Genomic DNA, 114,009 nt, shown 5'->3' with positions numbered 1-114,009 from the left:
GTGGCGCCCGCCGAGGTGGGGCTGCACCGGGAGTTCACGGCGACCAGGCCGGGCGAGCACACCGTCAGGGCCTCCGCCCTGCCCGTACCGGGCAAGGAGCTCGACGACCTGCTGTTCGAACTCACCGGCAAGCGGGACAAGCTCGTGGTGGGCGCGGACTCGACCGCGCGGCTCGGCACGAACCTGAGCCCGCGCAACCTGACGGACGGCGACCTGACCACGGCGTGGGTCTCCGGCGACCGGCCCGTGCTCCGGCTGTCCTGGCCGGAGAAGACCTCCGTCGGCGAGATCGTCCTCGTCGCGTCCGGCGGTCTGGCGAGCCGGCCGGAGCAGATCCGGATCGGCTCTCCCGACGGGGCCGCGACCGCCTCGGTCGACGAGAACGGGGTCGCGCGGTTCTCCCCCGTCAAAACCGACCGGATGGACGTCACGATCTCCCGCGTCGCGCCGCTGACCCTGCACAACCCGGTGGCGGACGCGCAGTTGCAGCTTCCGGTGGGCCTGAGCGAGCTGCACGTCCCGGCGCTGGAGAAGTACCGCGCGCCGCAGCCCGACCCGGCGAAGCGGTTCGCGCTGCCGTGCGGGAAGGGCCCGGTCCTCTCGGTCGACGGCCGGTTCCTGGAGACCCGGGCCGAGGGCCGGGTGCGGGACCTGACGGAACGCCGTCCGATCGCCGTGTCCCTGTGCGCCGACGGCGGGCGGGTCTCCCTGGACCGCGGCACCCGCACCGTCGAGGCCGGGGACACCGGCCCCCTCGCGATCACCCGCGTCGACCTGACGGCAGGTGAGCCGCCGGCCGCCTCCGTCGCCGCCCCGAGGACCGTGGAGGCCGTGTCGGGCGACGGCGACCGGCACGTCCTGCGGGTGGGCGCCGGCGAGGCCTCGTACCTCCAGCTCCACGAGAACCACAACGCGGGCTGGAGGGCCGAGTTCGACGGGCGGGAACTGCGGCCGCTGCGCCTCGACGGCTGGCAGCAGGCCTGGCTCGTCCCCGCCGGAGAGGGCGGCTCGGTGACGCTGGTGTACGAACCCTCCCGCCTGTACGACACGGGGCTGGCCGTCGCCGGAGTGCTGCTCGTGGTGCTCGCCGGGCTCGCGCTCATCGGCCGGCGGCGGCGCTCCGCACCGGCGGAGGACGAGGCGGAGACGGAGCCGCCCGGCCCCGGCCTGCTGCTCGGCACGGTCGTGCTGACCCTGGTGGGCGTGGTGGTCGCGGGACCGCTCGCGGTGGTCGTGCCCGTCCTCGCCGTGGTCGCCCGGCTGCGTCCGGCCCTGCTCGGCCCCCTCGCCCTCGCGGCGATGACCGGGGCCGGGATCGTCGCCCTGACGGGCAGTGGCGAACCGACCGCCCTGGGCCGGGGGGCGTACGGATCCGCCGCCCAGGTCCTCGCCCTGGTCGCCCTGTTCGCGGCGCTCGTCACCGTACGCGGCGAACACTCGCCCCGGACCGGCGTCCACCGCGTCGGGACGACGCCCCGGCCGCCGTCCGGCGAGCGGGAGACGTCCGGACCGGCGGGCCGGGACGCCGGCGGGCCGTGGCCGCCCGACCGGCCGGGACGTCCCCGGGAAGGGGGACGCTGATGGCCGCCGGACAGCGGGCGGAGGTCTTCGGACCGGCCCAGGACCGCGAGCCGCCGCGCGTACCGTTCCCGGTCGCGGACGAGATCGCCCGGCACTGCGCCGACGCGCGCGAGCCGAACACCGTGCACATCGAGATCCACCTGCCGGGCCGGATCCGGCCGGACCGCCTGCGCGAGGCGTTCGGCCGGGCCCTGTTCCGGCACCCCCGGGCGCTGATGCGGGAGCGGCGGCGCGGACCGCTCGCACGTCACTACGAGTGGGAGCTGACCGACCGTCCCCACGGCGACGTGGTGCTCTTCCCGCCGTGCGCGCCCGGGGCCCTCGCCCGGGCCCGGGAGCGGGCCCTCGCCGTGGCCCCGTCGCTGCTCGCCGCGCCGCCGCTGCGCCTCGAAGTGGTCGAGGAGCCGGGGACCGACGGCTGCGTCCTGGTCCTCGCCGTGCACCACACGGCGCTCGACGGGCCGGCCTGTCTGCGGATCGTCGCGACCGCCGCGGAGATCTACGGCGGTCGCGCCGCCCCGCCGGTCGCCGCGCCGGCCCGCCCGCGGGCCGGGGGCCCCGCCCCGCGGCCGGCGGGTTCGCGGGCGGCGGTGGCGCGGGTCGCGCCGGGAAGCCCCGGGGACACGCCGGGGAACGCGATGCTGGTCACCGAACTGCCGGTGCCCCGGCGCGCCCCGGGCGCCCCGCACACCGTCAACGACCAGCTCATGGCCGCCACGGCGCTGACGGTCGCCGACTGGAACCGCCGGCGGGGAGCGCCCGAGCGGCCGCTGCGCATCACCATGCCCGTCGACGACCGGACCCGGGGGCCGGCGATGCCGATCGGCAACGGCACCCGGCTGGTGGAGGTCGGCTTCGCGCCCTCCGAGCTGGAGCCCGGAGCGGACGTCGGCGCCCTGCTGCGGATCACGGCCGGACGCACCCGCGCCCTCAAGGCGCTCGCCCGGCCGCCACTGGGGCGCGGGGCCGCGCTGCTCACCTCGCCGGTCCTCCCGGTCGCCGCCCGGGCGGCCCTGACGCGGGGCGTGCGGCGGCTCGCGGCCCCGTGGATCTCGACGACGCTGCTCAGCAACCTCGGCCGGATCCCCTACCCGCTCGACTTCGGCGACGCGGGCCGGGCCGGGGCGGTCTGGGTGTCGGCCCCGGCCGCGATGCCGCGCGGCCTGACGTTCACCACGGCGTCGACGGGCGGCCGGCTCCACCTGGTGCTGCGCTGGTCCCGGACGCTCCTGGGCGACGAGGACGGCCGCCTGCTGGGCCGGATGTTCGCCGACCGGCTCGCGACGACCGATGCGGAGGCCCTGTGAGCGGCCCGAACGAGGTGACGTCCGGCGGGAGGGCACGCGCAGGCGGGACGGACGGCGAAAAACCGCCCGGCGGTGGGGCGTTCGACGGAGCGGCGGCGCGGGCCGGCGGGCCGGCGGGGCTGCGGGACTTCTACGAGGACCCCGCCGTCCCCGTGGCCTCCGGCGACGCCCGGAGCCGGCAGCAGGCCCGTCTGCTGGCCGCCGCGCTCGACCGGCCCGGCGCGCTCGTCCTCGACGTCGGCTGCGGCGACGGCACCGCGGCGGCCGTCGCGGGGCCGATCCTCGCCGGGCACCGGATCGTGGGAGTCGACTGGTCCCACGACGCGCTGCGCCGCGCCGGACCGCGGATGTCCCACGTCGTGCGCGGCGAAGTGGACGGCGGCGGGCTGCCGTTCGCCGACGGGTGCGCGGACGCCGTGCTGTTCAGCGAGGTCGTCGAGCACCTCGTCGACCCCGACCGGGCCATGGACGAGCTGCGGCGCGTCCTGCGCCCGGGCGGCCATCTGATGCTCTCCACCCCCAACCTCGCGGCCTGGTACAACCGCGCGCTGCTGCTGGCCGGCCGGCAGCCGGTGTTCTCGGAGGTGAGCCTCCGGGGCATCCACGGACGGCCCGGCACGGAAGTGGTGGGCCATCTGCGCCTGTTCACGGCACGGGCGCTCCGCTCGTTCCTGCGGTCGTCCGGCTTCGAGGACGTGCGCGTCTCCGCCGCGCCGTTCCACGGCGTGCCGCGCGGACTGCGGCTGATCGACCGCGCCGCGTGCGCGGTGCCCTCGGCGGCGTCCATCCTCCTCGCGCACGCCCGGCGCAGGTAGCGCCCGTGTGGTGGGGTGTGGGCGCGGCGCTGGTCGCCAACGTCCTCTACAGCGTCGGCTTCGTCCTGGAGAAGCGGGCGCTGGGCGCGCTGCCCGCGCTCTCCGCCGGGCGGCCGGTGCGGGTGGTCGTCACGCTGGCGACCAGCCCGTTGTGGCTGGCCGGTTCACTGGCCCTCGCCGCCGGCTTCGCCGCCCAGCTGGTCGTCTACCGGACGCTGCCGATCGCCGCGGCGCAGGGCATCTTCGTGTCCGGCCTCGTCCTGCTCCTGCTCCTGTCGTCCGCCGTCCTCGGCGAGCGGCCCACGGGCCGGGAGCGCCACGCGCTCGGCGCGGTGCTCGTGGCGCTCCTCATGGTCGTGGCGTCGGTGCGCGAGGAGGGCGAGGTCGTGGGCGCGGAGGCGCCGTGGGGCCTGGTCCTCCTGGTGTCCGTGCCGACGCTCGTCACGGGAGTGGCGCTCTACGCGCAGGTCGAGCGGCGGGCGCGGCGGCGCCACCGGGTGCCGACCACCGGCATCGGGTACGGCGTGGCCGTGGGGCTGCTGTACGGCGTCAGCTCGCTCGCCGTCAAAGGGGCGGCGGGCCGGCTCACGGGCGACGGGGCGGGCGGGGTGGCGCGCGCCCTGCTCGGCTCGCCCTACCCGTATCTGCTGCTGTTCACCGCCGGTGCCGGGCTCGTCATGTCGCAGACCGCGCTCCAGCGGTGCCGCGCGTCCCTGATCGTGCCCGTCTGCACGACGGTGACGGCCCTGTTCACGGCGGTGGTGGGGACGCCGGTCTTCGGGGAGCGCCTCCCGGACGACCCGCTGCCGCTGTTCCTCCGCGTGGCGGGAACGGCGCTGGCCCTGTCGGTGCTGCTCGCCATGCCCCGCCACGACCCCCCGCCCCCGGCCGGCGACACGGCCGTACCACCGCGTGCGGCGGACCGCCGGACCCGGTCCTTCATCCCGGCGAACGACGAGGATTCCCATGGACACCGACGAGACCCTGCTGCGCATCCTGGCCTGCCCCCTCGACAAGGGCCCGCTCACCCTGCCCGCCGGCCGGGACGCGCTCTATAACCCCCGGCTGCGCCTGCGCTACCCGATCGTGGACGGCATTCCGCAGCTCCTCCCGTCCTCCGGCCTCCGCGTCTCCGCCGAGGAGCACGAGCGGTACGCGGGTCCGGCGGAGGCCTGAACGACGCCGGGAGGGCACGGTGGTCCACCGTGCCCTCCCGGTCCACGAGGCCCTCCCCCCGGCTCAGCCGCGCGGTTCGTCCGGAGCGTCGGCGGTGTCTCCGGCGGCGGGGACGGGCGGAGCCGTCGGCCGGAGCTTCAGCCAGACGAGGAAGAAGAGCCCGAGGGCGAGCATGCCCAGGCCCGTCCAGAGGTTGATGTTGACGCCGACGGCCTTCTTCAGGTCGGCGTCGTCGGCGGTGACGCCCGCGAGGGTCACGATCACGCCGTAGAGGGTGAACAGGCCGCCGATGATGCGCCGGATGTCGAAGAGCCGGGCGGCCGTGGCGGACTTCCGCTCCAGCTCGGAGACTTCGTGGTGCAGTTCGGACATGGTGGGTGCCTCCGGGCGTTCAGAAGGAGTACGGCAGGTAGCAGAGGGCGGCCAGGACGACGGCCCCCCAGCCGAGGAGGGCGGGGCGCCGGTACCAGGCGTCGTCGCCGTCGGAGGGCGCCTCGTCCATGCCGGGCGACCTCGTCCCGTACACGAGCCCGGCCAGTTCGGCCTCCGGCTTGGGGGCGGTGAAGAGCGTGACGACGACCATCACCACCGCGCCGGCGACGAAGCCGACGATGGCCGAGACGAAGTTGGCGCCCTGGTCGGTGGGGATGCCGATGACGCCCTGCTTGTAGATGACGAAGTAGTTGACCATCGCGGCCGCCGTGCCCGCGATCAGGCCCCAGAAGCCGGACTTGACCGAGGCGCGCTTCCAGAACATGCCGATGATGAAGACGACGAACATCGGCACGTTGAAGAAGGAGAACAGGGTCTGGAGGTACCCCATGATGTTGGAGAAGCTGGCGGCGAGGAACGCGGTGCCGATGGAGGCGAGGACGCCGAGGGCGGTGACCAGGCGTCCGAAGCGCAGGTAGTAGCCGTCCTCGCGGTCCTTCACCACGTACTTGGCCCAGATGTCGGCGGTGAAGACGGTGTTGAACGACGACACGTTCGCGGCCATGCCGGCCATGAAGGCGGCGAGCAGGCCGGTGACGGCGATGCCGAGCACGCCGTTGGGCAGCAGCTCCTGCATGAGCAGCGGGATGGCGTCGTTGTAGGTGAGGCCGGAGCCGTGCGTGCCGATCTTCGGCACCAGGACGGCGGCGACCAGGCCGGGGATCATCACCACGAAGACGATGAAGATCTTGGGGAACGCGGCGATGAGCGGGGTGCGCCTGGCCGCCGACAGGTTCTTGGCGGACAGGGCGCGCTGGACCTCGGCGAAGTTGGTGGTCCAGTAGCCGAAGGAGAGGACGAAGCCGAGGCCGAGGACGATGGTCAGCCAGTTGGCGCCGAGCGGGTTGGCGTCGCCGATGCCGGTGCCGCCCCAGGCGGACAGGAAGTCGGCGCCGTGCTCCTTCTCCAGGGAGGAGGTCAGGCCGTCCCAGCCGCCGACCCGCTTGAGGCCGAGGATCGTGAGCGGTATGAGCGCGGCGAGGATCACGAAGAACTGCAGGACCTCGTTGTAGATCGCCGAGGAGAGGCCGCCGACGGTGATGTACGCCAGGACGAAGAACCCGGCGACGACGATGGAGACCCACTGCGGCCAGCCGAGGAGCGCCTCCACGACGATCGACAGGGCGTAGAGGTTGACGCCCGCGATGAGGATGGCGGCGAAGGCGAAGAGGACCGAGCTCAGCAGGTGCGCGGGCCGGTCGAAGCGCTGGAGCAGGAACTCGGGGACCGAGCGGACCTTGGAGCCGTAGTAGAAGGGCATCATCACCAGGCCGAGGAAGACCATGGCGGGGATGGCGCCGATCCAGTACCAGTGGACGACGGCCACGCCGTACTGGGCTCCGGTCGCCGCCATGCCGAGGATCTCGGTGGCTCCCAGGTTGGCGGCGACGAACGCGAGCCCGGTGACCCAGGCCGGGAGCGACCGGCCCGAGAGGAAGAAGTCGAGGCTGGTTCTCACACTCGCCCGGGCGGCGAAGCCGATGCCCAGGACCACGACGAAGTAGATCGCCAGGATCGAGTAGTCGAGCCAGTTGGTGGGGAGCCGCAGCTCCGCGGCCAGGTGCATGGGGTACTCACTTCGTCGCCCGAAAGGAACAGGCGCGAACCTACGCACGAAACGACAAGAAGTGAACAGTGCCTTTGATTATTTTTGATTGATCGTGATCGAACGTGGTGGAAATTTCCGACAAAAGGTTAGGCAGGGGACGGCTGAGCCGAGGGCGGGCACGGCCGCGGCGCGCAGGGCGCCGCGGCCGCCGTGGAGCGTCCCTGCTGGACCGTCGTGGAGGCGTACTGGTCGCAGAGGACGGGGGCCGCGGCGGCGGGCGGCGCGGCCGTCACGAGCGAGCCGAGGAGCGTCGCGAGGAGCGCGAACACGGCTGCCCACAGGGGTGTGCGGCGGCCGGTGCGGGACGGTGCCTGGGGTGGCATGCGGGTCACCTTTCGAAGGAGGTTCGGAGGGGTTTCGGGGGTCAGAGGCGCTGGAGGACCCAGAGCTGGGGCTGGAGGCCGTTGCAGGTCCACTGCCGGACGTCCGCGCCGGGCAGTCGCGAACCCCGGGCCACGTCGAGGCACTGGCCGCTCGCCCGGGAGACGAGGCGGTAGGCTCCGCGCCCGGCGTTGACCAGGCGCCAGTCCTGGGCGGACTGGGCGTTGCAGTACCACTGGCGGACGTTCGCGCCGGGGACGGTGGAGCCGTTCTCCAGGTCGAGGCAGTGGCCGCTGTTGCGGCCGGTGAGCGTGGAGTGGCCGCCGCCCCGGGCGCGCAGCGTCCAGGCCTGCGGGCCGAGGCCGTTGCAGGTCCGCTGCCGGACGTCGGCGCCCGCCTCGCGGCCGTCCGCGGCCACGTCGAGGCAGTGGCCGCTGTTGGCGTTGACCAGGCGGTACGCGGCGCCGTCGGCCACCCCGGCCGCGTCGCCGGTCCCGACGGCGGAGCCGGTGGCGGCGTACGGCCGGCAGTCCGGGCCCGACCAGTCGGTCGCGATCTCCAGGAACCGGCTGCCGTCGGCCGACGGGACGAGGGGCGAGCTGTAGTTCCGGCAGTGGTCGACCCCGGGGGCGTCGACCCGGACCGGCGCCTCGATCTCGTACCAGGGACCGGTGCCGTTCTCGGTGTTGGCGAGGACGGTGCGGCCGCTGTCGGCGGCGGGGCCGCCGTCGCGGTTCAGCAGGCGCTGGGCGACGAGGAGGAAGCGTCCGTGGGGGGCACCGTCGGGCGAGGGGGCCCAGGCGAGGGTGGGCGCGGCGCGGAGGTAGCGGCCGTCCACCGTCTCGGGGCGGCCGCCGAGGGCGCGCGGGTCGCCCCAGTTCCAGCCGTCGGCCGAGGAGCGCAGGTACACCGCGCACTGATACGGGCCGCCGGGGCCGCAGATCTCGTACGACATGAGGAAGGAGCCGCCCGGCAGCCGGCACACCACGGGCATGCCGGGACGGTCCTCGAACCGGACGGAGGCGATGGTGGAGCGGTGGTCGCGCCAGGTCACGCCGTCGTAGCTGCGGGCGGCGGCGAGCTTCTGGCTGTGCGCGGGGTCGGTCTCGTCGGCGTAGTGGCAGACGAGGGCGCCGTCGGCGGCGACCGAGAACTCCGGCTCCCACAGGCCGCCGGTGGTGCCGGCGACCGCGCAGGAGGAGAGGTACGACCAGCTGCGGCCGGTGTCGTTGCTGCGCCAGATCCGCAGCGCCATGCGGCGGTCGGCCTCGCCCTGTCCGGCGGAGGAGGCCCAGAGCAGCGCGCCCGGCGGCAACGCGACCACCTGCCGCGGGAGTTCGAAGAGGGTGGCGCAGCACAGGCCCTGCCCGCCGGTGGACTCGGGGTCGGCGATCCGGCCGACCTGGCGGAAACTCGCGCCGTTGTCGGTGCTCTCGTGGACGAGGCCGACGCCGTTGCCGCCTTCGAAGGAGACGACGCTCGCGAGGATCCGCCCGTTGGCGGAGCCGGAGGCGGCGAGGCGGACGGCCCGGGGGTAGAGCCCGGTGCCGGAGCCGAGCGGGGTGCCGGTCGCGGCGGCGGCGAGGGGGTGCGCGGCGGGTGCGGGTCCTTCGGCCGGGCTCACGCTTCCGGCCCGGGCGGGGCCGCCGGTGAGCAGTGCGAGCGCGAGGACGAGCGCGAGGGCGAGGGGGGCGGGTATGTGGGGCGGCCGGGACAAGAGGTCTTCCTTTCCGGGCGTCCGGAAACGGGGTGGCGGGGGCGGGGCGGCGGGGACGGGGAAGGGACCCGGGCGGGGCCGCCGGTGTGGGGGGCGCGGCCCCGGCCCGGGCGGGGGTGGTGCGGTCAGCCGCCATAGACGCGGAACTCGTACAGCGAGATGCCGTACGGGGTGGCGCGGCTCTGGCCCAGGACGCGGACGTAGCGACCGGTGCCGTTCACGGTGAGGGTGTCGGTGCCCCCGTCACCGGTCGTGGTGGCGTACAGGTCGGTCCAGGTGGAGAAGTCGGGGCTGTTCGACACCTGGACGCGGTAGCCCTTGGCGTACGCCGCCTCCCAGTCGAGGACGACGCGGCTGACGGTGCGGCTCGCGCCGAGGTCGACGTTGATCCACTGGTTGTCCTGGAAGGCGCTTCCCCAGCGGGTGGTGGCGTTGCCGTCGACCGCCCGGTCGGGGTTGTTGCCCGCCTCGGTGGAGGACGCCCAGGCGTTCTTCCCCTGGGACAGCAGGGTGCCGCCGCTGGTGTCGTCCGCCGTGGAGAGCTGGAGCGGGGCGGAGGCGGCGGAGGTGTTGCCCGCCGCGTCGCGCGCCCGGACGGTGTAGGTGTGGGCGGTGGACGGGGTCAGGCCGGTGTCGGTGTACCCGGTGCCGGTGACGGAGGCGACCTGGGTGCCGTCGCGGAACACCAGGTAGGCGCTGACGCCGGTGTTGTCGGTGGAGGCGTCCCAGGCGAGGGTGACGCTCGTGGTGGTCCGTCCGGTGCCGCGCGGGTTGCCCGGCACGGACGGCGGGGTGGTGTCGGCGCCGCCGCCCGCCTGGGTGGTGACGGACAGGGCGGTGGAGGCGGCAGAGACGTTGCCGGCCGCGTCGCGGGCGCGCACGGTGTAGGCGTAGGCGGTGTTCGCCGTCAGGCCCGTGTCCGTGTACGAGGTCGTGGCCGAGGTCCCGACCCTGGTGGTGCCCCGGTAGACGTCGTACCCGGTCACGCCCACGTTGTCGGTCGAGGGCGTCCAGGACAGGCTCACGCTCGTGGACGTCTTCGCCGGTGCGGTGAGGGTGGCGGGGGCGGTCGGGGCCTGGGTGTCGCCGCCCGGGTCGCCGCCGCCGTACAGGTCGGCGAGGCTGATGCCGGTGGTACTGCCGGCGCCGCCGAGCCTCACCTGGTGGTCGAGGCCGACGAACTTGCCGCCGCTCTGCCACAGCGCGGGCTTGAGCAGGGCGTACTTGGCCTCGTCCCAGGTGGCCCAGTCGTTGAGCAGCAGACCGCCGGTGTCACCGGAGTTGGGGTTGAGGCACCAGAACGTCTGGTGGATCCGGTTCTCCGCGATGAGGTCGCGCAGGGCGGTCATCCACTTCTGGTTGGGGCCGTTGTCGAGGAAGCCGCCCCACTCGCCGATGAGCAGCGGAGCGGTGTTCTCCTTGTGCAGGTAGAGCCAGTTGGGGTCCCAGACGTCGCGCTCCAGGGTGGTGCGGTTCCAGTCGCCCTGGAACCAGGGCTGCTGGAAGACGAGCGGCCCGTAGTCGTGCGGGGAGTAGACGAGCTGGGAGTTGCCCGCGCCGAGGTTCACCGGGTGGTCGCGGACGCCGCGCAGGTTTCCGCCCCACCAGTTGAAGTGGTAGTCGGCCTCGGCCTGGGAGGACCAGGACTTGCCCGCCCGGGGATAGATCTCGATGCCCTCGCACAGCACCAGGACCTTGGGGTTGACGGCCAGGATGCGCTTGCCGGCCGTCTCGCAGGCGTACTTGAAGTTGTCCTGGTCGGTGGAGCCGTCCCACTTGGCGCGCGGGCTCTCGTTCTGCTTGCCGTGCGGTTCGTTCTTGACGTCCATCGCGACGATGGTGTCGTTGTCCTTGTAGCGGGCCGTCACCCACTCCCAGGCGGAGTAGAACTGCTCGCTCGTGATCGTGCCCTTCCACCACACCGGGTGGATGTGGCCGGAGTTGTCGGCCTCGGCGCTGTGCACGTCGAGCAGGACCTTGATGCCGTACCGCTCGCACAGGGCGAGCCAGTGGTCGAAGACCTGGAGGGTGGTGAGGTCCTTCAGCTCCGGGTTGGCGTAGGTGTTGACGCCGCTGGGGACGGCGGCCCGGCCGTTCTTCCACTCCAGGAGGAGCTGGGTGGAGACGGGCACGCGGACGATGTTGATGCCGCGGTCGGCCATGGACTTGGTGAGGGTGGTGATGTTCCCGGACCACAGGCCGTGGAAGACCCGCTCGGTGGCGTTGAAGCCGAACCAGTTGGTGCCGGTCAGCCAGACCTTGTCGCCGTTCTCGTCGACGATCTGGTTGCCCCGGGTGTGCAGCCAGTCCTTGGCGGGGACGGCCGCGGGTGCCGCGGCGGCGGTGGGGGGAGGTACGGGGGACGGCGGTCCGGCGGCGTGGGCCGCGAGCCCGCCGGAGGCGACGGCCGCGGCCATCACGCTCGCCACGGCCACGGCGCGGATCGCGGCGCCGCGGCGTCTGCTGAACAGGTTCACGCGTGTTCCCTTTCGTACGGCGGTCGGCGGGTGCGGGAGCGGATTCGTTCGGAAGTGGGGGGAGATGGGAGCGCTCCCATACCGTGACGGTTACATGCCAACGAGGGGTGTGGGAAGCGGCGTGCACGGATGCGCGGCTTTTCGACGTTCCTACCGGCAGGAAACGGGGGCGATTTCGCGCCACACCGGAGTGCGCGCCGAGGACGTACGGTCCGGGAGCCCGTCACCGCATCCACGGACCGGTCCGGGGGCGAAGTGAGGGGCGGACGGACGAGCACGGAGAAGGTGGGCCCATGAACGACGTACCGGCCGGTCCGAAGGAGTCCGTGTGGGACTACCCGCGGCCCCCGGCCCTGGTGGACGACGGCCGCCGGGTGACGGTCACGGTGGGTTCCGAGGTGGTGGCGGACACCCGCGCGGGCCTGAGGGTCCTGGAGACGAGCCACCCCCCGGTCTTCTACCTGCCCCGGGAGGACGTGCGCACGGAGTTCCTCCGGCCGGGGGCGGGCCGGAGCCACTGCGAGTGGAAGGGCGCGGCGTCGTACTGGGACGTCATCGTCGGGGAGGACGTGGTCCCCCGGGCCGCCTGGAGCTACGAGCGGCCCCTCGATCCGTACGAGGCCCTGCGCGGACACCTGGCCTTCTACCCGTCCCTGGTCCGCTGCGCGGTCGACGGCGAGGTGGTGACTGCCCAGGAGGGCGACTTCTACGGCGGCTGGATCACGCACGAGATCGAGGGGCCCTTCAAGGGCGGGCCGGGCACCTGGGGCTGGTGAGGGGCGCGGGGGCCGGGCGGGAAGCGGCCGGGCGCGACCGCCACGACACGGCCCCGCCGCGGCGGAGGTCCGGCGGCGACGCCCCCTTCCGACCGCCCGCCGCCCCGTACCGTACGGGCCCGCTCAGGCGGGCGGCGCGGTGCTGCCCCTGACCACGAGCCGGGTCGCGAGTTCCAGGCGGAGGTTCTCGACGTGTTCGCCGTCGATGATCCGGAGCAGGGTGTTCGCCGCCATCGCCGCCATGTCGAACAGCGGCTGGCGCACGGTGGTGAGCGCCGGGTGCGTCCAGCGGGCGACGGGCAGGTCGTCGAAGCCGACGACGCTCACGCCCTCGGGGATCCGGCGCCCCCGGGACCGCAGTTCCTCGAAGGCGCCGAGCGCCTGGAGGTCGCTGGCGGCGAAGATCGCCGTGGGCGGCTCCTCCCCCGCCGCCGCCAGGGCGTCGAGCAGCCGGGCCGTCTCGCGCCGTCCCGAGGCGTCGTTGAAGTCTCCGTGCGGGACGAAGCCCGCCGGTACGGGGAGTTCGGCCCGTTCCATGGTGGCCCGGTAGCCGTCGGCGCGGGCCCGGATGCACAACAGCTGCCGGGGCCCGGCCGGATGGGCGATGCGGGTGTGGCCGAGTTCGATGAGGTGCTCGGTGGCGCCGACGGTGGGGACGAGGGCGTCGTCCCAGGTGAGGTGGAGGTAGTGCCGGAGCGTGGTGTTGTAGTAGTGCAGCAGGCCCGCCGTCCTGAGCGGCGAGTCGGGGCGGGCGTCGAGGCGGGCGGAGAAGTCGAAGCCGGTGGCCTGTCGACGGCGGGCCAGGAGGCTCTGCCCGTGGGTGGAGCCGGGGGACTGGCCCCCGTACAGGCGCAGTCCGCCGTGGACGGGCTCGATCCACTCGGGGTCGGGGTGGCGGCGGAGGGTGGACCACGGGGGCACCGGGCGGACCTCGGCGCCGGGGCCGACGGTCGACAGCGGCAGCGGGGCGGGGGCGGGCCCGGACACGGGGGCGGGTACGACGGTGCGGGGCAGCGCGTCGCCGCCCGGCAGCGGAGGCTCGCCCGCGAGGCGCAGCCAGCCGTCGGCGGTCCGCTCGACGCGCTGGAGGGCGGTCTCGCGGCCGAGGACGCACGCGCCGCGCGGGGTGAGGGGGCGGGCGGTCAGATGGGCGAGGTACCAGTAGCCGCCGGGCGTCTTGACGAGGCTGCCGTGGCCCGCCTTCTGCAGCGGTGCATCGGGGTGGTGCCGGGAGGTGAGGAGGGGGCCGGCGGGATCGGCCTCGCACGGTCCGGTGAGTGCGCGGGCGCGGGCGACGGTGACGGCGTGGTTCCAGGAGGTGCCGCCCTCGGCGGTGAGCAGGTAGTACCAGCCGTCGCGGCGGTAGAGGTGCGGGCCCTGGGTGTGGGTGAGTTCGGTGCCGGTGAAGACGCGGTGGACGGGGCCGGTGGCGGCGCCCCGCGCGCGGTCCCACTCCTGGAGCAGGATGCCGGCGAAGGGGTGCCGGCCGGGCCGGTGATCCCACTCCATCCACAGGGCCCAGCTCCGGCCGTCGCCGTCGGGTCCGTCGTCGTGGAAGAGGGAGGGGTCGAAGCCGTGCGACGGGAAGGGGACCGGGGCGGGCCAGGGCCCGGCGAGGTCGGGGGCCGTGGTCACCCGGTTGCGGACGTCCTTGAAGGCGCCGGCGAGGCCGGTGACGTCGCTGTAGACGAGGTGGAAGGGGACGTCGGCGTACGAGAGGCAGGGCGACCACACGCCGCCGGAGTCCGGCCGGCCCGCCAGGTCGAGCAGGCGCGGCTCCTGGAGCAGGCCGCCGAGGGCCACCAGTGCACGAGGTCGCGGGAGTGGTGCACGGCGACGCCGGGGAGCCACTCGAAGGTGGAGGTGGCGATGTAGTAGTCGTCGCCGATGCGCAGGATCGACGGGTCGGGGTGGAAGCCGGGCAGGACGGGGTTGACGAGGGCGGGCCCGGGAGGGGCCCCGTCCCGCCCGCCGGAGGACGGCTGCGGCGCGGGGTCCGTGCGGTCCCGGCCGGGTGGTGCGGTGGGCGCGACGGTCACGGTTCTCCTGCTTTCGGGGAGTCGGAAGCGGTCGGCCTCGGGCCTTCGGGGTGCCGGAGCCGGCTGGCCCCCGGGCATTCGAAGTGCCGGGGCCGGTCAGCCCTTGACGGCGCCGGCCATCACGCCGGAGGCGATCCGGCGGGCGAGGACGGTGAAGGCGACCAGGACGGGGAGGGCCGAGACGACGACGGCGAGCATCAGGGTGTAGTCCGTGTAGTAGCCGGCGGCGATCTGGACGGTGCCGTTCTCCGGGGGAGCGCGATCAGCGGCCAGAAGCAGTCGTTCCAGGCGAACATGAAGGTGAACATGCCGAGCACGGTGGCCGTGGTGCGGAGGCCGGGGACGACGACGTGCCAGTAGGTGCGCGGGAGGCCCGCACCGTCCACCCGGGCCGCTTCAGCGAGTTCGTCGGGGACGTTCTCCTCGACGGCCTGGCGCATCCAGAAGACGTCGACGGCCGAGACCAGGGCGGGCACGATGAGCGCGGAGAGCTTCCCGTACATGCCGATGCCGGTGACCGGGATGTAGAGCGGGCAGACGAGCAAGGCGTCGCGGCCCCGGAAGCGGAGTTCGGCGAAGGCGAAGCCGGCGAGCGAGGACAGCAGGACGTTGGAGACGGCGGACGCGTGGCCGGCGTCGTTGTTGATGAAGCCGCACTCGTAGAGCATCAGGGTCGGCGTCTGGAACTGGTGCTCGGCGCCGCCCTCGGCGTTGCCCTGCTGGTCGAAGAGGAACGGCTCGGCGAAGAGCTGGAGTCCGCCGATGGTCGAGATGACGACGTGAAGCGGCTCTTCTCCCTCATGAACTACCAGGGCCCGATCCCCGACCTGCCCGGCCGGCACGACCTGCGGGGAGTGATCCGCTCGGTCGTCCGCGTCAACCTCGACTTCCGCTACGGCTGGGACGGGATCGACGACGGCGGCTTCGACTTCCCGCCGGACACCACGTGGTTCGTCGACGGCCGGCTCTCCCGGTACGGGGTGGCGAAGGCGTCCTTCTGCCAGGGCCTCACCGCGAACGGCTTCACCGCGCGCTGCCGCTGAGGGCCTGGAAGGGTGGCCGGCCGGAGCCGGCGGGCGGCCCGGGACCGATCCGCTTCCCGCCCCGCATCTCATGTCCGCACACGTGACAGGTCACGGCGGGATCCTCGCACGCACCGCAGGGGACCGTGGCACCGTACGACGCCACGGTCCCCTGCGGTGCGTACCGACCGGCCCCGGGGCCGTGGCCGACCCGGCGCCGCGACGGACAGGCCCTAGACCGCGTACGAGCGCACGAGACGGGCGAGTTGCCGGCCTGTCGCCCTCAAGGGTTCCTCGCTGCGGTCGACCTGGGCCGTGACCTCGGCGCCCTCCAGGGCGCAGACGACGGTGACCGCCAGCTCCCGGGCGTCCTGGGCGGGAAATCCGCAGCGCAGCAGCTTGTCGTGGACCAGCTGCTCCCAGCTCCGCAGCGCGTCGGCGCACGCCCGCTGGATCTCCGAGCCGGTCCCGAGCGTCTCCAGGGCCGCCGCCGTGACCGGGCAGCCCTCGATCCAGTCCGACTCGCTCAGCTCGTGGGCGAGTTGCCGGGCGCAGGCCTCCACCGCCTCCGCCGGGTCCTCCTCGCCGTCCAGCGCCTCCCGCAGGAGCGTCCCGAACTCCTCGGCGCCGTGCTCGATCGCGGCCACCCCGACGGCCTCCTTGCCGCCCGGGAAGAAGTGGTAGACGGAGCCGAGGGTGGCCTGCGCCTCCTGGGCGATCTGCTTGATTCCCGTACCGACGTAGCCCTGCCGCTGCAGGAGGCGTGCTGCTGCGACGACGATCCGGTCCCGCGTGTTGGTCTGCATGCGGGCAGCGTACCGGCCCACTGGATAGATCGTTCGTTCTAGTGCTGTGGTACGTTCTCGCCACGCTCTGGATAGAGCGATCGTTCTAGCGAAGGATGGAGATCTACCATGAGCGACACCAAGCAGTCGGTGACCGTCATCGGCCTCGGCCCCATGGGGCGGGCCATGGCCGGCGCCTTCCTCGACCACGGATACGAGGTCACCGTCTGGAACCGCACCGTGTCGCGCGCGGACGCCCTGGTCGCACGGGGGGCGGTGCTCGCGCCGACCGTGGAGGAGGCCCTCGCCTCCCACGAGTTGGTGGTCCTCAGCCTCACGGACCACGACGCCGTGTACGCCGTGCTCGGACCCGCCGAGGCCGCGCTGACCGGCCGGAGCCTGGTGAACCTCGGTTCGGACACACCGGAGAAGGCCCGGGCCATGGCCCGCTGGGCGGCCGAGCGGGGTGCCGTCCAGCTGACCGGCGGCGTCACCGTGCCGCCCTCCGGGATCGGCCGGGCCGAATCGTCGGTCTTCTACAGCGGCCCTCGTCAGGTCTTCGACCGGCACCGGCCCGCCCTCGAAGTCATCACCGGGCGGACCGACCACCTGGGAGAGGACCCGGGGCTCGCCGCGCTCATGTACCAGATCGGCATGGTCATGTTCTGGCCCGCCATGCTGGGCTACTGGCAGGCCGTGGCCCTCGCCGGGGCCAACGGCCTGAAGGCGGCGGACATCCTGCCGCACGCCGTGGAGACCGCCAACTCGCTGCCCGACTTCTTCTCCTTCTACGCCGAGCGCATCGACGCCGGCCGGCACACCGGCGACGTGGACCGCCTGGCCATGGGGATGGCCAGCGCCGAGCACGTCCTGCACACCAGCGCGGACGCGGAGGTCAGCACCACGCTCCCGGCCGCGGTCGTCGAACTCTTCCGACGCGGCATGGACACCGGCCGTGCCGCGGACAGCTTCTCCGCCCTGGTGGAGCTGATGGCGAAACCGTAGGGGCCGCGGCCTCCCGGACGGCCACGTCGGTACGATCGACCCGCCTCGCGACCGCGAGGACCGCCACGCCCGAGGAGAGACCACGGCTGTGGGACCTCGTCGTGGCGGCCGTGCCGTCGTACCGGGCCTATCAGGAGGCGACCGGCCGCGAGATCCCGGTGGTGGTCGTCGACCGCACGCACTGACCCTCCGCGGCGGCCTCCGGCCGGGCCGAACGGCCCGGGGCGCGCCGCCGCTCCCGCGAAACCCGGTGGCCGCCGGGCCGGAGCGCCTGTCAGGCTCCGACCCGTGGAGATACTCGACGTACTGACCGGCATGGCGAGGACGGGCCGGCTGGGCCCGGTGTCCGGCGGAGCCGCCTGGAGCGACGTGACCGCGGCACTCGGCGAGCCCAGGGACATGGGAACGACGGGCGCGGACGGCGAGCGGCCCGTGGGGCTCAGGCCGTCTGCGGTCCCATCAGCCGGACGAGGAGGTCGTCGAGGCTGACCAGTCCGGTGAGGGTCCCCTCGTCGTCGCGCACGACGGCGAGGGAGGAGCGGCGGCGGCGCAGTTGTTCGACTGCCTCGGAGACCGTGGTGCCGGTGGTCAGTTCGGGTACGGGGCGGGCGAGGTCGCGGGCGGTGAGGGCCCGGCCGCGGGTGCGGGCGACCAGGGCGTCGCGGGCGTGGACCGAGCCGAGGAACCGGTCGCCGTCGCGGACCAGGAGGCGCGAGCGGCCCGCCTCGGAGGCCCGGGCCAGGAGGGCGTCCAGGTCGGCGCCGGCCGGGACCGTGACGATGTCGGCGGTCGGGGTCTGCAGGCGCGCCACCGGTGTCTGGGGCTCGACGAGGGAGCGGGTGATGAGCTGGGAGTCGGTCTTGTTGATCAGTCCCAGCCGCTCGGACTCCACGACGAGGTGGGTGAGCTGTTCGCGGTTGTGGACGGCGGTCAGCTCGTCGCGGGGCTGGACGCGGCACAGGCGCACGAGCGCGTTGCTGACCTTGTTGAGGAGCCAGATCAGCGGGCGCACGGTCTTGACCAGGGCCCTGAAGGGCGGGGTGAGGAGTATGGCCGAGCGCTCGGGGTGGGCGATGGCCCAGGACTTGGGGGCCATCTCCCCGACGACCATGTGGAGGAAGACCACGACGATCATGGCGACGGCGAAGGAGATCCCGTAGCTGAGGGTCGCGGGCAGGCCCAGCCCGACCAGCAGCGGGTCGAGTTCGTGGGAGACGGCCGGCTTGGAGATCGCGCCGAGGCCGAGGGTGCACAGGGTGATGCCGAGCTGGGCGCCGGCGAGCATCAGGGACAGTTCGCGCATGCCGGCGAGCGCCGCCCCGGCCCCGCGCTGCCCCTCGGCGACGGCCTTCTCGATGCGGTGGCGCTTGGCCGCGACGAGGGCGAACTCGGCGGCGACGAAGAATCCGCTGCCGATCAGCAGCAGGACGGTGACGAGAAGTGCCATGGGGAAGCTCATGCCCGGGCCTCCTCGGCCTGCTCGGTGCGGACCCTCTCGATGCGGACGTGCTCGGGGACGTGGCGGTCGAGGCTGAGGACCTCGATCCGCACGTCGTCCACGGTGAGCCGGTCCCCGATGGTCGGGAAGCGGCCGAGGCGGTCGATGATCAGGCCGGCCACGGTGTCGTAGTCGTCCTCCTCGGGCAGGGCGATGCCGGTGGCCTGCTCGATCTCGTCGAGGCGCCGGCCCGCGTCCACCCGCCAGCCCTCGCCGTCCGGAGCGGCCACGGCGACGATCCTGTCGTTCTCGTCGGCGATGTCGCCGATGAGTTCCTCGGCGATGTCCTCGTAGGTGACGACGCCGGCGACGCCGCCGTGCTCGTCGAGGACGACGGCGAACTCGTCGTCGCGCTCGCGCATCTGCGCCACCGCCCTCGGCAGCGGCAGCGTGTCGGGCAGCAGGAGCGGGCGGCGGGCGGCCTCGCCCGCGGTGGTGGTGCCGAAGGTGGTGCTGGGCAGGCGCATCAGCTCGTTCACGCCCAGGACGCCGGTGATGTCGTCGGGGTGGTCGCCGAGGACCGGGTAGTTGGAGTGGCCGTGCCGGGCGATCAGCTCCACGGCTTCGTCGAGGGTGGCGTCCTTGCGTACGAAGACGGCGTCGGCGCGCGGCACCATGACCTCGGCCATGGTGCGCTCGGAGAACTCCAGGGCGTGGTCGAGCAGCTCGGCGGTGGCGGGCGGCAGCTCGCCCTGTTCGTGGGACTCGCCGATCAGATGGCTCAGCTCCTCCAGTGTCGCGCCGTGGTGCAGCTCCTCGACCGGCTCGATGCCGACCTTGCGCAGCAGCTTGTTGGCGGCGCCGTCGAAGACGTGGACGACCGGGCCCACGATCCTCAGGTAGAGGAGGGTGGAGGGAGCCAGCGACTTGGCCAGCCGCTCGGGCACCGCCAGCGCCAGGTTCTTCGGCGCGAGTTCGCCCAGGACCATCTGCAGGACGGTGGCCAGGACGAAGGCGAGGACGACGGAGATCGCGGAGACCGCGCCACCGGACAGGCCCGTGCCCTCCAGGAGGGGCCTGAGGAGCGCGGAGACGGACGGTTCGGCGAGGAAGCCGACGACCAGGCCGGTGACGGTGATGCCGAGCTGCGCGCCGGAGAGCATGAACGAGAGGCGTTCGAGGACCTTCAGCGCGCGGGCCGCCCGCTTGTCCCCGGCTTCGGCCTCCCGGGCGAGCGCGAGGCGGTCGGCGGCGACGTAGGCGAACTCCTGGGCGACGAAGTAGCCGGTGCCGACGGTCAGCACGAGGACGGCCGACAGGCCGAGAGCGGCGTTCATCGGCCACCGCCCCCGGGCGCGTGGGGGCGGGTCGTTCTGGCGGACAAGGAGGTGCTCCTTCTGGGGAGGGTGGTCGGAACCCGAGTATCCGCGGGTACGTGAGGAGGGCGCGGGATCACACGGCGACGGGACGGCGGGTACCGGGAGGCTCACCCATCGCGGGTCGCTCACTCCTTCTCGTTCCGGAGGGGAAATGATCGCGGAAGCACGCGGATCTTCTACATCACTGTAAAGGAAAGGCAAACGGCCATCGAGGACCAGGGGCGGGTCACCCGGTCGGGCAACCGGCGTGTCGGGAACGCCGGGCCGGATTCCTGACGCAGGGAAGGAGAGCGCCTCCGGCGAGGCGCCCCTCCCTGTTCTTCTGCTCTCCGACCGCGACCCGCGCCCTGCGACTCGCGAGCGAAGCACGGAGCCGCACCCGTGCGCGCAGGCGGTCGAACGCCGATAATTTCGCCATGCCGCGCACACACGAGGCACACCCTCTCGATCCCGCCCCGCCCCGGCCCGACCCGGCCCGACCCGGCCCGATCCGGCCCGATCCGCAAGAACCCTGTCCAGAGACTCGCCCGTCCACCTCACCAGGAGGTACCCATGAGGATGCTGATCAACGTCCCGGAGACCGTCGTCGCCGACGCGTTGCGCGGGATGGCCGCCGCGCATCCCGAGCTGACCGTGGACGTGGAGCGGCGGGTCGTGGTGCGGCGGGACGCGCCCGTGGCGGGGAAGGTGGCGCTGGTGTCCGGCGGCGGGTCCGGGCACGAGCCGTTGCACGGCGGGTTCGTGGGGCCCGGCATGCTCGCCGCCGCATGCCCCGGTGAGGTCTTCACGTCCCCGGTCCCGGATCAGATGGTGCGGGCCGCCGCCGCGGTCGACAGTGGTGCCGGGGTGCTGTTCGTCGTCAAGAACTACACCGGGGACGTGCTGAACTTCGAGATGGCGGCAGAGCTGGCCGAGGACGAGGGGATCCAGGTCGCCAAGGTGCTCGTGAACGACGACGTGGCGGTGAGGGACAGCCTCCACACGGCGGGGCGGCGCGGTACCGGGGCCACGCTGTTCGTGGAGAAGATCGCCGGGGCCGCCGCCGAGGAGGGGGCCCCGCTGGAGCGCGTGGAGTCGATCGCCCGCCGGGTGAACGAGCGGTCCCGCTCCTTCGGGGTGGCCCTGAGCGCCTGCGCCACCCCCGCCAAGGGCGGCCCCACCTTCGACCTCCCGGACGGGGAGCTGGAGTTGGGCGTCGGCATCCACGGCGAGCCGGGCCGCGAGCGGCGGGCCATGATGACCTCGCGGGAGATCGCGGACTTCACCGTCGACGCCGTCCTGGAGGACCTGCGCCCGTCCGGTCCGGTCCTCGCCCTGGTGAACGGGATGGGCGCGACCCCGCTCCTGGAGCTGTACGGCTTCAACGCCGAGGTGCAGCGGGTGCTCACCGAGCGCGGGGTGCCGGTGGCCCGGACGCTGGTGGGGAACTACGTGACCTCGCTCGACATGGCGGGCTGCTCGGTGACCCTGTGCGAGGCGGACGAGGAGCTGCTGCGCCTGTGGGACGCGCCCGTACGGACCCCCGCCCTGCGCTGGGGACTGTGAGGCGGAGGGTGGAGCGACGGACGACGGCACGGGAGTGGGAGACGGCATGACGGAGACCTACGGCGCGGAGTTCCTGACGCGCTGGCTGGCGGCGGTGGCCGGGAGCGTCGGCCGCGAGGCGGACCGGCTCACCGAGCTGGACTCGGCGATCGGCGACGCCGACCACGGCGCCAATCTGAAGCGGGGGTTCGCCGCCGTGGCCGAGACCCTGGCGAAGGAGCCGCCCGGGACGCCCGGCGCGGTCCTCACCACCGCCGGACGGCAGCTGATCTCCACGGTGGGCGGCGCGTCCGGACCGCTGTACGGGACGCTCCTCCGGCGCGCGGGGAAGGCCCTCGGCGACGACGGGCGGGTCGGCCGGGAGCGGCTCGCGGAGGCGCTCGGCGCCGGTGTGGAGGCCGTGTCGCAGCTGGGCGGGGCCCAGGTGGGCGACAAGACGATGCTGGACGCGCTCGTACCGGCCGTGGAGGCGCTGCGGGAGTCGTTCGCGGCGGCCCGCGCCGCCGCCGACGAGGGCGCCGTCGCGACCGTGCCCCTGCGGGCGCGCAAGGGCAGGGCGAGTTATCTGGGCGAGCGGTCGATCGGGCACCAGGACCCGGGGGCGGCCTCGTCGGCCCTGCTGTTCGCGGCGCTCGCCGAGACGGCGGCCGCGGAAGAGGCCGTGGAAGGGGAGGAGGCATGAGCCCGTCGGAAGCGGACGGCGCGGCGCCCGTCGGCGTGGTGCTCGTCTCGCACAGCGCGTCGGTCGCCTCGGCGGTGGCCGAGCTGGCCCTGGGGCTCGCGGGCGGCGAGGGGCCGCCCCTGGTGCTCCCGGCGGGCGGGACCCCGGACGGCGGTCTGGGGACGAGCTCCGAGCTGATCGGCGCGGCGGCGAGGGCCGTCGACCGGGGTGCCGGAGTGGCGCTCCTGGCCGACCTGGGCAGCGCCGTGCTCACCGTGAAGGCGATGCTGGCCGAGGGTGACGAGCTGCCCGGGGGCTCCCGCCTGGTGGACGCGCCCTTCGTCGAGGGCGCGGTCGCCGCGGTGGTGACGGCGAGCGCGGGCGGGGACCTCGACGCGGTGGTGGCCGCGGCCTCGGAGGCGTACTCCTACCGGAAGGCGTGAGCCCCGGCGGGGATGCGGGCCCGGGGGCCAAGGGTCCCGGGGCCCTAAGATCCAGGGATCCTAAGATCCCGGGGCCCTAAGATCCCAGGGGCCCGCGCTCCCGCCCGGGTGCCTCCGCCCCTCCCCCGCCCTGCCACCGCACATCTGTTACCGAGTAGTAGACATCACGCCCCGATTCTTCTGCAACTAGTTGCAGAACCCGCAGGGGTCCCCTACAACAGGGGGTGACGATCCTGCGCGAGGAGGCGCCCTCATGACCCCGTACCCGCATCTGCTGAGCCCGCTCGACCTCGGGTTCACCACCCTGCCCAACCGGGTGATCATGGGCTCGATGCACGTCGGTCTGGAGGAGGCCGAGCACGGGTTCGAGCGCATGGCCGCCTTCTACGCCGAGCGCGCCCGCGGCGGCGTGGGCCTGATCGTCACCGGTGGCATCGCGCCCAACGAGGCCGGCCGGCCCTGGGACGGCGGGGCCAAGCTCACCACCGCCGAGGAGGTCGCCGAGCACCGGCTCATCACCGACGCCGTGCACCGGGAGGGCGGCCGGATCGCGATGCAGATCCTGCACTTCGGCCGGTACGCGTACCACCCCGCCCTGGTCGCGCCCAGCGCCCTCAAGGCCCCCATCAGTCCCTTCCCGCCGAACGAGCTGACCGACGCCGAGGTCGAGCAGACCGTCGAGGACTACGTCCGCTGCGCCGAGCTCGCCCGGGAGGCCGGGTACGACGGCGTCGAGGTGATGGGCTCCGAGGGCTACCTCGTCAACGAGTTCATCGCCGCCGCGACCAACCGGCGCACCGACCGCTGGGGCGGCTCGTACGAGAACCGCGTCCGCTTCCCGCTGGAGATCGTCCGCCGGATCCGCGAGCGGGTCGGCGAGGACTTCATCCTCGTCTACCGCCTCTCGATGCTGGACCTCGTCCCCGGCGGCTCCACCCTGGAGGAGGTCGTCCGGCTGGCCAAGGAGATCGAGGCCGCCGGCGCCACCATCATCAACACCGGCATCGGCTGGCACGAGGCGCGCATCCCCACCATCGCCACCTCCGTGCCGCGCGGCGCCTACACCTGGGTGACGAAGAGGCTGATGGGCGAGGTCTCCGTCCCGCTCGTCACCAGCAACCGCATCAACACCCCCGAGGTCGCCGAGGAGATCCTCGCCGACGGGCGCGCCGACCTGGTCTCCCTGGCCCGCCCGTTCCTGGCCGACCCGGACTTCGTCGCCAAGGCCACGGCCGGCCGTGCCGACACCATCAACACCTGCATCGGCTGCAACCAGGCCTGCCTGGACCACACCTTCAGCCTGAAGATCACCTCCTGCCTGGTCAACCCGCGCGCCTGCCACGAGACCGAGCTCGTCCTCTCCCCCACCCGCCGCGCCAAGCGGATCGCGGTGGTCGGCGCGGGCCCGGCCGGGCTCGCCTGCGCGGTGTCGGCGGCCGAACGCGGCCACGCCGTCACCCTCTTCGACGCCGCCGCCGAGATCGGCGGCCAGCTCAACGTCGCCAAGCGGGTGCCGGGCAAGGACGAGTTCGACGAGACGCTGCGCTACTTCCGCGTCCAGCTCGACGAGCGCGGTGTCGAGGTGCGCCTGAACACCCCGGTCGCGGCGTCCGACCTGGACGGCTACGACGAGGTCGTGGTCGCCACCGGCGTCTCCCCGCGCACCCCCGCCATCGAGGGCGTGGACCACCCGAGCGTCGTCAGCTACCTGGACGTGCTGCGGGACGGCGCGCCGGTCGGCGAGCGGGTCGCGGTCATCGGCGCCGGCGGCATCGGCTTCGACGTCGCGGAGTTCCTCACGGACGGCGGGGAGGGCGCGAGCCGGGACCCCGAGACGTACTTCCGCCAGTGGGGCGTGGACACCTCGTACGAGAACCGGGGCGGGCTGCGGACGCCCGAGCGGAACGCTCCCCCGCGCCAGGTGCACCTGCTCCAGCGCAAGGAGAGCAAGGTCGGCGCGGGGCTGGGCAAGACGACCGGGTGGATCCACCGCACCGAGCTCAAGCACCGCGGCGTGGCCATGGTGGCGGGCGTGACGTACGACCGGATCGACGACGAGGGCCTGCACGTCACGATCGGCGGCGAGGCGCGGCTGCTCCCGGTCGACACGGTCGTGCTCTGCGCGGGCCAGGAGCCACGGCGGGACCTGTACGAGGAGCTGGTGGCCGCAGGCCGCACCGCGCACCTCATCGGCGGCGCGGACGTCGCAGCCGAGCTGGACGCCAAGCGGGCCGTCGACCAGGGCACCCGGCTCGCCGCCGCCCTGTGACCGCCGCGCGGTGACCACCCCCGCCGCGCCCGTCGCGACCGTCGTGACCGCCCCGGTCACGGCGGTCGCGGCGGACCCCCGAACCTAGGATGCGAGCATGTCCCTCCCGCACGCGATCCTCACCGCGCTGCTCGAGAAGCCGTCCTCCGGCCTCGAACTGACGCGCCGCTTCGACAAGTCGATCGGATACTTCTGGTCGGCCACGCACCAGCAGATCTACCGCGAGCTGGGAAGGCTGGAGCAGGCGGGGCACATCCGCGCCCTGCCCGCCCCGGTGCCCGTCCGGGGGCAGCGGAAGGAGTACGAGGTGCTGCCCGCGGGCCGCGCCGAGCTGGGCGACTGGGTCGCCAGGCCCGAGGACCCCAAGCCGATGCGGTCGTCCCTGCTGCTGCGGATGCGGGCGGCCGCGATGGTCGGCGCGACCGGGCTCAGGGCCGAGCTGGAGCGCCACCTCGCCCTGCACCGGGAGCAGTTGGAGGAGTACCTCGCGATCGAGGTCAAGGACTTCCCGGACGAGCGGCGGAGCGCCGAGCCGGACCGGCTGCGCCATCTCGTCCTACACGGCGGGATCGATCTGGAGCGCTTCTGGGTGGAATGGCTGACCGACGCCCTTACGGAACTGGATCGGGAGGGGTAGCCCCGGCGGTCGGGGGCCGGTGCCGGGCGATACTGGGGGCTGCCGGTTCCACGACACGAAAGGGCTGGTATGGCCGACGACTTGGGGCACCGTACGACACGTCACGCGGTGGTCATCGGGGGAAGTCTCGCCGGGCTGCTCGCCGCGCGGGTCCTCGCCGAGCACGCGGAGAGGGTGACGGTCGTCGAGCGCGACCGCCTCCCCGGGGAGCCGGAGGCGAGGCCCGGCGTCCCGCAGGGCCGGCACCTCCACGTCCTCGTCGAGGGCGGACAGCGGGCGCTCGACGAACTGCTCCCCGGCTTCATGGACGAGCTGCGGGGACTCGGCGCGCCGAGGGTGGGCATGCCCGAGGACATGGTCCAGTGGCAGGACGGCAGGTGGTACCGCCGCACGTCCGCCGCCGTGCACTTCTACTCCGGCCCCCGCCCCCAGCTGGAGTGGCTGGTGCGGCGGCGGGTGCTCGCCGATCCGCGGATCGAACTGGTCGAGGGCGTCGAGACCGTGGGCCTGGCCGGCGACTCCTCGCGCGTGCGGGGCGTACGGCTGCGGGAGCGCGGCGCGGGGGCCGGCGGGGAGACCCGTACCCTGGCGGCCGATCTCGTGGTGGACGCCTCCGGGCGGTCCACGAAGGCCGCGGACTGGCTGACCGGCATCGGCGCGGAGGCGCCGCACGAGGAGACCCTCGACACGGGTCTGGCGTACGCCACCCGGGTCTACGGGTCCCCGGCTGGCGGCCCGGACACGGACGCCCTCGGCTACTACGTCGTGCCGAACCCCTCACAGCCGTACGGCGGTGTGGTGCTGCCGCTCGGCGACGGGCGGCACCTGGTCACCCTCTCGGGGCTGCGCGGCGACGAACCGCCCACCGAGGAGGGCGCGTTCGAGGAGTACGCCAAGCGGCTGCCGCACCCGGTGATCAGCGACTGGCTGGCCCGGACGGAGCCGGAGTCACCGGTGTACGGCTTCCGGCAGACCGCCAACGTCCGGCGCCGGTACGACCGTCCGGGGCGCCGCCCGGCGGGCTTCCTCGCCACCGGTGACGCGCTGTGCGCCTTCAACCCGATCTACGGGCAGGGGATGGCGGTCGCCGCGCTCGACGCGGTCGCGCTGCGCCGGGCGCTCGCGGACTCCGGGCGGACGCCGACGACCCGGGTGGTGCAGCGGGCGCTCCTGGACGCCTCGCGGCAGGCCTGGGACATCTCGGCGGGGTCCGACCGGAAGATGCCCGGCGCGACCGGTGACGCGGTGCGCTCCGGGACGCTGGACCGGGCGGTCGGCTGGTACCTGGACCGGGTGCTCGGCCGGGTCTCGGGCGACCCGGTGGTGGGGACGCCGTTCCGCGCGGCGATCGCCCTGACCGGTCCGCTGACGGCCCTGTTCGCCCCGTCGGTGGCCCGGGCGGTGCTCTTCGGGCCGCCCTTCGAGACGCCCGCCGAACCGCCGCTGCGGCGCGACGCGTAGGCCTTCCCGGTGAGGCCCCCGGGTGCCCGGGCCGACGGCGGCCGCCGTCCGGTTCAGGCGACGGGGGCCGCCGCGATCATGCCGGCGGCGATGGCCGCGCCGAGCGCCGCGTAGTCGTCGGCGTTCTGGTGGGCGTAGGCGAGGGCGAAGTCGGCGACGGCGCGGTCGAAGACGTCCGAGCCGCCGAGGTAGGCGGCGATGGCGACGCGGTCCCCGGAGCGGGCGTGGGCGCGGGCCAGGGCCCGGCCGCAGAGCCGCGCGTAGTCCCGCAGGGTGGCCGGGGACATGGTCTCCACCTCGGCCGAGCCCTTCATGTCGCGCAGTTGGCGCCAGTAGAAGTGGCGCTGTTCGGGGCCGGTCATCCAGCCGAGGAAGATGTCGCCGGCGGCCTGGACGATCCGCTGGCCGCAGACGACCCGCTGTCCCTGGTGGGGGTAGGCGGTCGGTGCCAGGTACTCCTCCAGGACGGAGTGGCCGGCCTCCTTGATCTGGAGGATGAGCGGGTCGCCCTCGTCGCGGCCTTCGAGGAGGAGGACGAAGCAGCGGGTGCCGACGCTGCCGACCCCGACGACCTTGCGGGCGGCGTCGAGGAAGCGGTAGCGGTCGAGGAGGAGCCGCCGTTCCTCGGCGAGGGAGCTGCGGTAGTCGCTGAAGACCTTGCCGAGGGTGATCCGGTCGATGTCCGTGGTGCGTTCGAGGAGCGGCGGGTCTTCGACGAGGTGCCGGTGCCCGGTCGCGTCCGCCTCGGTGAGCTTGGCGAACGCCTGGAGACTGGTGCGCCGGCGGGCGCGGGCGAGCCGGTTCTCCAGGCGGGCGCGGTCGCTGCGGTGGACCAGGGCCAGGAGGTCGTCGGCGGCGATCCGCTCGTACCAGACGTCGAGTTCCCCGAGGCCGGCGAGGCGGCGCATGGACGTGCGGTACGACTCGACGGCGACGAGGGCGGCGCGGCGGGCCTTGGGCCGGGTGCCGCCGTTCTGGAGGGCGGCGACGGTGATGCTCGCGGCGAGCCGCTTCACGTCCCATTCGAAGGGCCCGGGGAGGGTCTCGTCGAAGTCGTTCACGTCGAAGAGGAGCGTCCGTTCGGGTGAGGCGTAGACGCCGAAGTTGAGGAGGTGGGCGTCGCCGCAGAGCTGGACGGTGAGTCCGGTGTCGGGCTGGGCGCCGAGGTCGGCGGCCATGACGGCGGCGGCGCCGCGCAGGAACGCGAAGGGGGAGGCCACCATCCTGCCGTACCGGAGGGGGACGAGGTCGGGCAGCCGGTCCTGGGCCTGGCGCTCCAGGACGCCCAGCGGATCGGGGCGCTGGGAGCTGGGTATCCAGCGGCCGTGGGAGGATCGGGAGACGTGCTTGCGGGCCTCCCTGCCCCGTGCGGCGCGCTCCGACGACGTCGTCATCCGGCCTCACCCGCCTCCTCCGCCGGGGCGGACTCGCCCCCGTCACCTGGAACCTCATTACAAGGCGCAACGCGCGTTTCGGCCACTCTTTCCGCCGGGACTGGCAAAATGGTTTAGACCAATGATAGGAATTGATCACCCATACGGCCCATGCGGTCACGCTGAGCAAAGAGAGGGTTGATCATGGCCGAGCCCGATTCCGGGGCGGCGGCGGAAGTGCCGCTCTACCTCCGGGTCGCCGCCGCCCTGCGTGAGGATCTCGCCCAGCGGCGCATCTCCCCCGGCAGCCGGCTCCCTTCGGAGCGTTCGCTGTCCCAGCGATACCACGTCAACCGGCAGACCGTGCGGAGCGCGCTCCAGCTCCTGCGCGACGAGGGGCTCGTCGTCACCGACCGGCGCGGCACCTTCGCCGCGGGGCCGGGGGCGGAGGCCGGTGCCGAGGAGCCCGGACCCGCCCCGAGGGTCCACCGGCCGAGCTTTCCCGGCGGGCCCCGCGCGGCGGGAACGCTGGTGCGGGCCTCGCTCGCCTGGGAGCCGGCGCCCGTCCCGCTCGCCCCGCGCCTCCTGCTCGCCCCCGGCGAACCGACGCTCGTCCACCGGCACGCGGTGCTCGATCCGCGGGGAGCGGCGCTCCAGCGGGCGGTGTCGTGGTTCTCCCGGCCGGCGCTCGCCGAGATCCCCCAGCTGGCCCGCTACCGGCGGGGCCGGGACCACCGGCAGCAGCCCGATCTGCGGCTCCTCTACCACTGGATGCACCAGGCGGGGCTGCGGGTCGTCCACCGGGAGTCGGTGGGCGTCCCCGCCGACCCCGGGACGGCGGCCGGCGGCACGGCCCGACTGCTGGTCCACCGGGTGGTCAGCGACCAGCACGGGCGCGCCCTGGAGATCACCGACATCGATGTCGCGGCCCGCTCGGCCGCCTGGACCTACGAGTTCAGCGCCTGAGGACGCGGACACGGGGACGCCCGGGCGGCGACGGGCCGGCCCGGGCGTTCCCGTGCGAAGCTTTCCGTACGAGACCCCGGTGCCCGGCCGGCGGATCGGGGCGGGGCCCCGGGACCTGTCCGGCGGATCGGGATCCGGTGGGTCCTAGACGATCCCCTCCGCGATGTCCGCCTCCTCGCGGGCCGTGCCGTACGCGGTCGGCGTGCCGTACGAGCGGCGGGCGACGTACCACCAGACGCTGGCCAGGACGAGGACGACGGCGAGGGCGATGACGGCGTAGTTCATGGTGTCGACCGTCACCGGCGACTTCTGCGGCAGGCAGAAGAGGACGGTCACCAGGGCCACCCAGACGACGGCGGTCCAGCCGATCGGCCTGCTCCAGCGGCCCAGGCTCCACGGGCCGGGGGTGAACCGCTTCCCGGCGCGCAGCCGCAGGTAGATCGGGATGGCGTAGGCGGGCGTGATGCCGATGACGTTGATGGCGGTCACCGCGCCGTAGGCGGTGGCCGAGTACAGCGAGGGCACGGCGATGAGCGCGGCCACGCCGACCGAGAGCCAGACGGCCGGGACGGGGGTCTGGGTGCGGGTGCTGACCTTGCGCCAGAGCGCCGAGCCGGGAAGGGCGTTGTCCCGGCTGAAGGCGAAGACCATCCGGCTCGCCGCGGCCACCTCGGCGTTGCCGCAGAAGAGCTGGGCGACGATCACGATGAGCAGCAGGGCGGTGGCCCCGCCGGTGCCGAGCGCGTCCAGGAGGATCTGGGCGGGCGGGACGCCGGTGGCGCTGTTCTGCGTGGCGGCGTAGTCCTGGATCGCGAAGGTCAGTCCGGCGAGCAGGGCGAAGCCGGCGATCCAGGAGACCCAGATGGCCCGCACGATGCCCTTGGCGGCGGCGACGGAGGCGTTCGAGGTCTCCTCGGAGAGGTGGGCCGAGGCGTCGTAGCCGCTGAAGGTGTACTGGGCCAGGAGTAGGCCGATCGCGGCGACGTAGAAGGGGTTGGCCCAGCCGGTGTCGTTGACGAACTCGGTGAAGACGAACTCGGCGGACTGGTGGCGGTCCGGGACGATCGCGAGGGCGCCGACGATGACGGCGACACCGGCCAGGTGCCACCAGACGCTGACGGAGTTCAGGACGCTGACCAGGCGGACGCCGAAGAGGTTCAGGACGGCGTGGAGCAGCAGGATGGCCAGGAAGATGAGGAAGGTCGAGCCGGCCGTGGGCTGGAAGCCCCACTGGAGGTTGAGGAAGGCCCCGGTGAAGAGGGCGGCGCCGTAGTCGATTCCGGCGATGGCGCCGAGCAGGCCGAGGAGGTTCAGCCAGCCGGTGTACCAGCCCCAGCGGCGTCCGCCGAGCCGGTCGGCCATGTAGTAGAGGGCGCCGGAGGTGGGGTAGGCGCTGGTGACCTCGGCGAGGGCGAGGCCGACGCAGAGGACGAAGAGGCCGACGCCCGCCCAGCCCCACAGCATGACGGCGGGGCCGCCGGTCCCCAGGCCGAAGCCGTAGAGGGTCATGCAGCCGGAGAGGACCGAGATGACCGAGAAGCTGATCGCGAAGTTGCCGAAGCCGCCCATGCGGCGGGCGAGGACGGGCTGGTAGCCGAGCTCTCTCAGCCGCTCCTCCTCGTCCTGGACGGGCGGTGGCTTGCGTATCGCGTCGGTCGGGGCGTCGGTGCGGGCCATGGTTCCTCCGGGGACGGAAAACGGGTACGGGGGTGAGCGGAAGGGCGGGCGCGGGCCGGGGCGTCAGTCGCCGAGACAGCGGGCGCGGGCCCGCAGGAAGAACTCCTCGGCGAGGACGCGGTCGTCCGGGCGGGCGGTCCGGTCGGCCCACGGCAGCGTCGTGTAGTACGGCCCGAGCGCCTCGAAGACCCGGGTGGCGTCGGTGAAGCGGAGGGCGCCGAAGAGGGCGTGCGCCAGGTGGTTGAGGTCGAGCAGGGAGGCCTCGTCGACGGCGCAGAAGAAGAACCAGGTATCCAGGGCCCGCTGGGCGTCGCGCACGGCGTCCTCGGCGACCCAGTGCAGGTCGAGGGCGCGCTCGTGGCCGCGCTCGCGCCGGTAGCGCTCGACGCGCACGTAGAGCGGAAGGGCGTGCAGGGCGGAGCCGACGGGCGCGGAGGAGGCGGCCCAGTGGGAGTAGTTGACGGCTTCGGAGAGCGGTCCGGAGCGCCGGGCGTAGACGAACTGGAGCATGCGGTGGTGCGCCTCGCGGTTGTACGGGTGGCGCTTCTCCGACTCGGCGAGCAGGCCCCAGGGGCCGGGCGGCAGCATGGGGGCGGGCGGGGCGACCCGGTGCTCGGCCAGGTGCTGGGGGCCGTCGAGGGCGGCGAGGGCGAGCAGTCCGATCCAGGGCACCGGATCGGCGGGCGAGCGGTCGACCGCCTCGTGGCAGGCGGCCCTGGCCTCCTGCCACAGCTGCCCGGCGCGGGCGTGGCCGGAGCGGTGGGCGCGTACGGCCCGCTCGACGGCGACGCGGCTGTGCATCACGGCCGCGGCGGGGCTCCCGGGCTCCTCGTCGCGCCAGGTGCGGACGACGTCGGTGCCGGCGGCGACGGCAGCGAGGACCTGGGTGCGCCGGGTCCAGGCACCCCAGTCGGAGGTCTCTTCGAGCAGTCGGGCCATGGCCACCCAGCGGCCGGTGCGTAAGTCCTGGAGTGCCTGGCGCAGGGCGTGGTCGTGGCCCGCCGGGTGGTAGACGGGCCGGAAGCCTTGGCCGGCCATCAGGGGGCGGGGCGTGGTGTGGGCGGCATGGTTCCTCGGTGGATGGGGAGGGGTGGTCAGCCCCGTGGACGGTGTCCCGGCCGTTGATCGGCGATCACTATAGAGCGCTCTGGACCAGCCCGGTCCACTTTCTTTCTCCACGGCAACTATTAAGACAACGACTGAATTTGACTTACTGTCAGGTAGGGCGGTGGACCTGACGGGGTCGCCCGGCGGCGCTTGACGGAGCCCTCCGGCGGCGGCACCCTGACCCTTTTCGGTGAGCGGACGATCACCGAACGGGACTATTGACAGGAGCGGCAGGATGACGGGCGGCCCGGTACTCGCCGTCGATCAGGGCACGTCGGGCACGAAGGCCCTCGTCCTGTGTCCGGAACGCGGTGTCCTCGGCAGCGGCACGGCACCGGTCCGGCCCCGGTACCTGCCGGGCGGCCTGGTCGAGGTCGACCCGCGCGAGCTGTACGACTCCGTGGTCGCCGCGGGACGGGCGGCGCTCGCCGAGGCGGGCGCACCGGTCGTCGCCGTGGGCCTCGCCAACCAGGGCGAGACCGTGCTCGCCTGGGACCCCGCCACCGGCGCACCGCTCACCGACGCGCTCGTCTGGCAGGACCGCAGGGCCGCCGGGATCTGCGCGGAACTCGCGCCGCGCGCGGAGGAGCTGCGCCGTCTGACCGGCCTCCCGGTGGACCCCTACTTCGCCGCGCCGAAGATGGCCTGGATCCGCCGCCACGCCACCGGCGCGGGCGCCGTCACCACCAGTGACGCCTGGCTCGTCCACCGGCTCACCGGCGCCTTCGTCACCGACGCGGCGACCGCCGGGCGCACCGGGCTCCTCGACCTCGACACGGTCTCCTGGTCGCGGACCGCCCTCGACCTGTACGGACTCGGCGGCGAGCCGCTGCCCCGGGTGGTGGACTGCGACGCACCCGTGGGCACCACGACCGCCTTCGGCCCGCCGCTCCCCCTCACCGGCCTCCTGGTGGACCAGCAGGCGGCGCTGCTCGCGCAGAGCGCCGACGACCCGGCCGCCGCCAAGTGCACGTACGGCACGGGGGCCTTCCTGCTCGCGCAGACCGGTCCCGAGCCGCTGCGGGCCGCCTCGGGCCTGGTGGGCTGTGTCGCCTGGCGGCTCGGCGGCCGGGTCACCCACTGCCTGGACGGCCAGGTGTACACGGTGGCGTCGGCCGTCCGCTGGCTCACCGACCTCGGCGTGATCGCCGGGGCCGGCGACCTCGACGCGGTCGGCGGCGCCGTCCCGGACAGCGGCGGCGTCACGTTCGTCCCCGCGTTCGCGGGGCTCGCCGCGCCCTGGTGGCGGGGGGACGTGCGCGGCTCGCTCACCGGCCTCGGCCTGGACACGGGCCCCGGGCAGCTGGTCCGGGCCCTGTGCGAGGGCATCGCCGCCCAGGTCGTGGAGCTCGCCTCGGCCGCGGCGGCGGACCGGGGCACGCCGCTGACCTCGCTGCGCGCCGACGGCGGCCTGACCCGGAGCGCGCTCCTCATGCAGACCCAGGCGGACCTGCTGCAACGGCCCGTCGAGGTCTCCGCCCTGCCCGACGCCACGGCCCTCGGGGCCGGCGCGGTCGCCCGCCTGGGCCGCTACCCGGGGCTCGCGCTCCGGGAGGCGGTACCGGAGTGGAAGCCGTCGGCGGTGTACGAGCCCCGGATCTCCGCCGCCGAGGCGGAGGAGCGCCTCGCGCGGTTCCGTACGGAGGTGGCGGCGCTGCTGGAACGGCCGGGGGCGGCGGAAGGCGACGGAGCCGGGACCGGATGAGGGGCGCGACGGAGGCGGTGACCCCCGGGGAGGTCACCCGGTCGGGCCCCCTTCCCTCCGGCGGGGACGCCGTTCCCTCCGGCGGGGACGCCGTGTACGACGTCGTGGTCGTCGGAGCCGGGGTCGTCGGGGCCGCGATCGCCCGCGCGCTCGCCCGCCACCCGCTGCGGGTCGCCCTCGTGGAGGCCGCGAACGACGTGGGCGACGGCACGTCCAAGGCCAACACGGCCATCCTGCACACCGGTTTCGACGCCGTGCCCGGCACCCTGGAGGCGCGGCTCGTCCGCGAGGGACACCGGCTGTTCACCGCGTACGCGCGGGAGACCGGCATCCCCGTGGAACCGCTCGGCGCCCTGCTCGTCGCCCGGGACGAGCAGCAGCGCGCCGCGCTCCCCGGGCTCGCCGGGAAGGCCGGGCGCAACGGCCACCACGGCACCCGGATCGTCGACGCCGACGAACTGGCCGCACGTGAGCCCCACGTGAGTCCCGGCGCGCTCGCCGCGCTCGACGTGCCGGGCGAGTCGATCGTCTGTCCGTGGACGACCGTCCTCGCGTACGCCACGCAGGCCGTCCGCTCCGGGGCGGACCTGCACCTGAACTGCCGGGTGGAGGAGGTGCGTCCGGGCGATCCGCACCACCGGCTCGTCACCCGGCGCGGCACGCTCCGGACCCGTCACCTCGTCAACGCCTGCGGACTGCACGCCGACGCCTTCGACGCCCTGGTCGGACGCGAGGACTTCACCGTCACCCCGCGCCGGGGCCAGCTGCTCGTCTTCGACAAGTTCGCCCGCGACCTGGTCCGGCACATCCTGCTCCCCGTGCCCGGCCCGCTCGGCAAGGGCGTGCTCGTCTCCCCCACCGTGTACGGGAACGTCATGCTCGGGCCCACCGCCGAGGACCTCGACGACAAGACCGCGACCGGCACGACCGCCGAGGGGATCGCCGGCCTCCTCGAACAGGGCGGCCGGGTGCTCCCCGCGCTGCTCGACGAGGAGGTCACGGCCGTCTACGCGGGGCTGCGGGCCGCCACCGGCCGGGAGGACTACCGGATCGCCGCGCACCCCGCCCTGCGGTACGTGACGGCGGGCGGCATCCGCTCCACGGGGCTCAGCGCCTCCCTGGCGATCGCGGAGCACGTGCTCGGCCTGCTGGCCGACTGCGGACTCGACCCGGGACCGGAGCGGCCGCTCGCCCCGGTCCGCGTGCCGAACCTCGGCGAGGCCTTCCCCCGGCCGTACCGGGACGCCGGACTCATCGCCCGGGATCCCGACTTCGGGGCGATCGTCTGCCACTGCGAGCGGGTCACCCGGGGCGAGATCCGGGCCGCGCTCGCCTCGACGATCCCGCCGGGCGGCCTCGACGGGCTGCGGCGCAGGACCCGCGCCCGGGGCGGCCGCTGCCAGGGCACCTTCTGCGGCGCGGAGGTGCGGGCGCTGTTCGAGGGGGCGCGGTCATCGAGGAGGAAGGACGGAGGGGGCGGCCGGTGAACCGTACGGTCGACGTGCTCGTCGTGGGCGCGGGACCCGCCGGGCTCGCCGCCGCCGCCCGGCTCGCGGCGGCGGGCGCGGGCCGCGTCGAGGTCCTGGAGCGGGAACCGGCCGCGGGCGGGGTCCCGCGCCACTGCGCGCGCCCGGGGTTCGGGGCGGACGCGCGGGGACGGCCCCTGGACGGTCCCGGCTACGCGCGGCGCGCGGTGCGTGAGGCGGTGCGGGCCGGGGCCGTCGTCCGGACCGGCGTCTCGGCCACGGGCTGGGCCGGACCGCTCGCCCTGGACGTCACCTCGCCCGCCGGGCTCGAACGGATCGGGGCGCGCGCGGTGGTCCTCGCCACCGGGGCGCGCGAACGGCCCCGCAGCGCCCGGCTCGTTCCCGGGACACGGCCCGCCGGGGTGCTGACCACGGGCGAACTCCAGCGGACGGTGGCGCTGCTCGGGGCGCGACCGGAGCACGTGGGCCGACGGGCGGTGGTCGTCGGGGACGGTCCGGTGGCCCGGAACGCGGTGTGGACGCTGCGCTCGGCGGGCGTGGAGGTGGCGGCGGTCGTCACCGAACTGCCCGTTTCCACCACCGCGTTCGGTGCCGTGCCCGTGCTCACCGGCACGGTCGTGACGGAGCTGCTCGGGCGCGGCCGGCTGACGGGGGTCGCGGTCCGGGGGCGGGACGGCCGGGCGTCCGTCCTGCGGTGCGACACGGTGGTCCTCACCGGCGACTGGATCCCCGACCACGAACTCGCCCGCGCCCGCGGGCTGCCGCTCGCGCCGGGCACGCGGGGCCCGGTGACCGACGGCGCCCTCCGCACCGCCGCTCCCGGGGTCTTCGCGGCCGGCGGCCTCCTGCACGGCGGGGAACCGGCCCCGGCCGCCGCCGCCGAGGGCCGGGCGGCGGCCGACGCGGTGCTCGACCACCTCGGCGGCGCTCCCCGGACCGTGGGCACGGCTCCGGTCACGGCGGCGGGGCCGTTGCGGTGGGTGACGCCCGGTCTCCTGGGCGTGGAGGCCACGGCCCTGCTCGTACGGCCCGAGCGGCGTCTCGTACGGCCGGTCCTGACCGTCGCGCAGGACGGTGTGCGGCTGCGGCGGGAGCGGCTGCGCGGAACGCTGGTGCCGTGGCGTTCCGTACGGCTCGGGCCCGGCTGGACGCGCGGAGCGGACCCGGCGGGCGGACCCGTGACGGTCGAAGCGGAGGAGTAGGGAGGAGAGCGACGGGGGCGCGAGGCTCCGGCGGACACGCGCCGGGGCACACCGTCACGGGTGGTTCGGCGGGCTGCGCGGGCGGGGGCCTTCGGAGACACTGGGCCCCATGCCGGTCAAACGCAGCGCGGGTCTCCTGGTCTTCCGCCGGACGGCGGACGGTGGCGTCGAAGTCCTCATCGGCCATATGGGCGGGCCCCTCTGGAAGTCCCGCGAGGAGGGTGCCTGGTCGATCCCCAAGGGGGAGTACGGGCCCGACGAGGCGCCCGGCGCGGCGGCCCGCCGGGAGTTCCGGGAGGAGCTGGGCCTCGCCGCCCCCGAGGGCGACTGGATCGACCTCGGGGAGAGCCGGCAGCGCAACGGGAAGCTCGTCACCGTCTGGGCCGTCGAGGGCGACCTGGATCCGGAGCGGATCGTGCCGGGCACCTTCACCCTGGAGTGGCCGCCCCGCTCCGGCCGCCTGGAGGAGTTCCCGGAGATCGACCGGGTCGGCTGGTTCGCCCCGGAGGCGGCGGCTCCGCTGCTCGTCGTGGGGCAGCAGGCCTTCCTGGAACGGCTGGCCGCCCGGCTCGGCGGGCGGGGCTGAGCCGGATTGTCAGAGGCGTGCGAGAAGGTGGTGGGAGCCGAACTGTCGAGAGGGAGCCCGACATGACCACGATCACCGCCGACGAGCGCGCGGCGGCCCAGGCGTATCTGCGGCTGCTCGAATCCACCCGGGCCGTGCTGACGGATCCGCGCCTCGCCCCGTACGCGGGGGCGATGCTCACCCGTCCGATGGCGGAGGCCGACGAGGCGCTCCGCACGGCCGGCCTCGCCGGGAACGAGGACCGGCTGCTGCGCGTCGTCTCCTCGCTGCGGTCCTTCTCCCCGACGGCGTGGGGCCGGGCGGGCTGAGGCCCCCGCCGGGCGGTCAGCGGGTCAGGCGGACCGGGAGCGTCCGGACGCTGTTGCCGACGAAGCCGGCGTGGCGGGCCAGGCCGTCCTCCGGGACGACCGGGTCCAGGTCGGGGAAGCGGGTGAAGAGCGCCTCCAGGGCGGTCGTGGCCTCCAGGCGGGCGAGCGGGGCGCCCAGGCAGTAGTGGGGGCCGTGGCCGAGGGAGAGGTGTTTGACCGTCGGGGTGCGGGTGACGTCGAAGCGGTCGGCGTCCGGGCCGTGTGCCTTCGTGTCGCGGCCCGCCGCCGAGTACCCGGCCAGGACGGGGGTGCCCCGGGGGACGAGGGTGCCGTCGACGGTGAGGTCGCGGGTCGGGTAGCGGAACGGGAAGTAGCTGACCGGGCTGTCCCAGCGGAGGGTCTCCTCCACCACGTCCGCCCAGGTCGCGCGGCCCGCGAGGACCAGGGCGAGCTGGTCGCGGTGGGCGCAGAGCGCGCGGACCGCGTTGGTGATCAGGTTCAGGGTGGTCTCGTGGCCCGCGACGATCATCAGGAGCAGCGTGCCGATGAGTTCGGGCCCGCTGAGCCGGTCGCCGTCCTCGTCGTGGGCGGCGATGAGGGCGCTGGTGAGGTCGTCGCCGGGGGCGGCGGCCTTGGCGGTGACGACGGAGCCCAGGAGTTCGACGAGTTCCCGGTTGGCGGCGACGGCCCGCGCGGGCTCGGTGTCGGTGGCGACGACCAGGCTGGAAAGGCGGTGCAGCCGGTCCTGGTGGGCCGGGTCGACGCCGAAGAGTTCGCAGATGACGCCGAGCGGCAGCGGCAGCGCGTAGTGCCGGCGCAGGTCGGCGACACCGTCCCCGGCCGCGGCGGCCGCGGCGAGTCCGTCGAGGAGTCCGGCGGTGACCGCCTCGACGCGCGGGCGGAGCTCCTCGACCCGGCGGGCGGTGAAGGCGCTGCTGACCAGGGCGCGCAGCCGGCGGTGGTCGGCGCCGTCCGCGGTGGTCATGCCGGGCACGGTGGCGAAGGTGCGCAGCGGCCAGCCCTCGGGTATGCGGCCCTCGGCGAGGGCGGTGAAGTGCCGGGCGCCCTTGGCGACGTCGGGGTGGGAGAGGAACTCGCGCAGCGCGTCGTGGCCCAGTACCGCCATGCCCTCGACCTCGCCGGGCAGCACCACCGGGACCACGGCGCCCCCGGCGAGCAGTCGCGCGTTGTCCGCGTGCGGGCAGCCGCCCGCCGGGTCCATGCGGTACGGCGGGCGTCCGGAGCCGGTGGCGGGGGCATCGGGGTGCGGTGTGTTCACGTTCACGGAAGGGGCTCCTGTCTGCGGATGTCTGCGGAGACGGGCCGGTGCGGCACGCGAGCGGTCAGATCCTACGGCCAACCGTGCCGATTCCGCGGGGAGTTGTCCGGCGCGGCAGGGCGTCCGGCGAAGCGCACGGCCGGGTGGGGCGGCAGGCCGGGGCTCGGGGACCCCGTACGGAACGGCGGTGCTCCGGTACGGCGGTGAGGGGGCGTCACCCGTGGTCCCCGCGCGCCCGGACCACCCGGTCGGCTCACGACTCGCCGCCGTACGCCACACCCCCTCCCCCGGTCGGCGCACTTCGATCTGCGGGTTCGTCACCTCCTCCCTACGGTGGCCGAATGATCGTCACGTCAGCTGTCCGTCACGCTGCCGCCGGTTCCGCGGCCCTGCTGTTCGTGCTGCCCGTTCCGGCGGCCGTCGCCTCCCCCGCCCCCACGGTCTCGTCCGTCTCCTCCATCCCGTCCGCTCCTTCCGTCTTCCGGGCCTCCGCCGTCGGGGAGCCGACCCCGCCGGTGCGCCGCTACGTCGACCCGGCCCGGCTCGACCAGCGGGGCGTGCAGGTGCAGCCGCTGGCGGGCGCGCCCCGGCTGCCCTCGGCCTCCGCCCTGTCGTGGGTGGTCGCGGACGCGTCCACGGGCGAGGTGCTCGCCGCGCGGGACGCGCACCGGAAGCTGCCGCCGGCCAGCACGCTCAAGGCGCTGTTCGCCCTCACCGCGCTCCCCCACCACGACCCCTCCGATCAGCACACCGTGGCCGATTCCGAGCTGACCGGCATCGGCGCGGGCAGCAGCCTGGTCGGGATCAAGGAGGGGTACACGTACAAGGTCTCGGACCTGTGGAACGGCGTCTTCCTCAGTTCCGGGAACGACGCGGTGCACGTGCTCGCCGCGATGAACGGCGGCTGGGACTCGATGGCCCGGAAGATGCAGGAGAAGGCCCGCTCGCTGGGCGCGAACGACACCCACGTGGTCTCCCCGGACGGCTACGACGCCCCGGGGCAGGTGTCCTCCGCGTACGACCTGGCGGTCTTCGGGCGGGCCGGGCTCCAGGATCCCGCGTTCACCCGCTACTGCTCGACGCGGTATGCGGACTTCCCGGCGGGCTCGTGGTCGTACGGGATCGCCAACACCAACCGGCTCCTGACCGGGGAGAACGGGGTGGACCGCTATCCCGGGCTCATCGGCATCAAGAACGGCTACACGAGCAACGCGGGCAACACGCTGGTCTCCGCGGCCAAGCGGGGCGACCGGACGCTCGTCGTGTCGGTGATGAACCCGCAGGAGGGCGGCGGGTTCGCCGTGTACGAGGAGGCGCGGTCGCTGCTCGACTGGGGCTTCGAGGCGGCGGGGAGCGTCCAGCCGGTGGGTTCGCTGCTGCCGGAGCGCCCGAAGGCCGAGGCGGACGCCCGGGCCGTGGCGGCGGCCCGGGACGGACGGGGCGGTGCCGGGCCGGAGACGGCGCCCCGGGCGGGAACCGCGTCCGCCGAGGCCTCCGGGACGAAGGACGCGCGGCCGGAGGAGACGGGGACGAAGGGCGTGGGAACGAAGGAAGCGGGGACGAAGGACGCCCCCGTGGAGGGCACCCCGGCGCGGAGCGCTCCGGCGTCGGGCTCCTCCGCGCAGGAGGCCCCGGTACGGGGCGCTTCGGCGGAGGACGGCCCCGCGCAGGGCGCACCGGCGAAGGACGGCCGGGCCGGGGACGCCCCCGACGAGGCCTCGGCGGCCTCGGACGCGTCGGCCGGTCTCCCGCTGGGCCTGATCGGCGCGGCCTGCGCGGCGGCGCTCGCCCTGTGGCTGTGGCGGCGCCGGGCGGGCGCCGGCGGCTCCGCGCGGGGGTGAGGGGCGGACGCGCGGCGCCGCCGGGACGCCGGGCCGTACGCCCCGGCCCGGTCGGCGCCGCGCCCCGCACCCCGGTCAGGCGCCGACGTACTCCGCGAGGTGCTCCCCCGTGAGGGTGGAACGGGCGGCGACCAGGTCGGCGGGCGTGCCCTCGAAGACGATCAGGCCGCCGTCGTGGCCGGCGCCGGGACCGAGGTCGATGATCCAGTCGGCGTGCGCCATGACCGCCTGGTGGTGCTCCACGACGATGACGGACTTGCCGGAGTCCACGAGCCGGTCGAGCAGGCCGAGGAGCTGCTCGACGTCGGCGAGGTGGAGGCCGGTGGTCGGCTCGTCGAGGACGTAGATCCCGCCCTTCTCGCCCATGTGGGTGGCCAGCTTCAGCCGCTGCCGCTCGCCGCCGGAGAGCGTGGTGAGCGGCTGGCCGAGGGTCAGGTAGCCGAGGCCGACGTCGGTGAGCCGGGCCAGGATCCGCTGCGCGGCCGGGGTGGCGGCCTCGCCGGAGCCGAAGAACTCCTCGGCCTCGGTCACGGACATCGCGAGGACCTCGCTGATGTCCCGGCCGCCGAGCAGGTATTCGAGCACGGAGGCCTGGAACCGCTTGCCCTCGCAGTCCTCGCAGGTGGAGGAGGTGCCGGCCATCATGCCGAGGTCGGTGTAGATGACGCCGGCGCCGTTGCAGGTGGGGCAGGCGCCCTCGGAGTTGGCGCTGAAGAGGGCCGGCTTGACGCCGTTGGCCTTGGCGAAGGCCTTGCGGATCGGGTCGAGCAGACCGGTGTACGTGGCGGGGTTGCTGCGCCGGGAGCCGCGGATCGGGCTCTGGTCGACGGAGATCACGTCCTCTCCGGCGGGGAGCGAGCCGTGGACGAGGGAGCTCTTGCCGGAGCCCGCGACGCCGGTGACGACGGTGAGGACCCCGAGGGGGACGTCGACGTCGACGTCGCGCAGGTTGTGCGCGGACGCGCCGCGGATCTCCAGGGCTCCGGTGGGCTCGCGCACCGCGTCCTTGAGGGAGGCGCGGTCGTCGAGGTGGCGGCCGGTGACGGTGCCGGAGGCGCGCAGGCCCTCGACGGTGCCCTCGAAGCAGACGGTGCCGCCGGCCGTGCCGGCGCCGGGGCCGAGGTCCACGACGTGGTCGGCGATCGCGATCGCCTCCGGCTTGTGCTCGACGACGAGGACCGTGTTGCCCTTGTCGCGGAGCTGGATCAGGAGGTCGTTCATCCGCCGGATGTCGTGGGGGTGCAGGCCGACGGTGGGCTCGTCGAAGACGTAGGTGACGTCGGTGAGCGAGGAGCCGAGGTGGCGGATCATCTTGACGCGCTGCGCCTCGCCGCCCGAGAGGGTGCCCGCGGGGCGGTCGAGGGAGAGGTAGCCGAGGCCGATCTCCACGAACGAGTCGAGGGTGAGCTGGAGCGCGGTGAGCAGCGGGGCCACCGAGGGCTCGTCGAGGCCGCGGACCCAGGCGGCCAGGTCGCTGATCTGCATCGCGCAGGCGTCGGCGATGCTGATCTTCCCGATCTTCGAGGCGCGGGCGCCCTCGGCGAGCCGGGTGCCGTCGCACTCGGGGCAGGTGGTGAAGGTGACGGCCCGCTCCACGAACGCCCGGATGTGGGGCTGCATGCCCTCCTTGTCCTTGGCCAGGAAGGACTTCTGGATGCGGGGGACCAGACCTTCGTAGGTCATGTTGATGCCCGCGATCTTCATCCGGGTCGGCTCGTGGTGGAGGAAGGCGTCCAGTTCCCTCTTCGTGTACGAGCGGATCGGCTTGGCCGGGTCGACGAGGCCGGACTCGGTGTAGAGGCGGTAGTTCCAGCCGCCGGTGGTGTAGCCGGGGATGGTGAGCGCGCCCTCGTCGAGGGACTTGGAGTCGTCGTAGAGCTGGGTGAGGTCGATGTCGGAGACCGTGCCCCGGCCCTCGCAGCGCGTACACATGCCGCCGGTGCGCTCGAAGGTCGCCTTGACGGCCTTCTTGGCGCCCTTCTCGACGGTGATCGCGCCGCTCGCCCGCACGGAGGGGACGTTGAAGGAGTACGCGCCCGGCGGGCCGATGTGGGGCTTGCCGAGCCGGCTGAAGAGGATGCGGAGCATCGCGTTGGCGTCGGTGGCGGTGCCGACGGTGGAGCGCGGGTCGGCGCCGAGGCGCTGCTGGTCGACGATGATCGCGGTGGTGAGGCCTTCGAGGACGTCGACCTCGGGCCGGGCGAGGGTCGGCATGAAGCCCTGGACGAAGGAGCTGTAGGTCTCGTTGATCAGCCGCTGGGACTCGGCGGCGACCGTGTCGAAGACGAGGGAGCTCTTGCCCGAGCCCGAGACGCCGGTGAAGACCGTGAGGCGGCGCTTCGGGATCTCGATGCTGACGTCCTTGAGGTTGTTCTCGCGCGCGCCGTGCACACGGATCAGGTCGTGCCGGTCGGCGGCGTGCGGCACGGACGTCTGCTCGTCCGACCTGGTGGCCTTGCTCATCGTGTCTCCAGCTGTCGCGCGGGGCCGAAAGGGTGGTCCATCGCGTCCGGCCCGCCCTCGGCGGGTGTCGCGATGCCCATGACCGTCACGCTAACGGCGGCACGGTGGTGACGCTTCTCTATTCCTGATCTCTTCCGGCGGTGTGCGAGGGATCAGGCGCCGGGCAGGCCCTCAAGGGTCGGCCGGGCCGGGGCGCGGTTCCCGGTCACGTACCGCTCGGCGGCGCGGGCCGCCGCGCGGGCGCTGCGCTCCCCCATCAGGACGCAGAGGGTGTACGCCGTGTCCTCGAAGCGCCGGCGGGCCGACAGGTCGCACGGCCGGGCGAGCACGGTCCGCTCCTGGGCGCGGTAGTGCCGGAGCAACCGGTCGACCGTGTTCCTGTCGGGCAGCAGCATGGCGTCCTCCTGTTCCTGCGTCGCTCCATACTGGCGGCCGTCGGGCACGCCCGCGACCCGCGCGGACACGGTGCGTGACGGAGGAGGAGGGCGCGGGGGTGCCGGGGTCCGGGGAATGTGCTCCCCGGACCCGTTCCCGGGCCGTCAGCGCGGGGCGGCCGACCAGTCGACGATGCGGATCCCCGCGCCCGCCGCCTCGCGGCCCCGGCAGTGGGAGCGGTGACGGCGCAGGACCGCGTCGATGTCGAGGTGGCGGGCGAACTCGGGTCGTGCGGCGAGGCGTTGGGCGTAGGCCCAGAGGGCCGGGTGGGCGGCGACCCGGTCCATGGCGGCGGCGTCCAGGTGCCAGCGGTGGACGGTGTCGAGCTGCACGAGGGCGACCCAGACGTGGATGTCGGCGAGGGTCGGCGCGTCGCCGAGGACGTACGGGTGGTGGGCGAGGCGTTGCTCCAGGGAGCCGAGCGCGGCGAAGAGGACGCCGAGGGGCTCGTGGTGGGCGGCCTCGTCGTCGAGTCCGAGTTCGCCGGCCCGCTGGGCGGCCCGGTTAACGCTCCGCTCGCACAGCTCGGCCACGGCGTCGATCTCGGCGCGGTGCTCCTCGGGCAGCAGGTCGGGGCCGTCGCCGCGGAAGCGCAGGGCGAGGTCCCGGAGGATGTCGGGGACGTGGGTGGTGACGATCCGGCCGGTCCAGCCGTCGCTGAGGACGGGCGCGGAGGCGGGGCCGTCGTAGAGGTGGGCGCTGGCCTCGTACAGCGGGCGGAGGGCCGCGTACCCGCCGTCGGGAGCGTCGGGGGTGTCGGGCAGGACCGTGAGCGGGAGGGTGTCGTCGAGTCCGAGCAGGCCGTGGGCGAGGGCGATGCTCAGACAGTCGGGACTGGACGGTGCGACGTGGAGGCGGTAGCGGTGCGGCACGGCGTAGTGGCCGCTGCGCACGTCGCGGCCGATGCGGCCGCGGAAGGCGGGCACGGCGGAGGCGGGCAGCAGCGAGGACGGGACGACGGACATGCTTCTCCCTTGAGGGTGCTCGGTGCCGGGTCGGGGCGGCGCACGGCGGCAGCGGTCGACGGCACGACGACGACGGCCGAACGGGGCCCGGGACGGCGGAGGTACGTGCAGGAGGAGGCGGGCGGACCGCGGCGGAGGGGGCCCGGCGGGCGGAGGCGGCGCGGGCCCGTCCGGGAGGCGGCGGCGACTACGCGGCGCTGCAGACCCGCAGCAGATCGATGTGGCGGCGGGACGTCAAGGGCAGGGAGCGCGGGAGGGGCGCGGCGGATGCGGTGTCCCTCCGGCCGGTGCGTCCCATGGTTTCCTACCCGTTCGCTCGGTTTTCCCGTCCCTGAGTGTCCGGCCGGTCACGGGCCGCGTCAAGGGTGCGGTACGACCCGTCTCACGGCGCGGTACGCGCGTCCCACGACGAGCGGCGCGGCCGGTGGAACGGCGCGTCCCGCGGGCGGGCGGATCCGTCCCGACCGTACGGAATAATGCGCGCATGCGCATTTCAGCCAGGGCCGACTACGCGGTGCGTGCCGCCCTCCAGCTCGCCGCCGCCCGGGACGCGGGCCCGCTGAAGGCCGAGGCCATCGCGGAGGACCAGGGCATCTCGCACAAGTTCCTGGAGGGCATCCTCGGGGACATGCGCAAGGGCGGTCTGGTGCAGAGCCAGCGCGGCGGCAACGGCGGGTACTGGCTGGCCAGGCCCGCCGAGACGATCTCGGTCGCGGAGGTCATCCGCTGCGTGGACGGCCCGCTGGTCTCCGTGCGCGGGGAGCGGCCGCCGGAGCTGTCGTACACGGGCCCGGCCGAGTCGCTCCTGACGCTGTGGATCGCGCTGCGGGCGGGGGTCCGCGAGGTGCTCGGGGTCTCGCTCGCGGAGGTGGCGGCGGCGGAGCTGCCGGCCGGGATCGTCGCGCTCGCCGACGACCCGGAGGCCTGGACCAACCCCTGACCCGCCCCGGCACCGCCCCGTCCCGCCGGGCCAACCCGGCGCGACCCGCGCCCACTTGGCCGCATCTCACCGATCAAGACGAGCTTGTCCAGCCTGCGGACGCCCCTTGGGGAGCGGCGACCACCTCTGCCACTATCCCTACTATTCCAGTGGGGATACTAGGGATCATGTGAGGTGACGTGAGTACGCCGAGGAAATCGCCGAAGAGACCAGCTGTGCGCACCGCCTCCGCACCGGCCGGACGGGCCGTCGACCGGCCCGCCGACGACGAGATCTGGCCCCGCGTCACCCGGGAGCTCGCCGACGACCTCGCCGTGGACGCCCTGGCGAGGGACCGGGCCGGCAAGGCGCCCTTCGACGAGGTCGCCCGGCTCCAGGAGGCGGGCCTGCCCGCCCTCCTCACGGCGCCGGGCCCGTCCCGGCGGGGCGCCGACCTGCGGGCCGCGTGCGCGGTCGTACGGGAGATCTCCGCCGCCGACAGCTCCGTGGGCGAACTCCTCGCCCACCACTACGCGCTGTCCTGGAGCAGCCGCTTCTTCGGCCCGGCGCACGAGGCCCACGCCCTCCGCACCGCGTCCGCGCCGGAGGACCGGGACCCGGCGGCGGAGAGCCCGGACCCCACGACGGGGACGGACGCCGCCCACCGGCCGGACGCCGCACATCGCCGCCCGCTCGCCCTCGACGTGTGTACGGCCGAGGAGCGCTGGCTGCTCGCCGGAGGCGTCGAACCGCCGCGCACCGCGACCGGGCCCGGCCTCGCGCTCACCCCCGCTGAGGGCAGCGGCGGCGGCTGGATCCTGGACGGGCGCCGCGCCTTCGCGTCCGGCGTCACGGTGGCCGACCGGCTCGTCGTCGGTGCCCGCCCCGGCGGCACCGGCGACCTCCTGGTCGTCCTGGTGGACCCGGCGCATCCGGGGGTGTTCACCGACGCGGGCACGGACCGGGTCGGGCAGCGCCTGGCCGGCGCGGGCACCGTCACCTTCGACCACGTCCCCGTACCGCCCGAGCACGTCCTCGGCGTCCTCCCGCACGACGAGCACGCCGTCGCCCCGTTCACCACCCTCGCCCCGCTCGCCCTGCGGCTGCTCCTCACCCAGGTCGGACTCGGCGTCGCCGAGGGGGCGCTGGCCGAGGCCCGGGACATCAGCCGCGCCGACCAGGCCGGCCCGGCCCCGGCCGGCGGCGCGGGCGGCCCGGTGGCGGCGGACGGCGCCGCCCCGGTCGGGTCCGGGGACGACCCGTACCTCCTCCTCGCCTACGGGGAACTGGCGACCGCCGCGCACGCCGCCGCCGCGGTGGTGGAGCGGGCCACGGACGCCCTCTCCCGCGGCCTGCACACCGAGTGGTCGCTGACCCTGGAGGAGCGTGCCGACATCTCCGTCCTGGTCGCGGCGGCCGAGACCGTCACCGGCCGGGCGGCCGTCCACATCACCACCCGGATCCTCGAACTCGTCGACGGCACGGCGGGCGCCGACTCCCGGGGCGGCGGGCCGGGGTTCGACCGCTTCTGGCGCAACGCCCGGGCGCTCACCGCCCCGACGCGGGCGGACCACCGGCTCCGGGACATCGGGGACCACTACCTCAACGGCACCCACGCGCGGCTCACCCTGCTGGCCTGATCCGGACCGGTCCTGAGCCCCCGTCAGGCGTAAAACCGCATGTCGGGACGTACGGCCCTGCCGTCGGGCGGCCGTCGGGCCCAAGCTGGAGGGGAGAGGGTCCGCCGACCGGGCGGACCCGGCACCGCAACAGACGGAGGCAGCCCGATGAGTCGTGAGATCGTCGCAGGAGTGGACGGTTCCCCGGAGAGTCTCGCTGCGGCGGACTGGGCCGCCCGCGAGGCCCTGCACCGGGGCCTCCCGCTACGGCTCGCGCACGCCTGGCGCTGGGAGCCCCTCGATCTCCCCCTGGTCCAGGACCCCGAGGCCCAGGGGCGGGCCGCGCACGCGGTCCTGCGCGAGGCCGAGGCGGAGATCGCCCGCCGCCACCCGGACCTGGAGCTCTCGGCCGAGGTGCTGCCCGACACCCCGGTCGCCGCGCTGCTCGGCACCGAGGAGCGGGCCGAGATGCTCGTCATCGGCTCGCGCGGCCACGGCCCCGTCGCCGGGTTCCTGCTCGGCTCGTACGGGCAGCAGATCATCGCCGCCGCCACCCGCCCCGTGGTGGCCGTCCGGTCCCGGGACGGCGAAGGGGCCGAGCCGCCCGCCGGGGCCGTGCTCGTCGGCCAGCTCGGCGGCCCGGAGGACAGCGCCGCCGCACTCGGCTTCGCCTTCGCGACCGCCGCCGCGCGCGGGGCGGCCGTGCGGGCCGTGCGGGCGTGGAGCCTGCCGGCCCTCTACGCGTACAGCCCGGCCTCGATGCGGCTCGCCGACGAGGCCGGCGGGCTCGTCCCGTACGAGGAGAAGTCGCTGCGCGAGGCGCTCGCCCCCTGGCGGGAGAAGTACCCGGAGGTCCGGGTCGAGGAGCACGTCGAACTGGGCAGCGCGGGACAGGTGCTGCTCTCCCAGTCGGGGGCCGCGCAGCTCCTCGTGGTCGGGCGGCGAGCCAAGCGCGGGGCCGTCGGGCCGCGGATCGGCTCCGTGGCACACGCGGCACTCCATCTGGCGCCCTGTCCGGTGGCGGTCGTTCCGCAGGGCTGAAAGGCTTCGGGACGAGCTGACGCGCCGGGTTGACGAGGAGTGTCGGGACGGCCGGGGCCGGAAAGGGTTGTCACCGTTGCCCCGGCGGCTCTCCCCCGGGGCCGGCCGTCCGGCGACCCCGGCGAGAGAGCGGAGCACCATGCGGTACCACGTCCGTCCCCGACCCTCCGACCGGCCCGCGCGGGCGGGCGGCCGACCTCGCGGGAGAGGCGGAGCGCGGCGGCGCCCGGGTCTCCTCACGGCCGTCGCCGTCGCGGGGGCGGCGGCCGTCGCGCTCGCGGCGGCGGCGGGGACGTACCCGGCCCCGGCGGTGGCCATCGCCTCCCCCGCGCCCGTACGGGCCGAGCCGGAACCGGAGTTCCGGCCGGGACAGCTCCGCACGCGGGTGCGGGAGCAGCGTCCCGTCCTGAGCGCCGGGAGCGGGGCGGCGGGTGCCGGGAGGGCCGAGCGGTACGCCGGGGAGGTCGTCGCCCTCGTCAACGCCGAGCGCGCGGAGGCCGGTTGCCGGTCGCTCCGCTCCGAGAAGCGGTTGCGGGCGGCGGCCCGGGGACACGCCGACGACATGGCCGCCCGCGACTACTACGCGCACTCCGGTCCGGAGGGCCGGGACGGGGGCGACCGGATGACGAGCGCCGGCTACGCGTGGTCGACCTGGGGGGAGAACATCCACCGCGGGCCGAAGAGTCCGGCGCGGGCCGTGGCGGACTGGATGGAGAGCCCCGGCCACCGGGCGAACATCCTCAACTGCGCCTTCCAGGACATCGGCGTCGGCGTGAACCTGGGCTCCGGCGGCCCCTGGTGGGTGCAGAACTTCGGCGCCCGGCGCTGATCGGGCCGTCCGGTCGAGCGTCGTGACGTCCGGCCGGACGGCCGACCGTCCGGGCGGCTGTCATTCCCGCCCGGGCGCGGGCGCGGCCAGCTTCTGCACCCAGATCGTGCCCCGGGGCCCCGGCACCGACGCCACGCCGGTGTCCCGGTAGCGGCAGTCGAGCATGTTCTCCTCGTGCATCGAGCCGTCGCGCCAGTCTTCGACGACCTCCTCCGGGCCGGTCGCGCCCCTGGCGAGGTTCTCGGCCCAGGCGCTCCAGTCGTAGCCCTCGGCGCTGATCCGCGCGTCCGCGAAGTCGCCCTCCGGGCTGCTGTGCCCGTAGTAGCCCCGCGCGACCATGTCGCGGGCGTAGGCGCGGGCCGCCGCGACAAGCCGGGGATCGGTGCGCAGCGGGGCGCAACCCTCCTCCGCGCGCAGCCGGTTGACGAGACCGGTCACCCGCTCCCCGGAGGTGGGCGGCGGGGGGGGCGGGGTGGTGCGGCGGGGCGTCGGGGTGGTGGTCGTCGGTACGGGGACGGGGGCGGTGGTCGTCGGGGCCGGGGTCGGTGTCGGGGCCGGGGTCGGTGTCGGGGTCGTGGTGGTCGGGGCGGGTGTCGCCGGGGGCGCGGCGAGGGGCCGCTCGGGCCGTACGCGCGCCTCCGGCTCGGAGGGCACGAGGAGGGCGACGGCCCCGAGCACGGCGACGGCGGCGACCCCGGCGACGACCGTCCCGCGCCCGGGGGCCCACCGGCCGGCGGGCTCTCCGCCGCCACCGGGCCGTACGGCGGAACCGTCCACGGGCGCGGCGGTCCCTCCGTCCGGAGCGGTCCCGGGCGCGGCGGCCTCCCCGTCCGGGCCGTGTCCGGAGCCGGCGGGCTCCCCGTGCCCCGCGAGTTCCGTGTCCGGCCACCCGTCCGCCGTCGTCGCGGCGAGGCCGAGCGGGGGCACGAGTCCGATCCCGGCGAGCAGGCCCTCGACGGGGGCGAGGCCCCGGCGGCCCGTCACCCGGTGCGTACAGGCGTCGCAGGCGCGCAGGTGGCGGGCGATCCGCTTGCGCCAGAGCGGGGACGGCCGGCCGTCCCAGGGGCCGAGGATCTCCGTCAGCTCCGGGCACGGCGGCAGGGCGTCCAGGGCGCGGACCACCGCCCGGCCGGTCTCCAGGCGCTCCTTCATGCGCTGGACCCGCACGGCGGCGTGCTGCGGGGGGACGCCGAGGCCCTCGGCGAGTTCGGCGCGGGTCAGTTCGCCGGCGGCCTCCAGCCACCACAGGGAGAGGAGTTCGCGGTCGTCTCCGTCGAGCCAGCGGGTGGCGCGGGCGACGTCGCGGCGCTGCCCGGAGAGGCCGAGGCGGAGGACGGTGAGTTCGGTGAAGTCGCCGGTCGGGTCGGCGAGGTCCACGGCGTGGTCGAGGCCCGGTACGGGGGCCTGTCGGCGCTCGTGCCAGCGGCGGCGTATCCCGTTCATCGCTATGGCGACGATCCAGGACCGGAACCTGGCGGGGTCGCGGAGGCCCGGCAGGCCGTCGAGGGCGCGGACCATCGTCTCCTGGACGATGTCGTCCGTGTCGGCGTGGCCGTCGAGCGCGCGGCCGACGACGTTGTGGACGAGCGGCAGGTAGGCGCGGACCAGTTCGTCCCTGGCGCGGACGTCACCGGCCCTGGCCGCCTCCACCAGGGCGGTGGTGCGGCGCTCGTCGCTGTGCATGGGTCTGCTCCCTCGTCCCGGGTCCGTGTTCCCCGTCTTTCGGAGACCCGTGGGCGCGGGAGGGATAACACTTCTCGCGGTGACGGATGTGTGTCGTGTCCGGGTGCTCGTGGTGCTCGGGCACCGGTGGTGTCCGTCCGGGTGCGGACGGTGCTCGGGTGCCGGTGGTGCTCGGGGGGTTCGGTGCCCGGGCGGCCGGTCCTACACCAGGGGCCCGGGCAGTCTCGGGACCGTGGCCCCGTTTCCCTCCCGGACGGCCTCCACGACGGCGTCGTGGAGATCCCGGCTCTCCTCCTCCGTTGCGCAGGGGACGGGACTGCCCGACATGGTGAACCAGTCGGACGCGCCGCTGTACTGCACGGCCACACGTGCTTCGCGCTCGGTCCAGGTGGTGTGCACGGTCAGATCGCCCGTGACGGTCCCGGCCTCGTCGGTCAGCACCCCACCTCGCCCGGTGTAGACACCGGTGGTCGTCCAAGATGCCCAACTCATCCATCCAGGTTCACACCCGGATGCCGTATGCGCCACCGACGGGACCGCCCCGGCCGGAGGAGTTTCCGGCCGGGGCGGTACGGGGCCGCGCGCCGGATCAGGCGAGGGACGCGAGGGCCTCGTTGAGGGTGGCGGACGGACGCATCACGGCCGCGGCCTTGGCCGGGTCGGGCTGGTAGTAGCCGCCGATCTCGGCCGGGGAGCCCTGGACGGCGATCAGCTCGTCGACGATCTTCCCCTCGTCGGCCGCGAGCTTCTCGGCGAACGGGGCGAAGGCCTTGGCGAGCTCCGCGTCCTCGGTCTGGGCGGCCAGCTCCTGGGCCCAGTACAGGGCCAGGTAGAAGTGGCTGCCGCGGTTGTCGATGCCGCCGAGGCGACGGGTCGGCGACTTGTCCTCGTTGAGGAAGGTGCCGGTGGCGCGGTCGAGGGTGTCGGCGAGGACCTGGGCGCGGGTGTTGCCCGTGGTGGTCGCGAGGTGCTCGAAGGAGGCGGCCAGGGCGAAGAACTCGCCGAGGCTGTCCCAGCGGAGGTAGTTCTCCTTGACGAGCTGCTGGACGTGCTTCGGGGCGGAGCCGCCGGCGCCGGTCTCGAAGAGGCCGCCGCCCGCCATCAGCGGGACGACCGACAGCATCTTGGCGCTGGTGCCCAGCTCCAGGATGGGGAAGAGGTCGGTCAGGTAGTCGCGCAGGACGTTGCCGGTGACCGAGATGGTGTCCTCGCCGCGGCGGATGCGCTCCAGGGAGAACGCGGTCGCCTCGACCGGGGAAAGGATCTTGATCTCCAGGCCCTCGGTGTCGTGCTGCGGGAGGTACTCGTTGACCTTGGCGATCAGCTGGGCGTCGTGGGCGCGGTTCTCGTCGAGCCAGAAGACGGCCGGGGAGCCGGTGGCGCGGGCGCGGGTGACGGCGAGCTTGACCCAGTCCTGGATGGGCAGGTCCTTGGTCTGGCAGGCGCGGAAGATGTCGCCCTCGGCGACCTCCTGCTCCAGGACGGTGTCGCCCGCGGAGTTCACCAGGCGCACGGTGCCGGCCTGGGCGATCTCGAAGGTCTTGTCGTGGGAGCCGTACTCCTCGGCCTTCTGCGCCATGAGGCCGACGTTCGGTACGGAGCCCATGGTCGACGGGTCGAAGGCGCCGTGGGCGCGGCAGTCCTCGATGACGGCCTGGTAGACGCCGGAGTAGCTGTGGTCCGGCAGGACGGCGAGGGTGTCGGCCTCCTGGCCGTCCGGGCCCCACATGTGGCCGGAGGTGCGGATCATGGCCGGCATCGAGGCGTCGACGATGACGTCGGACGGCACGTGCAGGTTGGTGATGCCCTTGTCGGAGTCGACCATCGCGAGGGCGGGGCCCTCGGCGAGCTCGGCCTCGAAGGAGGCCTTGATCTCGGCGCCCAGGTGCGGGACGCCGTCCAGGCCGTTGAGGATCGAGCCGAGGCCGTCGTTCGGGGAGAGCCCGGCGGCGACGAGGGCCTCGCCGTACTTGGCGAAGGTGGCCGGGAAGAAGGCGCGCACGACGTGGCCGAAGACGATGGGGTCGGAGACCTTCATCATGGTGGCCTTGAGGTGCACGGAGAAGAGCACGCCCTCGGCCTTGGCGCGGGCGACCTGCTCGCTCAGGAAGGTGCGCAGGGCGGCGGCGCGCATGACGGCGGCGTCGACGACCTCGCCGGCGACGACCTTCAGCGGCTCGCGGAGCTCGCTGACGGTGCCGTCGGCGGCGGTGAACTCGAAGCGGAGGGTGTCGTCGGCGTCGATGACGACGGACTTCTCCGTGGAGGCGAAGTCGTTTTCGCCCATGGTGGCGACGTTGGTCCTGGACTCGGGGGTCCAGGCGCCCATGCGGTGCGGGTGGGCCTTGGCGTAGTTCTTCACCGAGGCCGGCGCGCGGCGGTCGGAGTTGCCCTCGCGCAGGACCGGGTTGACGGCCGAGCCCTTGATCTTGTCGTAGCGGGCGCGGATCTCGCGCTCCTCGTCGGTCTTCGGGTCGTCCGGGTAGGCCGGGAGGGCGTAGCCCTGGGCCTGGAGCTCGGCGACGGCCGCCTTGAGCTGCGGGATGGACGCCGAGACGTTCGGCAGCTTGATGATGTTGGCCCCGGGCGTCTTGGCCAGCTCGCCCAGCTCGGAGAGGGCGTCGGCGATGCGCTGGCCCTCCTCCAGGTACTCCGGGAAGACGGCGATGATGCGGCCCGCGAGGGAGATGTCCCGCGTCTCGACCGTGACTCCGGCCTGCGAGGCGTACGCCTGGACCACGGGCAGGAACGAGTACGTCGCCAGGGCAGGCGCCTCGTCGGTGTGGGTGTAGATGATGGTCGAGTCAGTCACCAGGGTGCTCCGCTCCACGTCTGCGTATGCGAGATTGCTCGACATCAAGATATCTCGTGATCGCGGTCCTCGGTAAAGGGCCCCACGAGCTCCTCGTCCTCCGGGGCCCCCTCGGCCTCGGCGAAGGGGCCGCCGAGCCGGTACGGGGGCGGGGGGCCGTCCACGTCGACGTGGCGGAGCAGGAGGAGCAGGACGATTCCGGCGGCGGCGGTCGCGCCGGCGGCGAGGGCCTGTCCGCAGCGGTGGGCGAGCCGGAGCTCGGCCGGATCGTAGGGGGCGGTGGCGGGCAGGGCGAGGGTGTCGCCGAGCAGCCAGATCCCGGCGGCGAGGCCGCCGGCCGCGACGAGGACGAGCGGGACGAGCACCAGGAGGGCCGCCGGGGCGGGCAGACGCCGGGGCGCGGGGCGCACTTCGCCCTTGCGGGCCCGGAGGGCGAGGACCCCGCAGAAGACGGCGAGGACGAGGAGGGCGGCGGCGATGACGTCGCCGGGCCGGTGCCGGCCGTCGGCCAGGGTGTGCGCGCCGACGGCGGCGGCCCAGAGGGTGGCGGCGCCGACGGCGGGGGCGCGCAGCCGGTGGGGGACGACGAGGGCCAGGCCGAGGGCGACGCCCAGGGCGAGGGCGGTCTGGGCGCTGGGGAAGCCGCTGGGCAGGAGGGCGGCGGCGCCGGTGGCGCGGGGGCGGGGCGCGTACAGCCGGAGCAGTCCGGTGAGGGCGAGGGCGGTGACGACTCCGCCGGCGGCGAGGCCGGTGAGGACGTACCGCCTGCCTATGAGGCCGACGGCGAGGAGGAGGACGCAGCCGAGGCCCAGGGAGAGGGTGGTGAGCCCGGCGAGGGAGGGGTGGTCGCGGAGCAGGGTGGCGGCGGCGGTGTCGGCGCGCCGGCCGGTCGTGGCGGCGTCGCCCCAGCGGCGGCCGGTCGCGGTGAGGACGAGCCCCGCGTAGACGACCGTGAGCAGGAGGACGGCCCCGAGGCAGCCGCGCCGGGCCCGGGTGCGGACGCGGGTGGTGAACGAGTCGGCGGCCTCGCCCGCGATGGCGGCGTACCACCAGGTGTCACCGGCCCTGAGCGGCCTCGGGGAGCCGCCGGTGCGGGGCCTGTCGTAGGAAGCCATGCCCCGATTCGAACCCACGCCCGGCCGCCCCGCCCGCTGGGCTCGTCCGAACGACACGCCGGGCGCCGGGGCGGGGGCGGGAACCGGGCGGGCGGTCCGCGCGTCTGCCCCGGAGACCGTACGCGCACTCCGGGGGGAGACGTCTCACATGTCGATGCCGCGCAGAATCGGAATCGGGCTGCTGGTCCTGATCGCGTTCGGGTTCCTGGCGCCGAACGGCTGGTACGTCCTGGGCGCGGTCGTGATCGCCCTGGTGATCGCGGGGTTCGTGGCCTTCGAGGCGATGAGCGAGTCGCACCGTTCGCACCGCCCCGACGGACGCCGGTTCCGGCCGGGCCGGGGCGGGGACGGCCGCTGGATCGTCCACGACGAGGACCGGGGCCCCCGCCCCTGACGGGCGGGAGGGGCCGTCTCAGCGCTCCCGGCGCGGGTGCCGGGAGCGGACCACGAGGACCAGGGCGCAGAGGAAGCCGGGGACGGCGAGGACGCCGATCCCGTTCCTCAGGGCGGGGTCGTCCGGGAACGCCGAGAGCGCCAGGACCGCGAGCGCGCCCGCCATCACCAGCTGGGCCCGGCCGAAGAGGCCGATCCGGTGGACGTGCCGGCGCTGTGTGGGAAGCAGCCATCTGGCGCGGAGGGCGGCCGTGCCGCCGGCGGCGAGCAGCAGGGCGAGGATCCCGGAGGGAAGCGCGAGGTACGCGAACTGCCAGGACACGGTCCACCCCCTGTGGTTCCGGCACCGTGCCGGGTCGGCGCGATCATGTCACAGGGGGTGCGGGGCCGGTCAGGAGGAGGCGCGGACCACCAGTTCGGTGGGGAGCAGCCGGCGGGGCTGGTCGTCGGGGGCGCTGGGCGAGGCGATCTCCTGGAGGAGCAGGCGGGCCATGGCGCGGCCCATCTCCTCGATGGGCTGGCGCACGCTGGTGAGCGGCGGGTCCATGTGCCGGGCGACGGCCGAGTCGTCGACGCCGACGAGGGCGACGTCCTCGGGTACCCGGCGGCCCGCCTCGCGCAGGACGGCCCGCGCGCCCGCCGCCATCACGTCGGAGGCGGCGAAGACGGCGTCCAGGTCGGGCCGCCGGTCCAGGAGTTCCCGCATGGCCCGGCGGCCGCCCTCCTCGGTGAAGTCGCCGTTCGCGACGAGGCTTTCGTCGGCCGCGAGCCCCGCCTCGGCGAGGCCCTCGCGGTAGCCGTCGAGGCGGCAGCGGGCCACGTACATGTCGAGGGGGCCGGTGACGGTGGCGACGGCGCGCCGGCCGCGCGCGGCGAGGTGGGCGACGGCGGTCCGGCCGGCGCCGGTGTTGTCGGAGTCGACGAAGGCGACGCTCTCGTCCCTGGAGCGGCGGCCGTTGAGGACGGCGGGCAGGCCGAGGGCGCGGACCTGGTCGGGCAGCGGGTCGTCCCCGTGCACGGAGACGAGGAGGACGCCGTCGACGCGCTGGGCGGCGAGGTACTGCTCGAAGCGCTGCCGCTCCTGTTCGCTGCGGATCAGGGTGAGGAGCAACTGCTTGTCGGCGTCGGCGAGTTCGGCGCTGACGCCGCGGATGATGTCGAGGAAGTACGGCTCGGCGAAGAGTCGCGCCTCGGTCTCGGGGACGACCAGGGCGACGGCGTCGGTGCGGCTGCCGGCGAGGGCGCGGGCGGCCCGGTTGGGGACGTAGCCGAGTTCGGCGACGGCCCGTTCGACGGCGGCCTTGGCCTGTTCGCTGACCTTCGGGGAGCCGTTGATGACCCGGGAGACCGTGCCGCGGCCGACTCCGGCCCGCGCGGCGACCTCCTCCAGGGTGGGCCTGCCGGTCTGCCGCCCGCTCACCGCCATGTGCCGCTCCTCCCCGTCGGGCCGCCGCCCCCACCTGCGTCGCCCGCGAACCTATCAGGCGCGGCGGGGCGCTCCCGGGGCGCGGCAAAGGGCCCCGGGCCCCCGCGCGGAGCCCGGGAGCGGTCCGGGCGCGACGTTCCGTACCCCTCCGGCAGCCCTCCGTATTGCCGCAGGTCAAACCGACCTTATGTGCATAAGACACTCTTTCGGCGTACCGTCATGGGGTTCCCCTTCCTCTTCGACGCCCCGGGAGAGCGCGTGCCCCGCTCCAGGACCGACCACGACCCGACGCCCCGCGAGGGGCGCCGTCCGCGTCTCCGGACGGCCGCGATCGCGACAGGTGTGGTCGCGGTGGCCGCCGGCGGCCTGTACGGTGCGGGCCTGCTCGCCACGGGGGACGACATATCCGCCGGCACCCGGGTCTCCGGCATCGACATCGGCGGCATGAGCCGCTCCCAGGCAGAGGCGAGACTCGCCGCCGAGGCCCCGGCCGAGTGGAAGGCGCCGATCCCCGTGCGGGTCGGCGACCTCGCGTCGGCCGTGGACCCGGCCGCCGCCGGGCTGAGCGTGGACGTGGCGAAGACCGCCGAGCTGGCGGCCGACCCCTCCCGCGACCCCGTCACCGTCGTCCGGCGCCTCTTCTCCGCCGGCGAGCGCGACATCCGGCCGGTCTTCGCGTACGACGAGGCCAAGGCGAAGGCCACCGTGGCCGACCTGGCGAAGCGGAACGACCGCGCGGTCCGCGAGGGCTCCGTCGCCTTCCGCGGCGGGAAGGCCGTCGCGACCCAGCCGGTCACGGGCCGGAAGCTGGACACCGACCGGTCCGTCGAGTCGCTCCGCTCGGCCTACCCGGCCGCCACGGGCGCGTCGCCGGTCGCCCTCCCCGTCGCCCTGACCGAGCCGAAGCTGCCCGCCGCCGAGGTGAACCGCTTCCTCGACACGTACGCGAAGCCCGCCCTCTCCGGCCCCGTGACGCTCACGGCGGGGAGCGAGCGCCTGCGGATCTCCCCGGCCACGCTGAGCGACCACCTCACCGTGAAGAACGACGACGGGCACCTCAGCGGGGTCCTCGACGCGGACGCGCTGCTGCGCGACCCGGACGTGGCGCGGCCGCTCGCCTCGCTGACGAACGCGCCGACGCAGTCGACCCTCGGCGTGCGGAACGGCAAGGTCGTCGTGGAGTCGGAGGGCCGGTCGGGCCACGAGGTGACCGCGAAGGCCCTCGGCGACGCCGTCCGCCCGCTGCTCGCGAAGACCGGCGACGCGGCCCGTACGGCCCCGGTGGCCACCAAGGTGACCAAGCCCGACCTGACCTCCGACTCGCTGGCCCGCCTCGGCATCACCGAGCAGATGTCGTCGTTCACGGTGAGCTTCCCCTCGGCCCCGTACCGGACGACGAACATCGGCCGGGCCGCCGAGCTGATCAACGGTTCGCTCGTGCAGCCCGGCGCGGTGTGGAGCTTCAACAGGACGGTCGGCGAGCGCACCCCGGACAACGGCTTCGTCGACGGCACGATGATCCTCGACGGCCAGTACCGGTCCGCGCCCGGCGGCGGCGTGTCCGCCATGGCCACCACCGTCTTCAACGCCATGTTCTTCGCCGGGGTGAAGCCCGTCGAGTACGGCGCCCACTCCTTCTACATCGAGCGCTACCCGGCCGGCCGCGAGGCGACCGTCGCCTGGGGCAGCCTGGACCTGAAGTTCCGCAACGACACGGGCAAGCCGATCTACATCAAGGCGAGCGCGACGGACTCCTCGGTGACGGTGAGCTTCCTCGGGACGAAGAAGTACGACTCGGTGGAGGCGGTCGCCGGTCCGCGCACCAACCTCACGCAGCCCGTGAAGCGCGAGGGCACGGGCAAGGCCTGTGTGCCGCAGCCGCCCCTGGAGGGCTTCGACATCTCGGTGGACCGGGTGTTCAAGAACGGCGGCGCCGAGGTCAAGCGGGAGACCTTCAAGACCCACTACACCCCGCGCGACGAGGTGACCTGCACGGTGGACGGCGGGGAGACCCCCGAGAAGGTCCCGGCGAAGACTCCGCAGGAGATCGCCGACGGGCGCTGACGCGCGCCTCCGGAAGGGTGTCTTCCCGTCCGGCCCGGGCATCACTTCGGAGCGCGGCCCGCAGGGGTCCGCCGGAAGCGCCCCGGGGCACCCCGGACGGGGCGCGCCCTTCCGGACGGACGCCCGATCCCCGACGGGCCGCCCGATCCGTCGGAGGCCCGCCTTGGCACAGCGCACCGACCCCTGCGAGCGGCTGCTCGGCGACGCCGTGCGCGCGGGCGTCGTCCCCGGCGCCGTCTGGGCCGCGGGCGACGCCCGCACCACCCTGTCGGCCGGAGCCGTCGGCGTCCTCGACCCGGCGGACCCCGCCGGGCCGACGCGCCCCGACACGCTCTTCGACGTCGCGAGCCTCACCAAGGTCCTCGCCGTCTGGGCCGTGACCGGCACCCTCGTCGACGCGGGCAAGCTCGACCCGTCCGCCCCGCTCGGCTCGTACTGGCCGGAGGCGGCCGGCCGGCCGCTCGCCGGGGCCACGGCCCACCACCTCCTCACCCACACGGCGGGCCTGCCGCTGCGCGCCAACCTGCGACACCTGTACGGCTCCGATCCGCAGGACGTGCGGGACGGGGTGCTGTCCGAGCCGCTGCGGCACCGGCCCGGGGAGGCCGTCGCGTACACCGACCGGGCGGCCCTGGTCCTCGGCTACCTCGCCGAGCACCTCACCGGGCTGCCCCTCCCCCGGCTCGCCGGGGAGCGGGTCTGGACGCCCCTCGGCATGACGGAGACCCGGTACGGACCGCTGCCCGCCGCCCTGAGGCAGCGGTGCGCGCCGACGGAGTACGACGAGGAGAGCGGCGTCCGGCTCAGGGGCACCGTCCACGACTTCTCGACCCGGCTCCTCGGCGGCGCCTGCGGCATCGCGGGCGTCTTCACCACCGCCGGCGACACCGGCCGCTTCCTGCGCCACCTCCTCGACCCGGCGCCCGGCACCTTCTCGGCAGGGTGGACCGCCGCCTCGCTGCGCGTGCGCACCGGCCGCCTCGACCCGCCGCGCGGGCTCTTCTGGCACCCGGCGCCGGGCACGGGCCCGGCGGACGACGTCTGGGCCCACTTCGGCTTCACCGGCACGGGTCTCTGGGTCTCGCCCGCGCGAGGCCGCTGGGCCGTCCTGCTGACCAACCGGCTCTGCCTCACCCGCGATCCCGGCCCGCTGGCCCGGGTCAGGGACGCCTTCCGGACCCTGGTCTTCCCCTGACGGGCCGCCCCTCCCCCGCCCGGCCCGCGGAACGGGACGGAGCCCCCGGGGCGCAAGGGGGCCGCAAGGGGCCCTCGTCACACCCGGGACCCCTTGATCGATCGAACGGGCCGGGGGTTACCATATGAGCGCCGCCTAGCTCGAAAGATAAACTTGTGACTGTCAATGACGACTCGTTCACCAGCTGGAAGAACCGCGAGGAGATCGCGGAGTCGATGATCCCGATCATCGGGAAGCTGCACCGGGAGCAGGACGTCACCGTCCTCCTCCACAGCCGCTCCCTGGTGAACAAGTCGGTGGTCAGCATCCTCAAGACCCACCGCTTCGCCCGGCAGATAGCCGGCGAGGAGCTGTCGGTCACCGAGACGCTCCCCTTCCTCCAGACGCTCACCACCCTCGACCTGGGCCCGTCCCAGATCGACATCGGCATGCTGGCCGCCGACTACAAGACCGACGACCGCGGTCTGTCGGTGGCGGAGTTCACCGCCGAGGCCGTCGCCGGCGCCACCGGTGAGAACAAGATCGAGCGCCGCGACGGACGCGACGTCGTCCTCTACGGCTTCGGCCGCATCGGCCGCCTCGTCGCCCGCCTCCTCATCGAGAAGGCCGGTTCGGGCAACGGCCTGCGGCTGCGCGCGATCGTCGTGCGCGGCGGTGGCGAGCAGGACCTCGTGAAGCGCGCCTCGCTGCTGCGCCGCGACTCCATCCACGGCCAGTTCCAGGGCACGATCACGGTCGACGAGGAGAACAGCTCCATCGTCGCCAACGGCAACACGATCAAGGTGATCTACGCCAACGACCCCTCCGAGGTCGACTACACGGCGTACGGCATCGAGAACGCCATCCTGATCGACAACACGGGCAAGTGGCGCGACCGCGCGGGCCTCTCCACGCACCTGCGCCCCGGCATCGACAAGGTCGTCCTGACCGCGCCCGGCAAGGGCGACGTGCCGAACATCGTGCACGGCGTCAACCACGACACGGTCAAGCCGGACGAGCGGATCCTGTCCTGCGCCTCCTGCACCACCAACGCGATCGTCCCGCCGCTGAAGGCGATGGACGACGAGTACGGCGTGCTGCGCGGCCACGTGGAGACCGTCCACTCGTTCACCAACGACCAGAACCTCCTGGACAACTACCACAAGGCCGACCGCCGCGGCCGTTCCGCGCCGCTCAACATGGTGATCACCGAGACCGGTGCCGCCTCGGCCGTCGCCAAGGCGCTGCCGGAGCTGAAGGCCCCGATCACCGGCAGCTCGATCCGCGTCCCCGTCCCGGACGTCTCGATCGCGATCCTGAGCCTGCGCCTGGGCCGCGAGACCACCCGTGACGAGGTCCTGGAGTACCTGCGCGACGTCTCGCTGCACTCGCCGCTGAAGCGCCAGATCGACTTCACCACGGCCCCCGACGCCGTCTCGATGGACTTCGTGGGCTCGCGCCACGCGTCGATCGTCGACGCCGGCGCGACCAAGGTCGACGGCGACAACGCGATCCTGTACCTGTGGTACGACAACGAGTTCGGCTACTCGTGCCAGGTCATCCGGGTCGTCCAGCACGTCTCCGGCGTGGAGTACCCGACCTTCCCGTCGCCGGCGGTCTGATCCCCGCGACGCCCGACGACGTGCCGCGCCCTTCCCCGGGGGCGCGGCGCGCCGCCGTTCCCGGGGCGGCGAACCGGACGGGCGGTCGCCGGCGTCCCTCCCGCCATGGAGACGTTCATGCACGGGACGCGCCAGCTGCTGCGCTTCGCGGTCCTGGAGGTGCGCTGCTGCGCCTTCGCCGTCGCGCTCGTCGGCGGGATCGCTGCCTCGACGCTGCTGCCGGAACTGCCGATCGCCCGCTACGACCTGCTCCTCCTGTACGGCATCGGGCTCACGCTCCTCGCGTGGCGGGTCGGCTGGGACACCGGCCGGGACGTCGCCGTGATCGCCGGCTGCCATGCCATCGGCCTGCTCTTCGAGCTGGTCAAAGTGCGGATGGGTTCGTGGAGCTACCCGGAGGAGGCGCTGACGAAGTTCGGCGGCGTCCCCCTGTACGGCGGGTTCCTGTACGCGGCCGTGGGCAGTTACGTGTGCCGGGCCTGGCACCTGTTCGACCTGCGGCTCACGGGCTACCGGCCCCGGGTCACGGCGGTCCTCGCCGGCGCCGTGTACGTGAACTTCTTCAGCCACCACTGGCTGCCCGACGCCCGCTGGGCGCTGGCCGCCCTGCTGCTCGTCGCCACGGCGGGCACCTGGGTGCGGTTCCGGGTCGGGGCCCGGGACCACCGGATGCCGCTGGCCCTGTCGTTCGTCCTGATCGGCTTCTTCCTGTGGGTGGCGGAGAACGCGGCCACGTACGTCGGAGCCTGGAGCTACCCGCACCAGCTCGGAGGCTGGCAGCCCGTGCCCCTCACCAAGTTCGGCGCGTGGGCGCTGCTCATCAGCGTCACCTTCGTCCTGGTGGCCGGCGGGGGCCGGGGCGGTGGCCGGGAGGACGGCCGGAGCGGCGGCAGGAGCGGGGGCCGGGACGGTGATCGGGGCGGTGGCCGGAAATTTGTTCTCGGCGGCTCCGGGTGAGAAATTCGTGGGTTTCCCGCACGGGCGCCGACGACGTGCTACAGTCGACGTCAGTTGCAGTTGTGGTTCCCAAATACTTACAAGTGCCTTCGACGATTCGACATCGTCAGGCACTTGATTTGTTTTCGGTGCAGTTTCCGGACGGGGCAATCATCACGGCGACTCCGGGATCCGCACAGTGCGGCTCCCAGGGCTACGCCCCGAAAAGGAGATATGACATGGCTACTGGCACCGTGAAGTGGTTCAACTCGGAAAAGGGCTTCGGCTTCATCGAGCAGGAGGGTGGCGGCCCGGACGTGTTCGCCCACTACTCCAACATCGCCACCTCCGGCTTCCGTGAGCTCCAGGAAGGCCAGAAGGTGACCTTCGACGTCACGCAGGGCCAGAAGGGCCCCCAGGCGGAGAACATCCTCCCCGCCTGACGTTGACACGTCCGACGCGGCCGGTGCCCTCACCCGTGTGGTGAGGGCACCGGCCCGTCGCGTTTTCCGGATTCCCCACGGGCCGGAGGCCGTTTCCCGCTCCCGTGGCGCGTCCGGATCCGCACGCATCACCCCTCATACGGCATCGCACGGCATTTCGGTACGTCGCGGCAATTCACGGGTCAACCGCCCGTCGTGAATTCCTCGGAACGCACCGTTTCCAGGAAGGTCACATGAACGACACGCCCCGTACGGACGACACGCGGAAGGCCGAATGCGCGCCGTCCCCGATACCGGCCACCGGCTTCGCCGAGCTCGGCCTGCCCGCCGAGGTGCTCCGGGTGCTCGGCCGTCTGGGCGTCGACGAGCCGTTCCCGATCCAGGCCGCCACCGTGCCCGACGCCCTCGCGGGCCGCGACGTCCTCGGACGCGGGCGGACCGGGTCCGGCAAGACGCTCGCCTTCGGCCTTCCGCTGCTCGTGCGGACCGCCGGACGCCGCGCCGAGACGCGCAGGCCGCTCGCCCTGGTCCTGGTGCCCACGCGGGAGCTGGCCCAGCAGGTCACCGACGCGCTCACCCCGTACGCCACCGCGCTGGGACTGCGCCTGGCGACCGTGGTCGGCGGCATGTCGATCGGCCGGCAGGCGGGCGCGCTGCGCGACGGGGCCGAGGTCCTGGTCGCGACGCCGGGCCGCCTCATGGACCTCGTGGAGCGCAAGGACTGCCGGCTCGACCGGGTGGCGGTCACCGTCCTCGACGAGGCCGACCAGATGGCCGACCTGGGCTTCATGCCGCAGGTCACCGAACTCCTCGACCAGGTGCGCGCCGAGGGCCAGCGGATGCTGTTCTCGGCCACGCTCGACCGGAACGTCGACCTGCTCGTCGAGCGCTACCTCACCGACCCGGTCGTGCACTCGGTCGACCCGTCGGCCGCCGCCGTCTCCACCATGGAGCACCACGTGCTCCATGTGCACGGTGCCGACAAGTTCGCCACCGCCACGGAGATCGCGGCCCGCGACGGGCGCGTGATCATGTTCCTGGACACCAAGCACGCCGTGGACCGCTTCACCAAGCACCTCCTCGGCAGTGGCGTACGGGCCGCGGCGCTGCACGGCGGCAAGTCCCAGCCGCTGCGGACCCGCACCCTGGACCGCTTCAGGAGCGGCGAGGTGCCGGTCCTGGTCGCCACCAACGTGGCGGCGCGCGGCATCCACGTCGACGCGCTCGACCTCGTCGTCAACGTCGACCCGCCGGCCGACGGCAAGGACTACCTGCACCGCGGCGGACGCACCGCGCGCGCCGGCGAGTCCGGCGTCGTCGTCACCCTGGTCACCCCCGAGGAGCGCCGGGACGTGGCACGCGTCATGGCGGACGCGGGCATCCGGCCCCAGGTCACCCGGGTCCGCTCCGGCGAGGCCGAGCTGTCCCTCATCACCGGCGCCCGGAAGCCCTCGGGCGTCCCGGTCGACGGCAGCGCCCCGACCCAGGAGGGCGCCAAGCGCGGCGGCGCGGCCTTCCGTGGCATCGGCACGGTCCCGGGCCGTCCGGGCCGCGCCAAGAACGAGTCCCGCCGCGCCGCCGAGGCCCGCAAGACGGCCGAGGCCCGGCGGGCGGCGAAGGTCCGCAGGGGCGGCTGACCGGCCCGGAGCGGGCGGGGGCCGTCGACCGTCACCAGGACGTCGGACGGCTTCGGGTCGCGGTGGATCAGTCCGGCGCCGTGCACGGACCCCAGGGCCACGGCCGGGCGGTGGGCGAGGGCGCGGACCAAAGTCCCGGGCGACGATGCGGTACGGGCCGAGGGCGACCGGGTCCTCGGGCATCAGCCGTTCCACGGAAGAAACCTCCGGGTCGTGACGTTCTTCCTCACCGACGGGGGTCCGCGGCGCCGACCGGTGCCGCTCCGGACGGACCCGGGGACCGTTCCCGGACCGTATCGGATCCGCCCCGCGACCGCGCTCACGAAGGACGTCCCATGAAGATCGGTATCATCGGCGCCGGCAACATCGGCGGCAACCTCACCCGTCGTCTCACGGCCCTCGGTCACACCGTGTCCGTGGCCAACTCCCGCGGCCCCGAGACGCTCACCGCGCTCGCCGAGGAGACCGGGGCCACCCCGGTCCCCGTCACCGAGGCCGCCGACGGCGCCGAACTGGTCGTCGTGACCATCCCCCTGAAGAACCTCCCCGACCTCCCCGACGACGTGCTCGCCGGCGCCGCCGAGGGCTTCGTCCTCGTCGACACCAACAACTACTACCCCCGGGAGCGCGACGGGCGGATCGCCGCCATCGAGGACGAGGGCCTGACCGAGAGCCGGTGGACGGAGCGGCAGTTGGGCCACCCGGTCGTCAAGGCGTTCAACGGCACCTACGCCCAGGACATCCTCGACCGTCCGCGTCCGGCCGGCGACCCCGAGCGGATCGCCCTGCCGATCGCCGGTGACGACGAGGCCGCCAAGGACACCGTCCGCGCCCTCGTCGACGAACTCGGCTTCGACACGGTCGACGCCGGCGGCATCGACGACTCCTGGCGGCAGCAGCCCGACACCCCGGTGTACGGGCTCCGCGCGGATGCCGACGCCGTGACGAAGGCCCTCGCCGAGGCCTCTCCCGAGCGTCCCGCCTCCTTCCGGGGCTGAGCGCACGGGCCCCGCCCGGCCCGGAGGACCGCGCGTCCCCGGGCCGGACCCCTCATGAACCCTCCGGGGCGAAGGACAGCATGCGGGCCTTGTGCCGGGCGTCGTCGCCGTCGACGTGGGACGGCGTGATGACGATGCGGCCGCGCGCGTGGGCCAGCTTTCCCGCGAGCATGCCGGACTCCGCGGAGCGGGCCGGCGCGGGGTGGCGCAGCACCTGCTCCTTCGTGTCCGCGCCGCCCGGTCCGAGCCGGATGACCCCGCCGGGGCGGCCCGACCGGGGCACCTCGTAGACGAGCGCCCGCGCGCCCTCCTCCGCGGCGATCGGGTGGAGGAGGTCTCCCTCGCCGGCCTTCACGCCCCAGAGGAGCTTCCCGGTGCCGAGGTCGTAGGCGCCGACCCGCTCGGTCCCGCCCAGGTACACGGCCCGCCGGTCGACCAGGGTGCCCGGGCAGTTCTGGACGCCCTCGCCCGCGTCCCCCGAGTCGGCGCAGTACTCGAAGCCCTTCTCCCTGGCGTCGATGGTGGTGCGGAGTGCTCCGCCGGGTCCGAGGGAGACGACCCGCCAGTTCTTGGCGCGTTCCTCGGCGTGGAGGGTGGTGAGGACGGCCGGGTCGGTGGAGAGCACCTTGCCGATCTGCCAGCCCTGCTGGGTCCGGTGGCGCCAGAGCACCTTGCCGGTGGACGGGTCGATCTCCCTGACCTGCCCGTACGTCTTGCTCCGGTCCACGCCGATCGCGCAGTCGGAGACGACCAGGAGCCGGGCGCCGCCCGCCACGTCGTCCGGATAGCACTTGCCGGGGTTCTCCACGGGGATGTCGTAGAGCTCGGCCCCGTCGGCCACGCGGTACGCGGTGGCCTTCAGGCTCCGGGCGATCGCGAGGACGCCGCCGCTGATGGCGGTGTGGACGATGATCGTGTCGTCCCCGGAGCCCGTCTCGGTCAGCTCCTTGTCCCAGCCGACCTTCCCCGTCCGCAGGTCGATCATCCGGAGCTGGTTGCAGCGGTTGCCGTTCTCGGCCTGGCTGCTCTTGTAGACCACGACGACCTTGCCGTCGGGGGTCGGGTGGACCGGCGTCTCGCAGACGGGGGCGGGCAGCGGCAGGCTCCACACCTCGGCGCCGTCGGAGAGGCGGTGGGCGACGACCTTCCGGTACACGGCCTGGACGACGGTGTCGCCGACGATCCACAGGTCGTGGAGCCAGACGGTCCGGCGGGGCAGGTCGGCGCGGTCGTCGACGATCCACCCCGTGGCGTCCCCCGGCGCCCGCCCGGCGTTGATCTCCTCGGTCGTGGGGATCCGCTCGGGCACGGGGGTGCGGACGGCGGGGGTACGGGGGGTGGCCGGCGTCCCGGAGGGGGTCGCCGTTCCCGTCGCCACCGGCGGCGCGTCCGCTCGGCCCTGCCGGTCGCTCCGGACCGCGTACGCCCCGACGCCCGCCAGGAGCAGGAGGGCGACGATCCCGGCGATCACCGGTCCCCCGCCGAGGCGCCGGCGGCGGGCGGGCGCCGGGGGCGGGGTCGGGGTGTACCCCTCCGGGGCGTACGGGTTGTCGGGAACCCTCTGCTGCGGCGGGCGTTGCCCGTACCAGGGCTGCGGCGGGCGTTGCCCGTACCAGGGCTGCGGCGGGCGCTCCATCGGTCCTTCCCCTTCTTCGTGTTCTTCGCGTTCTTCGCGTTCTTCGCGTGGCACGTTCTGCGCGCTGCGTGTTCTTCGCGCCGGCCCGGCTCGGTGCGCATCCGGCCCGAGACCGTCGAACAGCCGCTGGGACGCGGGGCGGACGCGCGAGGGGCGGACGGGCGCGCCTCGCGGACCGTTTCGGCCAGATCGGGCCCGGCGCGCGGCGCGGCGGCCCGGTGCCCCGACGGCCGCGGGGCGGCAGCCGACACTGCCGCCCCGCCCTGTGCGTCGTCACCCGGCACCTCCGCCCCCCGTCGATGCGTGGGTACCCGACACAACTCGGCCAACCCTGTCGCCCGGCGTTGCAAGGGCGATGAAATCCTGTTGAAGAAAGGCTCTTGGAGAACTGCGCGGGCACGGGGCGCACGGAGAACACGGGGACGGCGAAGTGGACGAGCGGGCAGCGGGGCCGGGCGGGGTCCCGGCCGGTGCGGGGGAACACCTGCGGATCGACCTGCTCGGGTCCGTCCGGGCCCGGCGCGGCGACAGACGGATCGCCCTCGGTCCGGTGCGCAGGCAGGCGGTCCTCGCCGCCCTGGTCCTGCGCGCGCCGGCCTTCGTGACGTACGAACGCCTCCTCGACGACGTCTGGGGCGCCGAGCCCCCCGGCACCGGCCACCGGGTCCTGCCGAGCTACGTCTACGCGCTGCGCAAGGCGCTCGACGAACCGGACGCCGGTCCCGGCGGGTCGGTGATCCTCGGCGGGCGCGGCGGCTACCGCTTCGTGCCCGAGGGGGCCGGGACCGATCTCGCCGAACTCGCCGAACGGACCGCCCACGCCCGGCGGTCGAAGGCCGCCGGCGACCTCGGGGCGGCGCTCGACCACGGCGGCCGGGCCCTGGAGCTGCTCCACGGCGAGCCCCTGCCGGGGCTGCCGGGGCCCCTCGCCGGGAGCGAGCGGCAGCGCCTCGCCCGGCAGCGGCGCGCGCTGCTCCAGGACCGGGCGGAGTGCCTCGTCCTGCTCGGGCGTCACGCGGAGGCCCTGGACGGCCTCATGGCGGCGCCGCCGGCCCCGCCGCACGACGAGCCGCTCGCCGCCCTGCGGATGCGCGCGCTGTACGGCAGCGGCCGGCAGGCCGAGGCGCTCGCCGTCTACGGGGAGACGCGGCGCCTGCTCCTCGACGAACTGGGCGTGGAGCCCGGCGAGGAGCTGCGCCGGGTGCACCAGGCCGTCCTGCGGCGGGACGACCGACTGCTGCTCGGCCGGGCGACGGCCGGTTCGGATGCCGGTGCCGGTACTGGTTCCGTCGCCGGCACCGATGCCGGACGCCGCCCCGCCGTCGAGGTCGTCTCCGGCGACGACGGCGGTGCCGAAAGCGCTTCCCGCCTCTCCGGCGGTGCCGACGTCGAGCACCACCTCGCCGACGGCCCCGCTCCCCCGGGCGTCCCCCGCCCCCGGCACGGCGAGCGCCCCGGGCAGCCGGACCGGACCGGCGGGTCCGACCGGACCCGCCGTCCCCGGCGGCACCGCAACGAACTCCCGGGCGACACCGCCTGTCTGATCGGGCGTGAGGCCGAACTCGCCCTGCTCACCGCGCCGGTGTCCCCGGGAGCGGTGTCCGTGGTGACCGTCGACGGCACGGCGGGGGTCGGCAAGACGGCCCTGGTGGTGCGGGCCGCCTGGGCGCTGGCCGACGCCCACCCCGACGGCTGTCTGTTCGTGGACCTGCACGCGCACGGCGCCGCCCACGAGACCGTCGACCCGCGGCGGGCCTTGCGCCGGCTGCTGCGCGCGGTCCGCGACCAGGGGCACGGGGTCCCCGACGCGCCGCACGGCGCCGGGGACGGGGACGACCCGGACGACCTGACGGAGTTGGTCACGGCCTGGCGGGCCGCCACGAGCGGGCTGAGACTGCTGCTCGTCGTGGACGACGCCCGCAGCGCCGAGCAGGTGCGTCCGCTGCTGCCCGCCGGGCCCGGGAGCCGGGTCCTCGTCGCGGGCCGGCAGCGGCTGCCCGGCCTGGACGCCGACGCGCGGCTCACCGTGGAGCCCCTGGACACAGGGGTCGCGGTCGGGCTGCTCCGCGAGCTCCTCGGCACGGACAGGGCGGACCGCGAGCCCGAGGCGGCCCGCGAACTCGCCCGCCGCTGCGGCGGACTGCCCCTGGCGCTGCGCATCGCGAGCGCCCGGCTGCAGAACCGCCCGTCGTGGACCCTGGCCTTCCTGGCCGGGCGGCTGTCCGACGACGCGCGCGGCCTCGGCGAGCTGCGGGCCGAGGACCGCAGCGTGGAGGCCGCCTTCCGGATGTCGTACGACCAGCTGGCGCCCGGACTGCGGCGCGGGTTCCGGGCGGTGGGCCTGGCCCCGACGGCGCGCTTCGACGACCTCGTGCTCGCCGTCGTCCTCGGCCGTTCCCGGGAGTACGCCGAAGGGGTCCTGGAGGACCTGGTCGACGCGAGCCTGGTGCAGCAGCCGCACCCCGGCCGCTACCGGCTGCACGATCTCGTACGGGCGCACGCGCGGCAGCTCGCCGCGGAGGCGCCCGAGGAGGCCGCCGCGGACCGGGACGCCGTGCTGCGGCTCTACACGGCCGCCGGGCGGCTCGCCGCCGACTGGGGTCCGGACGCGTTCCCCACCGGGCCCGAGGGCGCCGGCGGCGCTCCGTTCGCGGACTGGCGGGAGGCGGCCGCGTGGCTGGGCGCGGCGGGCGGGGAACTGGTGGACGTGGTGGCCTACGCGGTCGCCGCCGGGGAGTTCGACCACGCCTGCTGGATCGCCGAGGCCCTGGCCGACCACCTGGCCGGGCAGGGGCACCACCACGAGTGCCGGACCGCCCTGGAGCTCGCCCTGTCCTGCGCGGACCGGGCCGCCGACCGGCGGATGCCCGCCGCGCTGCGCAACTGCATGGGGTTCCTCGAAGTGCACCGGGGACGGTTCCGGCAGGCGTACTCCTGGTTCGAGGAGGCGCTGCGGCACGGCGCCGGCCACGGCGACCCCCGGGACCGCGTGCGGGCCGTGGCCGGCATGGGGGTCTCGGAGTGGACGCTGGGCCGCGTCGAGGAGGGCACCGTCCGGCTGGAGGAGGCGGTGGAGCGGGCGGTCGGGCTCGGCGACGACTGGCTGGCCGGGATCGTGACCTGCAACCTCGGCGCGATCCGCCACCGGCAGGGGCGGTACGAGGAGGCCCTGGAGTTCTACGCCACCGCCCTGGCGCTCGCCGAGAAGGGCGGGCGGCCCCGGACGATCGCCGCCGGCCTGTGCTTCGTCGCCGAGGCCCAACTGGCCCTCGGCCGGACCGCGGAGGCCGTCGGGCTGCTGCGGCGGGCGGCCGGCCTGGCCCGTGAGGTCGAGGACCCGCCGCTGCGGGCGGCGACCCTCTCGCGGCTCGCCGCCGCCGAGCACGTCCAGGGCCGGCTGGGTCCGGCCGTCGACACCCACCACGAGGCCCTGTCGGCGTTGACCCGGCACACCAGTACGTGGCTGGAGATGCAGGTCCGCGTCCGGCTCGGCGGCACCTACGCGGCCGCCGGTCGGCACGCCGAGGCCCGCCGGGAGTTCGAGGCCGTCCTCGCGCTGCCCGGGGCGGACGACCACCCCCAGGAGTACGCCCTGGCCCGCGCCGGTCTGGCCGGCGCGGTACCGCCCCCGGGGGAACGCTTCTGACGGCACGACGGCCCGGGGCCGTGCGGGCCCCCGCGCACCGAACACCGCGAGCGGTACGCGGGGGCCTCCGGTCGACCCGGGGCGGCGAGAGCCACTCCTCCGCACCGGGGAGGCCGACGCGAGTCAGTCAAGCAGTCCCCGGCCCGTCGGGACGATTGGACCGGAACACAGAAAACGGCCTTCTCGCGGGGTGGGGACACAGTGGATCATCCAAGAGGATTGTGAGCCGATGAGGCTCACATCTGCCAGGCTATTGAGCGGTTTCCTCTCGCCTGTGCGGTCGGTCTGTCCGGCCGTCAGAGGGTGACGATCGTCGTCTCGGTCGCCTTGATGCCGGTCCAGACGGGCACGCCGTCGGCGAGGCCGAGTTCGGCGGCGGCCTGGGGGGTGATCTCGGCGACGAGGTCGGGCGCCCCGTCGGAGGTGACGAGGACGCGGAGGCGGCTGCCGCTGGCAGTGATCTCGCGCACCGTGCCGGGCCAGACGTTGCGGGGGCTGCCGGCGGGCCTCTCGCGGTGCAGGGACACCGCCTCGGGCGCGACGATCGCGAGCGCCGGGGTGCCGGGCGGCGGGGGCTCGGCGGCGACCAGGGTGCCGCCGCCGTCGAGGGCGAGGCCGTCGGGGGTGGCGGTGCCGGGCCAGGCGTTGCGGCCGAGCATCCGGGCGACCCAGGGCGACCGGGGGTGGCGGGTGACCTCCGCCGGGGTGTCGTCCTGGAGGGCCCGGCCGTCCTGGAGGACGAGGACGCGGTCGGCGAGGGAGACGGCCTCGACCGGGTCGTGGGTGACGACGAGGCAGACGCCGCCGAAGCCGGCGAGGTGGGTGCGCAGGGTGTGCCGGACGTGGGCGCGGGTGGTCTGGTCGAGGGCGGCGAGGGGTTCGTCGAGGACGAGGAGCCGGGGGCGGGCGGCGAGCGCCCGGGCGAGGGCGACCCGCTGGGCCTGGCCGCCGGAGAGCTGCGCGGGCTTGCGGTGTCCCAGGTGGCCGACGCCGAGGCGGTCGAGCCAGTTCTGCGCCTCGCGGCGGGCCTCGGAGCGTGCGACGCCCTGGGCGCGCAGGCCGTAGGCGGTGTTGGCGAGGGCCGACATGTGCGGGAAGAGCGCGCCGTCCTGCGGCACCCACGCGACGTGGCGGCGGTGCGGGGGGAGGGCGGTGACGTCCTCGTCGCCGAGCCGGAGGTCCGCGCGGGCGCGCGGGGTGAGGCCCAGGAGGGCGCGGAGCAGGGTGGTCTTGCCGGCGCCGTTGGGGCCGACGACGGCGATGGTGGTGCCGGGTCCGGCGTCCAGGGTGAGCCGGGTGAAGCCGGTGACGTCGGCGTGCAGGGCCCAGCGTCCGCCGGGCGGGGCGCTCTCCGCCGTGACCGGCCCCGTCGCGGCCGGTCGTCCCGAGGCCGGTACCGCCGCGGCCGGCTCCCCCTCGGTCCGTTCCCCCTCGGTCCGTCCCCCCGTGGTCGGGCCCCCCGTCGTCGGTTCCTCCGTGGGGGCGGGGCGGCGCCTCCCGTCCGCCGGGGTGCCGGTCCAGCGTCCGCGCAGGGCGATGAGGACGCCCATGGCGATGGCCAGGAGCAGGAGGGAGACGGAGGTGGCGGCCTCGGGTTCCTCCTGGAGCAGCAGGTAGACCTGGAGCGGAAGGGTCTGGGTCGTCCCGGGCAGGTTTCCGGCGAAGGTGATCGTGGCGCCGAACTCGCCGAGGGCCCGCGCCCAGGTGAGCGCCGCGCCCGCGAGGACCCCGGGCGCCACCATCGGGAGCGTGACGGTGAAGAAGACGCGGACCGGCGAGGCCCCGAGGGACGCCGCCGTCTCCTCGTACCGGGGCCGCAGGCCGCCGAGCGCGCCCTCCAGGCTGATGACGAGGAACGGCATGGCGACGAACGTCGCCGCGACCACCGCGCCGGAGGTGTGGAACGGCAGGGTGATGCCGAAGGTGCCCTCCAGCCACGGCCCGAGCAGTCCGCGCCGGCCGAAGGCCAGGAGCAGCGCGACGCCGCCGACGGTCGGCGGCAGCACCATCGGCAGCAGCACGAGCGAGCGGACGAGCGCCTTGCCGGGGAAGGAGACCCGCGCGAGCAGCCAGGCGAGGGGGACGCCGAGGAGCAGCGAGAGGCCGAGGGCCCAGAAGGAGACGAGGAGCGACAGCTTCAGCGCCTCGACGGTCCCCGGCGCGGTCAGGTGGCCGCCGAGCTCGCCCCACTCGGTCCGTACGAGGATGCCGATCAGGGGCAGTGCCAGGAAGGCCACCGCCGCCAGCGCGGGCAGCACGAGGGCGAGGGGCGGCCGGGGGCTCCCGGGACGCCTCGCGGAGACGCGCATGCCTGATCGTTTCATCGTCTGTCCCGGAGAGGTGGGGGTGGAGCGGAGGGGCTGCCCGGTCCCCCGTCGCGGGCAGCCCCTCCCGATCGTGGACGATCCCGTACGTTACGGCTTCTGGAAGCCGGCGTCCTGGAGGAGCTTCTGCCCCTCCGGCGAGGACAGCCAGGCGACGAACGCGGCGGCGGCCTCGGCGTTCTTCGACTCCTTCAGCGTGGCCGCCGGGTACTGCGCGACGGCGTTCTGGTCGTCGGGGATCTCGACGGCGTCGACCTTGTCCTTCGCGCTCTCGGCGTCGGTCTTGTAGACGAGGCCGGCGTCGGCCTCGCCCAGCTGGACCTTGCTGAGCACGGCGCGCACGTTGGGCTCCTGGGAGACCGGCTTCACCGCGATCTTCTGCTTGTCGAGGATCTGCTTGCTGTACTTGCCGGCCGGGACCTCGGGGGCGGCGAGGACGACCTTGAGCTTGGTGTCCGCGAGGTCCTTCAGGTCGTCGACCTTGTGGGGGTTGCCCTCGCCGGTGGCGATGACGAGACGGTTCTTCGCGATGACCGCCGGGGCGCCGGTGTCGGCCTTCACCTTGTCCATGCTCTTGGTGTCGGCGGTCACCAGGACGTCGGCGGGCGAGCCCTGGGAGACCTGGGCGACGAGCTCCTGCGACCCCGCGAAGGAGAAGGTGAGCTTCGTACCGGGGTGGGACTTCTCGTACGCGGCGCCGGCCGTCTTGAACACGTCGGTCAGGGACGCGGCGGCGAGCACGGTGAGGTTCGCCGCGGGGGCGCCGGTCGCGGAGCCGGAGGCGGTGGCCGTGGAGCCGCCGGTGTCCTTCTTGCCGTCGTCGCTCGAACAGGCCGCAAGCGGGACGAGCAGGGCGGCGGTGAGGGCGCCGGCGGCGGCACGGCGTCCGGTGAGGGTGAGGGACATGAGGGTCTGGACTCCTTGGAGACGGATCGGAAGTGCGGGGAAGAGGCCGGCCGCGCCGACGGCCGAGGTGTTCCGGTGGTGCGTGAGGGGTGGTCAGGTGCGGTCGATGTGCACGCTGGTCGACTTCACGCGGGCGGTGGCCTGCATGCCGACTTCGAGGCCCAGTTCCTCCACGGCCTCCCGGGTCAGGAGGGAGACGAGCCGGTGCGGCCCTGCCTGGATGTCGACCTGGGCCGCGACGTCGCCGAGCTTGATCGCCGTGACGATGCCCGGGAAGGCGTTGCGCGCCGACGTGTACGACGCGTCCTCGTCGTCGCCCTGCGCGATCTCCACGGAGAACGCCGCGAGCGACTTCCCGTCGATGACGCGCCGCCCGCTCTCGTCGCGGTGGGTGGCGACCCGGCCCGCGTCCGCCCAGCGGCGCGCGGTGTCCGGGCTGACGCCCAGCAGACGCGCGGCCTGCCCGATGGTGTAGGACTGCATATGCGACACCGTAGGCCGTGCTTACTCTCATCTGCAAGAAAGTCATGGGACTCTCCATCGCGGATGAGAGGAGGGTGGTAGGAACCGACGAGAGGGGCCGCCCTCCGGTCTCACGCCTCGGACGGAAGGCCTCCGGTGAGCCGCGGGGGGCCGATCCAGATGCCCGTGACGGCGCTGACGTAGCGGGCTCCGCAGCGGTCGGACGGGACGACGAGCTGCGGGCCGGCCCCGTCGAGGTCCCGGTCGTCCATCCGGGTCGCGAGGAGGACGGGGGCGTCGCCGAAGTCGGCGTCGATCTCCGCCCACGACAGGAGCGCGTGGTGCCCGTCGCCGCCGCTCACGGCGACCAGGAAGCGGGCGCGCTCCTTGCGGCGCGCGGGGTCGAAGCGGGGCAGCGCCCCGGCGACGACCTCCCTCAGGAGGGGCCCGGCGAAGGTGTGGTGCTGGGGTCCGGCGGTGGCGCAGTCGAAGACGACGTCGGCCCGGTGCTGCTCCCAGCCCCGGCGCAGGTCGGCGACGGCGAGCACGGCGGGGCGGGCCACGTCCCCCCGGAGCGCGAAGGAGCCGGCGGGGACGAGGACGGGAGCGGGGACGGAGGTGGGGACAGGGGTGGGAACGGGGACGGGAGCGAGTGCGGATACGGGTGCGGTGGCGGGTGTCGGGTGGGGTGCGGCGTTCGGTCGGCTCATCGTCGGTCCCCTCACGGCGGTCGGTGCGGCGGCTGCGCGCAGTGATACCCGACCGGTGAAACGGAGAACCGTGATTGCCACGGAAACAAGGCATAGAGGCCTGTATTTGTGGGCTTCCTACGAGTCTTCGCCTCGCCGTTGCCCGGCCTTTCGGCCGACGCCCCGGGCCTGCCGGTCGAGGGCGAGCCAGACGCGGTCGCGGGTCACCGGCAGTTCGGTGAAGCGGATGCCCGTGGCGTCCCGCAGGGCGTTGGCGAAGGCGGGGGCGACCGGGTTGAAGGGGCTCTCGCTCATTGACTTGGCGCCGAGGGGGCCGATGGCGTCGTTCGTCTCCGTGAAGTGGACCTCGGTACGGGGCACGTCGGCGTACTGGGGAAGCCGGTAGCGGCGGAACGCGGCCGTGGTGACCTCGCCGCGCCCGTCGACGCGCACGGTTTCGAAGAGGGTGGCGCCGAGGGCCTGGGCGACCCCGCCCTCGACCTGGCCCCGGCACTGCATCGGGTTCATGACCTTGCCGGCGTCGGCCGCGTGGACGCTGCGCAGGATGCGGACCTCCCCTGAGCCGGGGTCGACGGCGATCCGGAACCACTGGGCGTTGAAGGCGACCGAGCGCGGCGAGCCGCCCCAGTGCCCGTCCGCCGCCAGCTCCTCCGCGGCGCCGCGCGCGTGCCCCGCCTCGTACAGCTCCTTCAGGGTCACCGTACGGCCCGCGCAGTCGACGGACTCGGCGCCGAGCACGCACAGGTGCCGGGCGACGCCGGTGTGCCGGGCGGCGAGGGTGCGGAGGCGTTCGGCGAGCGAGGTCGCGGCGAGCAGCACGGCCTTGCCGGCGACGACGGTGCCGGCGGAGCCGAAGGCGCCGGTGTCGTGGCGTACGACGTCGGTGTCGGACTGGCGGACCGTGAGCCGGTCCTCGGTGGTGTTCAGGGCGCCGGCGGTGATCTGCTGGTGGACGGTGGTGGTGCCGTTGCCGAACTCGGCCGTGCCGACCGCGATGTCGTACGTCCCGTCCTCCAGGAGCGAGACGCGGGCGTCGGCGTAGTGGCCGCCGGGCGGGCCGGTGGCGATCATCGCCATGCCCGTGCCCTGCCCGACGAGCCAGCCCTCGGGGGCGTCCTCGGCGCTGCGGTCCTCGGCGAGGGCGTTCCGCACGACGGAGAGGCACTGGTCCAGTCCGTACGAGGCGATGTGGAGGTCCTCCTCCTCGCCGATCGGGCTGTGCATGCCCTCCCCCGGGCCGATGACGTTCTTCTCCCGGAAGACGAGCGGGTCCATGCCGAGGCGGCGGGCGAGCTCGTCCATCACCGACTCGACGGCGAAGGTGACCTGGCCGAGGCCGTAGCCGCGGAAGGCGCCCGCCGGGACGACGTTGGTGTAGACGGAGTAGGCGTCGACCTTCTTGTGCGGGGCGCGGTAGACGGCGAAGGACTCGCCGACGCTGTGGAACATGACGGCCGGGCCGTGGTTGCCGTACGCGCCGGTGTTGGACACCACCCTCATCCGCACGGCGGTGAGGGTGCCGTCCCGGCGCGCCCCGGCCTTGACGCCGATGGTGAAGGGGTGCCGGGTGGTGGCGCCGTAGAACTGCTCGGCCCGGGTGTACTCCAGCTTGACCGGCCGGCGCAGCTTCAGGGCGGCGAGGGTGACGACGTCCTCGGTGAGCATCTCCTGCTTGCCGCCGAAGCCGCCGCCGACCCGGCCCGCGACCACCCGCACCTCGTCCTCCGGCAGGCCGTACAGCGCGCACAGGGCCCGCCGGGTCAGGAACGGGGTCTGGGTGGAGGAGCGGACGGTGAGGCGTTCGCCCGTGCCGTCCTCCTTGGGCTCGAAGTACGCGACGCAGCCGTGGGTCTCCAGACTTGCGTGCTGGACCCGCTGGGTGCGGAACGTCTCCTCGTACACGACGTCCGCCTCCGCGAAGCCGTCCTCGACGCAGCCGATCTCGCCGTGGACCTCGCCCGCGACGTTGTTCTCGACCCGGGCGATGCGCTCCTGCGCCCCCTTGCCCGCGTGGAGGACGGGGGCGCCGGGGCGCATGGCCTCCTCCGGGTCGGTCACGTGCGGCAGTTCCTCGTACGTGACCTCGATCCGGCGGCAGCCCTCCTCGGCGGCCCCCTCGCCGTCGGCGACGACGGCGGCGACCCGCTGGCCGACGTACCGGACGACGTCGTCCAGGACGCGGGTGTCGTCGGGGTCCTCGGTGGGGTGCTCGTGCCGGGCGGAGGAGTAGAGCGTCCCGGGCGCGTCCTCGTGGGTGAGGACGGCGACCACGCCGGGGACGCGCAGCGCGGCGGCGGTGTCGATCGCGACGATCCGGGCGTGCGGGTGCGGGGAGCGCAGCAGCTTCATGTGCAGCAGGCCCGGGACCTCGACGTCGAAGGTATAGCGGGCGGTGCCGGTGACGACCCGGGGCCGGCGGGGGCGCCGACGTTGCGGCCCACCGCCTTGCCCGCGCACGGGCGTTCGGTGTGCTTCACGCCCCGTACGGCGTCCTCGATCGCCCGGTAGCCCGTGCAGCGGCAGATGTTGCCCTTGAAGGCGCGGGGCAGGTCGTCGAGCTTGCCGTCGTCGTGCGGGGTGTCCCGCTCGGCCTCCAGGGCGGCGGTGGTCATGAGGAACCCGGCGGTGCAGAAGCCGCACTGGTAGCCCTGCGCGTCGAGGAACCTCCGCTGTACGGGGTGGAGTTCGCCGTCCGGCGAGGCGAGCCCCTCGACGGTCGTGACGGCGCGGCCCTCCGCCCGTACCGCCGGGTACAGGCAGCTGTGGACCGGTTCGCCGTCGACGTGGACGGTGCAGGCGCCGCAGTCCCCGGCGTCGCAGCCCTTCTTCACACCGAACCAGCCGCGCTCGCGGAGGTAGGTGCGCAGACACTGGCCGGCGCGCGGCTCGGTGTCGAACGGACGCCCGTTGACGTGGAGTTCGAAGCTCATCGGGTGCCTTCCTGAGGGACGTCGGATGCGGTCAGCTCGCGGCGGACCTCCTCGGCGAGGCGCAGGCCCATGTGCCGCCGCCATTCGGGCAGTCCGTGGATGTCGTCGAACCACTCCCCGGGGGCCACCGCGGAGTCGATCGCCGCGCGGAGCCGTCCGGCGGTGGGCGGCAGCGGGAACCAGAACCGGAACGGGCGGGTGGTGGCCGCGGTCACCGTGACCGTCAGCGAGCCGTCCACCGGATCGAGGGTCCCGATCACCAGGGCCCCGGACCGGCCGAGCCCGTACAGGGACGCCTGCCGGAAGGCGGTACGGCACGCGAGGGCCCGCGCGGGCAGCGTGACCGAGCGCAGCAGTTCGCCCTCCGCGAGGTCCTTGACGCCCGCGCCCCGAATGAATTCGGCCACCTTCACCTCGCGCGTGGAGCCGTCCTGCGCCTGGAGGAGGCAGCTTCCGTCGAGGGCGGCGGTGAGCGAGATCATCGGCCCGGCCGGGAGGCCGTTGCACAGGTTCCCGCCGACGGTGGCCATGTTCCAGATCTTGAACGAGGCGAGGAAGGCCCGGCAGCACTGCTCGAAGAGCGGGGCGGCGGGAGCGTCGAGGAGGCGCCGTCCGAAGCGGGAGAGCTGGGTGATCGTGCAGGTCGCCGCGATCTCCAGCGAGCCGTCCCGGTGGCGCGCGAGCGGCTCCCAGCCCATCCGGCCCAGGTCGACGAGGCGGCGCAGGTGCGGCTGCGGCTCGGAGAGCAGATAGGTCCCGCCGCCCAGCCACGCGTCCCCGGGGCGCCAGGGCTCGCGCAGACGCGCGTCCCTCACGTCCGTGATCGTGTTCAGATCCATTCCGCCCCGCCTTCCGACCGATGTCTTCAGGCCAGTGAAGCCCGGGGGCGAGGCGGGGCACGACTGGACGGGAACCCGGAAATCGTCCGTCTCCCGGACCTCCGCCCTGGATGATCCACCAGGAGCTGTTCTCCGCCCGGAGCCGTGCATCTACGATGCATCGACTCGCATTCGCCTCGTGAATGTGAGCGCGGGCCCGTCCCGCGACCGCGCAAGGAGCCTCGTATGCACGTCGACCACCTCCTCCGGCTCGACCGGCTGGACCTCTCCCTCGTCTGGGGCGACGAGGCGCTGCTCGGCCAGGAGATCTCCGGGGTGACCGCGACCGACCTGGAGGACCCGGAGCGCTTCCTCCAGCCGGGCGAGGTCGTGCTGAGCGGGCTGGTGTGGTGGAGCCCGGACGGCGCGCCGGCCAGGACCGACCGCTTCGTGTCGGCCCTGCGCCGGTCGGGGGCCGTGGCACTGCTCGCCGGCGAGGAGACCCACGGGCACGTGCCGCGCGAGCTGGTCGACGCGTGCCGCAGGCACCGCGTCGCCCTGGTCGCCGTGCCCCCGCACACCAGCTTCCGGGCCGTCACCGAAGCCGTCTACCTGCGCCAGTGGGGCGAGCTCAACCGGTACCCCACCGGCCATCACGCCCTGCCGGAGAACGTCCGCCTGGACCTCGACCGGGCCCTGGAGGGCGGTGCGACGACCGGCGAGCTGCTCGACCGGGCCTTCGCCCACCTCGGCACGCCCGCCTGCCACCTGCTCACCGCCAGCGGCCGGACCGTGGCCCGCACCGGCGGTACGGCGGAGCTTTTGGCCCGGGAGGCCGCGGAGGTCCTGCGGGACGGGCGGGGCACGACGCTGCGCGTCGAGGCGGAGGGCACGGACTTCGACGCCTGGCACCTGCACCTGCCGGAGGAGGGGCGGGTGCCCCCGAGGGTCCTCCAGGAGATGTCCGAGCTCCTCGGCCGGCACCGGCGCCGCCGGGACCGGCACCGGGCGGCGCGCGGCCCCGCCGCCGCCCGGCTGGTGGAGGCGATCGGCGCCGCGCGCGCCGACACCGAGCGGCTGCGGAGCGCGCTGGCCTCCTGCGGCCTGGCGGACCGGGCCGCGTACACGGTGGTCGTCGCGGCCCTGGAACCGGACGGGAACGGCGGTGCCGACGGGGTCGCCGGGCTCACCGAGGCGCTCGGCCACCTGCCGTCCGTCGCGTTCGCCGTCGCTCCGGGCGCCGGCGACGAGGCGACGGCCGTCCTCGCCCACGAGGGGGGCGCGGCGGACGGCGCGACGGACGACACGGCGGCGCGGCTGCGCGAGGTGTGGCCGCTGATCCGGGCCTGCCGGCCGGAGAGCACCTGGCGGGTCGGCCTGAGCCTGCCCGCCACCGCCCCCGCGGAGCTGAACACCGCGCTGGCGCAGGCCCGTTACGCCCTGGCGGCGACTCCCGCCGCGCCGTCGCCGCCCTCGTCGGCCCCGTGCGTCGCCGGGCTCCGCGACCTCGACGGGCTGGCCCTGCTCCTCGCCGGCGTCCCCGCCGACGTGCGGGACGTCTACCGCACGACGGTCCTCGGTCCCCTGATCGGCGCCGGACGGGGGTCGGGGACCATGCTCCTGGAGACCCTGGAGGCCTTCCTCGCGCACGACTGCTCCTGGACGAGGACCGCCGAGGCCCTGCACATCCACGTCAACACGGTCCACTACCGCGTCGAGCGCATCGAGTCCCTCACCGGCCGGGACCTGTCCCGCCTCGACGACCGGGTGGACCTGTACGCCGCCCTCCTCTGCCGCTGAACCGGTCCCGGCCGTAGCAGGTCGGCACAGGTCGACGCGCGCCCCGCCCGTGGCGGTTCAGCGCAGGTCGACATGGACGTTGGTCGACTTCACCCGGGTGGTGACCGTGACCCCGACCTCGAGGCCCAGTTCCTCGACGGCCTCGCGGGTCACGAGGGACACCAGCCGGTGCGGACCCGACTGCACCTCCACCTGCGCGGCCACGTCGTCGACCCGTACCCCGGTCACGATCCCCACGAAGGAGTTCCGCACCGAGGTCGACACGTCGTCCTCCGGGACGGCGTGCAGCCCGGCCCCGCGCTCCCGGGCGAAGGCGGCCAGGGCCGCGCCCTCGATCACCCGCCGGCCGGCCCCGTCGCGCTCCACGGCCGGCCTGCCCCCGTCCGCCCACCGGCGAACGGTCTCCGAACTCACTCCGAGCAGCCGCGCGGCCTGCCCCATGCTGTACGACGGCATCCCCGCACTCTAGGGGGTGCCGGACGGATCACGGCCGCACCCGCGTCGTCCACCGGGTGCCGGCGGGTGCTCACGCCGCCCCGGCTCCCGTCGTGCGTCCGGTGTAACGTCCCGTGCCCGGGGGGCGTGATCGCCCGGAAACCGGGGCTTCCTACGGTCGTGGGGGTGGGAGACCTCCCACCCGGGAGGACGACGACGAGGGGTGCCGATGGAGCCGGAGGGCGGGACTTCGCGAACGGTCTGCTCGTACTGCGGGGTCGGCTGCGGCATCGTCCTCGACGTCGCGCGCGACCCGGCGACCGGGCTGCGGCGGGTCGTGAAGGCGTCCGGCGACAAGGCGCACCCGGCCAACTCCGGACGGCTGTGCACGAAGGGGGCCACGAGCGCCGACATGACGGCGGCCCCGGGCCGGATCGGGAAGGCGCTGGTCCGGGCGGAGCGCGGCGGCGAGCCGGTCGAGACGGACGTGGACGCCGCCGTCGAGGCGGTCGGGGGGCGGCTGCGCGCGATCCTGGACGAGCACGGACCCGACGCGCTGTCCTTCTACGTCTCCGGGCAGATGTCGCTGGAGGCGCAGTACCTGGCGAACAAGCTGGCCAAGGGCTTCGTCCGCACCCACCAGATCGAGTCGAACTCCCGGCTGTGCATGGCGTCGGCCGGTTCCGGCTACAAGCTGTCGCTCGGCGCGGACGGGCCGCCCGGCTCGTACCGGGACCTCGACCACGCGGACGTGTTCCTCGTGATCGGCTCCAACATGGCGGACTGCCATCCGATCCTCTTCCTGCGGATGATGGACCGGGTGAAGTCGGCCGGGGCGAAGCTGATCGTCGTCGACCCCCGGCGCAACGCCACCGCCGACAAGGCGGACCTCTTCCTGCCGATCCGGCCGGGCACCGATCTCGCCCTGCTCAACGGACTGCTGCACCTCCTCGTCGAGAACGGGCACGTCGACGAGGAGTTCGTCGCGGAGTTCACGGAGGGCTGGGAGGAGATGCCCGCCTTCCTCTCCGACTACCCGCCCGCGAAGGTCGCCGGGATCACCGGACTCCCCGAGGCGGACATCCGGGAGGCCGCGCGGTGGATCGGCGAGGCCGGGGCGTGGACGAGCTGCTGGACCATGGGGCTCAACCAGTCCACGCACGGCACCTGGAACACCAACGCGCTCGTCAACCTGCACCTCGCGACCGGCGCGATCTGCCGTCCGGGCGCCGGTCCCTTCTCGCTCACCGGCCAGCCCAACGCCATGGGCGGCCGGGAGATGGGCTACATGGGGCCGGGGCTGCCCGGCCAGCGGTCGGTGCTCGTCGACGCCGACCGCGCCTTCGTCGAGGAGCTGTGGAACGTCCCCGAGGGGACGCTGCGGACCGAGGCGGGGCGCGGCACGGTCGAGATGTTCGAGCGGATGGCGGCCGGGGACATCAAGGCATGCTGGATCATCTGCACCAACCCGGTCGCCTCGGTCGCCAACCGCAGGACCGTCATCGACGCCCTGGAGGCCGCCGAACTCGTCGTCACCCAGGACGTGTTCGCCGAGACCGAGACCAACGCGTACGCGGACGTGGTGCTGCCGGCCACGCTGTGGGCGGAGTCCGACGGCGTCATGGTCAACTCCGAGCGGAACCTCACCCTCGTCCAGGGGGTCGTCGACCCGCCCGGGCAGGCCCTGCCCGACTGGCAGCTGATCGCCCGGGTCGCCTGCGCGATGGGCTTCGCCGAGGGCTTCACGTACGTCTCCGCCGAGGAGGTGTTCGAGGAGCTCAAGCGGGCGTGGAACCCGGGGACCGGCTGGGACCTGCGCGGCGTGACGTACGAGAGGCTGCGCGCCACCCCCGTCCAGTGGCCGGCCGCGGCCCTCGACGGCCCCGACCGCAACCCGGTCCGGTACGTGAACGACGGCGTCAGCCAGACGCTCCTGGAGCGCGAGGACGGCACCCGGCCCCGGCTGGCCTTCCCGACGGCGAGCGGGCGCGCCCGGTTCTTCGCGCGCCCGCACCTGCCGGCGGCGGAACTGCCCGACGACTCCTATCCGTTCGTCCTCAACACCGGACGCCTCCAGCACCAGTGGCACACGCTGACCAAGACCGGCAAGGTCGCCAAGCTCGCGAAGCTGAACCCCGGTCCCTTCGTCGAGATCCATCCCGAGGACGCGGCGGCGCTCGGCATCGCCGAGGGCGACGGCGTGGAGATCGCCTCGCGGCGCGGGCGCGCCGTCCTGCCCGCCGTGGTCACCGACCGGGTCCTGCCCGGGAACTGCTTCGCCCCCTTCCACTGGAACGACCTGTTCGGGGAGTACCTCGGCATCAACGCCGTCACCAACGACGCCGTCGACCCGATCTCCTTCCAGCCCGAGTTCAAGGTGTGCGCGGTGACCCTCGCGAAGACGGCCGCCCCCGTGCCCGTCCCCGTCGCCGTGCCCGTCGCCCACCCGGAGGAGGAGCGGGCGCGGGAGGCGGGACGGGAGCCGGACGGAGGGGCCGTGCCCGCGCTCGCCGCCCTTTTCGGCGTCGCGGACCTCGCCCCTCCCCCGTTCACCGAGCCGGAGCGCCACTACCTCGCGGGCTTCCTCGCCGGACTCGCCGGGCCCGCCGGAGCGCCCGCCGACGGCCGGGTGCCGGTCCTCCCGGCGTCCGCGCCCTTCGCGCCGGAGCGCGGGCTCTGGGTCGACGGGGTGCTCGCCGGGGCGTTCTCGCGCGCCGCCGCACCGGCTCCGGCCCCGTCCGACGGCCCGGCGGAGGACGGACAGCGGGCCGTCCCCGCGCGCCGCCTGCTGGTCCTGTGGGCCTCCCAGACCGGCACGGCCGAGGAGTTCGCCGTCACCGCCGCCGGCCGGCTCGCCGAGGCCGGGCACTCCCCGGCCCTCCTCCCGATGGAGGGCGCGGACCTCGGGGGGATCGGTCCCGACGCGGACCTGCTGGTGGTGACCAGTACGTTCGGGGACGGCGACGCCCCGGACAACGGAACGGCCTTCTGGCAGGCGCTGGCCGCCCCCGACGCCCCGCGCCTCGACGGCGTCCGCTTCGCCGTCCTGGCCTTCGGCGACTCCGGCTACGCCGACTTCTGCGGCCACGGCCGACGGGTCGACGAGCGCCTCGCCGCGCTCGGCGCCACCCGCCTCCACCCCCGTACCGACTGCGAACCCGACCACGAGGAGGGCTCCGGAGCCTGGCTCGCGGCGCTCCTGCCGCTGCTCGCCGCCCCGGCCCCCGGGTCGGCCCCGGTGCCGTCCCCCTCCCCGGCCCGTGCTCCCGTCCCCGCCGGGCGGGTCGCGGACTCCGGGGCGGCGCGGCCCCCGGCGTACACGAAGGCCTCCCCGTTCGCCACGCTCCTCGTCGGCAACCGGCTGCTGAGCCTGCCCGGTTCGCAGAAGGAGGTGCGGCGGTTCGCCTTCGACACCCGGGGCGGCGAGCTCGCGTACGAGGCGGGCGACGCGCTCGGGGTGTGGCCGGTGAACGGCACGGGTCCGGTCGCCGAGTGGCTGGCGCTCACGGGGCTCGACCCCGACGAGCCGGTCGACGCGGGCGGCGCCGGGCCCCTCCCGCTGGCCGAGGCCCTGCGGACCCGTCTCGACGTCACGCGCGTCACCCCGGACCTGCTGAGGTTCGTGGCCGAGCGCTCCGGGAGCCACGACCTCAGGCGGCTGCTGCGCCCCGGCAACAAGGACGAGCTGGCGAAGTGGGGGTGGGGGCTCCAGATGGCCGACGTGATCGGCGGCTTCCCCGTCCGCGCCTCCGCCGCCGAGTGGACCGGGGTCCTCAAGCGCCTCCAGCCGCGCCTGTACTCGATATCCTCCAGCCCGCTGGCCCACCCGGGCGAGGTCCGGCTCACCGTCTCCGTCGTGCGCTACACCAACGACCGCGGCCGGGACCGCACCGGCGTGTGCTCCGCCTACCTGGCCGACCACGCCGACGACGGCCCCGTCCAGGTCTTCGTGCAGCGCTCCCCGCACTTCCGGCCGCCGGCCGACTCCGCCACGCCCATGATCATGGTCGGCCCCGGAACGGGCGTGGCCCCCTTCGTCGGCTTCCTGGAGGAGCGCCGGGCCCGGGGCCACACCGGCCGCAACTGGCTGTTCTTCGGCGAGCAGCGCGAGGCCACCGACTTCTACTACCGCGAGGAGCTGGAGGAACGGCTCGCCTCCGGCCATCTGCACCGGCTCGACACCGCCTTCTCCCGCGACCGGCGCAACAAGGTCTACGTCCAGGACCGCATGCGCGAGCACGGCTCCGTCCTCTGGTCCTGGCTGCGGGACGGCGCGCACTTCTACGTCTGCGGCGACGCCGCCCGCATGGCCAAGGACGTCGACCGGACCCTGCGCGAACTCGTCGCCCGGCACGGCGGGATGGGCGACGAGGAGGCGGCCGCCTACGTCGAGCGGATGGCCGTGGACCGGCGGTACGTCCGCGACGTGTACTGAGGCGGGGCGGGGCTCAGCCCGCGGTGATCCGCAGGACGCCGGTGACCGTGCCCTGGAGGTAGGCGCCGTCCGGGGCGACGGTGCCGGCCATCTGGAGCGTGTCGTACAGGGATCCGACGCCGACCTGCTTGGAGCGGGTGACGCGGCCGGTCTCCGGGTCGATCTGGACGTAGCGGTACGGGTCGAGGATGCCCGTCCCCCTGGTCCCGGGGATGAGCGGGTCGCGCAGGACGGTGTGCAGGGTGTTCGTGGCGGTGGACAGCTTCGGTACGGCCGCCGAGCGCAGGGTGTTGTCCCAGACCGTGGCGCAGCCGGTGCCGTCGGGGCGGATGTCGACCCGGGTCAGGCCGCCGGCGAAGTCCGCCGAGGAGGGGACGGACGGGCCCGCGCCGTCCGGGAGCGCCGGGTACGGGTAGCCGTAGGTGCCGGCGACGAAGACGCTGTCGCCCGCGCCGATCGGCGAGTTCTCGCTGCCGGGGCCGCCGGCGGCCTGGAGGACGGGGATCGAGCAGACCTCGGCACCGCCGGCCGTGCGGTACACCTTGAGGCGGACGGTGGTGTCGGCGTTGTCGACGATCGCGACGTAGTCGGTGCCGGTCTTCGGGCCGAGGAAGGTCGGGGTGGAGCCGCTGCCCCAGCTCAGCAGGCCGGGCTTGCGGGCCCGGCCCCGGTCGTACGCCTGCCGCCAGGCGATCGTCGGGGTGCCGTCGGCGTCCGCGGTGAGCAGGTAGGTGGCGTGGGTGCTGGTGACGGCGGTGCCCTCGGGGGCGGTGGAGATGCTGTTGGCGACGCGCTCGCCGGCGGGCAGGCGCAGGGTGGTGACCCGTCCGGTCCGGTCGTCGGCGAGGCCGACCACGCCGTTGCCGGTGGCGAACCAGACGCGTCCCTGCCAGTCCGGCGAGAGGCCGGTGACCGCGTCGTCGGCGGGGACGGCGGAGGCGAGGGAGAGGCTCCGGTCGACGGAGAGGTGCCACTTCCCCGAGGCGTCCTTGCGGTGGGCGACGCGCAGGAGGCTGCGGCTGCCGTCCACGACGACGAGCCGGTCCTCGTCGTCGAGGTAGGCGTAGACGCCGCCGAGGAGCGAGCCCTTGGTGAGCTGGAGGCTGGTGAGGGAGGAGCCGTCGGCCGGGTTCAGCAGGTGGACGGTCGGGACCTGGCCGAAGATCGGGGTGCACAGGACGACCGGGTGGCCGTCGGAGCCGACGAGGACGGTGGGGCAGGCGGAGGCGAGGGCCACCCGCTTCGACGCGAGGGCACCCGCGCCGGGGCCCGCCAGCGGGGTGGTGTCCGAGGAGCCGGTGTCCCCGTGCATGGTGGCGGTCCCGTCGGGGCCCGCGTACGGGTTGTGCGGCGGTACCGGGGCGAAGTCGGCCGTGGGCGCGGCTCCGGCGGGGACGGCGGTGGCCGCGAGGGCGAGGGCGGAGAACAGCGCGGCGACCAGGGGCCTGCGGCGGGCGCGGGGGCGCGCGGACGGGACGGGCATGGCGGGGACGGGATCCTTCCGGGAGGGGGTGCGGGGCGGGTGCGTACGCGGGCGCGGAGGAGACCCGTACGGGCGGAGTGGTGCGTACGGGCGGGGCGGCGGGCACGGGTGGGCGGACCCCGCGGTCGGCGCTCCCGGGATCGCCGGGAGGGCAGGGGACCGGTGGGGTCGGTGGGGCTGATGGGGCCAATGAGGGTGATGAGGCTGAGGGGATCAGCGAGGCCGATGAGTCCTGTGGGGCCGACCGGGCGTTACGCGGCCGGGACCCGGCTCCGGCGGACGGAGGCGCGCCGGGGGCGACGGGCGGCGGCCGAACGGGTGTCCCGAAAACGGCGGCGGGCGGCGGCCTCGGTCGTGCAGAACCTCTGCCGGAGTCAGCGCCCGCTACAGAGGGCGCCGGACGTACGCGCGAGGTCGACGTGGCGTCGTCGCGTGAGGGTCGTCCGGCTGCTCTTCATGCACATGATCGAACCAGGTGCCCGTCGGCGGGGTCAAGGCGCACCGGCCGCCGTTCCACGGAGTGGGACGGCGGGGCGGGCGGGCTCTCACCTCGGCGTCACCACCGGCCGCCGAAGCCCCGTCCGGGTCCGCGCCGGTGTCGGTGCCGGTGTCGCCCGGGCCTCCGTTCCGCGGGGTCGAAGAGGTTCACCGCCAGGGCCGCCGTGACGAGGCCCGCCGCCAGGAGCAGGCCGTGCGGGACGAGCCCTCCGACGACGACGGCGGCGAGGGCGAGGGTCATGGCCGGCCAGGCCAGGCCGCGCCGGTGCTCGCGGGGGCGCCGGGGGCGGCCTTCGCGCGGGCCGCGGGCGAAGCGGGGGTCGTCGCGCCACAGGACGGCCTCCAGGTCGGCGGTCCGCTCCTCGTCGGAGTCGTCCATGGTGTCCTCACTCCTCTCGGTGGCCCGGCGGGGCGCCGGTCAGGCCAGGACGAAGTAGCGCAGCCAGACGTACAGGCCCGCGAGGGCGGTGGTGGCGGCGGTGACGACCAGGCCGTACCTGCTGAACTGCCAGAAGGAGATGGGGTGGCCCGCGCGTTCGGCGATGCCGACGGTGACGACGTTGGCGGAGGAGGCGATGATCGTGGCGTTGCCGGCGAGGTCCGCGCCCAGGGCGAAGGACCACCAGAGCATGCCGGCCCGTTCGGTGCCGCCGGAGGACTCGACGATCTGGGAGACGACCGGGCTGACCGAGGCGACGAAGGGGATGTTGTCGATGACGGCGGAGGGCACCACCGAGCCGAAGAGCAGGGCCATCGAGGTGCCGAACAGCTTCCCCTCGGTGGCCCGGGCCGCCGCCTCCCCGATGTCGGTGACGACCCCGGTCCGCACCATGGCGCCGACCATCACGAAGAGCCCGGCGAAGAACGCCAGCGTCTGCCACTCCACGTCCGCCACCACCTTCTCGGGCTTCAGCCGGGAGACGGCGAGCAGGATCAGCCCTCCGCTGATGGCCACGACGGAGGGTTCCAGGTGCAGGGCGGTGTGCAGGACGAAGCAGACCATCACCAGGCCGATGACGACGCCGCTGACGACGAGGAGCCGCTTGTCGGTGATCGCGTCCCGCTCGCGCATCGCCATGACCCGTTCGGCCCGTTCCGGGTCGTACGAGAAGGAGCTCCGGAACATCCAGCGGGCCATCAGCGCGAACACCAGGATCAGGAAGGTGGTGACGGGGGCCATGTGGAGCAGGAAGTCGTTGAAGGAGAGGCCGGCCCGCGAGCCGATCATGATGTTGGGCGGGTCGCCGATCAGGGTGGCGGCGCCCCCGATGTTGCAGGCCATGACCTCGGCGATCAGGTACGGCACGACGGGGAGGCCGAGCTTGCCGCAGACCGCGATCGTGACCGGGGCGATGAGGAGGACGGTGGTGACGTTGTCCAGCCACGCCGACAGGACGGCGGTGGTGAGGATGAGGAGCACCATGAGGCGGTACGGGCGCCCCCGTGAGCGTTTCGCGGCCCAGATGGCGACGAACTCGAACACGCCGGTGCGTTTGAGGACGGAGACGATCAGCATCATGCCGAGGAGCAGGAAGAGGACGTTCCAGTCGATGCCCGTGTGCTCGGAGAAGAAGGCGTCCTCCGGACTGGTCGCCCCGATGAGCAGCATCGCGACCGCGCCGCCGAGGGCCGCGGCGACCCGGTGGACCCATTCCGTGGCGATCAGTACGTAGACGGCCGCGAACACCGCGACGGTCGCCCACGTGGTCACGCTCACGGCGGACCCGCCGGGTGGGGACGGCGGCCGGGTTCGGGCGGGGTCTCCGGAGCGGTGCGGGGGCTCCGTGGTCTCCAGAAGGGAGGTGTCATGGGCGCGGACTCCGTTCGTGCCATGGCCCGGAAGACCGGCGCCACCGGCCGGACCCGCACTCCGTGCGCCCCGCCCCGCGCACCGACGCGGCGACCGGGTCGCCGGGCGATCCTCCACCCCACCATCCCCCGGGGCACCGTCCGCCCACATCGGGGCCGACACCCATTTCCGCCCGTCGCACGCGGTTCCGGCCGCCGTCGCCAGAAGTGTCCGGCATGCCCGTTTCAAGGGGCGTGTTCGCGGCAAGTCGCCCGGCATGATGCAGATCGGCTACACGATGATGACCGAGCAGGCCGGGCCCCGTGAGCTGGTGGGGCACGTGGTCGAGGCGGAGCGCGTCGGATTCGACTTCTCCGTGATCTCGGACCACTCCTTCCCGTGGCTGGACTCGCAGGGCCACGCCCCGTACGCGTGGAGCGTCCTGGGTGCGGCGGCGCAGGCCACCTCCCGCATCCCGCTGATGACGTACGTGACCTGTCCGACCTTCCGCTACCACCCGGCGGTCGTGGCGCAGAAGGCGGCGACCGTGCAGTTGCTGTCGGAGGGCCGGTTCCGGCTCGGCCTCGGCTCGGGCGAGATCCTGAACGAGCACGTCGTCGGCGAGGGCTGGCCCTCGGCGGGCGTCCGCCTGGAGATGCTGGACGAGGCCGCCGGGATCATCCGCGACCTGTTCTCCGGCGAGTACGTGACCCACCGCGGGACCCACTTCCAGGTCGAGAACGCCAAGCTGTGGGACGTCCCCGACACTCCCCCGCCCATCGGGATCGCCGTGTCGGGCCCGCACTCCTGCAGGGTCGCCGGGCACCGGGCCGACCTGGTGATCGCCACGGAACCGAAGGGGGAGCTGCTCGACGCCTTCGACGAGCACGGCGGCGCGGGCAAGCCGCGCGTCGGCCAGATGCCGGTCTGCTACGACCCCGACCGGGACGCGGCGGTGGCGCGCGCCCACGACCAGTTCCGCTGGTCGCTGAGCGGCTGGGGCGTCAACTCCGAGCTTCCGCTGCCCTCCGGGTTCGCCCAGGCCACCGAGAACGTGCGGCCCGAGGACGTGGCGGAGAACATCCCGTGCGGCGACGACGTCGACGCGTTCGTGGAGGCCGCCCGCCCGTACGCCGAGGCCGGGTTCACCGAGCTGGCCCTCGTCCAGATCGGCGGCGGGCACCAGGAGCCGTTCTTCCGCTGGGCGGAGAAGGAACTGCTTCCGGCCCTGCGCGACCTCTGAGAACGCGCGAGGGCGGGGCACCGACCGTGAGCGAATGGATCTTCTCCGCGAGGGTATCCGCCGTTCCGAACGAACTGCCCCGTCTCCGACAGGAAGGGCGATCATGCTTCTCTCCTCTCTCCCCGCCGCCGCACCGCCTTCCCTCCTGGCGGCGGAAGGTTCCTCCTCACTCCTGCTGATCGTGGTCGGAGTGCTGGTGGCGGCCCTGCTGCTCGGCGCGTTCTGGTGGGGCTCCCGGCGGGTGGCCCGGCGGAAGCAGACCGCCGGAGTGGCGCAGCCCCCGGCGGCGGAGGCGAGGCGTGAGTCCTGGCAGCCGCCGGAGCAGTCCGAGCGGGACCGGGACCGCTGAGGTACGGGGCCGTGAAGAACCCGATACGGAACTCCGAGGAGGCGTCCGCGCCGGTGGACCGCGTGCCGCCGGCGTCCGGCGCCCCGTCCCGGGCGGGAGGTCGGCCGCTGTGACCCAGGTGACCCCTCCCGTCGGCGAGGACTTCGCCGCCCCGCCCGGGGACGTGCGGGCGGACACGCCGCGCGTCTACCGGCTCCCCGGGGTGTACGCGCCCCAGGGGGACACCGCGCTGCTGCTCGCGAACCTGGCGCGCGAGGAGTTCCGGCACGGCGCGCGGTCGCTCGACCTGTGCACCGGCACCGGTGTCGTCGCGGTCGCCTCCGCCCTGCGGGGCACGCGGGCCACCGCCGTGGACATCTCGCGCGCCGCCGTCACCACGGCCCGTCTCAACGCGCTGCGGCACCGCTGCCGGGTGCGGCTGTTCCGGGGCGACCTGGAGGCCCCGGTGGCGCACGAGCGCTTCGACCTGATCACCGTGAACCCGCCGTACGTGCCCTGCGAGGACCCCGCGCTGCCTGCGCGCGGCCCCCGGCGGGCCTGGGACGCGGGGACGGACGGGCGCCTCCTGCTCGACCGGGTCTGCGCCCGGGTGCCCCGTCTGCTCACCTCCGCCGGGACCCTGCTCGTCGTGCAGTCGTCGCTCTCCGGCGTCACCGCCACCCTGGACGGTCTGCGCCGGGCCGGGCTGCGCGCCCGGGTGGTCGACCGCCGCGTCCAGCCCTACGGCCCGGTGATGGCCTCCCGCGAGGACTGGTTCGCCGCCCGGGGGCTCGTCCCGCCCGGGACGCGCGCGGAGGACCTGGTGGTCATCCGCGCGTCCCGCGCGTGACCCCGGCCCCTCCCCCGCCGCACCGCCCGCGCATGGGCGCGGTCCGGCGGGGCAGCCGCGCAGCAGAGGAAACGAGACAGCCGATGGGTGGTGTGTGATGTCCCCTTCCCCGGACGTACGGCCCGGTGCCGTGCCCCCGGTGCGGACGGAAGGCCCCGCGCGGAGCGCGCCGCCCCTGGTCCGGCCCCTGGACGACGGGCCGATGCTCGTCGAGGGGCCGGTGGACGTCGTCATGCCCGACGGATCGGTGCGGCACTGCGAGCGGCCCGTGGTCGCCCTGTGCACGTGCCGGCGGAGCAAGCGGGCCCCGTTCTGCGACACCAGCCACCGTCACCGGCAGCGGCGCCCCCGCCCGGCGGCCGACTCCCCGGAGGACCCGACCTCATGACCGCCGCCCCGCAGACCGTCCGTACCGCCTCCGGCGCGCCCGGGGTCCCCGAGGCCCGCGGCGAGGTGTCGCGGGCGGTCCGGCGACGGCTGCTCGGCGACCCCGGGGCGCTGCCCGACGGCCCGGAGGTCGCGCGCTGCGATCCGTACGGCGAGGACCTCCAACTCGCCCTGCACCTCTGCTACGCCCTGCACTACCGGGGGTACGACGGGGTCCCCGAGACCCTCGAATGGGACCCGCACCTGCTCAGGACCCGCGCCCTCCTGGAGCACCGCTTCGAGAGCGCGCTGCGCCACGACTGCCGGCACCGCGGGGACGTGGACGAGGAGCTGGGCGCCCTCCTCGTGGAGCCCGCCGAGCCCACCGGCGTCTCCGCGTTCCTCGCCTCGCGGGGAGAGCGGTGGCAGGTGCGGGAGTACGCGGCGCTCCGCTCCGTGTCGCAGCTCCGGGAGGCCGACCCGTACCTCTGGGTGATCCCCCGGCTGCGCGGCCGCGCCAAGGCGGCGATGGTGGCGATCGAGTACGACGAGTTCGGCTGCGGGCGCGCCGACCGGATGCACGAGCGGCTCTACGCCGACCTCATGGTGGACCTGGGGCTCGACCCGGCGTACGGACGGTACGTGGACGCGGTGGGGGCCGAGACGCTGGCGGCCGTGAACCTGTCGACCTTCCTCGCCCTGCACCGGCGGCTGCGCGGCGCGCTGGTGGGGCACTTCGCCGTCGTCGAGGTGACCTCACCGCCGGCCGCCGCCCGGCTCGTCGAGGCGATGCGGCGGACGGGCGCGGGTCCGGCGGCGGAGCGGTACTACGACGAGCACGTGGAGGCCGACGCCGTCCACGAGCAGCTCGTGCGCCGGGAGGTCGTGGGCGGCCTCCTGGAGGACGAGCCGGACCTGGCGCCCGACGTCGCCCTCGGCATCGCGGCGACCGGCTTCCTGGAGGACCGGCTCGGCGCCCGCGTGCTGAACTCCTGGGAGGAGGGCCGGAGCGCGCTGCGGGCCCCGCTCGCTCCCGAAGGCCGCGAGGACCGCGAAGAGGCCGACGACAGCGAACGGATCGTGTCCGGGAGGTAGCGCCGTCCGCCCGGCGGGGCCCGGCCGGCGGGCCGGGTCCCGCCCTCCCTCAGCCGTGCTCCTCCCCCGCCGCCGTCACGGCGTCCGCCGCCGTGCTCCCTCCCGCGCCGGGCTCCGGCTCCCAGCGGAGCAGGTCGCCCGGCTGGCAGTCGAGGACCTCGCAGAGGGCGCCGAGGGTGGTGAAGCGCACCGCCTTGGCACGCCCGTTCTTCAGCACGGCGAGGTTGGCCGGGGTGATGCCCACGCGTTCCGCGAGTTCGCCCACGGACATCTTGCGCCGGGCCAGCATCACGTCGACGTCCACGACGATCGCCATCAGATCACCTCGGCGAGCTCGGCCCGCATCCGCTTCGCCTCGGCCTCGCGCTCGACGGCCTGGGCGAGGAGCATCCGCAGCACGAGCACGATCAGGGCCACGCCGAGGACCGCCAGGCTCGCCCCGCAGATCAGGAGCACCACGCCCGGGGCGGCGGCCTCGCCGGGCGCCAGGAGGACGGCGAACGCGAACACCAGGGCGGCGCCCGCGGCGAAGGCGCCGGTGACGACGTCCACGTACCGGAAGGCGCCGTGCGAGAACACCGTGCCGCGCCGCACCATCGTCACCAGCCGCCACACGCAGACCAGTACGGTCTGCGCGGTCAGCGCGCCCAGGACGACGAGCACGAGCACCGGTGTGCGGAGGTACGCGTACTCCGGCCTGAGCCCGTCCAGGTCGGCGGCCAGGAGCGGCACCATCACCGCCTCCACGAAGACCGAACCCGCGAGCAGTCCCGCGAGCACGGCCCGCAGGGCGAACACCGTCAGCTTCCCCATGACATCCCCTTCGATCGAAAACCGATAATAAGCTATCGATATTCGATAGGCACGGCAAGACGGGAGTACCGCGAGGGCGAAGGAGCGAAGGGGGCGGGGGTCAGGGCTCGCGGCGGAGGAGCAGGAGGGCGACGTCGTCGGTGCGGTGCGCGGGGTTCTTCACGTGCCGGATCAGGCCGTCCGCGAGCGCGTCCAGGTCCCCGGGCCGGGACCGCGCGAGGCGGCCGGACAGCTCCGCCGTGGCCGTGCCGATGTCGACGCCGGGCGCCTCGACGAGCCCGTCGGTGTAGAGGGCGAGGACGGAACCGGCCTCCCAGGGCACCTCCGCCGTGGCGTACTCGACGTCCGGGGCGATCCCGAGGAGGAGGCCCGGCGGGACCTCCAGGAGCCGGGTCCGGCCGTCGGGCGCGCGCAGGAGCGGCGGCGGATGGCCCGCCGTGGCGAGCCGCAGGCGGTGGCGGGCCAGGTCGAGTTCGACGATCAGACAGCTGGTGAAGCGGTCCGGGTCCAGGTCGTTCAGGAGCCGGTTGGTCCGGGCGAGGATGTCGCCGGGCGACGCGCCGGCCGTCGCGTGCGCGTGGACGGCGGTGCGCACCTGCCCCATGAGGGCGGCGGCGTTCGGATCGTGCCCCTGGACGTCGCCGATGACGGCGATGACGGTGTCGGGCGCGGCGCGGATGAGGTCGTAGAAGTCGCCGCCGACGTCCATGCCGTGGCCCGCCGGCAGATAGCGGGCGGCGACCCCGACGCCCGGGAGCGGGATCAGGCCGTGCGGGAGCAGGCTGGTCTGGAGGCTGTGGGCGAGGGAGTGCTTGGCGTCGTAGAGCCGGGCCCGGGCGAGTGCCTGGGCGATGAGGCCCGCCAGGGAGGTGAGCATGGCCCGCTCGGCCGCCGGGAAGGAACGCGGCCGGGCGTAGGAGAGGATCAGGGAGCCCACCGGGCGGCCCGAGGCGATCAGCGGCAGGAACGCCCAGGCGGAGCGGTCCTCGTAGCGCGGGGCGCGGGGGTGGGCGCGGTACAGGTCCTCGGGGCTGGTGAAGAAGACGGGGACGCCGGTGGCGAGGACCTGGGCGTCGGCGACCTCGGCCGTCAGGGGCGTGCCGTCGTACCGGTCCACGAACTCCTGGCGGTAGCCGCGGTGGCCGATGATGCGCAGCCTTCCCTCGTCCGCGCTCATCAGGACGAGGCCCTGCGGACCGAAGGCCGGCACGATCTGGTCGGCGACGAGCTCGACGACGTCGTGGACGCCGGCCGCCTCCGCCAGGGTCGCCGCCATGTGCATGAGGTGGTACACGGCCCCGGCGCCCACGGGCTCGGCGTGCCGGGGGGTCGGGGCCGGCCCCCCGGAGGGGACGGACGCCTCGAAGACCCCGGGCGAGGCCGAGGTCCCGTACGCGGCGGAGACACCGTGCGTGGCGAAGACGCCGTGTGCGGTGGAGACGCCGTGTGCGGTGGAGATTCCGGCCGGGGCCGGGGCCGGCGTCCCGGACGGGGCCGGGGTTTCGTGCGAGGTCGGGGTCCCATGCGGGACCGTCGCACCCGCCCCGGCCGCCCTCCCTTCCCCCTCCCCCTCCTCCTCGTCCGTCGCGGCGGGTCCCGCCACCCGGGTGATGTGGACGCTGATGCCGGTGGCGTCCGGGTACAGCTCGAACAGCAGCCGCGTCGCCGGCCGCCGCGCGACGGTGAAGGACATCGGCTGGCGGCTGACCACCGCCGCGCGGTAGCGGTCCTCGAAGACGGGGTCGTTCAGCCAGAGCAGCGCCTCCCACGGGCGCTTGCCCAGCAGCGCCGCCGCGCCTGCCTGGAGCAGCTCCGCGGCGGCGGTGTTGAGGAAGGTGAGGCGTCCGTCGAGGTCCATGGCGCAGCAGCCGACGGGCAGCCGTTCGGCGAAGCGGAGGGCGGACCGGGACAGGACGGGGTCGGCCTCCGGGGGCCGGTCCGGGTGCACGACGCGCGGTTCGGAGGGGTAGGACGCCGGTTCCCGTTCGGCCGCCCGGCGCAGCAGGCGGGCCGCCCGGCGGCCGAAGTCGTCGAGCGCCGCGCGCTCGTGCCCGTCGAGGTGGGGCGGGTGCCAGACCGGCCACAGCAGGACGGTCCCGCCCCGCACGGCGTCGTCGTCGGCGATCGGGGCGGCGGCCAGGAGGAAGTCGTACGGCAGCACGATGCCCAGGCGCGGGTAACGGCGGGCGATCTCCTGCTGACCTCCCAGCCACACGAGTTCGCGGTCGCGCATGGCGTCGACCACCGGGATCGGGGCGTCGGCCGGGATGCGGACCCAGGGGGCCGCGATCTCCTGGGAGACGCCCGACACCAGCGCAAGACGCAGCATGTCCTCGCCCGGGACCCGGAGGTACATCAGACCGACCGAGGCACCGGTGTCGCGCATCACGTCGGCGAGGACGGCCTCCAACCGTCCCGCGCCGAAGACGTCATCGGCGTCCGCGTCCGCCGGCTCTCCCATATCCGGACCCTACGCCGGGCCCGTCCGGGCCGCTCGACAGGACCGGCCCATCGGTGGACCGCGACGGGCGAGCCCCAAGGAAGCTGAACTTAGGTTAGGCTCAGCTAAGTCACGATCGAAGGGTGAGGGGGTGCGGGCACATCCGCTTTTCGTGTTCCTTCCGGAAGGTCGCGAACGATTCCACGGACGACGACACGAAACGGCGACCGGAACGAAACCCGGAGCGGGGGCACGGCCGAGGGCGCGAACGGCGCCGCGCACGGCGACCGGTCCCGCGACGGACCCCGTCCCCGAGACCGGAGGCGCGCGGGGCCGGGTCCCGTCGCGCGGCCCCCGTCCGGCGGGACGCCGCGAGACGTTCGCCGGGACGCACGGCCGGGGGCCCGCCCCGGCAACCCCGCGCCCCCACCCTGAAACGGCGTTCCGCGGCCCCCTCCCCGGGGCGGCGGCCCCCACACGTACGGAGAGACGGAAGAACATGACCGTAAGGGTCGCGGTGGCCGGTGCGAGTGGCTACGCGGGCGGGGAGCTCCTCCGCCTGCTGCTGTCGCATCCCGGCGTGGAGATCGGTGCGGTGACCGCGCACAGCAGCGCGGGCCGCACCCTCGGCTCGGTACAGCCGCAACTGGCGGAGCTCGCGGACCGGGTCCTCGGCGAGACCTCGGCGGCCGCCCTGCGCGGCCACGACGTGGTCTTCCTGGCCCTGCCGCACGGGCAGTCCGCCGCGTACGCGCGGGAGTTGGACCCCGGCACGCTGATCGTGGACTGCGGGGCGGACTTCCGCCTGCGCGACCCGGCGGCCTGGGAACGCTTCTACGGCTCCGAACACGCCGGGACCTGGCCGTACGGCCTCCCGGAACTCCCCGGTGCACGGGATGAGTTGAAGGGCTCGACGCGGATCGCCGTGCCCGGCTGCTATCCCACGGCGGTCACGCTCGCGCTGTTCCCCGCGCACGCGGCCCGGCTCGTGGAGCCGGAGGTCGTGGTCGTCGCGGCCAGCGGGACGTCGGGCGCCGGACGGGCCCTCAAACCGCACCTCCTCGGCGCCGAGGTGATGGGCTCCATGAGCCCGTACGGGGTCGGCGGCGGCCACCGGCACACCCCCGAACTCGTCCAGAACCTCTCCCTGGTGGCCGGCGAGCGCGTCACGGTGTCCTTCACCCCGACGCTCGCCCCGATGCCCCGGGGCATCCTCGCCACCTGCTCGGCACGGCTCCGCCCCGAGGCGCTCGCCGCGGGCCCGGAGGCGGTGCGCGAGGCCTACGAATCCGCCTACGCGGACGAGCCGTTCGTCCGGCTGCTGCCGCCCGGGCAGTGGCCCTCGACCGCAGCCGTCCTCGGGTCCAACACGGTCCAGGTGCAGATCGCCGTGGACCCGGACGCCGGGCGGCTGGTCTGCGTGAGCGCCGTCGACAACCTGACGAAGGGCACCGCGGGTGGCGCGGTGCAGAGCATGAATGTCGCCCTAGGCCTGCCGGAACGGCTGGGCCTGCCCACGAATGGAGTCACTCCGTGAGTGTGACCGCTGCACAGGGGTTCCTCGCCTGCGGCATCGCCGCCGGGATCAAGGAGTCCGGTGACCGCGATCTGGCCCTGGTGGTGAACCGGGGGCCGTCGCGCGCCGCCGCCGGCGTCTTCACCTCCAACCGCGTCCAGGCCGCGCCCGTGCGCTGGTCCCGGCGCGTCCTGGCCGACGGCCGGATATCCGCCGTCGTCCTCAACTCCGGCGGCGCCAACGCCTGTACGGGACAGGCCGGCGCCGTCGACACGCGCCTCACGGCCGAGCGGACGGCGGACGCGGTGGGCGTGGACCCGCACGAGGTCGCGGTCTGCTCCACCGGCCTGATCGGCGTGCGGCTGCCGATGGACCGCGTCCTCGCGGGCGTCGACGCCGCCGGGGAGCTGCTCTCGCCGGACGGCGGCGAGGACGCGGCCGTCGCGATCAGGACGACGGACTCGGTCCACAAGACCGCCTCGGTGACCCGGGACGGCTGGACGGTCGGCGGCATGGCGAAGGGCGCGGGCATGCTCGCCCCCGGGCTCGCGACCATGCTGGTCGTCCTCACCACCGACGCCGACGTGGACCCGGAGGCGCTCGACGAGGCGCTCCGCGCGGCGGTGCGCACCACCTTCGACCGGGTGGACTCGGACGGCTGCATGTCCACCAACGACACCGTCCTGCTGCTCGCCTCGGGCGCGTCCGGGACCGTCCCCGACCCGGCGGCCTTCGAGGAGGCCGTGCACGCGGTGTGCCTGGACCTGGCCGGGCAGCTCGTGGCGGACGCCGAGGGCGCCTCCAAGGAGATCGAGGTGAACGTCGTCGGCGCGGCCTCCGAGGAGGACGCCGTCGAGGTGGGGCGCTCCATCGCCCGCAACAACCTCCTCAAGTGCGCCCTGCACGGCGAGGACCCCAACTGGGGCCGGGTGCTCTCCGCGATCGGCACCACGGCGGCCGTCTTCGACCCGGACCGGCTCGACGTGGCGATCAACGGCGTCTGGGTGTGCCGGGACGGCGCGGCGGGCGAGTCCCGGGACAAGGTCAACCTGTCGGACCGGCGGATCACGATCACCGCCGACCTGCGCTCCGGCGACGCGTCGGCGGTCCTCTGGACCAACGACCTGACGGCCGAGTACGTCCACGAGAACAGCGCGTACAGCTCATGAGCGGACCCGGGACGACACGGACGGGGACGCTCCCCCACGCGCGGCCGGGCGAGGCCCCGGCCGAAACGGCCACCACGGCCACCACGGCCGCCGCGGCCGCCGGCACGGTCACCGCGGCCGCCGACCTGCCCTGGGCCGAGGAGCTCCGGGGCCGGACGGTCGTCGTCAAGTTCGGCGGCAACGCCATGGTGGACCCGGCGCTGCACCGGACCTTCGCGCAGGACGTCGTGGAGCTGTGGCACGCGGGCCTGCGGCCGGTCGTGGTGCACGGCGGCGGGCCGCAGATCAGCGCCATGCTCGACCGCCTCGACCTGGAGGTCCGCTTCGAGGCGGGCCTGCGGGTGACCACGCCCGAGACCATGGACGTGGTCCGCATGGTGCTGACCGGGCAGGTGCAGCGGGAGCTGGTCGGCGCCCTCAACGCCCACGGCCCGTTCGCCGTGGGCCTGTCGGGCGAGGACGCGCACACCATGACCGCCGTGCGGCGCCCCGCGTGGGTGGACGGCCGGTCCGTGGACATCGGTCTCGTCGGCGAGGTCGTGGCCGTGGAGACCGCCGCCGTGCGGGCCCTCCTGGAGGCGGGCCGCATCCCCGTCGTCTCGCCCGTCGCGCGGGGCGAGGACGGCGAGGTCTACAACGTCAACGCCGACCTCGCGGCCTCCGCGCTCGCCGTGGCCCTCGGCGCGGACCGGCTGGTGGTCCTGACCGACGTCGAGGGGCTGTACGCGGACTGGCCGCACAGCACCGAGGTGGTGAGCCGGCTGACGGCAGGTGAGCTGGACGCGCTGCTCCCGGGCCTGGCGAGCGGCATGCTCCCGAAGATGGAGGGCTGCCTGCGCGCGGTCCGCGCGGGCGTCCGGGCGGCCCGGGTCGTCGACGGCCGGGTCCCGCACGCGCTCCTGGGCGGCGTCTTCGCCGCGGACGGGCCGGGCACCACCGTGGTCCCCGACCCCGAACCGGACGCCTCCCCCGCCCCCGTATCCGCTTCCCCGTCCGAGGAGGACGACGCGTGACCGCCGCCGACAGCACGAGAACCCTCACGGACCGCTGGCGCGCGGTCATGATGGACACGTACGGCACTCCCCCGCTGGCCCTGGTCCGGGGCGAGGGCAGCACCGTGGAGGACGAGTCGGGCCGTACGTACACCGACTTCACCGGCGGGATCGCGGTCAACACCCTGGGCCACGCCCATCCGGCCGTCGTCGCGGCCGTCCGGGAGCAGGCCGAGCGGCTCGGCCACGTGTCGAACCTGTTCGTCGCCGGGCCGCCGGTCGCCCTGGCCGAGGAGCTGCTCCGGCTCTTCGGCCGGCGGGGCAGGGTCTTCTTCGCGAACTCGGGCGCGGAGGCGCTCGAAGCGGCCTTCAAGATCGCCCGCCGGACGGGCCGTTCGCACGTGGTCGCCGCCGAGGGCGGGTTCCACGGGCGCACCATGGGGGCGCTGGCGCTCACCGGCCAGCCGGCGAAGCGCGAACCCTTCCTGCCGCTGCCCGGTGAGGTGACGCACGTCCCGTTCGGGGACGTCGAGGCGCTGCGCGCGGCCGTCACGGAGGAGACCGCCGCGGTCGTCCTCGAACCGGTCCAGGGCGAGGGCGGGGTCGTCCCCGCACCCGAGGGGTATCTGCGGGCCGCGCGGGAGATCACCCGGGCGACCGGCACGCTGCTCGTCCTGGACGAGGTGCAGACCGGGATCGGCCGGACCGGCCACTGGTTCGCCCACCAGGCGGACTGGGACGTGGACCCCGACGTGGTCACCCTCGCCAAGGGCCTGGGCGGCGGGCTCCCGATCGGCGCCGTGGTCGCCTTCGGCTCGGCGGCCGGACTCCTCGGGCCCGGTCAGCACGGCTCCACGTTCGGCGGCAACCCGATCGCGTGCGCGGCCGGGCTCGCCGTCCTGCGGACCGTCGAGGCCGAGGGACTGCTCACCCGGACCGTGCGGTCGGGCGAGCGGCTGCGCCGGGGGATCGAGGAGCTGAAGCACCCCGGCGTCGCCGAGGTGCGGGGCGCCGGCCTCCTGCTCGGCGTCGTGCTCGCCGAACCGCGGGCCGCCCTGGTCCAGCGGGCGGCCCAGGACGCCGGTTTCCTGGTCAACGCGGCGGGCCCGGCCACCGTGCGGCTCGCTCCCGCCCTGACGGTGACGGAGGAGCAGATCGACGCCCTGGTGGAGGCGCTGCCGGGGATCCTCGACGCCTGAGCACGACGGAGGGCGGGCCCGCCCGGGAAGCCGTTGCGGCTCCGGGCCCGCCCTCCGTCGTCCCGGGGCGCGGCTCAGAGCCTCTTCGTCCCCGTCGCCTCGCGGCCGTCCACGAAGGTCGCCACGACCTCGATGTCCCCGATCCGGGAGGTGTCGACGGCGTGCGGGTCGTCGCCGAGGACGACGAGGTCGGCGCGCTTGCCCGGGCTCAGGGTGCCCGCGCTGTCGTCCCACCGGCAGGCGTGGGCGCCGGCGACCGTGTAGGCGCGCAGGGCCTCGTCGACGGTGACCGCCTCGTCCGGGCCGATCGGGAGGCCGGAGAGGGAGGTGCGCTCGACCATGAACTGGACGGCCCGCAGCGGCGATCCGTCGGTGACGGGCCGGTCGGAGCTGCCGACCAGCGGGACGCCGTGGTCGAGGAAGCCGCGTCCCCGGTACATCCAGGGCGCCCGGTGCGGGCCCATGACCGTGGCGTAGTCGTCGCCGAAGTACCGCAGGAAGTTGGGCTGGACGACGGCGCTGAGGCCGAGCCGGGCGAAGCGCGGGAGCTGGTCGGGGCGGATCAGGCCGGCGTGTTCGATGCGGTGGCGGGCGTCGGGGCGGGGCCGCAGCTCCTGGGCCCGCTCCAGGGCGTCCAGGGCGAGGTCGGCGGCGCGGTCGCCGATGGCGTGGACGGCGAGCTGCCAGCCGGCGAGGTGCCCGTCCACGATGAGGGAGGCGAGGTGCTCGGGATCGGCCTGGAGCCGGCCGGTGCCGTCCGTGCCCTCGTACGGCTCGGTGAGCGCGGCCGTGCGGGCCATCATGCCGCCGTCGGTGTAGATCTTGAGGGCGCCGACGGACAGCCAGTCGTCGCCGAAGCCGGTGCGCAGGCCGAGGTCGAGGCCGCGGGGGATGCCGTCCCGTTCGTGGGCGCCGAGCGGCTTGAGGGTGTCGGCGCCCGGCATGAGCTGGACGCGCAGGGGCAGCCGCCCCCGGTCGCGCAGGAGTTGGTAGGCGCCGAGCTCGGCGGGGCTGTGGCCGAGCAGGCCGCCGCCGATGCCGGCCTCGGCGCAGGCGGTGACGCCCTCGGCGAGGCAGCCGCGCCCGGCGTGCTCGATGGCGTCGGCGAGTTCCTCCTGCGCGTACGGGAGGCGGAGCCGGCGCACGGCGCCCATCGCGCTCTCCACGAGGAGGCCGTGGTCGTGGGGGACGTCGGCGGGGAGCAGGTCGAGGACGGCGCTGTTGACGACGCAGGCGTGGCCGGAGGTGTGCATGAGGAAGATCCGGTGGCCTGCGGCGACCCGGTCGAGGTCGGCGGCGGTCAGGTGCCTGCCGAGGGGGCGCTGGTCGTAGTCCCCGACGTGGATCCACGCGCCGGGCGTGTTCTTGCGGGCGACCGCGTCCGCGACGACGGCGAGGGCGTCCTCGGTCCGCTCGACGCCGGCGAGGCTCGGCGAGCTCGCCTTGAGGCCGGTCCACGCCAGGTGGACGTGGCTGTCGATGAAGCCGGGCAGCACGGTGGCACCCTGGAGGTCGACGACCTCGCGCGCGGGCAGGCCGGTCACGGCCTCGTCCAGGCCGGCGATCCGGCCGTGCCAGACGCCGATGTCGTGGGCGACCGGGTGGTCGGGGTCCATGGTGAGGACGCGCGCGTTGGTGAACCTGGTGCACAGCATCATGGGCGGGTCCGTCCCTAGGGGGTTGTCTTCGAAGAGCCTCAGGGGGTCGTGGTGAGCACCGTGCCGCCGGTGCCCTCCGCCGTGTCGTACCGCCTGGGCGCCGCGGGCACCATGAGCGGGGTGCCGGTCTCGGGGTCGTCGATGATCCGGCAGGGCAGTCCGAAGACGTCCTCGACCAGTTCGGCGGTCATGACGGAGGCCGGGTCGCCCTGGGCGGCGATGACGCCGCCGGGGCGCATGACGACGAGGTGGGTGGCGTAGCGGCAGGCCTGGTTGAGGTCGTGCAGGACGGCCACGACGGTGTGCCCCTTGCGGGCGTGGAGCTCGGCGCACAGGTCGAGGACCTCGACCTGGTGGGCGATGTCGAGGAAGGTGGTGGGCTCGTCGAGGAGCAGGACGGAGGTCTGCTGCGCCAGGACCATGGAGAGCCAGACGCGCTGGCGCTGGCCGCCGCTGAGGTCGTCGACGGGCCGGTCGGCGAGGTCGAGGACGCCGGTCTGGCGCATGGCCTCGGCGACGGCCGCCTCGTCCTCGGCGGACCACTGCTTCAGGAGCCGCTGGTGCGGGTAGCGGCCGCGGGCGACGAGGTCGCCGACGGTGATGCCGCCGGGCGCGCTGGAGGTCTGCGGGAGCAGGCCGAGGCGGCGGGCGACCTCGCGGGAGCGGTACGAGGAGATGGCCGCGCCGTCGAGGTAGACCTGTCCGGCCTTGGGCGTGAGCATCCGGGCGAGGGCCGAGAGGAGGGTGGACTTGCCGCAGGCGTTGGGCCCGATGATCACCGTGAAGGAGTGGTCGGGGATGTCGACGCTGAGGGACGTGGCGACCGTCCGGCGGTCGTAGGAGAGGGTGAGGTCCTCGGCGCGCAGCCGGGGCCCGGAGGGGTTCTTGGCGGTCATGCGCGGCTCTTTCGCGACTCGGTGATCAGCAGCCAGATGAGATAGGTCCCGCCGAGGGCGCCGGTCGCCGTGCCGACGGGGAGGAGCGCGGGCGCGAAGGCCCGCTGGACGACGAGGTCGCTCAGGGCGAGCAGGACGGCGCCCATGAGGGCGGAGGACAGCAGGGCGGGCGCGGGCGATCCGGTGAGCCGGCGCACCACCTGGGGGGCGGCCAGGGCGATGAACCAGATGGGGCCGGTGACGGCGGTGGCGAACGCGGCGAGGGCGACGCCGACGACGAGGAGCGCCGTACGGGTGCGGCGGACGTTCACGCCGAGCGCGGTGGCGGTGAGGTCGCCCATCTCCACCATGGCGAGGCGGCGGGAGAGGAGGAGGGCCGGGGGGAGCAGGACGGCGAGGGCGAGGCCGACGGCGTTGGCGTGTGTCCACGTCCGGTTGCCGAGGCTGCCGATGAGCCACGCCTGGGCCTCCAGGGCCTCCTGGAAGGTGGCCCGGGTGATCAGGTACGAGTTGACGGCGAGGAGCAGGGCGCTGACGCCGACGCCGATGACGACGAGCCGGAACCCCTGGAGTCCGCGGCCGATCATGAGGAGGTGGACGGCGAGGGCGGTGGCGAGGCCGCCGGCGAGGGCGCCGAGGGCGATCTGGGTCATGCTGCCGTGCACGAGGACGATGACGACGAGGGCGCCGACGGCGGAGCCGTTGGTGAAGCCGATGATGTCGGGGCTGCCGAGGGGGTTGCGGGTGAGGCTCTGCAGGATCGCCCCGCTCACGGCGAGGGCGGCGCCGACGAACACCGCGGTCAGGACGCGGGGCATGCGGAGGGTGTTGACGACGAAGTCGGCGGCACCGGTGTCGTTGCCGGTGAGGGCGCGGAGGACCTCTCCGACGGTGAGCGGGAAGTCCCCGGTGGTGAGGGTGGTGCCGACGACCAGCACCAGGGCGGCGAGCAGCAGGAGGGTGACGGCGACGGTGCGGCCCCGCACGCGCAGGGAGACGGCGCCGCGGCCGACGCGGAGGACCCGGCCGCCGACGACGCGGGGCGCCGGGGCCTCGGCCTTTCGTGCCCCGGCCTCTCGTGCGAGGACGCTCACAGCATGACCAGCTTCCGTCGGCGGCAGAGCGCGATGAACAGGGGGGCGCCGATGAAGGCGGTGACGATGCCGACCTGCACCTCGCCGGGGGCGCCGAGGACGCGGCCGAGGACGTCCGACCCGATGAGCAGGACGGGCGCGAGGAGCATCGAGTACGTGAGGACCCAGCGCTGGTCGGGGCCGACGACGAAGCGGGCGATGTGCGGGACGGCCAGGCCCACGAAGCCGATCGGTCCGGCGGCGGCGGTGGCGGCCCCGCACAGCAGCATCACGGCGAGGGCGGCGAGGAGCCGGGTGCGGCCGACGTTCACGCCGAGGGCGCGGCCCACCTGGTCGCCCATGGCGAGGGCGTTGAGGGAGGGGGCGAGGAGGAGGGCGACGACCAGGCCGGTGGCGACGAACGGCAGGATCAGGAGGACGATGTCGTGGTAGCGGCCCGCGAGGGAGCCCACGGTCCAGAAGCGGAACTGGTCGAAGGCCTCCGGGTCGAACAGCAGCACGCCCCAGTTGAAGGCGTACAGGACGGCGGTGACGGCCGCTCCGGCGACGACGAGCCGGTCGGGGGTGGCGAGCTTGCGGCCGGAGGAGCCGAGGAGGTAGACGCCGACCGAGGCGGCGGCGGCTCCGGCGAGGGCGAACCAGACGTAGCCGAGGGGCGAGGCCACGCCGAGGAAGGCGATGGCGACGACGACGCCGGCGGAGGCGCCCAGGTTCACGCCGAGCAGTCCGGGGTCGGCGAGCGGATTGCGCGTCAGGGCCTGCATGAGGGCGCCGGACAGGCCGAGCGCCACTCCGACGAGGAGGCCGAGGAGGGTGCGGGGGACGCGGTAGTCGTGGACGATGACGGAGGCCTCGGACCCGTCGGGGTGCCACAGCAGTTCCCAGGTGGAGGCGAAGGGGATTCCCCGGGTGCCCACCCAGACGCTCAGCAGGGAGACGAGGAGCAGCGCTCCGAGCGTCACGAGGAGCCCCGCGCCGCGCAGGGCGACGGTGGCCGGGCGCACGGGGGGCACGGCGGGCCCGCCGGTCCTCCCCCCGGACGCCGTCTGGATTTCGACGGACAACGGCCACTCCCCCTGACGGCGGTTCGCGCCCCCGTCCGGCCGTGGGGCCCAAGCCGGGTGCGCCGCACGTGACTTGACGTGCCGAACAGGTCAACTTAGGCGAGCCTAACCGGATAGCCCCGGCGGGTCAACGCGATCTCCGGACCACCGGTCGCGCGCCCGCCCCCGGCACCCTGCGGTGTCTTGTTGACACCTCTTGGCAGCACCCCTCATTAAGGTAGCCTTACCTAACCATCTCTCTCTTCGTGGAGGCTCCGCATGCCCGCTGGAGGACCAACGGGGGGCCACGTCCTCCGGAGAGCGCTCGGCGACCAACGCCGCCGGGTCGGCGGGGCGTCGCTCCTCGCCATGGCCCACCAGGCGTGCGAGGCCCTCGTGCCGGTCGTCATCGGCCTGACCATCGACGAGGCCGTGGGGACCGGGTCCTCCGGGGCGCTGCTGCGCTGGCTGCTCGTCCTGGCCGGGCTCTTCCTCGTGCTCTCCACCTGCTACCGGATCTCGGCCCGGTTCGCCGAGGGGGCGGGCGAGAGCGCCGCGCACCGGATCCGGCAGGACCTCGCCGCCCGGGTGCTCGACCCGAGGGGCGGCGCCGATACCGGCCGGCTCCCGGGCGCGCTGACCGCCGTCGCGACCGGCGACGCCCGCCGGGTCGGCTCGGTCGCCTCCGCCCTGCCGTACGCGCTGTCCGCGCTCACCGGACTCGCCGTCAGCGCCGTGGCCCTGCTGCGCGTCTCCGTCCCGCTCGGTCTGCTCGTCCTCCTCGGCGTGCCGCCCCTGCTGTGGATCGGCCACCTCATCAGCCGGCCGCTGGAGCGGCGCAGCGAGGCCGAGCAGGAGCACGCCGCCCACGCCTCCGGCGTCGCCGCCGACCTGGTGGCGGGGCTGCGCGTCCTGAAGGGCATGGGCGCCGAGGGCGCGGCGGTCTCCCGCTACCGGGAGACCAGCCGGAGCTCCCTCGCCTCGGCACTGCGGGCGGCCAGCAGCCGGGCCTGGCACGACGGCGCCATCCTCGCCCTGACCGGCGTCTTCATCGCGGTGATCGGCCTGGTCGGCGCCCATCTGGCGATGCGCGGCACGATCAGCGTGGGCGACCTGGTGGCGGCCGTCGGCCTCGCCCAGTACCTCCTGGGGCCCTTCCAGCTCCTCACTTACGTCAACGGCGAGTTCGCCCAGGCCCGCGCCTCGGCCGACCGGATCGCCGAGGTCCTCGCCTCGCCCCCGGCCGTCGCCGCCGGGACGGTCCCGCTCCCCTCCCCCGTCGCCGGGCGGCTGCGGCTGCGCGGCCTGACCCACGGCGCGCTGCGCGGCCTCGACCTCGACGTGGCGCCCGGCAGCGTCGTCGGGGTGGTCTCCCGGGACCCGGCCGCCGCGAACGACCTGCTGCTCTGCCTGGGCCGCGAACGGGAGCCCGCCGGGGGGACCGTGGAACTCGACGGCGTACCGCTGGCCGACCTCGACCCCGGCGACGCCCGCCGGGCGATCCTGGTCGCCCACCACGACGCCGACCTGTTCGAGGACAGCCTCCTCGCCAACGTACGGGCCGGGGCGGGCGACGGCGCGCCGGACGTCGGTCCCGCGCTCGCCGCCGCCGCGGCGGACGACGTCGCCGACGCCCTGCCCGACGGCGTGCACACCGTCCTCGCCGAGCGGGGCCGCTCGCTCTCCGGCGGCCAGCGCCAGCGGGTCGCGCTCGCCCGCGCCCTGGCCGCCGACCCGCCGGTCCTGGTCGTCCACGACCCGACCACGGCCGTCGACACGGTCACCGAGGCCCGCATCGCCGCCCGGCTGCGGGAGCTGCGCCGGGGCCGCACCACCCTCCTGGTCACCACCAGCCCGGCCCTGCTCGCCGGAACCGACGTCGTGGTGATGCTCGACGAGGGGACGGTGGCCGCCGAGGGCAGCCACCCGGAGCTCGTCGCCTCCCACGAGACGTACCGCTCGGCGGTACTGGCATGACGGCCGGCCGCGACACGACCGCGCCGGACACCGGCGCGAAGGACGAGGACGAAGGACGCACGATGAGCGGATCCGGTACGCCCGGGAGCGCGCCCCTGCCCACCGCGACCGGCACGCCCGAGCGCGCCCTCCTGCCCACCGCGACCGGCGCGCAGACCCTCGCCGTCGTGCGCGGGCTGCTGCGCCGCCACCGGCTGCTCGCCGCGGCCTCGCTGACCGTCCTGGTCGCCGGCACCGGCATCGGACTGCTGACCGCCCCGCTGCTCGGCCGGATCGTGGACCTGGTCGTGGAGCGCAGCGGCACGGCCGCGCTGACCGTGCCGATGGTGCTGCTCCTCGTGGTGGCCGTGGCGCGGGGCGCGGCGACCGCCGTCGGCAAGTCGCTGGTCGCGCGGCTCGGCGAGACGGTCCTCGCGGACCTGCGGGAACGGTTCATCGCCCGGGCGCTGCGGCTGCCGCTCGAACGGGTCGAGAAGGCCGGCTCGGGCGACCTGACCGCCCGGGTGACGGGCGACGTCACGCTGATCGCGCGGGCGGTCCGGCAGGCCCTGCCCGAGTTCGCGAACGCCTTCCTCACCATCGCCCTGACCCTGGTGGGCCTCGCCGTCCTGGACTGGCGCTTCCTGCTCGCCGTCCTCGTCGCCGTCCCGGTGCACGTCCTCACCGTGCGCTGGTACATCCCGCGCGCCGCGCGGATCTACGCCGAGCACCGGATCGCGACCGGCGCCCTCCAGCACCAGCTGCTCGACAGCGTCGGGGGCGTGCGCACCGTACGGGCGTTCCGGCTCACCGGCCGCCACGCTGACCTGCTCGAAGGGCGTTCGGGCGCGGCCGTCGACCTGGCGGCGAGCGGCATGCGCCTGGTCTCCGGCTTCTTCTCCCGCCTGAACGCCGCCGAGTTCCTCGGCATGGCATCGATCCTGGTCACCGGCTTCCTCCTGGTCGACGCCGGGTCGGTGAGCATCGGCACGGCCACGGCGGCGGCGCTCTACTTCCACGGCCTGTTCAACCCGATCAACGCCGCGCTCTTCCTCATCGACGACGCCCAGTCCGCCGGGGCGAGCCTCGCCCGGCTCGTCGGCGTGTCGAGCCTGCCGGCGGAGCGGGAGCCCGAGGGCCGGTCCGCCGCGCCGGTGGACGGCTCGGTCAAGGTGACGGGTCTCGGCCACGCCTACGTGGACGGGCACCCGGTGCTCCACGAGGTCGACCTCGACGTGCGGTCCGGCGAGCGGGTGGCCCTGGTCGGCGCCAGCGGCGCGGGCAAGACCACGCTCGCCAAGCTGATCGCCGGCGTCCACGAGCCGGCGGCCGGCGCGATCGCCCTGGGCGGCGTGGACGCCCGCGAGCTGGGTCCCGCCGGGGTCCGGCGGGCCGTCACCCTGATCAGCCAGGAGGTCCACGTCTTCTCCGGTCCCCTCGCCGAGGACCTGCGCCTGGCCCGGCCCGGGGCGACGGACGAGGAGCTGCGCGCGGCCCTGGACCGCGTCGGCGCCCTGGAGTGGGCCGACGCGCTTCCCGAGGGCCTGGCGACGGTCGTGGGCGAGGGCGGTCACCGGCTCACGGTGACCCAGGCCCAGCACCTGGCCCTGGCCCGGCTCGTCCTCACGGACGCGCCCGTCGCCATTCTCGACGAGGCGACCGCCGACGCGGGCAGCGCGGGCGCCCGGATCCTGGAGACCGCCGCCCTGCGCGCCCTGGAGGGCCGCACGGGCCTGATGGTGGCCCACCGGCTGCCGCAGGCCGCCGCGGCGGACCGGATCGTCGTCCTCGACGGGGGCCGGGTCGTCGAGACCGGCACCCACGAGGACCTGGTCGCGGCGGGCGGGCACTACGCCGAGCTGTGGTCGGCCTGGTCCGACAGCCGCCGCGAACCGGCCGCCGTACGGAACTGACGGAAACGGGTGAAGGCCCCCTCCCGAAAGGGAGGGGGCCTTCACCCGTTTCCGTGGCTCAGCCCCGCCCTGCCGCCGGGCTCGCCGGGCGCAGGTCGGTCCAGTGGGTCTCCACGTACTCCACGCAGGCGTCCCGGGTGTCCTCGCCGAAGACGGTGCGCCAGCCGGCCGGCGCCTCCGTGAAGGACGGCCACAGCGAGTGCCGGCCCTCCTCGTCGGCCAGGACCAGGAAACGGCCCCGCGGATCCTCGAACGGGTTGGTGGTCATGCGTCGTCGCTCCTCGTGGACATGGCGGTGAACAGCTCCGAGAGCGGCTGCTCCGGGTCGGTGACCACGGCGCGCAGCAGGCCCTGGAGTTCGTCGGCGAGCCGCCGTGCCTTGGCGGCGCCGAACAGGTCGGTCGCGTGGATGAGGCCGCAGTGGACCGGGCCCTCGCCCAGCGGCTCGTAGAAGCTGAGGGTGAGCCGGGCCCGCGTGGAGCCGGTCGGCACGGCGTCGAGGGAGCCGACGCCGCCCTCCAGGCGGTCCAGGTCCGCCTGCTCGTGGTGGATCACCATGACCTGCGGGCCCTCCGGGGGCAGCCCGGCCGTGCGGGCCACCTCCTCGAAGGGGACCTCCTGGCGGTCGAGGGCGCTCAGGGTGGTCTCCCGGACCCGGGAGAGCAGCTCGGCGAAGGTGGGGTCCCCGGCCGTGTCGGTGCGCAGGACGAGCGTGTTGAAGAAGCAGCCCACGAGGTCCGCGAGCCGGTCGTCCGTGCGCCCCGCGACCATCGTGCCGAGCGGCAGGTCCGTGCCCGCGCCGTGGGCGGTGAGCAGGGCGGCCAGGGCGGAGTGCAGGACCATGAACATGCTGGTGCCGGTCGCCCGGGCCAGCTCGTCGACGGACGCGTGCAGCTTCTCGTCCAGGACGAAGCCGACGTGGCCCGCGCCGGGTCCGGAGGCGCGCGGGCCGTCGGCGGGGAGGGCGAGTTCGGCCGGCGCGTCCTCCAGGACCCGCCGCCAGTGGGCGAGCTGGCGGGCCGCCCTGCTGTCCGGGTCGCCGGGGTCGCCCAGGACCTCGCGGGCCCAGCGGGCGTAGTCCGTGTACGAGACGGGCAGCGGCTCCCAGTCGGGCGTCCGGCCCTCCGTACGGGCCGTGTAGGCGGACGTCAGGTCGCGGAAGAGCGGGACGACCGACCATTCGTCGACGGCCAGGTAGTGCAGGGTCAGGAGCAGCGACTGCCGTCCGTCGGGTCCGGTCAGGAGGTGGGCCCGCAGCGGTGCCTCGCGGTCCGGCGCGGGCGCTCCCCCGGCCAGCTCGCGCAGGCGGGCCTCCGGGTCGGCGCTCTCCTCCCGCACCAGGACGGGCGGTGCGGCGTCGACGAGGTGCAGGACGCCGTCGTGTTCGGCGAAGGCGGTGCGCAGCGGCTCGTGGCGGGCCGCCACATCGGCGAGCGCGGCCGCCAGGGCCTCCGCGTCCAGGCCGCCGGGCGAGCGGAGGACCAGGGCGTGGTCGAAGGCGGGGACTCGGCGGGAGGCGTCCCACTGGAGGCGCTGGACGGGCGCGGCGGGCCGGGGCCCCTCGGGGGCCGCGGCGGGCAGGAGCGCCGGGCGGGCCGCGGCGGCGCCCTTCAGCTTGGCCTCCAGACCGGCGACCGTGAGGGCGTCGAAGACGTCCCGGATGCTCAGCTCGACCCCGAACTCGGCCCGGATGCGGCCCAGGAGCCGCATCGAGGCCATGGAGTGGCCGCCGAGCGCGAAGAAGTTGTCGTGGACGCCGACCCGGTCGAGGCGGAGGATCTCGCGGAACAGTCCGGCGAGCCGCTCCTGCGTCTCGTTCGCCGGGCCGGTGTCGCCGGTCATGGCGGCCCAGTCCGGCGCGGGCAGCGCCTTGCGGTCGAGCTTGCCGTTGGGCGTGAGGGGCAGCGGTCCGTCGAGCGCGACGACGAGCGCCGGGACCATGTACTCCGGCAGGAGGCCGGCCGCGTGGGCGCGCAGCTCCTGCGGGTCGGGCTCCCGCTCCCCCGCCTCCGGCACGGCGTAGCCGACCAGGCGCACGATGTCGCCGTCGCGGTCGGGCACCACGGCGGCCTGGGCCACCGACGGGTGGGAGGCGAGCGCCGCCTCGATCTCGCCGAGTTCGATGCGGAAGCCCCGCACCTTCACCTGGGTGTCGACGCGGCCGAGGAAGTCGACGTTGCCGTCGGCGCGCCAGCGGGCGCGGTCGCCGGTGCGGTACATGCGGCTGCCGGGCGGGCCGTACGGGTCGGCCACGAACCGCTCCGAGGTCAGTCCGGGCTTGCCGAGGTAGCCGCGCGCGAGGCCGCGTCCGGAGACGTACAGCTCGCCCGCGACGCCGGGCGGGACCGGCCTGAGGTGCTCGTCGAGGACGTAGCAGCGGGTGTTGGGGTCGGGCCGGCCGATGGGGACCCGGCCGGACGGGCGGCCCGGGTGCTCGCGGGCGGGCCACAGGGTGGAGTTGACGGTCGCCTCGGTCAGCCCGTACGCGCAGATCAGGTGGGCGGTGGTGCCGAAGCGCTCGAAGAGGTCCGGCGGCACGGTCTCGGTGCCGACGAGGACGGTCGAGCCCCCGGGCAGGGCGCAGCCGGGCGGCAGGGCGGAGACGAGGGACGGCGGCAGGATCATGTGGGTGATCCGCTGGTCGGCGAGGAAGTCGGTGAGGGCGGGGCCCGCGACCCGGGCCTCGTCGGTGATCAGGACGAGCCGGCCGCCGTGGCAGAGGGCCATGGCCAGTTCGAAGACGAAGACGTCGAAGCCGACGGAGGCGAACTGCAGGACGCGGCTGTCGCGTTGCAGGCCCATCCGGTCGACGGCGGTGGCGACCAGGCTGGCGATCCCCTCGTGGGGGACGACGACGCCCTTGGGGCGGCCGGTGGAGCCGGAGGTGTAGATGACGTACGCGGCCGTGTCCAGGGCGGCGGGGCCGCCGCCGAGCGGGGCGTCCGGCAGGTCGCGCGGGGCGGCGGCGGTCGCCGGTTCGTCGAGCAGCAGCACCGGTACGCCCGGCACGTCGGGGATCTTGCCCGCGACCGGTTCGGTGCCGACGACGAGGGCCGTGCGGGAGTCCTCGATCATGTACGCGAGGCGGTCGGCCGGGTGGACGAGGTCGAGCGGCAGGAACGCGGCGCCCAGCTTCATGGCGGCGAGGACCGTGGCGACCGTGTCGACCGAGCGGGGCACGGCCACGCCGACCACGCTCTCGGGTCCGACGCCGCGGGCGGCCAGGAGGGCGGCGACGCGGTCGGCGCGGGCGTCGAGCTCGGCGTACGTCACGGAGCGGGAGCGCTCCACGACGGCGACCGCGTCGGGGCGTTCGGCGCGCCGCCGGGCGAAGAGGGCCGGGAAGGTCTCCTCGTCGACCTCGCGGGCCGTGGCGTTGAACTCCTCCAGGACCAGGTGCCGTTCGGCGCCGTCCAGGATCTCGGCCCGGGAGACGGGCCGTCCGGGGGCGGCGACCAGGGCCGCGACGAGGGTCTGGAGGCGTTCCCCGATCCGCTCGGCGGTCTCCCGGTCGAAGAGCTCCGTGGCGAACTCCAGGCGGCAGCCGAGGGAGCCGGGGCCGCCGTCGGCCGGGGTGTGCTCGGTGAAGGAGAACACCAGGTCGAACTTGGCCGAGCGGATGCGGAAGGGCAGGTAGTCGGCGGTCAGGCCGGGCAGTTCGAGGGCGTCGCCGGTGCGGGCGTGGTAGCCGACCATCACCTGGAAGAGGGGGTTGCGGGAGAGCGACCGGGTCGGGTTGAGCTTCTCCACCACCGCCTCGAAGGGCACGTCCGCGTGCGAGAACGCGGCGAGGTCGGTCTCCCTGACCCGGGCGAGGAGCTCGGTGAAGCTCGGGTCGCCGCTCAGGTCGGTGCGGAGCACCAGGGTGTTGACGAAGAAGCCGACGAGGTCGTCCAGGGCCTCGTCGCCCCGGCCCGCGATGGGCGCGCCGAGGGGGATGTCGGTGCCGGCGCCCAGGCGGTGGAGGAGGACGGCCACGGCGGCGTGCGCCACCATGAACATGCTGGCGCCGGTCTCCCGGGCGAGCCGCCGCAGGCCCTCGTGGACGTCGGCGTCGAAGACGACGTCCAGTTCGGCGCCGGTGAAGGCGGGGCGGGCCGGGCGCGGCCGGTCCGTGGGCAGCTCCAGTTCCTCGGGGGCGCCGTCCAGGGCCGTGCGCCAGTGCTCCAGCTGCCGGGCGGCCCGGCTGTCCGGGTCGGCGGGGTCGCCGAGGAGGCGCTGCTGCCACAGGGCGTAGTCGGCGTACTGGACGGGCAGCGGCTCCCACTCCGGTGCCGTGCCGGCGGTCCGGGCCGCGTAGGCGGTGGCGAGGTCGCGGAGCAAGGGGCGGTCGGACCACTCGTCGGTGGTGATGTGGTGGAGCAGCAGGACCGCGGCGTGGTCCTCGGGGCCGAGCTCCACGAGCGCGGCGCGCAGCGGGAGTTCGGCGGCGAGGTCGAAGGGCCGGTTGACGGCCGTGTCGACCAGGCCGGGCAGCGCGTCCTCGGTGGCGGTGAGCCGCTCGAC

The 114,009-nt window shown here is 74.6% G+C and carries 90 protein-coding genes and 3 pseudogenes (2 of these 93 only partly in view); 48 read left to right on the top strand and 45 right to left on the bottom strand.

Annotated features, from left to right (window positions below):
• The 5 genes from AB0398_RS07645 to AB0398_RS07625 all read left to right on the top strand — a co-directional run.
• Positions 1-1,581 carry the final stretch of an alpha-(1->3)-arabinofuranosyltransferase gene (locus tag AB0398_RS07645; RefSeq protein ID WP_366372926.1) on the top strand. It extends 2,670 nt beyond the left edge of the window, so 1,581 of the gene's 4,251 nt are visible here — the last part of the coding sequence; its start codon lies beyond the left edge, outside the window; the stop codon is at positions 1,579-1,581.
• Complete coding sequence (locus tag AB0398_RS07640; protein WP_366372925.1) at positions 1,581-2,888, top strand: condensation protein; 1,308 nt, start codon at positions 1,581-1,583, stop codon at positions 2,886-2,888. Before AB0398_RS07645 ends, AB0398_RS07640 begins: the two co-directional genes overlap by 1 nt.
• Before the next feature lie 119 nt (positions 2,889-3,007).
• Entirely contained in the window at positions 3,008-3,703 is a 696-nt protein-coding gene (locus AB0398_RS07635; protein WP_366373031.1) for a class I SAM-dependent methyltransferase, read from the top strand.
• 5 nt (positions 3,704-3,708) lie between these two features.
• Complete coding sequence (locus AB0398_RS07630) at positions 3,709-4,761, top strand: hypothetical protein (protein WP_366372924.1); 1,053 nt, start codon at positions 3,709-3,711, stop codon at positions 4,759-4,761.
• A complete protein-coding gene (locus tag AB0398_RS07625) occupies positions 4,670-4,879 on the top strand; it encodes a Trm112 family protein (protein ID WP_366372923.1) in 210 nt (69 codons plus the stop codon). The genes AB0398_RS07630 and AB0398_RS07625 overlap by 92 nt, the downstream gene beginning before the upstream one ends.
• Before the next feature lie 63 nt (positions 4,880-4,942).
• On the opposite strand, the gene AB0398_RS07620 is transcribed toward AB0398_RS07625, so the two are convergent.
• The 5 genes from AB0398_RS07620 to AB0398_RS07600 form a co-directional block, all read right to left on the bottom strand.
• The gene (locus tag AB0398_RS07620; RefSeq protein ID WP_366372922.1) at positions 4,943-5,251 is read right to left on the bottom strand and encodes a hypothetical protein; all 309 of its coding nucleotides are present in this window, start codon (positions 5,249-5,251) and stop codon (positions 4,943-4,945) included.
• Positions 5,252-5,270: 19 nt separating this feature from the next.
• A complete protein-coding gene (locus tag AB0398_RS07615; protein WP_366372921.1) occupies positions 5,271-6,938 on the bottom strand; it encodes a sodium:solute symporter family protein in 1,668 nt (555 codons plus the stop codon).
• A gap of 128 nt (positions 6,939-7,066) precedes the next feature.
• Positions 7,067-7,303 (bottom strand): hypothetical protein, encoded by a 237-nt coding sequence (locus AB0398_RS07610; RefSeq protein ID WP_366372920.1) that lies wholly within the window; start codon positions 7,301-7,303, stop codon positions 7,067-7,069.
• Between the two features lie 41 nt (positions 7,304-7,344).
• Positions 7,345-9,018, bottom strand: coding sequence for an RICIN domain-containing protein (locus AB0398_RS07605; RefSeq protein WP_366372919.1), 1,674 nt, complete (start codon positions 9,016-9,018; stop codon positions 7,345-7,347).
• A gap of 125 nt (positions 9,019-9,143) precedes the next feature.
• Positions 9,144-11,495: a cellulase family glycosylhydrolase gene (locus AB0398_RS07600; protein ID WP_366372918.1), complete on the bottom strand. Its 2,352-nt coding sequence runs from the start codon at positions 11,493-11,495 to the stop codon at positions 9,144-9,146.
• A gap of 293 nt (positions 11,496-11,788) precedes the next feature.
• Here AB0398_RS07600 and AB0398_RS07595 point away from each other — a divergent pair, with 293 nt between their 5' ends.
• Positions 11,789-12,271, top strand: a complete 483-nt coding sequence (locus tag AB0398_RS07595; protein WP_366372917.1) for a DUF427 domain-containing protein — start codon at positions 11,789-11,791, stop codon at positions 12,269-12,271.
• Between the two features lie 123 nt (positions 12,272-12,394).
• On the opposite strand, the gene AB0398_RS07590 is transcribed toward AB0398_RS07595, so the two are convergent.
• The 3 genes and pseudogenes from AB0398_RS07590 to AB0398_RS07580 form a co-directional block, all read right to left on the bottom strand.
• A complete protein-coding gene (locus AB0398_RS07590) occupies positions 12,395-13,192 on the bottom strand; it encodes a substrate-binding domain-containing protein (RefSeq protein WP_366373030.1) in 798 nt (265 codons plus the stop codon).
• A 192-nt stretch (positions 13,193-13,384) separates the two neighbouring features.
• Positions 13,385-14,388: pseudogene (locus tag AB0398_RS07585) on the bottom strand (family 43 glycosylhydrolase); the annotation flags it as partial.
• A 119-nt stretch (positions 14,389-14,507) separates the two neighbouring features.
• Positions 14,508-15,152: an ABC transporter permease subunit gene (locus AB0398_RS07580; RefSeq protein ID WP_366372916.1), complete on the bottom strand. Its 645-nt coding sequence runs from the start codon at positions 15,150-15,152 to the stop codon at positions 14,508-14,510.
• Here AB0398_RS07580 and AB0398_RS07575 point away from each other — a divergent pair.
• On the top strand, positions 15,111-15,353 hold the full coding sequence (locus AB0398_RS07575) for a hypothetical protein (protein ID WP_366372915.1): 243 nt from the start codon (positions 15,111-15,113) through the stop codon (positions 15,351-15,353). The two genes, AB0398_RS07580 and AB0398_RS07575, sit on opposite strands and share 42 nt — an antisense overlap.
• A 212-nt stretch (positions 15,354-15,565) precedes the next feature.
• Here AB0398_RS07575 and AB0398_RS07570 read toward each other — a convergent pair whose 3' ends face one another.
• Positions 15,566-16,138 carry a TetR/AcrR family transcriptional regulator gene (locus AB0398_RS07570; protein WP_366372914.1) on the bottom strand — a complete coding sequence of 191 codons (573 nt, stop codon included), beginning with the start codon at positions 16,136-16,138 and terminating at the stop codon, positions 15,566-15,568.
• A gap of 108 nt (positions 16,139-16,246) precedes the next feature.
• Between AB0398_RS07570 and AB0398_RS07565 the strand changes: the two genes are divergently transcribed.
• Positions 16,247-17,122 (top strand): NAD(P)-binding domain-containing protein, encoded by an 876-nt coding sequence (locus AB0398_RS07565; protein WP_366372913.1) that lies wholly within the window; start codon positions 16,247-16,249, stop codon positions 17,120-17,122.
• A 53-nt stretch (positions 17,123-17,175) separates the two neighbouring features.
• A pseudogene (locus AB0398_RS07560) lies at positions 17,176-17,307 on the top strand (nitroreductase/quinone reductase family protein); the annotation flags it as partial.
• Between the two features lie 254 nt (positions 17,308-17,561).
• On the opposite strand, the gene AB0398_RS07555 reads toward AB0398_RS07560, so the two are convergent.
• Together AB0398_RS07555 and AB0398_RS07550 are read right to left on the bottom strand one after the other, a co-directional pair.
• A complete protein-coding gene (locus tag AB0398_RS07555; RefSeq protein WP_366372912.1) occupies positions 17,562-18,581 on the bottom strand; it encodes a hemolysin family protein in 1,020 nt (339 codons plus the stop codon).
• Entirely contained in the window at positions 18,578-19,897 is a 1,320-nt protein-coding gene (locus AB0398_RS07550; protein WP_366372911.1) for a hemolysin family protein, read from the bottom strand. Before AB0398_RS07550 ends, AB0398_RS07555 begins: the two co-directional genes overlap by 4 nt.
• 594 nt (positions 19,898-20,491) lie before the next feature.
• Here AB0398_RS07550 and dhaK point away from each other — a divergent pair.
• From dhaK to AB0398_RS07520, 6 genes are all read left to right on the top strand, one after another.
• Positions 20,492-21,484 (top strand): dihydroxyacetone kinase subunit DhaK, encoded by a 993-nt coding sequence (gene dhaK, locus AB0398_RS07545; RefSeq protein WP_366372910.1) that lies wholly within the window; start codon positions 20,492-20,494, stop codon positions 21,482-21,484.
• Between the two features lie 46 nt (positions 21,485-21,530).
• A complete protein-coding gene (gene dhaL, locus AB0398_RS07540) occupies positions 21,531-22,166 on the top strand; it encodes a dihydroxyacetone kinase subunit DhaL (RefSeq protein ID WP_366372909.1) in 636 nt (211 codons plus the stop codon).
• Complete coding sequence (locus AB0398_RS07535) at positions 22,163-22,588, top strand: PTS fructose transporter subunit IIA (RefSeq protein ID WP_366372908.1); 426 nt, start codon at positions 22,163-22,165, stop codon at positions 22,586-22,588. Before dhaL ends, AB0398_RS07535 begins: the two co-directional genes overlap by 4 nt.
• Positions 22,589-22,841: 253 nt before the next feature.
• Positions 22,842-24,857, top strand: coding sequence for an NADPH-dependent 2,4-dienoyl-CoA reductase (locus tag AB0398_RS07530; RefSeq protein WP_366372907.1), 2,016 nt, complete (start codon positions 22,842-22,844; stop codon positions 24,855-24,857).
• A 97-nt stretch (positions 24,858-24,954) separates the two neighbouring features.
• A complete protein-coding gene (locus tag AB0398_RS07525) occupies positions 24,955-25,494 on the top strand; it encodes a PadR family transcriptional regulator (protein WP_366372906.1) in 540 nt (179 codons plus the stop codon).
• A gap of 69 nt (positions 25,495-25,563) precedes the next feature.
• Positions 25,564-26,955, top strand: a complete 1,392-nt coding sequence (locus AB0398_RS07520; protein ID WP_366372905.1) for an FAD-dependent monooxygenase — start codon at positions 25,564-25,566, stop codon at positions 26,953-26,955.
• Between the two features lie 53 nt (positions 26,956-27,008).
• Here the strand turns inward: AB0398_RS07520 and AB0398_RS07515 are convergent, their stop codons facing one another.
• Positions 27,009-28,349 (bottom strand): DUF2252 domain-containing protein, encoded by a 1,341-nt coding sequence (locus AB0398_RS07515; protein WP_366372904.1) that lies wholly within the window; start codon positions 28,347-28,349, stop codon positions 27,009-27,011.
• Positions 28,350-28,532: 183 nt separating this feature from the next.
• Here AB0398_RS07515 and AB0398_RS07510 point away from each other — a divergent pair, with 183 nt between their 5' ends.
• Positions 28,533-29,294 carry a GntR family transcriptional regulator gene (locus AB0398_RS07510; protein WP_366372903.1) on the top strand — a complete coding sequence of 254 codons (762 nt, stop codon included), beginning with the start codon at positions 28,533-28,535 and terminating at the stop codon, positions 29,292-29,294.
• 144 nt (positions 29,295-29,438) lie between these two features.
• Here AB0398_RS07510 and AB0398_RS07505 read toward each other — a convergent pair whose 3' ends face one another.
• Both AB0398_RS07505 and AB0398_RS07500 read right to left on the bottom strand, forming a co-directional pair.
• Entirely contained in the window at positions 29,439-30,971 is a 1,533-nt protein-coding gene (locus AB0398_RS07505) for an amino acid permease (protein ID WP_366372902.1), read from the bottom strand.
• A gap of 63 nt (positions 30,972-31,034) precedes the next feature.
• Entirely contained in the window at positions 31,035-32,009 is a 975-nt protein-coding gene (locus AB0398_RS07500; protein WP_366372901.1) for a hypothetical protein, read from the bottom strand.
• A gap of 304 nt (positions 32,010-32,313) precedes the next feature.
• Here AB0398_RS07500 and AB0398_RS07495 point away from each other — a divergent pair, with 304 nt between their 5' ends.
• The 5 genes from AB0398_RS07495 (at position 32,314) to AB0398_RS07475 (ending at position 37,366) form a co-directional block, all read left to right on the top strand.
• A complete protein-coding gene (locus AB0398_RS07495) occupies positions 32,314-33,783 on the top strand; it encodes an FGGY family carbohydrate kinase (protein ID WP_366372900.1) in 1,470 nt (489 codons plus the stop codon).
• Positions 33,780-35,270 (top strand): FAD-dependent oxidoreductase, encoded by a 1,491-nt coding sequence (locus AB0398_RS07490; protein WP_366372899.1) that lies wholly within the window; start codon positions 33,780-33,782, stop codon positions 35,268-35,270. The genes AB0398_RS07495 and AB0398_RS07490 overlap by 4 nt, the downstream gene beginning before the upstream one ends.
• Complete coding sequence (locus tag AB0398_RS07485; RefSeq protein ID WP_366372898.1) at positions 35,267-36,472, top strand: FAD-dependent oxidoreductase; 1,206 nt, start codon at positions 35,267-35,269, stop codon at positions 36,470-36,472. The genes AB0398_RS07490 and AB0398_RS07485 overlap by 4 nt, the downstream gene beginning before the upstream one ends.
• A 109-nt stretch (positions 36,473-36,581) precedes the next feature.
• Positions 36,582-37,058 (top strand): NUDIX domain-containing protein, encoded by a 477-nt coding sequence (locus AB0398_RS07480; protein ID WP_366372897.1) that lies wholly within the window; start codon positions 36,582-36,584, stop codon positions 37,056-37,058.
• A 62-nt stretch (positions 37,059-37,120) separates the two neighbouring features.
• Positions 37,121-37,366, top strand: a complete 246-nt coding sequence (locus tag AB0398_RS07475; RefSeq protein WP_366372896.1) for a hypothetical protein — start codon at positions 37,121-37,123, stop codon at positions 37,364-37,366.
• 16 nt (positions 37,367-37,382) lie between these two features.
• Here AB0398_RS07475 and AB0398_RS07470 read toward each other — a convergent pair whose 3' ends face one another.
• Entirely contained in the window at positions 37,383-38,588 is a 1,206-nt protein-coding gene (locus AB0398_RS07470; RefSeq protein WP_366373029.1) for a cytochrome P450, read from the bottom strand.
• 398 nt (positions 38,589-38,986) lie between these two features.
• Here AB0398_RS07470 and AB0398_RS07465 point away from each other — a divergent pair, with 398 nt between their 5' ends.
• Positions 38,987-40,486, top strand: a complete 1,500-nt coding sequence (locus AB0398_RS07465; protein WP_366372895.1) for a serine hydrolase — start codon at positions 38,987-38,989, stop codon at positions 40,484-40,486.
• 75 nt (positions 40,487-40,561) lie between these two features.
• Here the strand turns inward: AB0398_RS07465 and AB0398_RS07460 are convergent, their stop codons facing one another.
• The 3 genes from AB0398_RS07460 to AB0398_RS07450 form a co-directional block, all read right to left on the bottom strand.
• Entirely contained in the window at positions 40,562-42,949 is a 2,388-nt protein-coding gene (locus AB0398_RS07460; RefSeq protein ID WP_366372894.1) for an excinuclease ABC subunit UvrA, read from the bottom strand.
• 152 nt (positions 42,950-43,101) lie between these two features.
• Positions 43,102-43,344 carry a DUF5133 domain-containing protein gene (locus tag AB0398_RS07455; RefSeq protein WP_366372893.1) on the bottom strand — a complete coding sequence of 81 codons (243 nt, stop codon included), beginning with the start codon at positions 43,342-43,344 and terminating at the stop codon, positions 43,102-43,104.
• A 144-nt stretch (positions 43,345-43,488) separates the two neighbouring features.
• The gene (locus AB0398_RS07450; protein ID WP_366372892.1) at positions 43,489-44,349 is read right to left on the bottom strand and encodes a glutathione S-transferase C-terminal domain-containing protein; all 861 of its coding nucleotides are present in this window, start codon (positions 44,347-44,349) and stop codon (positions 43,489-43,491) included.
• Between the two features lie 484 nt (positions 44,350-44,833).
• Between AB0398_RS07450 and AB0398_RS07445 the strand changes: the two genes are divergently transcribed.
• The 4 genes from AB0398_RS07445 (at position 44,834) to AB0398_RS07430 (ending at position 48,757) form a co-directional block, all read left to right on the top strand.
• Positions 44,834-45,289 (top strand): Rrf2 family transcriptional regulator, encoded by a 456-nt coding sequence (locus AB0398_RS07445; RefSeq protein ID WP_030213461.1) that lies wholly within the window; start codon positions 44,834-44,836, stop codon positions 45,287-45,289.
• Positions 45,290-45,504: 215 nt separating this feature from the next.
• Positions 45,505-46,908, top strand: a complete 1,404-nt coding sequence (locus tag AB0398_RS07440; protein ID WP_366372891.1) for an acyl-CoA dehydrogenase — start codon at positions 45,505-45,507, stop codon at positions 46,906-46,908.
• 147 nt (positions 46,909-47,055) lie between these two features.
• Positions 47,056-47,928, top strand: coding sequence for a universal stress protein (locus AB0398_RS07435; RefSeq protein ID WP_366372890.1), 873 nt, complete (start codon positions 47,056-47,058; stop codon positions 47,926-47,928).
• A gap of 139 nt (positions 47,929-48,067) precedes the next feature.
• Positions 48,068-48,757, top strand: a complete 690-nt coding sequence (locus AB0398_RS07430; protein WP_366372889.1) for a CAP domain-containing protein — start codon at positions 48,068-48,070, stop codon at positions 48,755-48,757.
• Positions 48,758-48,817: 60 nt separating this feature from the next.
• On the opposite strand, the gene AB0398_RS07425 is transcribed toward AB0398_RS07430, so the two are convergent.
• The 4 genes from AB0398_RS07425 to AB0398_RS07410 all read right to left on the bottom strand — a co-directional run bounded on the left by AB0398_RS07425 (position 48,818) and on the right by AB0398_RS07410 (position 54,367).
• Positions 48,818-50,440, bottom strand: a complete 1,623-nt coding sequence (locus AB0398_RS07425; RefSeq protein ID WP_366372888.1) for a sigma-70 family RNA polymerase sigma factor — start codon at positions 50,438-50,440, stop codon at positions 48,818-48,820.
• Positions 50,441-50,641: 201 nt separating this feature from the next.
• Entirely contained in the window at positions 50,642-50,932 is a 291-nt protein-coding gene (locus tag AB0398_RS07420) for a hypothetical protein (RefSeq protein ID WP_053640858.1), read from the bottom strand.
• 97 nt (positions 50,933-51,029) lie between these two features.
• The gene (locus tag AB0398_RS07415) at positions 51,030-53,252 is read right to left on the bottom strand and encodes an NADP-dependent isocitrate dehydrogenase (protein ID WP_366372887.1); all 2,223 of its coding nucleotides are present in this window, start codon (positions 53,250-53,252) and stop codon (positions 51,030-51,032) included.
• 44 nt (positions 53,253-53,296) lie between these two features.
• A complete protein-coding gene (locus tag AB0398_RS07410) occupies positions 53,297-54,367 on the bottom strand; it encodes a phosphatase PAP2 family protein (protein ID WP_366372886.1) in 1,071 nt (356 codons plus the stop codon).
• A gap of 154 nt (positions 54,368-54,521) precedes the next feature.
• Here AB0398_RS07410 and AB0398_RS07405 point away from each other — a divergent pair, with 154 nt between their 5' ends.
• A complete protein-coding gene (locus tag AB0398_RS07405; RefSeq protein ID WP_366372885.1) occupies positions 54,522-54,761 on the top strand; it encodes a hypothetical protein in 240 nt (79 codons plus the stop codon).
• Between the two features lie 18 nt (positions 54,762-54,779).
• On the opposite strand, the gene AB0398_RS07400 is transcribed toward AB0398_RS07405, so the two are convergent.
• Positions 54,780-55,082 carry a hypothetical protein gene (locus AB0398_RS07400; protein ID WP_366372884.1) on the bottom strand — a complete coding sequence of 101 codons (303 nt, stop codon included), beginning with the start codon at positions 55,080-55,082 and terminating at the stop codon, positions 54,780-54,782.
• A 69-nt stretch (positions 55,083-55,151) separates the two neighbouring features.
• Positions 55,152-56,186 carry a LacI family DNA-binding transcriptional regulator gene (locus tag AB0398_RS07395; protein WP_366372883.1) on the bottom strand — a complete coding sequence of 345 codons (1,035 nt, stop codon included), beginning with the start codon at positions 56,184-56,186 and terminating at the stop codon, positions 55,152-55,154.
• A 258-nt stretch (positions 56,187-56,444) separates the two neighbouring features.
• On the opposite strand from AB0398_RS07395, the gene AB0398_RS07390 reads away from it, so the two are divergent.
• The 7 genes from AB0398_RS07390 (at position 56,445) to AB0398_RS07360 (ending at position 65,060) form a co-directional block, all read left to right on the top strand.
• Complete coding sequence (locus AB0398_RS07390) at positions 56,445-58,250, top strand: VanW family protein (protein WP_366372882.1); 1,806 nt, start codon at positions 56,445-56,447, stop codon at positions 58,248-58,250.
• A gap of 163 nt (positions 58,251-58,413) precedes the next feature.
• Positions 58,414-59,445 carry a serine hydrolase domain-containing protein gene (locus AB0398_RS07385; RefSeq protein ID WP_366372881.1) on the top strand — a complete coding sequence of 344 codons (1,032 nt, stop codon included), beginning with the start codon at positions 58,414-58,416 and terminating at the stop codon, positions 59,443-59,445.
• A 155-nt stretch (positions 59,446-59,600) separates the two neighbouring features.
• Entirely contained in the window at positions 59,601-61,046 is a 1,446-nt protein-coding gene (locus AB0398_RS07380; RefSeq protein WP_366372880.1) for a glyceraldehyde-3-phosphate dehydrogenase, read from the top strand.
• Positions 61,047-61,163: 117 nt separating this feature from the next.
• On the top strand, positions 61,164-62,003 hold the full coding sequence (locus tag AB0398_RS07375; protein ID WP_366372879.1) for a DUF817 domain-containing protein: 840 nt from the start codon (positions 61,164-61,166) through the stop codon (positions 62,001-62,003).
• Positions 62,004-62,221: 218 nt separating this feature from the next.
• Entirely contained in the window at positions 62,222-62,425 is a 204-nt protein-coding gene (locus tag AB0398_RS07370) for a cold-shock protein (protein ID WP_033201600.1), read from the top strand.
• 233 nt (positions 62,426-62,658) lie between these two features.
• Complete coding sequence (locus tag AB0398_RS07365) at positions 62,659-64,062, top strand: DEAD/DEAH box helicase (protein WP_366372878.1); 1,404 nt, start codon at positions 62,659-62,661, stop codon at positions 64,060-64,062.
• An 80-nt stretch (positions 64,063-64,142) separates the two neighbouring features.
• Positions 64,143-65,060, top strand: coding sequence for an NAD(P)-binding domain-containing protein (locus AB0398_RS07360; RefSeq protein ID WP_366372877.1), 918 nt, complete (start codon positions 64,143-64,145; stop codon positions 65,058-65,060).
• 52 nt (positions 65,061-65,112) lie between these two features.
• Here the strand turns inward: AB0398_RS07360 and AB0398_RS07355 are convergent, their stop codons facing one another.
• Positions 65,113-66,696 (bottom strand): PQQ-binding-like beta-propeller repeat protein, encoded by a 1,584-nt coding sequence (locus AB0398_RS07355; protein ID WP_366372876.1) that lies wholly within the window; start codon positions 66,694-66,696, stop codon positions 65,113-65,115.
• Positions 66,697-67,126: 430 nt separating this feature from the next.
• On the opposite strand from AB0398_RS07355, the gene AB0398_RS07350 reads away from it, so the two are divergent.
• On the top strand, positions 67,127-70,342 hold the full coding sequence (locus AB0398_RS07350; protein ID WP_366372875.1) for a BTAD domain-containing putative transcriptional regulator: 3,216 nt from the start codon (positions 67,127-67,129) through the stop codon (positions 70,340-70,342).
• A gap of 296 nt (positions 70,343-70,638) precedes the next feature.
• On the opposite strand, the gene AB0398_RS07345 is transcribed toward AB0398_RS07350, so the two are convergent.
• From AB0398_RS07345 to AB0398_RS07320, 6 genes and pseudogenes are all read right to left on the bottom strand, one after another.
• Positions 70,639-72,666, bottom strand: coding sequence for an ABC transporter permease (locus tag AB0398_RS07345; protein ID WP_366372874.1), 2,028 nt, complete (start codon positions 72,664-72,666; stop codon positions 70,639-70,641).
• Positions 72,667-72,756: 90 nt separating this feature from the next.
• On the bottom strand, positions 72,757-73,572 hold the full coding sequence (modA, locus tag AB0398_RS07340) for a molybdate ABC transporter substrate-binding protein (protein WP_366372873.1): 816 nt from the start codon (positions 73,570-73,572) through the stop codon (positions 72,757-72,759).
• Positions 73,573-73,665: 93 nt separating this feature from the next.
• A complete protein-coding gene (locus AB0398_RS07335) occupies positions 73,666-74,055 on the bottom strand; it encodes a helix-turn-helix transcriptional regulator (protein ID WP_366372872.1) in 390 nt (129 codons plus the stop codon).
• A gap of 110 nt (positions 74,056-74,165) precedes the next feature.
• Positions 74,166-74,744 (bottom strand): molybdopterin-dependent oxidoreductase, encoded by a 579-nt coding sequence (locus tag AB0398_RS07330; protein ID WP_366372871.1) that lies wholly within the window; start codon positions 74,742-74,744, stop codon positions 74,166-74,168.
• A 117-nt stretch (positions 74,745-74,861) separates the two neighbouring features.
• Positions 74,862-77,674 (bottom strand): annotated as a pseudogene (locus AB0398_RS07325) (molybdopterin-dependent oxidoreductase).
• Positions 77,671-78,513, bottom strand: a complete 843-nt coding sequence (locus AB0398_RS07320) for an FAD binding domain-containing protein (RefSeq protein ID WP_366372870.1) — start codon at positions 78,511-78,513, stop codon at positions 77,671-77,673. The pseudogene AB0398_RS07325 and the gene AB0398_RS07320 overlap by 4 nt, the downstream one beginning before the upstream one ends.
• Before the next feature lie 225 nt (positions 78,514-78,738).
• Between AB0398_RS07320 and AB0398_RS07315 the strand changes: the two genes are divergently transcribed.
• A complete protein-coding gene (locus tag AB0398_RS07315) occupies positions 78,739-80,292 on the top strand; it encodes a PucR family transcriptional regulator (RefSeq protein WP_366372869.1) in 1,554 nt (517 codons plus the stop codon).
• A 57-nt stretch (positions 80,293-80,349) separates the two neighbouring features.
• On the opposite strand, the gene AB0398_RS07310 is transcribed toward AB0398_RS07315, so the two are convergent.
• Positions 80,350-80,748, bottom strand: coding sequence for a TOBE domain-containing protein (locus AB0398_RS07310; protein ID WP_366372868.1), 399 nt, complete (start codon positions 80,746-80,748; stop codon positions 80,350-80,352).
• Positions 80,749-80,956: 208 nt separating this feature from the next.
• Here AB0398_RS07310 and AB0398_RS07305 point away from each other — a divergent pair, with 208 nt between their 5' ends.
• Positions 80,957-85,162 (top strand): bifunctional nitrate reductase/sulfite reductase flavoprotein subunit alpha, encoded by a 4,206-nt coding sequence (locus tag AB0398_RS07305; protein WP_366373028.1) that lies wholly within the window; start codon positions 80,957-80,959, stop codon positions 85,160-85,162.
• A gap of 13 nt (positions 85,163-85,175) precedes the next feature.
• On the opposite strand, the gene AB0398_RS07300 is transcribed toward AB0398_RS07305, so the two are convergent.
• The 4 genes from AB0398_RS07300 to AB0398_RS07285 form a co-directional block, all read right to left on the bottom strand.
• Positions 85,176-86,645, bottom strand: a complete 1,470-nt coding sequence (locus AB0398_RS07300; protein WP_366372867.1) for a hypothetical protein — start codon at positions 86,643-86,645, stop codon at positions 85,176-85,178.
• A 374-nt stretch (positions 86,646-87,019) separates the two neighbouring features.
• Positions 87,020-87,103: a putative leader peptide gene (locus AB0398_RS07295; RefSeq protein WP_366373027.1), complete on the bottom strand. Its 84-nt coding sequence runs from the start codon at positions 87,101-87,103 to the stop codon at positions 87,020-87,022.
• A 98-nt stretch (positions 87,104-87,201) separates the two neighbouring features.
• Entirely contained in the window at positions 87,202-87,522 is a 321-nt protein-coding gene (locus tag AB0398_RS07290; RefSeq protein WP_366372866.1) for a DUF3040 domain-containing protein, read from the bottom strand.
• Positions 87,523-87,561: 39 nt separating this feature from the next.
• The gene (locus AB0398_RS07285) at positions 87,562-88,860 is read right to left on the bottom strand and encodes an ArsB/NhaD family transporter (RefSeq protein WP_366372865.1); all 1,299 of its coding nucleotides are present in this window, start codon (positions 88,858-88,860) and stop codon (positions 87,562-87,564) included.
• Positions 88,861-89,209: 349 nt separating this feature from the next.
• On the opposite strand from AB0398_RS07285, the gene AB0398_RS07280 reads away from it, so the two are divergent.
• The 5 genes from AB0398_RS07280 to AB0398_RS07260 all read left to right on the top strand — a co-directional run bounded on the left by AB0398_RS07280 (position 89,210) and on the right by AB0398_RS07260 (position 92,814).
• Positions 89,210-90,175, top strand: a complete 966-nt coding sequence (locus AB0398_RS07280; RefSeq protein ID WP_366372864.1) for an LLM class F420-dependent oxidoreductase — start codon at positions 89,210-89,212, stop codon at positions 90,173-90,175.
• A 103-nt stretch (positions 90,176-90,278) separates the two neighbouring features.
• A complete protein-coding gene (locus AB0398_RS07275; protein WP_366372863.1) occupies positions 90,279-90,524 on the top strand; it encodes a DUF6479 family protein in 246 nt (81 codons plus the stop codon).
• Between the two features lie 163 nt (positions 90,525-90,687).
• Positions 90,688-91,353 carry a HemK2/MTQ2 family protein methyltransferase gene (locus AB0398_RS07270; protein WP_366373026.1) on the top strand — a complete coding sequence of 222 codons (666 nt, stop codon included), beginning with the start codon at positions 90,688-90,690 and terminating at the stop codon, positions 91,351-91,353.
• Between the two features lie 97 nt (positions 91,354-91,450).
• A complete protein-coding gene (locus AB0398_RS07265; RefSeq protein ID WP_366372862.1) occupies positions 91,451-91,741 on the top strand; it encodes a CDGSH iron-sulfur domain-containing protein in 291 nt (96 codons plus the stop codon).
• Positions 91,738-92,814 carry an iron-containing redox enzyme family protein gene (locus AB0398_RS07260; RefSeq protein WP_366372861.1) on the top strand — a complete coding sequence of 359 codons (1,077 nt, stop codon included), beginning with the start codon at positions 91,738-91,740 and terminating at the stop codon, positions 92,812-92,814. Before AB0398_RS07265 ends, AB0398_RS07260 begins: the two co-directional genes overlap by 4 nt.
• Before the next feature lie 49 nt (positions 92,815-92,863).
• Here the strand turns inward: AB0398_RS07260 and AB0398_RS07255 are convergent, their stop codons facing one another.
• The 3 genes from AB0398_RS07255 to AB0398_RS07245 form a co-directional block, all read right to left on the bottom strand.
• Positions 92,864-93,130, bottom strand: coding sequence for a helix-turn-helix transcriptional regulator (locus AB0398_RS07255; RefSeq protein ID WP_366372860.1), 267 nt, complete (start codon positions 93,128-93,130; stop codon positions 92,864-92,866).
• Positions 93,130-93,627, bottom strand: a complete 498-nt coding sequence (locus tag AB0398_RS07250; protein ID WP_366372859.1) for a DUF2975 domain-containing protein — start codon at positions 93,625-93,627, stop codon at positions 93,130-93,132. Before AB0398_RS07250 ends, AB0398_RS07255 begins: the two co-directional genes overlap by 1 nt.
• 100 nt (positions 93,628-93,727) lie before the next feature.
• Complete coding sequence (locus AB0398_RS07245) at positions 93,728-96,088, bottom strand: GAF domain-containing SpoIIE family protein phosphatase (protein ID WP_366372858.1); 2,361 nt, start codon at positions 96,086-96,088, stop codon at positions 93,728-93,730.
• 478 nt (positions 96,089-96,566) lie between these two features.
• Here AB0398_RS07245 and argC point away from each other — a divergent pair, with 478 nt between their 5' ends.
• The 4 genes from argC (at position 96,567) to AB0398_RS07225 (ending at position 100,943) form a co-directional block, all read left to right on the top strand.
• Positions 96,567-97,604, top strand: coding sequence for an N-acetyl-gamma-glutamyl-phosphate reductase (gene argC, locus AB0398_RS07240; RefSeq protein ID WP_366372857.1), 1,038 nt, complete (start codon positions 96,567-96,569; stop codon positions 97,602-97,604).
• Complete coding sequence (argJ, locus tag AB0398_RS07235; protein WP_366372856.1) at positions 97,601-98,752, top strand: bifunctional glutamate N-acetyltransferase/amino-acid acetyltransferase ArgJ; 1,152 nt, start codon at positions 97,601-97,603, stop codon at positions 98,750-98,752. The genes argC and argJ overlap by 4 nt, the downstream gene beginning before the upstream one ends.
• A 185-nt stretch (positions 98,753-98,937) precedes the next feature.
• The gene (argB, locus tag AB0398_RS07230) at positions 98,938-99,765 is read left to right on the top strand and encodes an acetylglutamate kinase (RefSeq protein ID WP_366373025.1); all 828 of its coding nucleotides are present in this window, start codon (positions 98,938-98,940) and stop codon (positions 99,763-99,765) included.
• The gene (locus tag AB0398_RS07225) at positions 99,762-100,943 is read left to right on the top strand and encodes an acetylornithine transaminase (RefSeq protein WP_366372855.1); all 1,182 of its coding nucleotides are present in this window, start codon (positions 99,762-99,764) and stop codon (positions 100,941-100,943) included. Before argB ends, AB0398_RS07225 begins: the two co-directional genes overlap by 4 nt.
• A 74-nt stretch (positions 100,944-101,017) precedes the next feature.
• On the opposite strand, the gene AB0398_RS07220 is transcribed toward AB0398_RS07225, so the two are convergent.
• Genes AB0398_RS07220 through AB0398_RS07205 form a run of 4 tightly spaced genes read right to left on the bottom strand, consistent with a single transcriptional unit; the run spans position 101,018 to position 105,604 of the window.
• Positions 101,018-102,598, bottom strand: coding sequence for an amidohydrolase (locus tag AB0398_RS07220; protein ID WP_366373024.1), 1,581 nt, complete (start codon positions 102,596-102,598; stop codon positions 101,018-101,020).
• 41 nt (positions 102,599-102,639) lie between these two features.
• The gene (locus AB0398_RS07215; RefSeq protein ID WP_366372854.1) at positions 102,640-103,497 is read right to left on the bottom strand and encodes an ABC transporter ATP-binding protein; all 858 of its coding nucleotides are present in this window, start codon (positions 103,495-103,497) and stop codon (positions 102,640-102,642) included.
• On the bottom strand, positions 103,494-104,591 hold the full coding sequence (locus AB0398_RS07210) for an iron chelate uptake ABC transporter family permease subunit (protein ID WP_366372853.1): 1,098 nt from the start codon (positions 104,589-104,591) through the stop codon (positions 103,494-103,496). The genes AB0398_RS07215 and AB0398_RS07210 overlap by 4 nt, the downstream gene beginning before the upstream one ends.
• The gene (locus AB0398_RS07205) at positions 104,588-105,604 is read right to left on the bottom strand and encodes an iron chelate uptake ABC transporter family permease subunit (RefSeq protein ID WP_366373023.1); all 1,017 of its coding nucleotides are present in this window, start codon (positions 105,602-105,604) and stop codon (positions 104,588-104,590) included. The genes AB0398_RS07210 and AB0398_RS07205 overlap by 4 nt, the downstream gene beginning before the upstream one ends.
• A gap of 309 nt (positions 105,605-105,913) precedes the next feature.
• On the opposite strand from AB0398_RS07205, the gene AB0398_RS07200 reads away from it, so the two are divergent.
• Both AB0398_RS07200 and AB0398_RS07195 read left to right on the top strand, forming a co-directional pair.
• Complete coding sequence (locus tag AB0398_RS07200; RefSeq protein ID WP_366372852.1) at positions 105,914-107,611, top strand: ABC transporter ATP-binding protein; 1,698 nt, start codon at positions 105,914-105,916, stop codon at positions 107,609-107,611.
• Positions 107,612-107,673: 62 nt separating this feature from the next.
• Positions 107,674-109,503, top strand: coding sequence for an ABC transporter ATP-binding protein (locus AB0398_RS07195; RefSeq protein ID WP_366373022.1), 1,830 nt, complete (start codon positions 107,674-107,676; stop codon positions 109,501-109,503).
• Between the two features lie 58 nt (positions 109,504-109,561).
• Here the strand turns inward: AB0398_RS07195 and AB0398_RS07190 are convergent, their stop codons facing one another.
• The gene (locus AB0398_RS07190; RefSeq protein WP_366372851.1) at positions 109,562-109,771 is read right to left on the bottom strand and encodes an MbtH family protein; all 210 of its coding nucleotides are present in this window, start codon (positions 109,769-109,771) and stop codon (positions 109,562-109,564) included.
• Positions 109,768-114,009 carry the final stretch of an amino acid adenylation domain-containing protein gene (locus tag AB0398_RS07185; protein ID WP_366372850.1) on the bottom strand. Its footprint extends 9,972 nt past the window's final position, so only the last 4,242 of its 14,214 coding nucleotides appear in the window; its start codon lies off the right edge, out of view; the stop codon is at positions 109,768-109,770. The genes AB0398_RS07190 and AB0398_RS07185 overlap by 4 nt, the downstream gene beginning before the upstream one ends.

Source organism: Streptomyces sp. NPDC086147 (assembly GCF_040702165.1).
In the GTDB taxonomy this organism is placed as follows: Bacteria; Actinomycetota; Actinomycetes; order Streptomycetales; family Streptomycetaceae; genus Streptomyces.
The sequence above is the reverse complement of the archived record's forward strand: the minus strand, read 5'-3'. Positions and strand labels throughout refer to the sequence as shown.

Excerpts from the sequence above, each read along its gene's own strand:
- AB0398_RS07640 (WP_366372925.1), top strand. The coding sequence starts at position 1,581 with ATGGCCGCCGGACAGCGGGCGGAGGTCTTCGGACCGGCCCAGGACCGC.
- AB0398_RS07625 (WP_366372923.1), top strand. The coding sequence starts at position 4,670 with ATGGACACCGACGAGACCCTGCTGCGCATCCTGGCCTGCCCCCTCGAC.
- AB0398_RS07620 (WP_366372922.1), bottom strand. The coding sequence starts at position 5,251 with ATGTCCGAACTGCACCACGAAGTCTCCGAGCTGGAGCGGAAGTCCGCC.
- AB0398_RS07615 (WP_366372921.1), bottom strand. The coding sequence starts at position 6,938 with ATGCACCTGGCCGCGGAGCTGCGGCTCCCCACCAACTGGCTCGACTAC.
- AB0398_RS07610 (WP_366372920.1), bottom strand. The coding sequence starts at position 7,303 with ATGCCACCCCAGGCACCGTCCCGCACCGGCCGCCGCACACCCCTGTGG.
- AB0398_RS07595 (WP_366372917.1), top strand. The coding sequence starts at position 11,789 with ATGAACGACGTACCGGCCGGTCCGAAGGAGTCCGTGTGGGACTACCCG.
- AB0398_RS07575 (WP_366372915.1), top strand. The coding sequence starts at position 15,111 with ATGAACTACCAGGGCCCGATCCCCGACCTGCCCGGCCGGCACGACCTG.
- AB0398_RS07570 (WP_366372914.1), bottom strand. The coding sequence starts at position 16,138 with ATGCAGACCAACACGCGGGACCGGATCGTCGTCGCAGCAGCACGCCTC.
- AB0398_RS07565 (WP_366372913.1), top strand. The coding sequence starts at position 16,247 with ATGAGCGACACCAAGCAGTCGGTGACCGTCATCGGCCTCGGCCCCATG.
- AB0398_RS07555 (WP_366372912.1), bottom strand. The coding sequence starts at position 18,581 with ATGAGCTTCCCCATGGCACTTCTCGTCACCGTCCTGCTGCTGATCGGC.
- AB0398_RS07550 (WP_366372911.1), bottom strand. The coding sequence starts at position 19,897 with ATGAACGCCGCTCTCGGCCTGTCGGCCGTCCTCGTGCTGACCGTCGGC.
- dhaK (WP_366372910.1), top strand. The coding sequence starts at position 20,492 with ATGAGGATGCTGATCAACGTCCCGGAGACCGTCGTCGCCGACGCGTTG.
- dhaL (WP_366372909.1), top strand. The coding sequence starts at position 21,531 with ATGACGGAGACCTACGGCGCGGAGTTCCTGACGCGCTGGCTGGCGGCG.
- AB0398_RS07535 (WP_366372908.1), top strand. The coding sequence starts at position 22,163 with ATGAGCCCGTCGGAAGCGGACGGCGCGGCGCCCGTCGGCGTGGTGCTC.
- AB0398_RS07530 (WP_366372907.1), top strand. The coding sequence starts at position 22,842 with ATGACCCCGTACCCGCATCTGCTGAGCCCGCTCGACCTCGGGTTCACC.
- AB0398_RS07525 (WP_366372906.1), top strand. The coding sequence starts at position 24,955 with ATGTCCCTCCCGCACGCGATCCTCACCGCGCTGCTCGAGAAGCCGTCC.
- AB0398_RS07520 (WP_366372905.1), top strand. The coding sequence starts at position 25,564 with ATGGCCGACGACTTGGGGCACCGTACGACACGTCACGCGGTGGTCATC.
- AB0398_RS07515 (WP_366372904.1), bottom strand. The coding sequence starts at position 28,349 with ATGACGACGTCGTCGGAGCGCGCCGCACGGGGCAGGGAGGCCCGCAAG.
- AB0398_RS07510 (WP_366372903.1), top strand. The coding sequence starts at position 28,533 with ATGGCCGAGCCCGATTCCGGGGCGGCGGCGGAAGTGCCGCTCTACCTC.
- AB0398_RS07505 (WP_366372902.1), bottom strand. The coding sequence starts at position 30,971 with ATGGCCCGCACCGACGCCCCGACCGACGCGATACGCAAGCCACCGCCC.
- AB0398_RS07500 (WP_366372901.1), bottom strand. The coding sequence starts at position 32,009 with ATGGCCGGCCAAGGCTTCCGGCCCGTCTACCACCCGGCGGGCCACGAC.
- AB0398_RS07495 (WP_366372900.1), top strand. The coding sequence starts at position 32,314 with ATGACGGGCGGCCCGGTACTCGCCGTCGATCAGGGCACGTCGGGCACG.
- AB0398_RS07490 (WP_366372899.1), top strand. The coding sequence starts at position 33,780 with ATGAGGGGCGCGACGGAGGCGGTGACCCCCGGGGAGGTCACCCGGTCG.
- AB0398_RS07480 (WP_366372897.1), top strand. The coding sequence starts at position 36,582 with ATGCCGGTCAAACGCAGCGCGGGTCTCCTGGTCTTCCGCCGGACGGCG.
- AB0398_RS07475 (WP_366372896.1), top strand. The coding sequence starts at position 37,121 with ATGACCACGATCACCGCCGACGAGCGCGCGGCGGCCCAGGCGTATCTG.
- AB0398_RS07470 (WP_366373029.1), bottom strand. The coding sequence starts at position 38,588 with ATGGACCCGGCGGGCGGCTGCCCGCACGCGGACAACGCGCGACTGCTC.
- AB0398_RS07465 (WP_366372895.1), top strand. The coding sequence starts at position 38,987 with ATGATCGTCACGTCAGCTGTCCGTCACGCTGCCGCCGGTTCCGCGGCC.
- AB0398_RS07460 (WP_366372894.1), bottom strand. The coding sequence starts at position 42,949 with ATGAGCAAGGCCACCAGGTCGGACGAGCAGACGTCCGTGCCGCACGCC.
- AB0398_RS07455 (WP_366372893.1), bottom strand. The coding sequence starts at position 43,344 with ATGCTGCTGCCCGACAGGAACACGGTCGACCGGTTGCTCCGGCACTAC.
- AB0398_RS07450 (WP_366372892.1), bottom strand. The coding sequence starts at position 44,349 with ATGTCCGTCGTCCCGTCCTCGCTGCTGCCCGCCTCCGCCGTGCCCGCC.
- AB0398_RS07445 (WP_030213461.1), top strand. The coding sequence starts at position 44,834 with ATGCGCATTTCAGCCAGGGCCGACTACGCGGTGCGTGCCGCCCTCCAG.
- AB0398_RS07435 (WP_366372890.1), top strand. The coding sequence starts at position 47,056 with ATGAGTCGTGAGATCGTCGCAGGAGTGGACGGTTCCCCGGAGAGTCTC.
- AB0398_RS07430 (WP_366372889.1), top strand. The coding sequence starts at position 48,068 with ATGCGGTACCACGTCCGTCCCCGACCCTCCGACCGGCCCGCGCGGGCG.
- AB0398_RS07425 (WP_366372888.1), bottom strand. The coding sequence starts at position 50,440 with ATGCACAGCGACGAGCGCCGCACCACCGCCCTGGTGGAGGCGGCCAGG.
- AB0398_RS07420 (WP_053640858.1), bottom strand. The coding sequence starts at position 50,932 with ATGAGTTGGGCATCTTGGACGACCACCGGTGTCTACACCGGGCGAGGT.
- AB0398_RS07410 (WP_366372886.1), bottom strand. The coding sequence starts at position 54,367 with ATGGCTTCCTACGACAGGCCCCGCACCGGCGGCTCCCCGAGGCCGCTC.
- AB0398_RS07405 (WP_366372885.1), top strand. The coding sequence starts at position 54,522 with ATGCCGCGCAGAATCGGAATCGGGCTGCTGGTCCTGATCGCGTTCGGG.
- AB0398_RS07395 (WP_366372883.1), bottom strand. The coding sequence starts at position 56,186 with ATGGCGGTGAGCGGGCGGCAGACCGGCAGGCCCACCCTGGAGGAGGTC.
- AB0398_RS07375 (WP_366372879.1), top strand. The coding sequence starts at position 61,164 with ATGCACGGGACGCGCCAGCTGCTGCGCTTCGCGGTCCTGGAGGTGCGC.
- AB0398_RS07370 (WP_033201600.1), top strand. The coding sequence starts at position 62,222 with ATGGCTACTGGCACCGTGAAGTGGTTCAACTCGGAAAAGGGCTTCGGC.
- AB0398_RS07365 (WP_366372878.1), top strand. The coding sequence starts at position 62,659 with ATGAACGACACGCCCCGTACGGACGACACGCGGAAGGCCGAATGCGCG.
- AB0398_RS07355 (WP_366372876.1), bottom strand. The coding sequence starts at position 66,696 with ATGGAGCGCCCGCCGCAGCCCTGGTACGGGCAACGCCCGCCGCAGCCC.
- AB0398_RS07345 (WP_366372874.1), bottom strand. The coding sequence starts at position 72,666 with ATGAAACGATCAGGCATGCGCGTCTCCGCGAGGCGTCCCGGGAGCCCC.
- modA (WP_366372873.1), bottom strand. The coding sequence starts at position 73,572 with ATGTCCCTCACCCTCACCGGACGCCGTGCCGCCGCCGGCGCCCTCACC.
- AB0398_RS07335 (WP_366372872.1), bottom strand. The coding sequence starts at position 74,055 with ATGCAGTCCTACACCATCGGGCAGGCCGCGCGTCTGCTGGGCGTCAGC.
- AB0398_RS07330 (WP_366372871.1), bottom strand. The coding sequence starts at position 74,744 with ATGAGCCGACCGAACGCCGCACCCCACCCGACACCCGCCACCGCACCC.
- AB0398_RS07320 (WP_366372870.1), bottom strand. The coding sequence starts at position 78,513 with ATGGATCTGAACACGATCACGGACGTGAGGGACGCGCGTCTGCGCGAG.
- AB0398_RS07315 (WP_366372869.1), top strand. The coding sequence starts at position 78,739 with ATGCACGTCGACCACCTCCTCCGGCTCGACCGGCTGGACCTCTCCCTC.
- AB0398_RS07310 (WP_366372868.1), bottom strand. The coding sequence starts at position 80,748 with ATGCCGTCGTACAGCATGGGGCAGGCCGCGCGGCTGCTCGGAGTGAGT.
- AB0398_RS07305 (WP_366373028.1), top strand. The coding sequence starts at position 80,957 with ATGGAGCCGGAGGGCGGGACTTCGCGAACGGTCTGCTCGTACTGCGGG.
- AB0398_RS07300 (WP_366372867.1), bottom strand. The coding sequence starts at position 86,645 with ATGCCCGTCCCGTCCGCGCGCCCCCGCGCCCGCCGCAGGCCCCTGGTC.
- AB0398_RS07295 (WP_366373027.1), bottom strand. The coding sequence starts at position 87,103 with ATGAAGAGCAGCCGGACGACCCTCACGCGACGACGCCACGTCGACCTC.
- AB0398_RS07290 (WP_366372866.1), bottom strand. The coding sequence starts at position 87,522 with ATGGACGACTCCGACGAGGAGCGGACCGCCGACCTGGAGGCCGTCCTG.
- AB0398_RS07280 (WP_366372864.1), top strand. The coding sequence starts at position 89,210 with ATGATGCAGATCGGCTACACGATGATGACCGAGCAGGCCGGGCCCCGT.
- AB0398_RS07275 (WP_366372863.1), top strand. The coding sequence starts at position 90,279 with ATGCTTCTCTCCTCTCTCCCCGCCGCCGCACCGCCTTCCCTCCTGGCG.
- AB0398_RS07265 (WP_366372862.1), top strand. The coding sequence starts at position 91,451 with ATGTCCCCTTCCCCGGACGTACGGCCCGGTGCCGTGCCCCCGGTGCGG.
- AB0398_RS07260 (WP_366372861.1), top strand. The coding sequence starts at position 91,738 with ATGACCGCCGCCCCGCAGACCGTCCGTACCGCCTCCGGCGCGCCCGGG.
- AB0398_RS07255 (WP_366372860.1), bottom strand. The coding sequence starts at position 93,130 with ATGGCGATCGTCGTGGACGTCGACGTGATGCTGGCCCGGCGCAAGATG.
- AB0398_RS07250 (WP_366372859.1), bottom strand. The coding sequence starts at position 93,627 with ATGGGGAAGCTGACGGTGTTCGCCCTGCGGGCCGTGCTCGCGGGACTG.
- AB0398_RS07245 (WP_366372858.1), bottom strand. The coding sequence starts at position 96,088 with ATGGGAGAGCCGGCGGACGCGGACGCCGATGACGTCTTCGGCGCGGGA.
- argC (WP_366372857.1), top strand. The coding sequence starts at position 96,567 with ATGACCGTAAGGGTCGCGGTGGCCGGTGCGAGTGGCTACGCGGGCGGG.
- argB (WP_366373025.1), top strand. The coding sequence starts at position 98,938 with ATGGTGGACCCGGCGCTGCACCGGACCTTCGCGCAGGACGTCGTGGAG.
- AB0398_RS07220 (WP_366373024.1), bottom strand. The coding sequence starts at position 102,598 with ATGCTGTGCACCAGGTTCACCAACGCGCGCGTCCTCACCATGGACCCC.
- AB0398_RS07215 (WP_366372854.1), bottom strand. The coding sequence starts at position 103,497 with ATGACCGCCAAGAACCCCTCCGGGCCCCGGCTGCGCGCCGAGGACCTC.
- AB0398_RS07200 (WP_366372852.1), top strand. The coding sequence starts at position 105,914 with ATGCCCGCTGGAGGACCAACGGGGGGCCACGTCCTCCGGAGAGCGCTC.
- AB0398_RS07195 (WP_366373022.1), top strand. The coding sequence starts at position 107,674 with ATGAGCGGATCCGGTACGCCCGGGAGCGCGCCCCTGCCCACCGCGACC.
- AB0398_RS07190 (WP_366372851.1), bottom strand. The coding sequence starts at position 109,771 with ATGACCACCAACCCGTTCGAGGATCCGCGGGGCCGTTTCCTGGTCCTG.